The sequence below is a fragment of the Pseudomonas sp. PDM28 genome, assembly GCF_019219115.1.
GTDB classification, from domain to species: Bacteria; Pseudomonadota; Gammaproteobacteria; order Pseudomonadales; family Pseudomonadaceae; genus Aquipseudomonas; species Aquipseudomonas laurylsulfatiphila.
This window is the reverse complement of record NZ_JAHUWG010000005.1, coordinates 344047-456328: the sequence shown is the minus strand read 5'-3', so window position 1 is coordinate 456328 and position 112282 is coordinate 344047. Positions and strand designations below refer to the sequence as shown.

Sequence of the window (112282 nt, the reverse complement as noted above, 5' to 3'; positions counted from 1 at the left end):
GCGTCCTATACCTGCGTTCTGGCCTGGCTGGCGCCGTACTACGTGGAAAAGGGCTGGAGCGAGCAACACGCCGGATTGCTGCTCGGGTTTCTGACCGCAATGGAAGTGCTGTCGGGCCTGCTGACGCCCTTCATCGCCAATCGCAGCCGCGACCGCCGCGTCGTGCTGATGGTCTTGCTGGCACTGATCATCACCGGTTTCTGCGGACTGATTCTGAACCCGCAGCACTTGAGCCTGATGTGGCCATGCCTGCTGGGGCTGGGCATTGGCGGGTTGTTCCCGATGAGCCTGATCGTATCGCTGGATCACCTGGACAATCCATTGCGCGCCGGTGGCCTGACCGCATTCGTGCAAGGCATCGGCTACCTGATCGCCAGCCTGTCGCCTTTGCTGGCGGGGATCATCCGCGACCGGCTCGGCAACTTTGAATGGGCCTGGTGGTCACTGACGGCGGTCATGGCGCTGATGATGTTGATGGTTTTGCGCTTCAACCCAAGGCACTACAGCCGCCACATCCACTGACCCGGAGCCTGCCATGAAAACCACCGGTTTCGCCGCCGCTCACGTCAGCATGCTGCTTTGGGCCTTGCTGATCGCCGCCTCGTTTTCCGCGGCGGCGCAAGTCAGCCAGGCCATCGACCCGATCCTGCTGACCGGTTTGCGCCTGTTGTTCTGCACCTTGGTGTTTCTGCCGCTGTTGCTGCGTGAAGGCAACGCCGCCATGACCGCCCGCGGGCTGCTCGGTCATGCGGTGCTCGGCCTGCTGCTGGCGTTGTACTTCGGCTCACTGTTCGAAGCGTTGCGCTACACCTCGGCCGTCAATACCGGGACGATGTTTACGCTCGTGCCGCTGATGACCCTGGCTTTCGAGGCCGTACTCATACCTGACAGCCGCCTGAAACAACGGATTGTGCCGATGCTGCTCGCCGCTGCCGGGGCGGTGTTACTGATCATGAAAGGCACCGGCCCCGGCGAGTTGCCATCGCCGTATGCACTGACCGTGTACGGCATCGGTTGCCTGGCGATGGCACTCTACGCCCCGCTCAGCCAACGCCTGAAAGCCAATAGCCTGAAGGGACGCGGGCCGGTGCCCATGACGTTCTGGAACATGCTGTTCGGCGCGCTGTTCCTGCTGGTGTTCTGCGGATTCAGTGGTGGTTGGCGCTCGGCATCATTTCTGACGCTCAAGGATTTCTATTGGCTGATGTACCTGGCAGTGTTCGCCACCCTGGCGACGTTCTGGTTGCTGCATCGGGCCATCGGCGTGATCGCGCCATCCTCGGTGATTTCCTACATCTACCTGAGCACACTCTTCATCACCTTGTTTCACTGGTTTGGGGGACGCCAGTTGCCGCTGCCGCTGGAGTTGGCCGGCGCGCTGCTGGTGGCCATCGGCATGTTCGCGCTGTTGATCTCCAGCCGCCGCGCCGTGTCGGCGATGGTCCAGCGTTGAAGGGCTCCAGGGGGAAACTTCCTGCAAGGCATTTTCCCTGTTCGCTCATTCCGTTAGGATAATTCACCCACCCTGCACAGGGTCAGCGCAAGGGATGCAGCGAGACGCAACGGATGCTGAACAGTAATTCGCTTAGAAAACTCGACATGCAGGACCTCCTGGTGTTCGTCGCCGTGTACGAGCAGAACAGCGTCACCGGCGTATCCGAGATGCTTAGCGTCAGCCAGTCCACAGTGAGTTACTGCCTGAAAAAACTGCGCAACAGCTTCGAGGACGAACTGTTCATCAATACCCGTACCGGCGGCATGCAACCCACCGGCAAGGCCAGCGCGATGTACCCTCACGCGCTGAAAATCCTGGAAAGCATCAACTTGTGTCACGCCGGCTCACCCGCGTTCGACCCTGGCCTGCAAGCCGTGACGTTCAACCTCTGCGCACCGGAATATTTCGAGCAGTTGATTCTGCCGCGCCTGTTGAAAACCTTCGCCCTCGCCGATCTTCCGGTGACGGTCAATGTGCTCAAACTCGAAGCCGATATCCCTGCCGAAGCGTTGCGCGAAGGCAGCCTCGACCTGGTGATGTGTTTCGGCCCGAACTTTCATCGCAGCCACGTCGATTTCAAATCCCGGACGCTGCTCGAAGATGATCTGGTCTGTGTGTTCGACAAATGCGCCACCCCGGCGGAACTGCGTTTGAGCCTGCAAACCTATGTCGAACGTCGACACGTGTTCCCGACACCCTGGACGTCCGCCACCAACATGGTCGACGGCTGGCTCGCGCATCAGGCCAAACAGCGCCAGATCGTCGCGCGCGCCAACAGTTACAGTGCGGCGCTGAAGCTGATTACCGGCACCGACTATGCCCTGACCCTGCCCCGGCGCATCCAGCGGCTGCTGGCCAGTACCGACACCTTCAATCACTGTGAAGCGCCCGAGGGTTTACCGGGTTTCACCCTCGACATGCAGTGGAGCCAGCGTGTCGATCAGGACAGCGCCAATACCTGGCTGCGAGCGCAAGTGATCCAGGCCTGCGCCGTGCAGGAAACGGCCTGATACTCAGTGGCTGATGGCGGTCTTGCTGTAGGAATCGCGATCGATGTCGAGAATTTCCACGCACAACTGGACTTCAACGCCGCTCGGCCACTCACACAGGTCCTGAACCACCGCCAGCAGGCTTTCGGAAAGTTGTTTCTTGATCTGTGCGGAACGACCACTCAACAGTGCGAGTTTCACATGCACGAATGCCCGCTCAGACAGAGCAGTACCGACCTTGAACGTCTCGACCCTGACCGCGCGGCTCTTGATGTCGAATTCGGCAGCAAACTGACCGGAACCCACCAGCGTATTGTTCAACCGCATCAATGCCACATCGGCATTCAGGTCAGTCAGGTTGGCGGTGTATTCCATGTGCAGGTGAGGCATGAGTTGGCTCCTGGAAGGGGGTGGAAAGGTCGTACGTATAACATGCCCTGTTCATTCGGGCAGCGGCAAAACGGCACGCTCACTCATGAACGCCTCCAGGCGCGAACGTAACCAGCGCTCGGCAGGGTCGGTATCGACATGACTGAGCCAGACCATGGACAAGTCCAGGGTCGGTGTCTTGAACGGAAAGGGCTCCTTGAACAGCATGCCCGAAGCAGCCATCGCCTCGGCGGTGTAGTCCGGCAGGCTGGCGATCAGGTCCGTCCCGGCGAGCAGTGCCGGCAACGAGCTGTATTGCGGTACCGAGAGCACCACCTGGCGCGTGCGGCCGATTTCCGCCAGCCACTCGTCGGCGTAGCCACTGACGTTGGCAGTATGGGACACCAACACGTGCGGTCGCGCGCAATATTCGTCGAGCGTCAGCGGAGTGTCGCAAGCATCGGCGCGCAAAATGCTGGGCTGGATATGCCGCAGCAACTTGCGCTTGGCATTGGCCGGCAAGCCACGGGTCTGGCTGATACCCACCGTGATATCGCCGGACGCCAGCAAGTCGGGAATACGCCAGTAATCGACATGCTGCACCACAAACACCACGTTTGGCGCTTCCTGGCGCAGCGTTCGCAGCAACGGCGGCAACAGGCCGAACTCGACATCGTCGGACAACCCGATGCGGAACGTCATCGTGCTGCTGGCCGGGTCAAAATCATGGGTCAGGCTCAAGGCCACGGACAAGGAATCCAACGCCGGCGACAAGTGCCTGATGATCTCCTCTGCCCGTGCCGTCGGCTCCATGCGATGGCCAACACGGATGAACAACGGATCATTGAACATCGCACGCAAGCGATTGAGCGCCGAGCTGATGGTCGGCTGCCCGAGAAACAGCTTCTCCGCCACCCGGGTGACATTGCGCTCCAGCATCAGCGTTTCGAACACCACCATCAGGTTGATATCCGCCTTGCGAAGTTCGTTGCGATTCATCCAGTGTTCCCTTTCCCCAAATCTGCTGACAGTTTAGGTAGCCGGGGCAACTGCCGTCCATTCAACTCAAGTTCAACAGCCTGATGCGGTTCACGTTTAGGCAAAGTGCCTGCCCACGCCTCGTCCTACAGCCTCTTCCTTTTTACCTGGAACCCCTGGCAGTTGACCCGTGGGTCCCTAAGCTCAGCGGCGCACGAGGGGAAAAACCAGCCTCGACATCCAAAACACGCGTTATCAAAAGGAGCGGCACCATGGCCAGAGACAAAGCCAAAGACGACAAGCACTTCAACTGTACCCAGCCCCACGAAGCCGACTACGTCGCCGGCTTGTACCCGCACGCAAGGGATGAAGTCAAAACGTTCCTCGCCTCGGCCTGCAAGGACAAATCCCTGCACAACTCCACCCACAAGGACGTCTACGAACTGATCAAGAGAAAACTCGGTCATTCCCAGCCATAAGCCGGATTGAAACGAAGCTGCTCTCAACGAGCAGCTTCACCACCCTCAAACTGGATTTCCTTGATCGGGGTCTGCTCACAGGTCCCCTTGATCAAATTGATTGCATGCAGGCAATCGGCCTTGTTGACGTAAGCCTCCCCGCTGGCAATCGTTTCATGATTCCCCGCCCTTAACCGCCATCGCCATTGGCTCTTGCCAGTCAGAACGGTGCCGCGGATTTGCCTGTAAATTTCAAAATACATTGCTCGCTCCATGCGATTGCCGGTGATTGCAGGTCAGTGGCCTGCGCAAGCAGCGTAAAGGAGGAGTTTCCTGGGTGATTACTTTCAATGTCAGGGGATATTTCGCACCGCAGCCCCTGAATGACAGGACGCACAATGGATTCGGGGACAGGATGTTGGCAGCAATAGTCACTGAAAAATTTTCAGAAACGAAAAAGCCCCGTAACTTTTCAGCTACGGGGCTTTTTCAATGTAATGGCGGAGAGATAGGGATTCGAACCCTAGGTACCGGTGAAGGTACAACGGATTTCGAATCCGTCCCATTCGGCCACTCTGGCATCTCTCCAACGGCGCGCATCATAACAACACTTTCGCCGGAAGCGAACCCCCTAAGCGAAATATTTCTGTGCTTTCAGATGCTTGCGTCGGTTAAAGCGGTACGCCCAGACGATTGGCGACTTCTTCGTAGGCTTCGATGACGTCACCGAGGCCCTGACGGAAGCGGTCCTTGTCCATTTTCTTGCCGGTAGCCTTGTCCCACAGACGGCAGCCGTCCGGGCTGAACTCGTCGCCCAGCACGATGGAACCATCGTGGAACACGCCGAATTCCAGCTTGAAGTCGACCAGCAGCAGGCCGGCGTCGTCGAAGAGCTTGCTCAGGACTTCGTTGACCTTGAGCGACAGCTCTTTCATACGAACCAGTTGCTCGGCGGTGCCCCAACCGAAAGCCACGACGTGGGATTCGTTGATGAACGGGTCGCCCTTGGCGTCGTCCTTCAGGAACAGTTCGAAGGTGTAAGGGTTGAGCTTCATGCCCTCCTCGACACCCAGGCGCTTGACCAGGCTGCCAGCGGCGTAGTTACGCACGACGCACTCGACCGGGATCATGTCCAGCTTCTTCACCAGGCATTCGTTGTCGCCCAGCAGTTTGTCGAACTGGGTCGGCACGCCGGCCGCTTCGAGCTTCTGCATGATGAAGGCGTTGAACTTGTTGTTCACCATGCCCTTGCGGTCGAGCTGTTCGATACGCTTGCCGTCGAACGCCGAAGTGTCGTTGCGAAACAGCAGGATCAAACGGTTAGCGTCGTCGGTCTTGTAAACCGACTTGGCTTTGCCGCGGTAGAGTTCTTCACGTTTTTCCATGATGGGCTCCGCTTGCTAAGTAGATGGGCTAGGCGATGTGACGCCAGTCGAGCCCTGAATCTTGATCGGCCAGTTGCAGCCAGTCCGGGTCGCACCCGAGGGTGTCGACAAAACATTGCCGGGCCAGCTGCGGCAGGTTGTTCTTGCTGCTCAGATGGGCCAGGACCAGGTGTTGCAGGTCCTTCCAGCCCAGCTCGGCCACCAGGAATGCCGCCTGATGGTTGTTCAAATGTCCCAGTTCACCGCCCACCCGCTGCTTGAGAAAGTACGGGTAATGACCGCGAGCCAGCATGTCCCTGCAATGGTTGGACTCGATCATCAATGCATCGAGGTCCCGGTAACCGTCCAGCACCCTGTCGCAATAGGAGCCCAGGTCGGTCAACAGGCCGAAACGCCGTAAACCGTCACTGAAGACATACTGCGTCGGTTCCTGTGCATCGTGGGCCACGGCAATGACACCGATGCTCAAGTCGCCGATTTGCAACTGCTCGCCGCCGGCCAGAAAGCCTGCGGGTTCAATCGGTTTGCGCATCCCGCGCAAGGTCCCGCGACTGAGGTAGACAGGCAGATTGTAGCGCCGAGACAGCAAACCCACGCCATGCACGTGGTCGGCATGTTCGTGGGTCACGAGTATCGCGCTCAGCTGCGCAGGGTTCACACCCAGGCGCAGCAGGCGTTTTTCGGTTTCCCGCAGGGAAAAACCACAATCCACCAGCACGTACGTATCAGCGCTGGCTATCAGCGTGCCGTTCCCTTGACTGCCGCTGCCGAGAACGGCAAAACGCATAGGATCAGCCCAGGTTGTCTTGAATCTTGCTCAACACTTTACGCGCCACATCTGCCGGCGCCACGGTGTTGATGTTCTTCTCAACGGTGACCTGGACGTTCTCGCCAACCTTGCTCAGGCGAACCTGATAACGCTCGGCACGGGCTTCAAGCTCTTCCTTGCTCGGCGCAGTGCCGAACAGGCTGCTGAGGAAGCCTGGCTTGTCGTCTTTGTTCTCGGCTTTTTCGGCCAGGTTGATGTAGTACAGGCCCAGGCTGCGGTTGATGTCTTCAACGCGCCATTCGCCTTGCTCCAGCGCACGACCTACGCTCGACCAGGCACGGTCAAGGTCGGTACCGACGTTCAGTACAGGGTTGCCGCTGCCATCTTCACTCAGGCTGACACGGCTGGGCGCGTCGAAATCACGCGAAGCCAGCATGGAGACCGAACCGCCCTTCTCCGAGATACGGCTCATGCTCGCGAGCATGTCGTCGACCAGTGCCGCGTCCAGGCCAGTGTTGACCGAACGGTTGGTGAACTCGACATCGGCGGTGCTGCCGGCAGGACGCTCGGCGCTGACCACGTAGACTTCACTGGTGTTGCGCTGCACGCCCGGCTCGATGCGCACCCGCACGCGGGTTTCGCTGTCGGTGCTGACACCGGCCGCACTCAGGCGCTTGGCCATGGCCGCAGACAGTTCATCGGAATGCTGCCAAGTCGTGGTGAATTCGCCGGTTTGCGGGCGCTGTTCATCCAGACGGAAACCGTTGTCCTGGAAGAATTGAACGGCCACAGGCCAGATTTCGGCAGGCGGGTTCTGCGCCAGGATGGAGCTGGTGCCGCCGCTCTTCTGCAGCGAATAGGGACTGGCATCGGCAGCCGCCGTCAGCGGCTGGGGACGAGGAACGACGTATTCGCCCGTGGCGGTGTCATCGGCCACGTTGCGCGGGATCGGCAACAGCGGATCCAGACGCTTGGCGGTATGGATATCCGGCGGAATTTGCATCGGTGCAGTCTGTTGCGCTTCCAGGTAATCGCTACCACGGTCACGGAAATAACCTTCCGGGCCCCAGATCCATCCGCAGCCACTGGTGCTGGAGATAATCAAGGCAAGTGCGGAAAGTCCGGCCATTCGCTTCATGCGTTGTACTTCCTCAATTAAACCAGGACGCTGCACTGGCGCAGGGCCGTGCGGAGCGTTTCGTGACAAGGTGCGCTCAGCCAGGTCAGCGGCAGGCGAATGCCTTCGTGCATCAGGCCCATTTCGACCAAAGCCCACTTCACCGGAATCGGGTTGGCTTCGATGAACAGGTCCTTGTGCAGCGGCATCAGTTTTTCGTTGATTGCCCGTGCAGTCTCGGCATCACCCTTGAGGGCGGCCTCGCACAGGTCGGCCATTTCACGGGGCGCGACGTTGGCGGTGACGGAGATGTTGCCCTTGCCGCCCATCAGGATCAGCTCGACCGCGGTCGGATCATCGCCGGACAGCACGATGAAGTCCTTGCTGACGCCATCGAGGATAGCCTTGGCGCGCTTGAGGTCGCCGGTCGCTTCCTTGATACCGATGATGTTCGGCACGGTCGACAGGCGGATCACGGTCTCGGCCTGCATGTCGCAGGAGGTGCGGCCTGGCACGTTATAGAGAATCTGCGGGATATCGACCGCTTCGGCGATGTGCTTGAAGTGCAGGTACAGGCCTTCCTGGGTCGGCTTGTTGTAGTACGGCACGACCAGCAGGCAGGCATCGGCGCCGGCTTCCTTGGCATTGCGGGTCAACTCGACGGCTTCGCGGGTCGAATTGGCGCCGGTACCGGCAATCACCGGAATGCGACCATTGACCTGCTTGACTACCGCTTTGATGACGGCGATATGTTCATCGACATCAAGGGTTGCCGATTCGCCGGTGGTACCGACGGCGACAATGGCATGGGTGCCGTTTTCAAGGTGGAAGTCCACGAGTTTGCTGAGGCTGTCCCAGTCAAGACGCCCCTGTGCATCCATGGGAGTGACCAGTGCCACCATACTGCCCGCAATCATGAAACCGCTCCTGCCGGAAAAAGAGAGCCGTAATGGTACTGGCGCCAAGTTGCTTGCACAAGCGAAGTACTGTGCTGCCGCCATTCCCCTTGGCGCCGGTTTTCGCTACCCTTCAGACTTTGATCGTTACAGACAAGCTCGTCCGTCGGGTTTCAGCCTCCATTTTCGGCATCACAAGTCCTGATCCAGCGTTGCCACGTCTCGCTCCCGCTCCGGCGGAGCCTGTTCGCAACCTGTCACTGGGGACTTTCTGAGTTCGCATCCGCAGGCTCGCTCCCGACCAATCAGCCCTTAGACGTACCGACCGCTCATCGCTTTAGGAATGCTGCATGTCCACCCCCACAGTTCGCGAACAATTCCTTGTTATCAGTGCCCTCGGCGCCAACCCCATGGAGCTGACCAACGTCCTGTGCCGCGCCAGCCATGAAAACCGCTGCGCCGTTGTCACCTCTCGCCTGACCCGTCATGGCGAATGCAGTGCCCTGGTGCTGGAAATCTCCGGTAGCTGGGATGCCCTGGCGCGCCTGGAAGGCAGCCTGCCGGTGCTGGCCAAGCGGCATGCGTTCACGGTGAACGTGGTGCGCAGCGCCGCCCTGGAAAACCGCCCCCAGGCCCTGCCGTACGTCGCTTATGTCAGCTCGGCCTACCGCTCGGACATCATCAACGAGCTGTGCCAGTTCTTCATGGACCACAATGTCGAGCTGGAGAACCTGACCTGCGACACCTATCAGGCTCCGCAGACCGGCGGCACCATGCTCAACGCCACGTTTACCGTGACCTTGCCGGCCGGTGTGCAGATCAGCTGGCTGCGCGATCAGTTCCTGGATTTCGCCGACGCGCTGAACCTCGATGCCCTGATCGAACCCTGGCGCCCACAGAACCCAATGTAAGGAAGCTTTCATGGCCGTTGCCATCGACCAACCGGTTGCCGATTTCGAAGCCCCCGCCACCAGCGGGCAGACCGTCAGCCTCGCAGGCCTGAAGGGCAAGCAGGTGGTGATCTACTTCTATCCGAAGGACAGCACGCCGGGCTGCACCACCGAGGGCCAGGGCTTTCGTGATCAGTATTCTGCGTTCAAGGCCGCCAATACCGAAGTGTTCGGTGTGTCTCGCGACAGCCTGAAATCCCACGAGAACTTCAAGTGCAAACAGGAATTCCCCTTTGAGCTGATCAGCGACAAGGACGAAGCCATCTGCCAGCTGTTCGACGTGATCAAGCTGAAAAAGCTGTATGGCAAGGAATACATGGGCGTGGATCGCAGCACGTTCCTGATCGACAAGAATGGCGTGCTGCGTCAGGAATGGCGTGGTGTGAAGGTGCCGGGGCATGTGGATGCTGTTTTGGCGGCGGCTCAGGCCCTCGACAAAGCCTGATTCATATAGCGCCTATCCGGACGCCTTCGCGGGCAAGCCCGCTCCCACAGTTGACCGGGTTGTTTTGACTGACGCGATCTGATGTGGGAGCGAGCCTGCTCGCGAAGAGGCCATCAGCCTCACCGAAGAATTAAAGCAACGGAGCCACTTCCGGCTCCTTGCGCGGCCAGGCATCCAGCACCGCCTTGAACAGCGTCGCCAGGGGAATCGCAAAGAACACCCCCCAGAAGCCCCACAACCCGCCAAACAACAGCACTGCACAGATGATCGCCACCGGGTGCAGGTTGACCGCCTCCGAGAACAGCAAGGGCACCAGCACGTTGCCATCGAGCGTCTGGATGATTCCGTAGACCGCCATCAGGTAGATGAACTGATCGCTCCAGCCCCACTGGAACAGCGCAATCAGAAACACCGGCACAGTCACCACCACGGCGCCGACATAAGGCACCACCACCGAAATCCCCACCAGCAGTGCCAGCAATGCCGCGTAGTTGAGTTCAAGCACGACAAAGGCGATGTAGGTCACACCACCACAGATGAAGATTTCGATGACCTTGCCGCGAATGTAGTTGGCGATCTGCCGGTTCATCTCATGGGCGACCCGGGTAATCAGCGCCCGCTCACGGGGCAGGTAACCGCGCACCCACTGGCCGATCATGGCCCGGTCCTTGAGGAAGAAAAACACCAGGATCGGTACCAGCACCAGGTAGATCATGATGTTCACCAGCAAGGGCAGGCTCGACAACGAGAACGTCAGTGCCCATTGACCAAACTTGCCGATTTCGCCGCGCGCCACTTCGATGGCCTGCAGTACTTGCTCATCAGACACCAGATGCGGATAACGCTCAGGCAACAGCAGCAACAGCGACTGCCACTTGGCGAGCATGCCGGGCAACTCGTTGAACAAGGTGATCAGTTGATGCCACAGCAACGGCACGACCACCACGATAAATACCAGCAACAGCCCCATGAACAACGCAAAGACCAGCCCCACCGCGACCCCGCCCGGCACACGCAGGCGTTCAAGCGTCACCACCAGCCCCTGCATCAGGTACGCCAGCACCATCCCGGCGAGCACCGGCGCCAGCATGCCGCCCAGGGTCAATACGGCGGTGAACGCCAGAAACAGCAGGACAGCCAGCACCACCGCTTCTTCATCGGAAAAATAGCGCTGAATCCAGTCGCGTAACACTTTGAACATCAATAATCCTTAGGAGCAAACGCTGCAGACTTCAGGCTTTTTTCAACCAGTAGCGGTAAACACCCGCCTCATCTTCTTCACGAAGCAGGGTATGACCGGCCAATCGGGCAAAGGTGCGAAAGTCGCGCTGCGAACCTGCATCGGTGGCGATGACCTTGAGTACCGCGCCACTGGCCAGCCGGTTGAGCTCCATCTTGGCCTTGAGCAATGGCAACGGGCAATTCAGGCCGCTGGCGTCCAGTTCAACGTCATGCTCTACAGCATCGGTCATTGCATCACTCCGGGTCAGGTGGTTGAGACGCCTAGAATATCTGGTCGCAACGCCGGTGTCCGGCTACAGTAAGGTCTTTGTCGACTAAGGCTTTGTGCATGACATTTTTGCGCCCTACCCTGCTGACGCTCGCTTGCCTGCTCGCCTCACCGGGCTTCGCCGACGACCTGCCGTCACTCGGCGACGCCAGTTCTGCCATTGTCTCGCCACAACAGGAATACCAGCTCGGCCGCGCATGGCTGGCCATGTTGCGCAGCCAGGTTTCGCAGCTCAACGATCCGCAACTCAAGGATTACGTGGAATCCAGCGTTTACCGTCTGGTGGAGACCAGCCAGGTCACCGACCGGCGCCTGGAGTTCATCCTGATCAACAGCCCGCAACTCAACGCCTTTGCGGCGCCGGGTGGGATAGTCGGGGTCAACGGTGGCTTGTTCCTCAATGCCCAGACCGAAGGCGAATATGCCTCGGTACTGGCGCACGAACTGGCTCACTTGTCGCAACGCCACTTTGCCCGGGGTATCGAAGCACAAAAACGCATGCAAGTGCCGATGATGGCGGCATTGTTGGCGGGTATCGTGGTAGCAGCCGCAGGTGGCGGTGACGCCGGGATTGCAGCCATTGCCGGCACACAGGCAGCAGCCATTCAGGAACAGCGGCGATTCTCCCGCCAGAACGAACAGGAAGCCGACCGTATCGGCCTCCTCAATCTGGAAAAGGCCGGTTACGATCCCCGCTCGATGCCAACCATGTTCGAGCGCCTGGGGCGTCAGTACCGCTACGATGCCAAGCCACCGGAGTTCCTGCTGACTCACCCGGTCACCGAATCGCGTATCGCCGACACCCGCAACCGCGCCGAACAGTTTCCAACGGGTGGCGTTGAAGACAGCATGCGCTACCAACTGATCCGCGCACGCGTACAGCTGATCTATGAAGAAACCCCGGGGCTCGGCGCCAAGCGCTTCCGCGCCCAGCTCGACGAGAACCCGAAAAACGACGTGGCGCGCTACGGCCTGGCGATCGCCCAGATCAAGGGCGGCCAACTGAATGAGGCCCGGGAAAACCTCAAGCAGTTGCTGGCCAAGGCACCCAACGAAATCATCTACAACCTCGCTCAGGTCGATCTGGACATCACCAACAATCGCCTGGCGGATGCCCAGTCCCGGGTTGACCGCCTGATGACTCAATACCCTGGCAACTACCCGCTGAACCAGATGCGCGTCGACCTGCTGCTCAAGCAAAACCGCACCGCAGATGCGGAGAAAGCCCTCGAAGGCCTGCTCAAGTCACGGCCGGATGACCCGGACGTGTGGTATCAGGTTGCCGAGACGCGTGGCCTGTCGGGCAATATCATCGGCCTGCATCAGGCCCGCGCCGAATACTTTGCCCTGGTCGGGGACTACAAACAGGCCATTCAGCAACTGGACTTCGCCAAACGCAAGGCCGGCAGCAACTTCCCGCTGTCTTCGCGGATCGACGCGCGGCAACGCGAGCTGATGGAACAGGAGCGCATGATCAAGGACATGATGGGCTGACGCCCTCGCAGACAAAAAATCCGGACATAAAAAAACCGCCTCTTTCGAGGCGGTTTTTTATTCAGCCATCAACCGGGTTATTCAGCCAGTTTGAAGGTGATGAAGCTCGCACGACCTTGACGCAGTACCCGCATCGACACCGAGCGGTTCTTTGGCAGCGCCTTGGCGATGTCCGCGAACTCCTTGGCGGAACCGATGGCCTGGTTGTTCAGGTGGGTGATCACATCACCCGGCTGCAAGCCGATCATGGCGGCAGGACCGTCCTGCACTTCCTTGATCACCACACCACCTTTGAGGTCGTAGGTTTTCTTCTGGTCGTCAGTCAGTTCGACCACGGAAACACCGAGGCGATTGCTGCTGCGCTCGATGCTGGATTTTGGCTCGGCGCCCATGTCCTTGTCGTCATCCGGAATGGCACCGACGATCAGCTCTACATTTTTACGCTTGCCGTCACGAATCACTTCCAGATCGGCCTTGGCGCCAGCCTTCAATGCGCCAACGAGGTGCGGCAGGTCGGCCGACATGACGATTGGCTGACCGTTCATGCTCAGGATCACGTCGCCGACTTGCAGGCCACCTTTGGCAGCCGGGCCATCATCCTGGATCTGAGCCACCAGCGCACCCGCTGGTTTCTCCAGGCCGAACGATTCGGCGAGATCCTTGCTCACTTCCTGAATCACCACGCCCAGCCAGCCACGGCTGACCTTGCCACCGGATTTCAGCTGATTGGAAACATCCATGGCCACGTCGATCGGGATTGCAAACGACACGCCCATGAAGCCACCGGAGCGGGTATAGATCTGCGAGTTGATCCCGACCACTTCACCGTTCAGGTTGAACAGCGGGCCGCCCGAGTTACCCGGGTTGATCGGCACGTCGGTCTGAATGAATGGCACATAGTTTTCGTTCGGCAGGCTGCGACCGACGGCGCTGACGATGCCTTGGGTCACCGTGTGGTCAAAGCCGAACGGCGAACCGATAGCAACCACCCACTGGCCGGCCTTCAGGTCCTGGGATTTACCGAGCTTGAGCACCGGCAGATCCTTGCCTTCGATTTTCAGCAGCGCCACGTCGGAGCGTGGATCGGTACCGACCAGCTTGGCCTTCATTTCGCTGCGATCGGCCAGACGGACGAGGATTTCGTCCGCGTCGGCGATCACATGGTTATTGGTCAGGATGTAGCCGTCAGACGAGATGATAAAACCCGAACCCAGGGACGTTGCCTCGCGTTGACGGTCGCGAGGAGAACGCGATTGCGGTGGCATGCCCCGCTCGAAGAATTCGCGCAGCATTGGCGGCAGGCCTTCGAGGTCGGGCATTTGCTGGCTGACTTTGCGATCCGGCAGCTTTTGCGTGGTACTGATGTTCACGACCGCGGGCGAGGCCTGTTCGACCAGTTGCGTAAAGTCAGGCAATTCGACCGCTTGGGCGGTGACCGCCTGACCGAGCACCAGCACGGTGGCAATAATGGAAAGGTAGGACTTCAAGCGTGGTATCGACATACGGCTCCCGTTACGACGAGCAGGGTTAAGCGATATGGAGCAAGGAACACCGGGAACAATACGCCGGTATTTTTGTTCCGGGAACAACAAACAAGGCCAGAGCCGAGGGGCTCTGACCTATAAGAAATTTACGGGATTTTTGCAAACTGAAATGCTCACGAAACATTTCGAATTCAGCTCACTGCTTGGTTGCAGTGGCGTCGGTGCGCATTGAAAGCGCTATCCGCTCAGCAGTACCGACCGGTATCTCGCCGACGACGGTCACCATCATGTCGCCCTGTGCCGTGGTCAAGCGCCGGGAAACCGCAACGGTCGGCCCCAACTGAGTACGGGTGTCGGTGACGGTTGCGCCATTCAACGGTTCGAGGAATACCGAAAAACGCGCCAGTCCATCGTCATACATCAGGCTATTGATCTGGGTCTTGGTCTGCGGATCCTTGCGAGCGGTACTGCTGGTCAGCTCGAAGCCGGGTGGCAACCAGTCGGAATGCCAGACCTGGGCAGTCTTGACGGCAGAAGCCTTGTCACTGTCGAGGTTGACCGGCTTGCAATCATTGCTGGCCTGCAGATCCTTTTCGGAAGGAAGGTCGGCCGTATCCAGTTGCGTGAACTGGAACCGCTCGAGCAACCGCCCCTTGTCGTCCAATAACAAAGACTTCAGGGGCAGGCCGGTTTCTTTGTCCAGATGCAGTTCAAAACCGTAACGGTGTTGATCGCGGGGCTTCAGCGATACGATCACTGCCGAACGCCCGGCGACACGCGACTTGCCGATGACGGCGAGGTCATACCAATTCTTGAGCTTTTGAGGATCGAGTGCACGGGCAGCGGAGTTGGGGGAATCCCCCAGCCCTGCTATCAGTGTGCCGCTGACGCATTGAGTATGGCCATCAATGCGAACGACTTCCTGAGCGGAGCCGTCGAGCTGGATCAATCGCTCGCGGACCTTTCCATCCTGGACGAGGTGCCAGATGTTATGGGTAGAAAAACTACCGTTACGCTCGTAGACGAAAGTACCCTGAAAGCTTTGCTGCTGCTCTGCCTGGCCCAGGCGGGTCAACCAGTCCTGGGCATCATCGGCTTGGGCTGGAACGATGAACCAGCCGCTGAGCAGAAGCGAAAGTAGAGGTATGGCGCGCATGATCCTCCTTAACGGTTTTCCAGACTTGCCGCACGAGCGTAAGGCAGAGCGCTCTCAGTACCTTTCAGTGCAGCCTGTTGTGCATGTTGGCGCAAGTAGCCTGGCAGACGCTGATCCTGCCAGCCTGGCTGACCTTGCAAAACGCCATTGGCCATTGGGCCTGTAGCTTCCGAACTCTCATTGTAGCCTGCCAGAACAGCAGGGCCTTTTACTTGAGGAACGGCCAGTGCGGGTTGACTGGATTGCTGGGCCAGTTCGGCACCGGCGATCTCATCCTGGTTGTACAGACGCACACCGGCCAGTACCGCCAGGGTCACAGAAGCTGCGACCGCCAGACGACCCAGGCTGCGCCATGGACCGCGGGAAGCTTTTGCCGGTGAGGCTTCGTCAGCCAGGGCAGCAGAAACTGCCGCAGCGATGTCCAGGCGTGGAAGCAGCAGATCCTTGTGCATCACTGCCCGAGCGATCTGATAACGAGCCCAGGTTTCACGGGTTTCAACATCGTCGCAGGCATTCAATACCCGACGCAATTCCAATTCGTCCGCTTCGTTATCCATCACTGCGGACAGCGATTCCTGCAGGGCTTCACGACTCATGGCGTTCCTCTCTTGGCTGTCGCCGCTGTCTTTAGTTTTCCTGCAACAACGGCTGCAGGGCTTTGTCGATGGCCTCCCGGGCGCGGAAAATCCGGGAGCGCACGGTGCCTACCGGACATTGCATGACGCTCGCAATGTCCTCGTAACTCAGACCATCAAACTCACGTAAAGTTAAAGCCGTACGCAAATCTTCCGGCAGTTGCTGAATGGTTCGATGGACGGTGCCTTCGATCTCATCCCGCAGCAAAGCCCGTTCTGGCGACTCGAGATCCTTGAGGCCATGATCGCCATCGTAGAACTCTGCATCTTCGGAACTGACATCGCTATCCGGCGGCCGGCGGCCGCGTGAAACCAGATAGTTTTTCGCCGTGTTAATGGCGATGCGGTAAAGCCACGTATAAAACGCGCTGTCTCCGCGAAAATTTCCAAGTGCACGGTATGCCTTGATAAAGGCTTCTTGTGCCACATCCTGGGCTTCATGGGTGTCGTGCACAAAACGCACGATCAACCCGAGAATTTTGTGCTGGTATTTCAGCACTAGCAGATCGAAAGCACGCTTGTCGCCGCGCTGAACGCGTTCGACCAGTTGCTGATCCTCTTCCTGGGTTAGCATGAACACTCCTCGATGAGCTCGGAGGAGGCTTGCAGAAGTAAACCACCAGACTTGCAAACATAGACTCGGGCTTTTCGCAAAAGTTCTCCCCCTCCAGGCAAGTTTCCTGCGGGCTCTGATTTGGCACGCACGAAAAGCGCAGCGCGAGTGGGCCCGGCTGCGCGAATAATCTTGTCATCGGATTCTTCGCCAGGGATCGAGTTGCAATCCCGTACTGAATCCGACGCTGTCCCTTGTTTCAGGCAACGGTCTATTGATCTTGCCACTTTGGCAAAAGTTCCAAATATTTATAGCTGCGCCGAACCGACATTGTGCAACCCTGAAGCGAAAAAGACTGTTAAATCGGCGATACAGTCATTCTCGCGCGCAACGGGCAGAAAAACATCCGACGAAGCGCCCGACATTTTGCATCACAGTAGTTTCACAATGCCATGCTGGCTCGGGTATTGTGCCGTCCCCCCCCTCTATATACTAGTGGGCTGTGCGGCTGACCTGACCTCGCCAGTCCAGCTGCGCCACCCCCGACCCGGGTCGCTTTGAGCGGAATCCTGAAATGAGCCAACAGTTTCAACACGATGTTCTGGTAATTGGCAGCGGTGCTGCCGGCTTGAGCCTTGCGCTGACCTTGCCCGGTCATTTGCGCATTGCCGTATTGAGCAAAGGCAACCTCGCCAATGGCTCGACGTTCTGGGCCCAGGGGGGCGTTGCCGCCGTGCTGGACGACACCGATACCGTTGAATCCCATGTCGATGACACCCTCAATGCCGGCGGCGGCCTGTGCCATGAAGACGCGGTGCGCTTTACCGTCGAGCACAGCAAGGAAGCCATTCAATGGCTGATCGACCAGGGCGTGCCCTTTACCCGCGATGAACACTCGAGCAATGAAGATGGCGGGTTCGAATTCCACCTGACCCGCGAAGGCGGTCACAGCCATCGGCGCATCATCCACGCCGCCGATGCCACGGGCGCTGCCATTTTCACCACCCTGCTCGAGCAGGCCAGGAAACGGCCGAACATCGAACTGCTGGAACAGCGGGTTGCGGTAGACCTGATCACCGAGAAACGCCTGGGACTCGACGGTGATCGCTGCCTCGGTGCTTATGTGCTCAATCGCGGCACCGGCGAAGTCGATACCTATGGCGCCCGCTTTGTGATCCTCGCCTCCGGGGGAGCGGCCAAGGTTTACCTGTACACCAGTAACCCCGACGGTGCCTGCGGCGATGGCATCGCCATGGCCTGGCGCTCGGGCTGCCGTGTGGCGAACCTGGAATTCAACCAGTTTCACCCCACCTGCCTGTATCACCCGCAAGCCAAGAGCTTCCTGATCACCGAAGCCCTGCGTGGCGAGGGTGCCCACCTCAAGCTGCCCAACGGCGAGCGCTTCATGCAGCGCTTCGATCCACGGGCAGAGCTGGCGCCACGGGACATCGTCGCCCGGGCCATCGACCATGAAATGAAGCGCCTGGGCATCGATTGCGTCTATCTGGACATCAGCCACAAGCCCGAATCCTTCATCAAGACGCACTTCCCGACGGTGTACGAACGCTGCCTGGAATTTTCCATCGACATCACCAAACAGCCGATTCCGGTGGTCCCGGCGGCGCATTACACCTGCGGTGGCGTGATGGTCGATCAACAGGGCCGCACCGACGTGCCGGGGCTGTACGCCATTGGCGAAACCAGTTTCACCGGCCTGCACGGCGCCAACCGCATGGCCAGCAACTCGCTGCTTGAATGTTTCGTTTATGCCCGCTCGGCGGCCACGGACATTCTCGAACAGTTGCCCCGGGTTCCGATGCCCGCCCCCCTTCCCGCCTGGGATGCGAGCCAGGTCACCGATTCCGATGAAGACGTGATCATTGCGCACAACTGGGATGAGCTGCGGCGGTTCATGTGGGACTACGTTGGCATCGTGCGCACCAACAAGCGCCTGCAACGGGCACAACACCGCGTGCAACTGTTGCTGGATGAAATCGACGAGTTCTACAGCAACTACAAGGTCAGCCGGGATTTGATCGAGCTGCGCAACCTGGCCCAGGTGGCCGAGCTGATGATTCTGTCAGCCATGGAGCGCAAGGAAAGCCGTGGCCTGCATTACACCCTCGACTACCCGGACCTGTTGCCGGTCGCGCTGGACACTATTCTGGTGCCGCCCACCTACGTCGGCTGAATTTGAGCCGGACCCGCAGGCGTCGGTGCACATCCGCCGCCTGCGCATCCCGGGGCACGCAAATGGCCCTGACCCGGCGCTCGCCCCGCAGGCGGAAACGCAAGACCACCACCAACGGCAGCGCCAGGCTGTCCGGCCTCAGCTGGACGGGCTGCCAACCCTTGGCCCGACTCCACAACTGCCAGCCATCGGCATCGCGCCGCAAGCCGCAAATGGCCTGCGGATGGGTCAGCAAGATTTGCCGGGGCAACAGCCAGACGCCATGAGCCACGCACAGCACGACGCCGAGCGCGCTGGCCCAGAGCGGAATTGACAGTAAAAACAACGAACCCAGCGCGAACAGCTGGGCCAGCAGATACGCCGCCAGCAACTGCCGTGAGGCATGCCAGCGGCATTCGAACGTATTACTTGGGCTGGACACGATCCAGGATCATGCGAACCATGCGTTGCAGTTCGGGATCTTCCGATTCGCTGCGTTCCATGAACCAGCCGAACATGTCCTGATCCTCACACGTCAGCAGTCGGACGTACAACGCGCGATCCACCTCGTTGAGCGTTGCGTAAACCTCTTTCGTGAACGGTACCAGCAACACGTCAAGCTCAAGCATGCCACGGCGGCTGTGCCAAAAGAGGCGGTTCAGTTCAACATCTTCGACCATGGAGCGCTCCTCAAATAGGCCGCAAGTATACAGGCCCGCGCTCGGTCGAACAGTCGGCTTTGGTCGGGCACCGGTGATCCTTTGTGAACTACCCATTTCGAAGGCGGCCCCTTATGATGTCCACCAGACTTTTTACCCTGCGATGACCCATGGCCGATTCTGCTTTTTTCTGCACGCTTTCTCATGAAGGTGTTCTCGCGGTCCGCGGCGCGGACGCCAGCAAATTCCTGCAAGGCCAACTGACCTGCAATCTCAACTACCTGAGTGATTCCCGGGCCAGCCTCGGTGCGCGCTGCACGCAGAAAGGCCGGATGCAATCGAGTTTCCGCATCCTGCTCGAGGGTGATGGCGTGGTCCTGGCCATGGCCACCGAATTGCTCGAACCGCAACTGGCGGACCTGAAAAAATATGCGGTGTTTTCCAAATCGAAACTGACCGACGAAAGTGCCGCCTGGGTCCGCTTCGGCATTGACCATGGCGACGCCGCACTGGCCAGCCTCGGCCTGGACCTGCCGGCAGAAACCGACAGCGTCGTGCGCAGCGACGGGCTGATCGCCATCCGTGTCTCACCGCAACGCGCCGAGTTGTGGGTTGCCGCCAGTCTTGCCGATGCGGTCAAAGGCAAGCTGTCGGCCGTGCTGAGCGAAGGTGACCTGAATCAATGGTTGCTGGGCCAGATCCGTGCCGGGATCGGCCAGGTCATGCCCGGCACCCGCGAGTTGTTCATCCCGCAGATGCTCAACCTGCAAGCGGTCGGTGGCGTGAGCTTCAAGAAAGGTTGCTACACCGGCCAGGAAATCGTCGCGCGCATGCAGTACCTGGGCAAACTCAAGCGTCGCCTGTATCGCCTGCAACTGACTGCCGGCGAGCTGCCGGAACCGGGTACGGCGCTGTTCTCCCCGACCCATGGCAGCTCTATCGGCGAAGTGGTGCTGGCTGCCCGCGCCGGGCAAGGCATTGAGCTCCTGGCGGTGTTGCAAGCCGAAGCGGCAGACAGTGGAGACATCCACCTGGGCGCGCTCGAAGGGCCGTCCTTGCAGCTGCTCGACCTGCCTTATGAACTGGACCGCGATCGCGAAATCCAGCAATAACGGCAGCACTTGGCGCGACACCTAGAGAGACTCAATGAGCGAGCTGGCGGAAAAGGTCCAACAGGATTTGGTTGAGGCCATCAATAACGATGACCTGGTTCTGCCAACGTTACCGGAAGTGGCCCTGCAAATTCGCAAGGCCGCGGAAAACCCGGAAGTCAGCGTCAGTACCCTGAGCAAAGTGATCGGCCGTGATACCGCGCTGTCGGCGCGCCTGATCAAAGTGGTCAACAGCCCGCTGTTGCGCGCGACCCAGGAAGTGACCGACCTGCACACTGCGATCACCCGCCTGGGCATCAACTACAGCTGCAACCTGGCGATCGGCCTGGTCATGGAGCAGATTTTCCACGCCCGCTCCGACGTGGTGGAACAGAAAATGCGCGAAGTCTGGCGCAAAAGCCTGGAAATCGCCGGCGTCAGCTATGCCCTGTGCCGCAGCTATACGCGGCTCAAGCCCGACCAGGCTGCTCTTGGCGGGCTGGTGCATCAGATCGGCGTGCTGCCGATCCTGACCTACGCCGAAGATCACTATGAACTGCTGTCCGACCCGGTCAGCCTCAACCATGTCATCGACCGGATACATCCCTTGATCGGCGAAAAGCTGCTCAAGGTCTGGGACTTTCCCGACATGCTGGTGCAGGTGCCACAGCTCTACCTGAATTTCAAACGCCAGTCGGCGCAGATCGACTATGTGGATCTGGTGCAGGTGGCCAGCCTGTATTGCCACAAGGACACAGACCATCCGTTCGCTCGTATTGATCCGTTGGGCGTGCCGGCCTTCAATGCACTGGGTATCGACATCGAAGACGAGGCGATGTGCGCCGACCTGGAAGAAACACGGTCGATGTTTTACTGATCAAGGACCGCGTTGTCCCCTTCGCGAGCAAGCCCGCTCCCACATTGGATCTATGCAGCACCACAAATCCCTGTGGGAGCGGGCTTGCTCGCGAAGAGGCCAGAACAGACACCGCGCATCACTCCCCTGCAACAAAACTCACCCGCACCTTCAACCCCGCCCGCTCTCCATCATGCAAGCTGATCTGCGCCAGATGCGCGCGGCAGATCTCGCCGACAATCGCCAATCCCAACCCTGAACCGGCCACTTGCTGATTGCGCCGGTAAAAGCGTTCGAATACCCGGTCGCGCTCCTCAAGAGGAATGCCGGGGCCATCATCTTCGACTTCCAGCACGGCAGGGGCCGAGACCCGCAGAATCACGTTGCCGCCCGGCGGTGTGTGGGCCAGTGCGTTATCCACCAGATTGCTCAGCAGTTCGTTCAACAGCGTCGGCTCGCCCCGCAACCAGACCGGTTCATCCGCTTCCAGCGCCAGCGCGATGCCGCGCTTGTGGGCCAACGGCGCCATGGCCATGCCCAGTTCCCGAGCCAGTTGACTGAGGTCGAGCAACTGCGCGCCCCCCTCGGCAATCGCCCGGGCGCCATTTTCGACCCGTGCCAGGGAAAGCAACTGATTGGCCAGATGGGTCAAGCGGTCAGTGCCCTGGGCGGCGGTCTCCAGCGTGCTGCGCCAGGTCTCGGGCTCGGCCGAGCGCATGCCCAGCTCCAGTCGCGCCTTGAGGGCTGCCAATGGCGTGCGCAGTTCGTGGGCGGCGTCGGCAATGAATTGCGCCTGCTTCTCGAACTGTCCACGTAGACGCTCGGTAAAGTGATTGAGGGCGCGCACCAGCGGCCACAATTCGCGCTGCACTTCCACCAATGGCAAGGGACGCAGATCGTCCGGCTGGCGCTCTTCCACCGCCGTGCGCAAGCGCTCCAGCGGGCGCAACGCGGCACTCACCGCAAACCACACCAGCATCAACGCACCGATTGCCAGCATGCCCAGGCGCAGCAATGTATCCGCCGCCAGACTGCGGGCCATGCTGACGCGCGCTTCATCGGTTTCGGCCACGCGGATTTCCGCCATGCCGTTCATGTTGGGCTCGCTCACGGGCTTGAGCAGGCTCACCACGCGCACGTTCTGCCCGCGGTACTGGGCGTTGTAGAAGCGTGCCAGCGCCGGATAGTCATCGGTGCGCGGCGTTCCCGGCGGTGGCGCGGGCAGGTTTTCGTAACCGGAAATCAGCTTCTGATTGATGTCGTTGACCAGATAGAAAATTCGCCCGGCACTGTCGTAGGCAAAGGTATCGAGGGCCACGTAGGGCACGTCGGCACTCAGGGTGCCGTCGCGCTGGGAGACGCCGGCGGCGATGGTGCGCGCCGAGGCCAGCAAGGTCCGGTCATAGGCCGTATCCGCGGCTTCACGACCGTTCCAGTAGGCGCTCAACCCGCTGGCCAGCATCAACACCACCAGCAATAGCGCCAGGTTCCACAACAACCGCCAGCGCAAGCTGCTGGGCTTATGCATCGCGGCTTTCCAGCAAGTAACCGAGGCCACGGAAGGTCACGATGGCGACCGGTTGGCCATCGAGTTTCTTGCGCAGGCGGTGCACGTAGATTTCGATCGCATCGGGACTGGCCTCTTCATCCAGACCGAACACTTGCGACGCCAGTTGCTCCTTGCTCATCACCCGACCGGGGCGCGCGATCAGGGCTTCGAGTACCGCCTGTTCGCGGGAGGTCAGGGTCAGCAATTCTTCACCGAGGGTGAAACGCCGGGTTTCCAGGTCATAAGCGAGCACACCACAACGCTGGATACGCTCACCGCCCAGCACACTGCGACGCAGCAACGCCTTGACCCGGGCCTCGAGCTCGGTCAGTTCGAACGGCTTGGCCAGGTAATCGTCGGCGCCGAGGTTCAGGCCATGGACCCGATCCTTGACGTCGCTGCGGGCGGTCAGCATCAGTACCGGCAGGTTCTTGCCCCGCGCCCGCAGGCGCGCCAGCACTTCAAAACCATCCATGCGCGGCAAGCCGACATCGAGGATCGCCATGGCGTATTCCTCGCTGCCCAGCGCCAGGTCGGCGGCCACGCCATCGTGCAGAACGTCCACGGTCAGCCCGGTGCTCTTGAGCGCCTGGGCGACACTTTCGGCGAGCTGCAAATGGTCTTCGACGAGCAGGACACGCATGGATCTATACCTCGTTCAGGGATGGCCGACGCCATTCTTTGGCGCGGAGTTTACAGCCGCAATCACCGCTGTGAAGCCCGAAAAACCGTGAAAGCCCGCTGAAAGGTTAGCGAAAGGTTGGGTGGTTAGAGTCACCCCACGGATGGTTTCGACTGCTGACCATCGAATCGTAGTTTGAAAACGTGCTTTGACATGTAACTACCGAAAAACGCCTCGAAGCGTTTTCGCCAATAAGAACAATAAACGAGGTACTGCACCATGCTGTCCACACAGCTTCAGGCTTGCCCGCCCCGCCCTTTCTCTTGCTCCCCGATGTTTACGCTTGCCCGCGCCGAAGCCGGCTGCCCGTCGCTTGATCCGTATGGATTCGAACACGCCGGCACCGCGCGAAATCGTCGCACCTGAATCATCCCGAAAAACAAAAACTCCACTGGAGACAAAAATGAATCGTTCAATGCGCCGTTTCGCCCTCGCCGCCAGCTGTGTGCTGTTCGCCGGCCAACTCATGGCCGAGCCTAAACGCCCGGAATGCATCGCCCCGGCCTCGCCCGGCGGTGGTTTCGACCTGACCTGCAAACTGGCGCAAAGCGCGCTGGTCAACGAAAAGCTGCTGACCAAACCGATGCGGGTGACCTACATGCCCGGCGGTGTCGGCGCGGTGGCGTACAACGCGGTGGTCGCCCAGCGTCCGGCCGATGCCGGTACGTTGGTGGCCTGGTCCAGTGGTTCACTGCTGAACCTGGCCCAAGGCAAGTTCGGTCGTTTCGATGAAAGCAATGTGCGCTGGCTGGCCGCCGTTGGCACCAGCTACGGCGCGATCGCGGTGAAGAGCGATTCGCCCTACAAGACCCTCGACGATCTGGTCCAGGCCCTGAAGAAAGATCCGAGCAAAGTGGTGATCGGCTCCGGCGGCACCGTCGGCAGCCAGGACTGGATGCAGACCGCGCTGATCGCCAAGGCCGCCGGGATCAACCCGCGTGACCTGCGTTACGTCGCCCTCGAAGGTGGCGGCGAGATCGCCACGGCCCTGCTCGGCGGTCATATCCAGGTTGGCAGCACCGACATTTCCGACTCCATGCCACATATCCAGAGCGGTGACATGCGTCTGCTGGCGGTGTTCTCCGACAAGCGTCTGGACGAGCCGGAAATGAAGGACATCCCGACCGCCCGCGAACAAGGCTACGACATCGTCTGGCCGGTGGTTCGCGGCTTCTACCTGGGGCCGAAGGTCAGCGACGAGGACTACGCCTGGTGGAAGGACTCCTTCGACAAACTGCTGGCTTCACCGGAGTTCGCCAAGTTGCGCGACCAGCGTGAACTGTTCCCGTTCGCCATGACCGGCCCGGAGCTGGACACCTATGTGAAGAAGCAGGTCGCGGACTACAAAGTGCTGGCCAAAGAGTTCGGCCTGATCCAGTGATCGCCTCTGTCTAGCGGCTGCGACTCCGTTTGGCGGAGTCGCGGCACAGGAGTTCCCCATGCTCTTACAACGCATTTTTGCTTCAGTGCTGTTGCTGGCCTGTCTCAGCCTGGTGCTGATGGCCTTGCCTTATCAGGCACCTTTTTCCTACGAACCGATCGGCCCCCGCGCGTTCCCCCTGTTGATGCTGGGGCTGATGGGCCTGGCGCTGGTCTACATGGTGTATCGCCCCTCGCCAATCAAGCACACCGATGAAGATCCGCCGATGGATCGCGAGACCCTGACCAAAATTGGTGTTTGCGTGCTGTTGCTGCTGGTCTTCGCCGGGCTGTTCGAACCGCTGGGTTTCATCCTCAGCAGCATGCTGGTTGGCATTCCAATGGCTCGCCTGTACGGCGGGCGCTGGCTGCCGGGCGCGATCATCATCAGCCTGATGAGCGTCGGCCTGTACCTGCTGTTCGACAAAGTCATGGACGTGCCACTGCCTCTGGGCCTGCTCGACGTTCTGGAGAACTGATATGGATACGCTTGGTTACTTGAGTCACGGCTTCGGCGTCGCACTCACCCCTTACAACCTGGTGACCGCACTCAGCGGCACGCTGATCGGTACGGTCGTCGGCCTACTTCCGGGGCTGGGTCCGATCAATGGCGTGGCGTTGTTGATCCCGATCGCTTTCGCCCTCGGCCTGCCACCGGAGTCGGCGCTGATCCTGCTGGCCGCGGTTTACCTCGGTTGCGAGTACGGCGGTCGTATCAGTTCGATCCTGCTGAACATCCCGGGCGAAGCCTCCACCGTCATGACCACCCTCGACGGCTACCCGATGGCCCGCCAGGGTTTGGCCGGTGTGGCGTTGTCGTTGTCGGCGTGGAGTTCGTTCATCGGCGCCTTCATTGCGACCTGCGGGATGGTCGTGTTCGCGCCGATGCTGGCGAAATGGGCGATTGCCTTCGGTCCGGCGGAGTATTTCGTACTGATGGTGTTCGCCATTGTCTGCCTCGGCGGCATGGCGGGTGACCGGCCGCTAAAGACCTTCATCGCGGCGCTGATCGGCCTGTTCCTGTCGACCGTCGGCATTGATGCCAACAGCGGCGTCTACCGTTTCACCGGGGACAACATCCACCTCACCGACGGCATTCAATTCGTGGTCCTGGTGCTGGGCCTGTTTTCCATCAGCGAAATCCTCCTGCTGCTGGAAAAAACCCACCGTGGCCAGGAAGCCTTCCAGGCCACCGGCCGGATGCTGTTCAACTTCAAGGAAGCCGCTTCGGTGTTCTGGGTGAACATGCGTTGCGGTGTGCTCGGTTTCATCATGGGCGTGTTGCCGGGTGCGGGCGCCACACTGGCCAGCGCCGTGGCCTACATGACCGAGAAACGTATCGCCGGCCCAAGCGGAAAATTCGGACAAGGCGACAAGCGTGGCCTGGCTGCACCGGAAACCGCCATTGGCGCCGAAGCGTGCGGTGCACTGGTGCCGATGCTGACCCTTGGCGTTCCCGGCTCGGGCACCACGGCCGTGATGATCGGCGCATTGTCGCTGTACAACATCACGCCGGGCCCACTGCTGTTTCAACAGCAACCGGACATCGTCTGGGGCCTGATCGCTTCGTTGTTCATCGCCAACATCATGCTGGTGATCCTCAACATTCCGATGATCCGGATCTTCACCAAAATCCTTGCCGTACCGAACTGGGCGCTGGTGCCGATGATCGCGATCATCACCGCCATTGGCGTGTATGCCGTGCATGCCACGACCTTCGACCTGTTCCTGATGATCGGCATCGGCATCTTCGGTTACATCCTGCGCAAGCTGGACTTCCCCTTGTCCCCGGTATTGCTGGGTTTCATCCTCGGTGGCTTGATGGAGCAGAACCTGCGTCGGGCACTGTCGATTTCCAACGGTTCGCTGGATATTCTCTGGTCGAGCGGTATCACCGTCGGTGTCTGGGGGTTGATCGTGGTCATGTTGCTGGTGCCCATTGTGCGTATCTGGCGTAAACGTTCGGTTACCCGGCGCGTTATCGCCGATGTCTGATCGAACACCCTTCAAAGCCTGGTGGGGAACCCCGCTGGTCGGCCTGCTGGGCGGTTACCTCGCCAGCCAGGTCGGCTGGCCTTTGCCGTGGATGGTCGGCTCGTTGCTGGCGATCATCCTCGTGCGTTGCCTGACCCCCTGGCAACTGGCCGAAATCCCTGGCGGCCGCAAGTGCGGCCAGTGGATCGTCGGCATCGGTATCGGCCTGCACTTCACCCCGCTGGTGATGGAGCAGGTGCTGAGTCATTTCGGTCTGATCTTCTTCGGGGCGTTGGTCACCAGCCTGTCCGCCGTGGTCGGCGTGTGGCTGATGCGCCGTACCGGTGAGGATCGCGCCACCGCGTTCTTTTCCAGCATGCCCGGCGGTTCCGGGGAGATGGTCAACCTCGGCGCGCGCAATGGTGCGGTGCTCAGCCGTGTGGCGGCGGGGCAAAGTTTGCGGGTGTTGGTGGTGGTGCTGTGCGTACCGGCAGCCTTCAAGTATCTGCTGGGTGACGGTGCGCCGATTGCCCACGCGGGCAGCATCGATTGGCGCTGGCTGGCGGCGCTGTTCCCTGCTGGCGCATTGGCGGCCTGGATCTGGGAACGCCTGCGTCAACCCAATCCCTGGCTGTTCGGGCCTTTGCTGGTCAGTGCGGCAGTCAGCATCGGCTGGGATCTGCACATCGGCTTGCCCAATGGCGGCAGCCAGATCGGCCAGTGGTTGATCGGCAGCGGTCTGGGCTGTCACTTCAACCGGCAGTTTTTCCGGCGTGCGCCTTCGTTCATGGGCCGCACCTTGATCGGCACGGTGCTGTCCATGCTGATTGCGACTGCAGCGGCCCTGGGTTTGAGTGCGCTGACCCACCTGGATCTGCGCTCACTGACATTGGGCATGATGCCGGGCGGTATTGCCGAGATGAGCCTGACGGCCGAGACCTTGCAATTGTCGGTGCCGCTGGTGACGGCGATGCAGGTGATGAGGTTGTTGTTTGTGCTGTTTCTGGCGGAGCCGTTGTTCAAGTATTGGAACCGCAATCCGGATTCAGACAGCTAATCCGAGTCGCCCCCATCGCGGGCAAGCCCGCTCCCACAAGGACCGCGCAAACCCTGTGGGAGCGGGCTTGCCCGCGATGGGGCCCTTAAGGTCAACACTCAAACCGGCGGCAACCGCCACTCGATCGGCGTCTCGCCATTCTGCTCCAGAAACTTGTTGGTCCGGCTGAAGTGCCCGCAACCGAGGAAGCCGCGATAGGCGGATAGCGGTGACGGGTGCACCGAGGTCAGCACCAGGTGCTTGGTCGCATCGATCAGCTTCTGCTTGCTCTGCGCATGGGCGCCCCACAGCATGAACACCAGATGCGGCTGCTGCTGACTGACCACTTCAATGACCCGATCGGTGAAAAACTGCCAGCCCTTGTCCTTGTGGGCATTGGCGTTGGCGCGCTCGACGGTCATGGTGGTGTTGAGCATCAATACGCCCTGATCGGCCCAGCTCTGCAAGTAGCCATGGTTGGGGATGTCGATATTCAGGTCGCGCTTGAGCTCTTTATAGATGTTCACCAGCGACGGTGGCGCCGGCACGCCGGGTTGCACCGAGAAGCACAAACCGTGGGCCTGGCCCGGACCGTGATACGGATCCTGACCGAGGATCACCACCTTGACCTTGTCCAGCGGCGTGGAATTGAGCGCGTTGAAAATCATCGGCCCCGGTGGATAGATCTCCTTGCCGGCCGCCCGCTCCTGTTGCAGGAAATTTCGCAACTCTGCCATGTAAGGCTGGTCGAATTCGGCACGCAGTGCCTCCTTCCAGCCCGGTTCGAGTTTGATACGGTCGTCAGCAGTCATGGTTACATCCGGCAAAAACAATGGGGCGAACCCTAGGAAAGCTCACCACGCTTGTCAATTGATCTGATGCAGATCCGGCACTTTCCCACATAGCGATCATACTTAACCCTCAAATTCCCGATCGAGGTCACGATGAATCTGCACTTCGAAGAACTCACCGGCACCGACGGCGCGCGCATCGGCATCGCCAGCCTGGACGCCGAAAAATCCCTGAACGCCCTGTCCCTGCCGATGATCAACGCCCTGCGCGACCGCATGGAAGCCTGGGCCAAGGACCCGCAGATCGTCTGCGTCCTGTTGCGCGGTAACGGCCCCAAGGCTTTTTGCGCCGGCGGTGAGGTTCGCAGCCTGGTGGAAGCCTGTCGCGTCCATCCGGGGGAAGTACCGCCACTGGCTGCGCAGTTTTTTGCGGCGGAGTATCGTTTGGACTTCAATCTGCACACCTACCCCAAGCCGTTGATCTGCTGGGGGCACGGCTATGTGCTCGGCGGCGGCATGGGACTGTTGCAAGGAGCGAGCACCCGAATCGTCACGCCGAGCAGCCGCTTGGCCATGCCGGAGATCAGCATCGGCCTGTACCCGGATGTTGGCGCCAGTTGGTTCCTGTCGCGCCTGCCCGGCAAGCTCGGGTTGTTCCTGGGTCTGACCGGCGCGCATATGAACGGCCGGGACGCCATCGATCTGGACCTGGCGGATCGTTTCATGCTCGATGAGCAGCAGCCGGAGCTGATCGAAGGCCTGCTGCAATTGAACTGGCAGGAACAGACACCCATGCAGCTCAACAGCCTGCTCAAGGCCTTGCAGCAGGAAGCCTTGGCGCAGATGCCCGAAGCCCAGTGGCTGCCGCGTCGTCGGCAGATCGACGAACTACTGGATGTCAGCGATGTGCGTTGCGCCTGGAAGGCCATCAGTGCCCTGCGCGACCACAGCGACCTGTTGCTCAGCCGCGCGGCCAGGACCCTGAGTGAAGGCGCGCCGCTGACCGCCCATCTGGTATGGGAACAGATCATCCGGGCCCGACACCTGTCGCTGGCCGAAGTCTTCCAGATGGAATACACCCTGAGCCTCAATTGCTGTCGTCATCCGGAATTCAGCGAAGGCGTACGTGCGCGGTTGATCGACAAGGACCAGAAGCCGCACTGGCACTGGCCGGACATCAACAACGTGCCGGACGCGGTGGTCGAGGCGCATTTTCACAAGGCCTGGGAAGGTCGGCATCCGCTGGCGGATTTGTCCGAATACTGAAAACTGCACACAACACTGTGGGAGCGGGCTTGCTCCGGGCGGCGTTCCGACGAAGGCGTCATTTCAGCAACATTGATGTTGACTGATACTCCGCCTTCGCGAGCAAGCCCGCTCCCACATTCAGAGTTGTGTTTTATACAAAGCTATCGATGGCCGCCCCGTCCGTTGTGATCGCCACGCCCACCACGATTGCTGCGCCCATCGTGACCGCGATAGTCATTGTTCCAGCCTCCGCGGTTACGGCCGTCCCAGCCATGGTTCTGATGCGCGCGGTAGTCACCCCGCGACGGCTGGTAATAACGAGGGGCCGACTGGTAATGGCGCGACGATTGATACATCCGCGGTTGTGAGTAATAGCGCGGTGTCGGCTGGTAATACCGCGCAGGCGGCATGTAGTACCGGGGCGGTGGTGTGTAGTAACCGCCGCCATTGGAGTAGTAGGAACTCCCTCCGGCGTAATAGGTTGGCGATGGCGAGGTATAGACCTCGGAACTGTAGTAACTGCCTCCTTCATCGTAGTAAGGCACGCACCCACCCAGTGACAATCCCAATACAGCAAGCAGAAGAATTTGCCGCAGCGTTTTTTGACAGAGCATGGCGGCCTCCTGGACCGCGGGTGAGCCACACCAGCGACGCTGGCAGGCGACAGTCAAATGTTCGCTGACTGTCGAAAGATCAGACACCGAATTCGGGATCCGGTGCGTTCCCGAAACAAGTAGAAACATCTGCCCGATGAAAGGTTTTTCATCCATTCACGCCCTGATTAACGGTGCCCACCGCGATATCCACCACCGTGATGTCCACCGCCGTAATACCCGTGGCCACGGGAGTAACCATGCCCACCGTAGTAATAGGCGCGATAACCACCGTAGTAACGCGGACCGTAGTAACCGTAGTAATAAGGCGAGTAGTAACCGGGGTAGTAATAAGATCCCCCGTAGACGTCGGCGGGACCGTCGTAGTAGTAGCAGCCAGACAGTCCGAGACCAAGCACTGCACCCAACAACAATCGACGTAACATGGCGGCCTCCGTAAAGACCTGTGACAGCAGTCGGCACACACCGGCTGACATCTGTTTTGACTGGCAATCCCCTGCCAAGTGCGATGTTGCACCCACCTTCTGATCAGCGGCGGACAGGTTCCAAAGCGGTGCACCCGCGCACCATCACAAGGCAGTGCGCCCCTCCCATCAACACCGTCGACCTCCCTGTCGCCCACGCTAGAGCGCTCGGGTCAACTTGGCACGCCTCTCGCTTTAGCAACTGCGTGCAGGAGTCAATACAGGTTCGCGGCACCACAATTTGCAAATGGCTGACTAGGGTTCCGGCTCGCAATCGCGAGTGACTGGTCCGAGAGTTGGCGACCTCCAGTTGAGGTTACACGGCGGGACAAAAGCCCGGGAGACAAGCCACCGTTAGCGGTGCCGCTGCCGTCCTGTGCGTCCTTGATCAACTGGAGAATCACCATGTCCCAGCTTCGTTTACCCGCCCTGCTCGCCGCTGCGTTCGCAACCCTCGTGAGCTTCTCGTCCCAGGCTGCACAGAAAGACCACTTCAGCGTGTGCTGGACCATCTACGCCGGCTGGATGCCGTGGGAGTACGCCGGCAGCCAGGGCATCGTCGACAAATGGGCGAAGAAGTACGGCATCCAGATCGATGTGGTGCAGCTCAATGACTATGTCGAATCGATCAACCAGTACACCGCCGGCCAGTTCGACGGCTGCACCATGACCAACATGGACGCGCTGACCATTCCGGCCGCCGGCGGCGTCGACAGCACCGCGCTGATTGTCAGCGATTTCTCCAACGGCAACGACGGCATCGTGCTCAAGGGCGAAGGCAAGAAGGTCGCCGACCTCAAGGGCATGGACGTCAACCTGGTGGAGCTCTCGGTCTCCCATTACCTGCTGGCCCGGGCGCTGGATTCGGTGGACCTCACCGAGAAAGACCTGAAAGTGGTCAACACCTCCGACGCCGACATCTCGGCCGCCTTCAACACCGAACAGGTCAACGCCGTCACCACCTGGAACCCGATGCTCTCGGACATCAAGGCCAAGCCCGCGGTGACCGAAGTGTTCAACTCAAGCCAGATCCCCGGCGAAATCATGGACATGATGGTGGTCAACAGCGCCACCCTCAAAGACAACCCGGCCCTGGGCAAGGCACTGACCGGTGCCTGGTTTGAAGTGGTCGAGTTGATGAACGCGAAAAACGCCGCCGGCAAAGCCGCACTGGAACACATGGCCAAAGCCTCGGGCACCGATCTGGCCGGTTTCCAGGCGCAACTGGACACCACCAAGTTGTTCGCCACGCCCAAGGAAGCCCTCGCCTTTTCCACCAGCAAGCAACTGCCGGAAACCATGCGCAAGGTCGCCGAGTTTTCCTTCCAGCACGGCTTGCTCGGTGAAGGCGCCAAGGACACCAGCGCCGTCGGCATGGCCTTCGCCAACGGCGTGACCAGCGGCGACAAAGGCAACCTCAAGCTGCGCTTCGACCCGAGCTACGTGCAGTTGGCTGCCGACGCCAAGTTGTAAACAGAGGACTTGGCCATGCGCCTGATCAACCGTCACCCGGACCGCCCGAGTCGCCTGTTGTTGGTGATCCTGCCGTTCGCCCTGGTGCTGTTCGCCTATTTCATGGGCTCGGCCGAGCGACTGGCGGACAACCCCAACGACAAGCTGCTGCCCAGCGCCGTGCAGATGAGCGATGCGGTGAAACGCCTGGCCTTCGTGGCCGACAGCCGCACCGGCGAATACCTGCTCTGGCAGGACACGGCCTCCAGCCTGCAACGCCTGGCCATCGGCTTGGGCATCAGCGCCCTGGCCGGGCTGTGCCTGGGCATCGCCGCCGGCACCCTGCCGCTGCTCGGTGCGCCGTTGTCCCCCCTGCTGACGGTGCTGTCGATGGTGCCGCCGCTGGCGATCCTGCCGATCCTGTTCATCGTCTTTGGCCTGGGGGAATTGTCGAAAGTAATGCTGATCGTCATCGGCATCACCCCGGCGCTGGCCCGGGACCTGGAACAGCGTGCCCGGGAGATTCCCGTGGAACTGCTGATCAAGGCCCAGACCCTCGGCGCCTCCACCTGGACCCTGATGCTGCGGGTGGTGTTGCCGCAACTGTTGCCACGGCTGTTGATCTCGCTGCGCTTGATGCTCGGCTCGGCGTGGCTGTTCCTGATCGCCGCCGAGGCCATTGCCTCCACTGATGGCCTCGGCTATCGGATTTTCCTGGTGCGCCGCTACCTGGCGATGGACGTGATCTTGCCCTACGTGGTGTGGATCACCCTGCTCGCCTGGCTGATGGATTGGGGGCTCAAACGCCTGACCCGGCGTGCGTTCCCCTGGTATGAGGGGGCCGCCAAATGAGCTTCATCAGCGTTAAAAACGTCTGGCAGCAGTACGCCGATCAAGTGGTGCTTGAAGGCCTCAACCTGAACGTCAACGAGGGCGAGTTCTGCACACTGGTGGGTGCGTCCGGTTGTGGTAAATCGACCTTCCTGCGCCTGCTGCTCGGCCAGGAACGCGCCAGTCGCGGCGAGATCCTGCTCGACGGCCAGCCCTTGGCCGGTGAACCGGATGCCAGCCGTGGCGTGGTGTTCCAGCGCTACTCGGTATTCCCCCATCTGAGCGTGCTGGACAACGTCGCACTCGGCCTCGAGCTGCCGCGTTCGCCCTTGCTCGGGCGCCTGTTCGGCAGTGCGAAAAAAGAGGCGCGCGAACAGGCCTCGATGCTGCTGCATAAGGTCGGCCTCGGCCATTCGCTGGACAAGTACCCGGCGCAGCTCTCCGGCGGCATGCAACAGCGACTGGCCATCGCCCAGGCGCTGATCATGAAGCCGCGAGTGTTGCTGCTCGACGAACCCTTCGGCGCCCTCGATCCGGGCATCCGCAAAGACATGCACGCCTTGCTCCTGGAGCTGTGGCGCGAGACCCGGCTGACAGTGTTCATGGTCACCCATGACCTGTCCGAAGGCTTCAGCCTTGGCACCCGCCTGCTGGTGTTCGACAAGGTCCGCCTCGACCCGCATGCGCCCGGTCGCTATGGCGCACGCATCACCTACGACATCCCTTTGAACAGCGACCGCCGCGCCCCGGGCAAAGCCGTCGACGCCCTGCCGCTGCCGGTGGCGGGCACGCTTCGTATCGCTTAGAGGATTTTTCACAATGACTGATTCGACCCAGCTGTTCCCGCCCTTCGCCGAAGAAATGCTCCCCGGCGGCGGCCATCGTTCCTTCGTGCTCAAGCGCGGTCAATTGCTGCGCCTGACCGACCTGCGCGGCGGCGCCAACGTCAGCCTGACACTGCTCAACGCCAACGAAAAAACCGAGCGCCTGAACCTGCCCGACAGCCTCAAATGCCAACACACCGCCAAGCTCACCGCCGGCCACTGCCTGTACTCGGACATGGGCCGCGTGCTGGCCGCCATCACCGCCGACACCTGCGGTTGGAGCGACAGCCTGGGTGGCGTGCTCTGCGCTGAAGAGGTCGCAGAAAAATACGGCGCCGGCCGCTACCAGGAACTGCGCAATGGCTTCTTCCGCAACGGCACCGACAACCTGCTGGTGGAACTGGGCAAGTGGGGACTGGGCCTGTCCGACCTGCTGATGACCCTCAACCTGTTCAGCCGCGTGAACGTCGATGACGCCGGGCGCTTCCATTTCGTCGAGGGCAATTCCAAGGCTGGCGACTACATCGAGTTGTACGCACCGATGGACTCCCTCATGGTGCTCACCGCCCTGCAGCACCCGATGGATCCATCGCCGGAATATGCACCGAAACCGCTGAAGCTCAGCTGGATGAACGCCGACGCCAGCGTCGCCGAACACTGCCGCACCTCGCGCCCGGAAAACGAGCGCGGCTTCATCAACACCGACCGTCTGTTCGCCTGAGGATCGCTGCCATGTCACTCGCAATCGCTACCGCTGCCGTTCACACAAGCAGGCAACCAGACACCGCGATCTACCGCGCCACCATCCCCGCCGGCGAACCCTGGCTGATGGAGGTCAAGGCCGGCCAGACCCTGCGCATCCTCGACCTTGAAGGCAATCAGGCCGTCGACACCTTGTTCTACAGCGTCGCCAATCCCAAGGAGCGCTACGACGTGCAGCGCACGTTGCGCCGGCAGAACAGCGTGTACCTGAGCACCGGCAGCGTGCTGTATTCCAACCTCGGCAAACCGATGCTGACCATCGTCGCCGACACTTGCGGGCGTCACGACACCCTCGGCGGCGCCTGTGCGCAAGAGAGCAACACCGTGCGCTACGCCCTGGAGAAGCGCTACATGCACAGTTGCCGCGACAACTATCTGCGCGCCTGTGTCCACGACGGACGCCTGGGCAAGGGCGACATCGGGCCGAACATCAACTTCTTCATGAACGTACCGGTCACCGCCGACGGTGGCTTGACGTTCGAAGACGGGATTTCCGCGCCGGGCAAGTACGTCGACCTGCGCGCCGAGATGGACGTGATCGTGCTGATCTCCAACTGCCCGCAACTGAACAACCCGTGCAACGCCTACAACCCCACCCCTGCGGAGCTGCTGGTATGGAACTGAAATTCCCGAGACTGCGCCGCTGGTTATTTGCCTTGTGCCAGGCCCGTTCAGGGCAGTGCATCAAACAGCAAGAACACTGATTAACCCTGTGGGAGCGAGCTTGCTCGCGATTGAGTCGACACAGGTTCCTTTGAAGTCGACTGACACTCCGCCATCGCGAGCAAGCTCGCTCCCACAGGGGGCGGCGGTGGTTTTGAAATTTGTGATTCTGCCACCGGGGACGACCCCGATGCCTTTCAAAAAACTGCGGGACGGCCCGCATCCCAGTCGAGGCTGATGCGCAATCGCCTCCGGGGGTTATGCCATGTTCGAAAAAGTCCTGATTGCCAACCGTGGCGCCATTGCCTGCCGCATCCTGCGGACCTTGCGTGAACTGCACGTGCAGGGTGTCGCCGTTTACTCCGAAGCCGACGCGGCCAGCCTGCACATCCTGCAGGCCGACGAGGCGCACAGCCTCGGGGAAGGCGCAGCCGCCGGCACGTACCTGGCGGTCGATAAAATCCTCGCCATCGCCAAAGCCAGCGGCGCCACCGCGATCCATCCCGGTTACGGCTTCCTCTCGGAAAACGCCACATTCGCCGAAGCCTGCGAAGCCGCCGACATCGCCTTCATCGGCCCGACACCGGAACAACTGCGGGTGTTCGGCCTCAAGCACACCGCCCGCGCCCTCGCCAAACAACAGGGTGTGCCCATGCTTGAAGGCACCGAGTTGCTCGAGAGCCTCGACGCCGCATTGATCGCCGGTGAACAGGTCGGCTACCCGGTGATGCTCAAGAGCACCGCCGGCGGTGGCGGCATCGGCATGCGCGTGTGCCGCAGCGCAGCCGAGTTGAGCGAATCCTTCGAAGCGGTCAAACGCCTGGGCCAGAACAATTTCAGCGACGCCGGAGTGTTCATCGAGAAGTACATCCAGCGCGCCCGTCACCTGGAAGTGCAGGTGTTCGGTGATGGTCGCGGCGAGGTGATTGCCCTCGGTGTGCGCGATTGTTCGGTGCAGCGGCGCAACCAGAAAGTCCTTGAGGAAACCCCGGCACCGAACCTGCCCGAGGGCATGGCCGATGAACTGTGCGCGGCGGCGATCAAACTGGCCAAAGCGGTGAACTACCGCAGCGCCGGCACCGTGGAGTTCGTCTTCGACAGCGATGCCCGGGGTTTCTATTTCCTGGAAGTGAACACCCGTTTGCAGGTGGAACATGGCGTCACCGAGCAGGTGTGGGGCGTCGACCTGGTGCGCTGGATGGTGCAACTGGCGGCCGGTGAGCTGCCGCCGCTGAGCAAATTGAGCCAGAATTTGAAAGCTGATGGCCACGCGATTCAGGCACGCCTCTACGCCGAGGATCCGGGTCGCGACTTCCAGCCGAGCCCCGGTTTGCTCACGGCGGTGAATTTCCCTGACGCCGATGGCAAACAGCTGCGCATCGACACCTGGGTCGAGGCCGGTTGTGAGATCCCGCCGTACTTCGACCCGATGATCGCCAAGCTCATCACTTGGGCACCGACCCGCGAGCAAGCCGCTGCCGATCTGCACCAGGCCTTGGATGACAGCCAGCTCTACGGCGTGGAAACCAACCGCGATTACCTGCGGCAGATTCTGGTTGATACGCCATTCGCCAGCGGTCAGCCGTGGACCCGTTGCCTCGAGGGACTGGTGTATCGGGCCAACACCTTCGAAGTGCTCAGCGCCGGCACCCAGACCAGCGTCCAGGACTATCCCGGCCGCCTCGGTTACTGGGCGGTGGGCGTGCCGCCGTCGGGGCCGATGGACAGTCGCGCGTTGCGCCTGGGCAATCTGTTGTTGGGCAATGTCGAAGGTGCTGCGGCGCTGGAAATCACCATGAGCGGGCCGTTGCTGCGCTTCAATTGCGATGCGGTGATCGCGGTGACGGGCGCGGCGATTCCACTGGCGTTGAACGGTGAAACCGTACCGATGAACACCGCGCTGCTGGTTCCGGCGGGCTCGACGTTGAGCCTGGGAACGATTGCCGGTGCGGGTGCGCGCAGCTACCTGTGCCTGCGCGGTGGCCTGCAAGTGCCGGATTATCTGGGCAGCAAAAGCACCTTCACCCTTGGTCAGTTTGGCGGGCATGGCGGTCGCGCGCTGCGCGCCGGTGATGTGCTGCATGTGCCGGCGCTGAGCAACCGTAGCACCGGGGCGCAACTGCCTGAATCTCAGGTCAGCGAGTTGCCTGCCGTGCGGCAGATCCGCGTGATCTACGGCCCCCACGGTGCCCCGGAATACTTTACCGAAAACTACATCGGCACCTTCTTCGCCACCCAGTGGGAAGTGCATTTCAACTCCAGCCGCACCGGTGTGCGCCTGATCGGGCCGAAGCCTGAATGGGTACGTGCCGACGGTGGTGAGGCGGGTTTGCATCCGTCGAACATTCACGACAATCCGTATGCGATCGGTGCGGTGGATTTCACCGGTGATATGCCAGTCATCCTCGGCCCGGATGGCCCAAGCCTTGGCGGGTTCGTGTGCCCGGTGACGGTGATCGAGGCGGATCTTTGGCAGCTTGGTCAACTGAAGGCGGGGGACAAGGTGCAGTTCTCCCCCATCGACCTCAAGACCGCCCGCGATCTCGCCCGCAAATGGGATACCTGTGGGAGCTGGCTTGCCAGCGATGGGGCCCGACCAGACACCGCATCAACTTCATCGCTGGCAAGCCAGCTCCTACAGGGGGTTGTGTCGCCTGTGGTGCTGGATATCGGGCAGGGAGATACGCGGCTGGTTGCACGGCTGTCGGGCGACACGCATTTGCTGCTGGAAATCGGCGCCCCCGAACTCGATCTGGTCCTGCGCTTCCGCGCCCACGCCCTCATGCAAGCCCTGGAAAGCCAACACCTGCACGGCGTGATCGACCTGACGCCAGGCATCCGCTCACTGCAAGTCCACTACCAACCCGAACAACTGCCACTGGCCGACCTGCTCGGCATCGTCGCCGGCGAATGGGACGCCGTGTGCGCCGCCAAGGACCTGCAAGTGCCCTCGCGCATCGTCCACCTGCCACTGTCCTGGGATGACCCCGCGTGCCAGTTGGCCATCGAGAAATACATGACCACGGTGCGCAAGGACGCGCCTTGGTGCCCGAGCAACCTGGAGTTCATCCGCCGCATCAACGACCTGCCGAACCTCGATGAGGTGCAACGCACGGTGTTCGACGCCAGTTACCTGGTGATGGGCCTGGGCGACGTTTACCTCGGCGCACCGGTCGCCACCCCGCTCGATCCGCGCCATCGCCTGGTCACCACCAAGTACAACCCGGCGCGCACCTGGACCGCGGAGAACTCGGTGGGCATCGGTGGCGCGTACATGTGCGTCTACGGCATGGAAGGCCCCGGCGGTTATCAGTTTGTCGGGCGCACGCTACAGATGTGGAACCGCTACCGCGAAGTCGCCGCGTTCGATGGCAAGCCATGGTTGCTGCGGTTTTTCGACCAGATCCGTTTCTACCCGGTCAGCGCCGATGAACTGTTGCGCATTCGCCGGGATTTCCCCCTCGGGCGCTTCGACCTGAACATCGAGCACAGTCAGTTGAACCTAGCGGATTACCAAGCGTTTCTGACGCAGGAAGCCGAGACCATCGGCGCGTTTCGCGAGCAGCAAAAAGGCGCATTCAATGCCGAGCGTGAGCGCTGGATAGCCAGTGGCCAGGCGCATTTCGACAGCGAAGAGCCGGCCCCGGAGGCGACCGATGAGGCGCCGCTGGCCAGCGGTCAACAGAGCGTCGACAGCCACATCGCCGGCAACCTCTGGCAGGTCCAGGTCGAGGCCGGCAAGCGCGTCGCGGCCGGTGATGTGCTAGTGATCCTGGAGTCGATGAAGATGGAAATCCCCCTGCTCGCCCCCATGGCCGGCGTGGTGCGCGAGGTGCGCGTGCAACCGGGTTCGGCGGTGCGCGCCGGACAGCGCGTCGTGGTGCTGGAACTCGACTGAACCCATTTTGAAAAGGACTCATGCCATGAACATCAATCTGCAACTCGACGCCCTCCGCAGCGCCTACCGCGAAGGCAGCACCACGCCCCGCCAACTGCTGTTGAACCTGCGGGACAAAGCGGCGGCGCTGAATCCGGACTATCACCTGTTCATCCACTTGCTCAGCGCCGAGGAACTGGAGCCGTACCTCGCCGCCCTCGACGGTCGCGACCTCGACAGCCTGCCGCTGTACGGCGTGCCGTTCGCGATCAAGGACAACATCGACCTGGCGGGCATTCCAACCACGGCGGCGTGCCCGGCATTTGCCTACGTGCCGGAGCGTTCGGCGACCATCGTCGAGCAACTGCTGGCCCTGGGTGCGATTCCGTTGGGCAAGACCAACCTCGACCAGTTCGCCACCGGGCTCAACGGCAGCCGCTCACCCTATGGCGTGTGCCCCAACAGCGTGTTGCCGGAGTATCCGTCGGGCGGCTCCAGCGCCGGTTCGGCGCTGGCGGTGGCGCTCGGGGTCGCGAGTTTTTCCCTGGGTACCGACACCGCCGGCTCCGGGCGTGTACCGGCGGCGTTGAACAACCTGGTCGGCATGAAAGCCACCAAGGGCCTGATCTCGACGGCCGGCGTGGTACCGGCCTGTCGTACGCTCGATTGCGTCACTACGTTCACCGCCACCGCGCGGGAGGCCAGCCGGTTGCTGGCGCTCACCGCACGCCTCGACCCACGGGACGAATACAGCCGCAGCAACCCGCTGTGGAATGACGGCTCGGCGTTCGGCACGCCACGGCCGTTCCGGTTCGGCGTGCCACGTGCACAGGACCTGCAATTCTTTGGTTGCCCCGAAGGCCCGCTGTTGTTCGGCGATGCCATCGATCGTCTCAAGGCCTTGGGCGGCGAAGCGGTGGAGCTTGATCTGTCGCCGTTTCTGGAGGCCGCACGCTTGCTCTATGAAGGCCCGTGGGTGGCCGAGCGCTACAGCGTGGCCGGAGAGCTGATGGCACAAAACCCCGAGGCCGTGTTGCCGGTGATTCGCGCTGTCTTGGCCAAGGCACCCGCCGTCGACGGCGTGCAGACCTTCCGCGCCCAATACCGGCTACAAGCGCTCAAGGCCCAGTGCGACGCAGCGCTGGAAGGCCTCGATTGTGTCGTCACGCCCACCATCGGCCGCCCGGTGTCGCTGGCGGAACTCAAGGCCGAACCGGTACTGCGCAATTCGGACCTCGGCTACTACACCAACTTCATGAACCTGCTCGACTACGCCGCCGTCGCCGTGCCCAGCACCTTCATGGACAACGGCCTGCCATGGGGCGTGACGTTGTTTGGCCGAGCCTTCACCGATCAGTACCTGTTGAGCGTGGCGGATGCCTTGCAGCGCCAGCAAGGCTTGGCCGCTCCTGCACCGGCGCCGGTAGCCCGCCATGATCGGGCGCGGCTGGTGGTTTGCGGCGCGCATCTGGACGGGCTGGCGTTGAATTGGCAGCTCAAGCAGCGCGGTGCCCGGTTGCTGGAAACGACCTTCAGCTCGCCGGATTATCAACTCTATGCCCTGGCCGGCGGCCCGCCGCTGCGTCCAGGCATGGTGCGCGTGAAGGATGGCGGCGTGGCGATCGCGGTGGAAGTCTGGGAGTTGCCCAGCCGAGAACTGGGTTCGTTCCTGACCGGGATTCCGGCACCGCTGGGACTGGGCAAGGTGCAACTGGCGGACGGCCGCTGGGAGAGCGGGTTTATCTGCGAGGCGTATGGGCTGGAGGGTGCGGTGAACATCAGTCATTTCGGCGGTTGGCGGATGTATCTGAAAACATTGGGTTAAACACCAGACTCATAACCCTGTGGGAGCGAGCTTGCTCGCGATAGCGGTGTGACATTCAGCCTTGATGTGGCAGACACGCCGCCATCGCGAGCAAGCTCGCTCCCACAAGGTCCGTGCAAGATTTACGACCATTCGCAGCGCACATGGAGCAGTTATTTCCCGGCAGTACCCTTAGAATGCTTGCATCGGATGACTGCCAATGGAACTGCCATGCCGCTTCGCTCGCCGCTGTACTCTCAACGCTCGTTGGTGCTCACGCTGGTCGCATTGCTGGGCGCAGGCTTCCTCGCCACCTCCTTTCTCAGTTACTACGCCTCCAGGGCCTCGATCCGCGACAATATCGTCAACACCGAACTGCCGCTGACCTCGGACACGGTCTACTCGGAAATCCAGAAAGACCTGGTCAGGCCGATCCTGATCTCCTCGATGATGGCCCGCGACACCTTCATGCGCGACTGGGTGGTCAATGGCGAGAAGGATTCCGACCAGATGACCCGTTACCTCAACGAAGTCATGACCCACTACGGCGCCTACACCGCCTTCTTCGTCTCCAACACCAGCCTGACTTACTACCACGCCAAGGGTGTGCTCAAGCAGGTCAAGGCCACCGAGCCCCGCGACGCCTGGTATTTTCGCGTGCGGGACATGAAGGATCCGTACGAAATCAACGTCGATCCGGACCTCGCCAACAAGGACAACCTGACCTTTTTCATCAACTACAAGGTCTACGACTACAACGCCCGGTTCATCGGCGCAGCCGGGGTTGGCCTGACCGTCGACGCCGTGATCAAGCTGATCGACAAGTACCAGCAGCGTTATCAGCGCAGCGTATATTTCGTCGACAACTTCGGGCGTCTCGTGCTGACAGGCGCCGAAGGCGGTCCGCAAGGTGCGCGCATCGGGCAGAAACTCAGTGAGCTGGACAGCATGAAGGACCTGGTCAGTCGGTTGCCCAAACCCCACAGCGGCAGCTACGAATATTCCGTGCAGGGCCAGGGGCACTTCCTCAATGTGCGGTTCATCCCGGAGCTGAACTGGTACCTGTTCGTCGACAAACGCGAGGACAGCGCCCTGGGTGAAATCCGCCAGTCGCTGTACCTCAACCTGCTGATCTGCCTGCTGGTCACGCTGATCGTGCTGGCCCTGCTCAACCAGGTCATCAAGCGCTTTCAGGACAAGATCCAGGCCCAGGCCACCCTCGACAGCCTGACCGAACTGCCCAACCGTCGCGGCTTCGACCTGCTGGCCATACAGGCCATGCACGAAGCCCGGCGCGAGCCCAAACCGCTGACCGCCTTGCTGCTGGACCTCGACCGCTTCAAGGTGTTGAACGACACCTATGGCCACCTGGCCGGCGATCAGGTATTGAATGGCTTTGCCCAGGATCTGAAGAGCTGCCTGCGGCACTCCGACATCGTCTGCCGCTGGGGCGGTGAAGAGTTCATCGTGCTGCTCAAGGACACCGATGGTCAGATCGGTCTGATAATTGCCGAGAAAATTCGTCAGTACGTGGAGCAACAGAGCTACACCTACAAAGGCCAGATCTTGCGAGTGACCGTCAGCATCGGCCTGACCACCCTGCAGCCCGATGACACCTTGCACACCCTGCTGTCACGGGCGGATCATGCGATGTACCGGGCCAAGCAAAGTGGCCGTAACCGAACCTGTGTGGAAATGGCTCACTCCATCCATGAACCAGCCTGACCTCTGTCCCGCCTGCGGCGCACCCAACGACTGCGCCCTGGCCGACCCGCGAACCGCCGACCGCGCCTGCTGGTGCTACGGCGTCAGCATCGACCCGGCCGTGCTCCAGGCCCTGCCGGCGCAACTGCGCAACGCCTCGTGCCTGTGCCCGCACTGCGCCGAGGTCGAGGCGCAGTTGCAAGCAGCGTCCGAATCGATCAAGTAAGATGCGCGGCCCTTTCTTCACTGATCCCTAAGTCATGCGTGTCGACCGATTCCTCAGCAACCTGCCGTGCTTCAACCGTAAGCAGGTGCGCCTGTTGCTGGTGGAAAAACGCGTCAGGATCGACGGAAAAGTCGTCAGCGACCCGCACAGCCAAGTCCGCGAGTTCAGCCGCGTCGAAGTCGACAGCGACGTGCTGCAAGTCGGTAAACCCCTGCGCCATTTCATGCTGCACAAACCCGCCGGATGCGTCAGCGCCACCCGGGATCCGCAACACCCGACCGTACTCGATTTGATCCATGAGCCGGACAAGGACGAGCTGCACATCGCCGGGCGCCTGGACTTCAACACCACCGGCCTGATGCTGATCACCAACGACGGCAGCTGGTCGCGGCGCCTGACCCAACCACAGACCAAACTGCCCAAGGTCTATTACGTTGAAACCGAACAGGACATCGGCCCTGAATACGCGATCAAGTTCAACGAAGGGCTGTACTTCGCCTTCGAAGACCTCACCACGCAACCTGCCGGGCTGCAGCTGCTCGGGCCGAAATGCGCGCGCCTGAGCATCGTCGAAGGCCGTTATCACCAGGTCAAGCGCATGTTCGGCCACTTCAACAACAAGGTGATGCGCCTGCACCGCGAACGCATGGGCCCGCTGGCGCTCGACGATGCGTTGAAACCGGGCGAATACCGCCCACTGAGCGATGAAGAGATCGGATTGATCTAAGCAGGCGACCGCTGAGCAGAAGTTGTCGAACAATTTACCAATGGCACTTGCGCGATGACGTGACCCCTGCTTGAATCAGGACGTCGGCCGAAATGTGACCGATGAGTCACCCCATACTTCTAAGAAACTTTTTGCCGGTAGGAACCCAAGGGTTCCGGCCTCACCCGGCAGACTGCCCGCCAATAACAATACCCGTCGACCGGACTGCATTGGATCGACATGGGCCTCTCAAATTCCAGGCGTATGCCTACCTGTCACAAAGCTCGTGCAATCTCTATTGCGCGCATACCCGCTTGCCAGGAGTCTTATGACATGAGGCCAGAAATCGCTGTGTTGGATATACAGGGTCAGTATCGGGTTTACACGGAGTTCTATCGCGCAGACGCCGCAGAGAAGACCATTATCCTGGTCAACGGCTCGATGGCCACGACTGCGTCGTTTGCACAAACCGTGAAAAACCTCCATCCGCAGTTCAACGTCGTCTGCTACGACCAGCCCTATGCGGGCCGGTCAAAAGCCCACAACCTGCACGAGAAATTGCTGACCAAGGAAGTCGAAGGGCAGATCCTCCTGGAGCTGATCGACCACTTCGCCGCCGAGCACGTGCTGTCGTTTTCCTGGGGTGGCGCCGCGACCCTGGTCGCCTTGGCCCAACGGCCACGACGCATCGAAAAAGCCGTGATCAGCTCGTTCTCCCCGGAGATCAACGCGCACATGCTCGACTACCTCGAGCGCGGCGTCGATTACCTCGGCAGCCGGGATGGCGACCGCGTCGGCAACCTGGTGAACAGCACCATCGGCAAACACCTGCCGACCCTGTTCAAGCGCTTCAACTATCGGCACGTCAGCAGCCTGGCCGATCATGAATACGGGCAGATGCACTTCCACATCAGCGACCTGCTGCACAGCGATCGCCAATGCTTTTTCAAAGCGGCGGAAAAAATCAACGTGCCGGTGCTGTTCATGAACGGCGAATGGGACGAATACACCGCCGCCGATGGCGCACGGTTGTTCGCCAACCACGTGCAACACGCCACCTTCACGACCCTTCAGGCCACCGGCCACTTTCTCGACATGGAGCACAAGGCCGCCTGCCGAGACAGCCGCAACGCACTGATGGGGTTCCTGAAACCGGCCCAGCACGATAGCCGACCGCGTTACCACTACGTCCAGGACCACCATGCATTGGCACTCTGAAACAGAGTCATCGCGAGCAAGCCCCGCCCTGCTGAATCAAACGTATTCTGCAGGCGCGAGACTTGCCCGCGATCGACTGTCATGCGGTCCATGCATCGTTTCACCTGTGCTAAAGCCATCTGGGGCAAAGAAAAACTTCAAATCCCCGCGCGTATCTGGTACAAAGTCAGCCGCTCTGAGCGGGTGTCGTATAATGGCATTACTCCAGCTTCCCAAGCTGATAACGAGGGTTCGATTCCCTTCACCCGCTCCACTAATTTCAAGGCTTTCAGCAGCGCCTGTACGTATTGTCAACGAGCTGAGGGCCAAATTGGGGGACATTCAGTCTCTCCGTCAAGCGGCAGACCAAATCCTCCACGCCATTTCATGTTGCCCCGCCGAAAAACGATCTGGCCGGTTTAAAGTGCATCAAAATCAAACGCTGGAACATACCCTGTGCCGAGCAGGTATGGACATTTCGACGTCACAAAATCATTGCTAAGCAAATCATCCGAACGCCTGTATTCACTCGTGAGAACGCCAGTAAAATTTAAAAGCGTATGCGGCAAGGACGAAATGCTAGCTCTTTGATTCTCCCTCTCCTTCAACTTTGAAAGCTTGAGCGCTTGCTGGCCTGAAATATTATCGGATGCCCAGACAAACGCCGAAACCAGCAAATCATATTTATTGCCAATCCCATGCCCCAACAATCCTCGACTATCATCCATGATATTTTCGCCATGATCCGATGAATAAAATAATACCGACGGCCTCTTACTTAACTTCAACTGCTCGATAATTGAGCTTAACAACCAGTCCGTATACAAGATGGTATTATCATAATCCGCGGTGATTTTATCTTTTACGCCACTGGTTGACGGCTTGAATTTTTTGAAATCATCTGGATACCTGCGCGAGTACTCGAAATGACTGCCTTTGATATGAATAAATATGGCCTGTTTTTGCGCACTGTCTTTGTTTAATATTTTTTTATATTCCGGCATCAATGCACCGTCATAGCTCCTTTCAAAATATTGCCAATTTTGAGCCTCTGCTGCTATTTGCGGAATGATTCCGCCGAAACTATCGACTTCCTGCACTGACAACCAATAGGTCATGTAACCCGCTGCGCGATATATACCCACCAAGGACTTTTTTGACGCAATGGCATTCCAATCCGAAATAGGCTCAAGGCTGAGCATTGAGGGAACGGCGACCGACGTATAGGGGGCTGTCGTACACATGCGATTGAACTTGTAAATCCCTGCCAACTTGTCGAGATTCGGGGTGGTCTGCTTGTCATATCCGTAGAGAGACCAATTTTGCGGCCGCGATGACTCACCGATTACAAAAACAACAGTTTCTATATTTGACTCATTCGAAACACTGGTTATTTTCACCTCCGATTCCTGGCGCTGCTTGATAAACTGCTTTGATTGCAAATACAGGTGAGTCGTAAGGCCTATTTGCGACAAGTACCCGACGGGGGTGCTTTGATCTTTTGCAACGAGATCCAGTACCGCATGCTTCCCGAAAGAGTTGACCTTGACCGTTTTATAAAAATACGCGCCATACCCCAAAAGCAAAGCACTAATGGCCAAAACGAAAACACCCTTGCTTTTATATAACTCACGCTTATACAGACCGATGAGCCCTACCCCATAGCAAGCGACGAATATTATCAAAACGACGGTAAGCGGCCGCCAATAAGTCGACAGAAAATCACTTGCCTCCTTGTAGTTATTCAAACCGATAAACACATAGGCCGCCGTGAATCTCGAATTGAAATTCAGAACAAGGAATAGATCGACGGCCGCCAACAAATAGAACGGAAGAAGAACGACGTGAGTTTTGAATTGATTGAACGAAGCAAATCGAATCGCCAAAAGCCACAGCACTGAAATAGTAGCGGTATATATGGCCAACAAATCAATTTTCGAGTATCGATGGTTTGTGATCAGTCTAATTATCAGCGGTGACAACAAAAAAGCCCACAACACTAAATTCGGCCATTCCGCTTTAAAAACTCTTATGGGATAATCGATGGCCTTTACCAATATTTTCATAGTCGAGCTGTTCTCGTCGGGTACCACCTGCTGCCCAAAGATTAGCTCAGTTGGCGTGTAGCGCCACGAGGCTCACCCTGCATTCGCAACAGCGCGGAATCGACCCGCAAGACTTGGCGCTCGTATAGTTTTGTGGCCATCGGGGCTCGCAGGCATAGGGGTCTCTTCATCCGGACCCTGCGCAATTTTTTTGTTCAGACGGCTTACCTGACACCCATCCATACGCAGAGTGCTCCTGCGCAGAAGCGACTACTATAAAAGTTCCGTTAGCGTTTTTTTCACATAATGTGGATTTGTTAGCGAATTTCGGTGCCCATTGGCCTTTTCATCTCCCTACAAAAATTAACGCTTTCGCGTAGGATCAGGTATTCGTTAGCGTTTCTATCGTCCCAGTAAAGGATTTTGTTAATGCAGGTCGGTTTAAAGGCACTCGCAAACCAGTACGACATCGTTCTGGCACAGCCACTGCGCGTCGAATCGACGATTGGCACGACACGTGTCAGTCGCGAAAGCAGCGGGCATACGGAGAATCAGTATCCCCCGAGCTACCGGCCTGCCGACGATTTCTCAGGGCATTTCGAATTCGGCCTCAAATACGAAGAGATCCATCTCGAATTCTTTGCTCGCTTGTTTGCAAAGACCGGACCCGAACCTGTCGAAGCCTGGTGCCGGCGAGAGCCTTTTGGCCAATATGCTCGCCGCACGGGGTTTCTCTACGAATGGCTGACAGGGCAAAGTCTGGATGTGCCAGACGTAACCAACGGTGGCTATGTCGATGCACTTTCTGCGCAGGACTACCTCACCCGTAGTGAACCACCACGAGTTCGACGTTGGCGAGTCAAAAACAACCTGCCCGGTACACCCGGTTTTTGCCCTTTGGTTCGTCGTACGACGGCAGTCAATGAGGCTCTGCAATTCGATCTCGGCGCGGCGTTGAAGGAGTTGGATCAAACCTTTGGTGCCGATATCTTGATGCGTACGGCCAGTTGGTTGACGTTCAAGGAGTCACGAGCCAGCTTTCTCATCGAAAAAGAGGCCGACCAGGCTGATCGCATCCAGCGTTTTGCGCATGTCATTGCCCAGCACTGCGGCCATATCGAAGCCCCATTAAGCAATGACAGCCTGCGTTCCCTGCAAGCCGGCATTCTGGGGCGAGATGCCATTGGGCTCGGCTTGCGGCGCTCCCCGGTATTTGTAGGTCAGGCCACAATGCGCGAGGACATCGTGCATTACATTGCCCCGCACTTTGAAGAACTTGCCCCTCTACTGGAAGGCCTCAACGAGTTCGAGATCGCAACGCGGGGTGCCGAGTCAGTGGCACGCGCCGCAGTGCTAGCATTCGGCTTCGTGTACATACATCCCATGCGTGACGGCAACGGCCGGATTCATCGCTTCCTGATCAACGACACCTTGATCAGGGACAAGGCCGTGCCCGACGGCGTGATCCTGCCCGTGTCAGCCACTATCACCAGTTCGATCGATTTCCGGGCAGGCTACGACCGTACGCTCGAGGTGTTTTCACGACCGTTTATGCGCCGTTACGCGGCGGCCTATGGGTTTGGCGAACTCGTGACCTACGAAGACGGCACTCCCAGCAACTTCACCTTCGATGAATACAAAGACGCAGGCTTTGCCTGGCGCTACCCAGACCTGACCGAACATGTCCTGTACACCGCTCGCGTCGTCGAGCACACGATTCGTACGGAGATGGCGGATGAAGCACGCGTTTTAATGATCTTTCAGCGAGCGCAGGAACAACTCAAAGAAGTGCTCGAGATGCCGGATCAGGATGCGAACCGGATCATCCGTTCGATCAAGGAGAACGGCTGGGTGGTGTCCGGAAAGCTGAAGAAAGGATACCCGCAGCTTGAAGATGAAGGCATGGCGCAACGTGTTGTGAATGCAGTGCGCTCCGCGTTTGAGGATCGAGTGATGGGAGCTGGTGAAGAGTGATCTTCGGTAGAACTGGATAGCGTGCAACTGCAGCTGAAAAGAAGACCGGTCTGAGTGGCTAATGCCAGTCAGTTAAGCGTTTGATCACCGCAAACCTTGTGGGAGCGAGCTTGCTCGCGATGACGGCTGGACAGTCAAACAAGGGGTACCTGACAGTCTGCCATCGCGAGCTCGCTCCCACAATGTCCGGGGCTTAACTGATCGGCATTAGTCCGAGTGGCCGTTTTTTGTACGCGGAATTTAGTGATGCCCCTGCCAACGCTTTCGTTTAGGTCCCACTTTTAAGGGCCAAACCGACATCAACGCTAGAAAAAGCAACGTCCTACACGACACTGGGAATTGTCCGTACACTTGCGCATTGCTGTGCCTTTGTCATGAGCCCTATAGTCCGACCGCGCCCAAATGGCGTATCGGGTTTGGCGACTCGATGCCGTGGTACAGGAGCCTCCGAGAGTTTCTCGGAGCGCTTTTGAACGCAGTTGGCTACCTGTTTTTTGGTAGCTGTGCGTGGGAGACCTTCGGGTCTGCCGGTTTTACCATGGTCCGGTTCGCCAACCCGCGTACAGCTACCACCCTATTGTTTGGCGACGATTGAGTGGTGCATCCTCCTCCAACATGGTAATCACTCATGAATGAATACATGGCTTTAACCAGCAACGCCGACGACTTGCCCTCGCTGTTCGTCAACACCACACAACCGCTGCACTCACTGCTTAGCACCGCCAGTTACCGCATCCGAGCGGTAACGCAACTCCTCGAAAACCTCGCAATGCGCGGCGACCTGACCTCTGACACCGTGGTGCTGAGCGACTTCGCATTGCTCTGCTGCGTGCCGTTGCGCGATGGTTGCGATGTGCTGGATGTGATCGCTCGACGTATGGATGCAGAGCCGTCCTAAGATTGCACCGGGCGGCATGCTGTTATGGCGAGGGAGCCTTCACTTATCATGTGAGTACTTCAACAGAGCCACCCGAACATGACCCAAAACATCTACGACGACCCTCAGTTTTTCCACGGCTACAGCCAGATGGCCCGCTCCATCGGCGGTCTCGATGCCGCGCCGGAATGGCCGGCGCTGAGGGCCATGCTGCCGCCCATGCAGGGCTTGAAGGTGGTGGATCTCGGCTGCGGTTACGGCTGGTTTTGTCGCTGGGCCAGTGAGCAAGGCGCTGACAGCGTGCTCGGTCTGGATGTTTCGCAAAAGATGCTGGAGCAGGCGCGCAAAACCACCGCCGCATCAAACATCCGTTATGAACGCGCCGACCTGGAAGCCCTCGATCTGCCGGTCGGCGGTTTGGACCTGGCCTACAGCTCCCTGGCGCTGCACTACATCAAGGACTTGCCGGGGTTGTTCGCCAATGTCCATGCGGCGCTCAAGCCCGGTTCGCAGTTCGTGTTTTCCATCGAGCACCCGATCTTCATGGCACCGCGTAACCCTGGCTGGATCATCGATGCCGAGGGCCGCAAGGGTTGGCCGGTGGACGGTTATCAGCGTGAAGGCGAGCGCGTGACCCACTGGCTGGCCGAAGGTGTGATCAAGCAGCATCGCACCATTGGCACCTTGCTCAACCTGCTGATTGCAGCGGGTTTCAGCATCCGCCATGTCAACGAATGGGGGCCGAGCGATGCCGAGGTGGCGGCGCAACCGGCGCTGGCCGAAGAGCGCGAGCGGCCGATGATGATGTTGGTCGGCGTTCAGCGCTGAGCCACGCGCGTATCTTTTGCGTATAGATCCCGGCAGGCAAATAAAGAAACCGTAGCGCGGCGTTAAGCCCGGAAACAGATCCCTTATTCTCCCGGCTCATCCTTCACCCCGAGATCGACATGCACAATTCAGAGTTGGGAATCATGATCATTTCTTTGATCGGGTTGTTCGGCTTTGCCTCATTTGCTTTTGAATACTTGAGCGCCCGACGCTCGAAAAAAAAGTAGGAGCCAGCCTGCTGGCGATGGTCGTCAACGATAACGCGGGCGAACTGGATAAACGCGGCGCACTCGAGTCCTTCGCTGGCAAGCCAGCTCCCACAGGTATTGCGCTATCCATGTATCCCGGGAATACATGAAGAGCCTGAAAAAGGGACGGAAGATACTCATCAACTGTCCCTTTTTCGCATCAGCGGGTCGCGACGATAAACAGTCGCGGGAATGGCAACAGCACCGAACCATCGGCCAAGGCCGGATACGCCCGCTCGATAGCCACCTGGTATTGCTTCAGGTACTGCGCCCGTTCCGCCTCGTCCAGCGGTTCCAGAAACGGCCGCAAGCCACTGCCCTTGAACCACTCCACCACGCCTGATGCGCCGCCTGCGAGCGGATGATGGTAGGTGGTGCGCCACACATCGACGCGCGAGCAACAGGCCTTGAGTATCGAGTAATAACCACTGGCATCGGATATCTCGGTCCGCTGCCCGGCGGCGCCTGCCAGCTTGCCGGCCCATGGACCATCAGCGGCGACTTCACGCATCAAACGGTGCGAGTGCTCATTGATGTTGTCAGGCATCTGGACGGCCAGGCTGCCTCCGGGCGCCAGCCTGCTCACCAGCGACGGCAGCAAGCTTGCGTGATCCGGAACCCACTGCAATACAGCGTTGGCGAAAATCACATCGAAGGGGCCTGCGTCGTTCCAGGTGTCGATGTCGGCGATGTCGAACTGCACCTGCGGCAAGCGCTTGCGTGCGGCCTCGATCATGTCGGTCGAACTGTCCAGGCCTCGGACCGTGGCGCTGGCAAAACGCTCGACCAGCAACTCGGTGGAGTTACCGGGGCCACAACCGATATCGATGGCCGAACGCACATCCCCGGCGGGGATGGCCGCCAGCAGGTCACGGGCGGGACGGGTGCGTTCATCTTCAAAAGCGACGTACTGTTTGGCGGACCAACTCATTGCGTTCTCCTGTCGGTGCGTTGTCCTCGGGTCGCTACGATACCGCGGCAAGCGCTGCCAAAGGTTTCAGAAAACCACCTTTTCAATCACGTCGAATTTTCATCCCACCGTCGCTGTCACAAATTCAGGCGTCCTCCCAATAAGGAACACGGTCATGAAGTTCGCAAAGATCGCGCAGAAACTCGCCCTCTGGTCCGGTAGCCCCAAGACGTTTCTGGGGGCGATTACTCTGATTTTTCTGTGGGGGCTAAGCGGGCCGATTTTTCATTTCAACGATACGTGGCAGCTGATCATCAATACCTCGACCACCATCATCACGTTCCTGATGGTGTTCCTGATCCAGAACACACAGAACCGTGACACGGACATTTTGCATTTGAAGGTCGATGAATTGCTTAGGGTGACGAAAGAGGCGCAGAACGCGATGCTCGGGCTTGAAGCGCTGGACCTCAAGGAGCTGGAGAAGCTGAGAAAGCACTATCGCAGCCTTGGCGAAGGCCTGACCATTGACCTGGACGGCACCGTCGTCCAGGAGAAAGGTCAGCAAAACCTGAAGAATTGCTGATGATCAGCTTCTGGCTTGCAGGGCCTTGGCCATTTGCAGATGATTTTGCAATTTGGGCAGGGTTTCTTCGGCGAACGCCTTGATTTGCGGCACGTCGGTGGTCTGCGCTTCCTGCTGCAACCGTTCGATGGCTTGCTGTGTGGTCTTCACCTGGCTGGCCGTATAGGCCTCATCGAAGGTCGCTCCCTCCATGACTTGCGGCATCAGGGCTTTGGCCTTTTCGACAATTTCTTCGCGCGGCGCTACCGGCAAATCCAGTTGTCTGGCGATTTTCGCCAGGTGCTGGTTCGCCGTGGTGCGGTCGTTGATGACGACGATGGTGTAGTCCTTGACCTCTTTGGACTCGGACTTCTGGTGTGCCAGGCGACTGGCTTCGATGTCGGCCATGCCTTGGGCCGACGCATCGTCGATGAATTCGGCGGGGGACTGGGCGAAGACGTTGCTGGCAAACAGGCCCAGAAACGTGGCAAAACTGGCATTACATAATCGGGTGGCCATCCGTTTCATGGTCGCGCCCTCCTTTTTCAAATTCAAACGGGAGCTTGCGCCCCCGCTTCTCAATCAAAACCACCTGCTTCCATTACTTGGATTTCTGTCCAGGTTTGCGGCCCATATCGGGTTTCGCAGGTTCTTTATCGACAGTCGTGGTGGTGGTTTTCCCACCCTTGCGACCGGCTTCAGACGCCTTCGTTCGATCGTTGGCGAAGTTTCCCGAGTTCGAGTTTCTTGAATTAGGCATGATTCTCTTCCTCTTGGTGATAGTCGCGGCGAGCTGGCGCCCGCATAGAATCTGAATTTGCGCGTGCCAAAAGGTTTAGAAAAATGCGTGGACAGAACGACGAACGGTGTACGGACTATCAGGCCATTCCCAGGTGATGCTCACGTTTGGCGCAGTACATCGCCTCGTCGGCATGCCGGAATAACTGTTTCTCTTCGGTGCCGTGATCGGGGTATCGGGCGACGCCGATGCTTGGATGGATTCTCAGGTTGTGCCCGTCCAGACGCAGGGGCCGTGCCAGGACTTGACGGATTTTTCCGACCACGATGTCGGTATCGTCTGCAGCATGAATGCTGTGCAGCAACACCACGAATTCATCGCCGCCAATGCGGGCCACGGTGTCGGTTTCCCGCACGCAGCCCTTGAGCCGGTTGGCCACCGCTTGCAGCAGCATGTCGCCGACCGCATGGCCATGGGTGTCATTGACTTGCTTGAAGCGGTCGAGGTCGACGTACAACAGGGCCATGCGCCCGCCGTCCATGCGGGCCAATTGCAGTGACGCCTTGAGGCGGTCGCGCAACAGTTCACGGTTGGGTAGCTGGGTCAGTTGGTCGTACTGGGCCATGTGTTGCAGGCGGGCGTGCAACTGCTTGCGCTCGATGGCTGTCGCGACCTGGGCACAGACGTACTGCAAAAGTTCCTTGTCCTGCTCGGTGTAGCGCTCGCCGCCCGGAACGCTTTTGACGATCAACGCACCGATGGTGCCGTTCTGCGAGTTCAGCGGTACACCCAGCCAGCAGGGTGCGTGCTGCCCGGTCATCAGGGCTTCGAAGCCGGCAGGCGGCGTGCACGAGTCCGGGGTCAACAGGATCGGCTGCCCCGTGCGGATCACTTCGGTGCAGACCCGCCCGGTCATGGTCCCGGGCAGTTCGGGTTGTGGCTCCTGGTCATCGACGTGATAAGGGAAATTCAGTTGCGCACGGTGCTCGTCGTACAGCGCCACAGAAAAATTCAGCGCCGGCAGCCATTCGCCGATGATCATGTGGATGCGCCTGAACAATGCCAGCAGATCCTCCGCCGCGTGGGCCGCTTCGGATATCGCATACAACGCGGCCTGCCGGGATTCGGCCTGCTTGCGTTCGGTGATGTCACGCGCCACGGCAATGCGCAGCTGGTCGACCTCGGACCAACGTGCCGACCAGAGGATGTGCACCACCCGGCCATCCTTGCGCAGGTAGCGGTTTTCGAAGTTGAGCTTGGGCTCGCCGTCCATGATTTCCCGGGCGGCATCAAGGGTACGCAAGCGATCCGCGGGGTGCACCATGTCGATCATCAGTTGACCGATCAATTCATCGGCGCTGTAGCCGAAAATACGCTCGCACGCCGCACTGACAAAGACGAAGCGGCCCTGCTTGTCCACCGCACAAACGGCGTCCAGCAACAGATCGATATAGCTCGCCAGTGGCGCGGAATTACGGTTTTCCATGGTTCAGCGTGGGTGTCCCGATAATGCAGCACTCATCAATCATCCCTGCCCGATCGGCCTTGCTTCCTTGTCATCACATTCAAGCCTTGTTCGGCATCAGCCCCGGCAACGCATGGACCAGCGCGTTGATGGCAAAGCCGATGAACATTACCCCGCACAACCGGGTGATTGCCAGTTCATGACGTTGATACAAGGTGCGCACCCGCCGCGCCCCAACGATGCCGATGAGGATGGCGTAGGCAAGCAATCCACCGACAAAACTCAGGCCGATCAGTGCTGGCAGCATTGACCAGTTGAGCAGTTCCGCGCGGCTCGACAACAGTGCCGTGAATGTCGCCACCGCCACCGGATAAGCCTTGGGATTGGTCAGGCCGAACAGAATGCCATGCCAGAACGGCTGCCGCGCCGGGCCCTGTGGCGTATCGCCATTGCTGCGCCGGGCGCGCACCGCACGCCAGCCGAGCCAGAACAGGTAGAGGCCGCTGAGCACACCCAGCACGTCGAACGCGGTGCTGCCGATCTCCCGCGCACCGACAATCGCGATCAACGCCGTGCTGCACCACACCACATCGCCAAGCAAATGCCCGCACAGAAACCCTGCCCCGGCCCGTCGCCCATGGGCCGCGCCAATGCCGAACACCGCCAGCACGCCCGGTCCCGGGGTGATGCCATAGATAAATCCCGAGGCAAGCACGGCCATTAGTAACGATGGGGTCATGGGGAGTCCTTTTGTACTGCTGGGTGAATGGTGGCCAGTCTATATCAGGCCCCGCAACATCGACTTACAGATCTTCGAAGAACTTCATCCCCGCATACGGCCGCTGCCGGCAGGCCGTCAGGCGCGACGCCAGATCACCCACGTGGGCTTCCAGCTTGTGGCCATCCGGGTCGAGGAAGTAGAACGATGCGCCCTCGCTGCGGTTGTCGCGCCACTCCTGTACCCCGGCGGATCGCAGGCGCTCGACGAAACGCGGAAAATCCGCTGCATCGAGGCTGAAAGCGTAATGGGTGTAGTCGGCGGCAGGCTCGGGATGGCGTAGCGGGTCGAGGGAGAGGCACAACCACAACCCCGGCAGCGACAGGTAGGCGCCGGTATCCCAAGTGGCTTCGAGGTGCAGTTGCAGGAGGTTCTGGTAGAACGCCACGCTGCGGTTCAGGTCGGTGACGGCGAAAGTCAGGTGGTTGAGGCCTGTGAGCATGGGGTTAAAGACCTTTGAGGTTTTCAGGTGCGACGAAGAGTTCACCTATGAGATTGGCAATGAAAAACTTCTGAATCTGCACACGACAGATGGAAGGGTTCACCACTCACCGCAAGACCATTTGTTACGACAGACGAACGGGGCGGTCTCCCCCCTGCATGACACTGTAGTATGTTGTATTACAAACCACTACATCGAGACCGCCATGTCCACCATGTCCTTGCGCCTGCCAGACGAAATCGCCGATACCCTCGCCAGTCTTTCCAAGGCCACTGGTCGCAGCAAGTCGTTCCTCGCAGTCGATGCCTTGCGCGAGTATCTCGCGAGGGAAGCATGGCAAATCGAAGAAATCCAGAAAGCACTGAAAGAAGCCGATGCCGGTGACTTCGCCTCGTCAGACGAGGTCAGTGCGATTGCTGATAAGTGGGTAAGCAATGCGCGTTGAGTGGCTGCGTACTGCACTCAAGAACCTTGATGAAGAAGCCGCTTACATTGCGATAGAGAATCCAAAGGCAGCAGCAGATTTCGTACAAGCCATTCTCGCCAGTGTCGATCACCTTGCGCGCTTTCCGGCGACAGGTCGGGAAGGTCGATTGCCCGGTACTCGTGAATGGATTTTGCCCGACCGCCCCTATCTGATTCCGTATCGAGTTCGCCAAAGTCGTCTGCAAGTGCTCAGGGTCTTCCACACTCGTCGCCCTCCCCCCATCCATTGGTGATTACAGCGAATCATCCCCCCGAAAACAAACCCCGTCTGCACCTGCACCAATCCGCTCATTCAGCCAGTTCAACGCTTGGTCTGCGCCCCGCCGTTTATGCCACGCCAACACAAAGGTGAACGAAGGAATATCAAACGGTGGCGGCACGACGATCAACGACTGTTCATCAATATCGCGCAGACCACGCGAGGCCACCGTCAGAATAAGATCAGTACCGCTGATGCATTCCGGGGCCACGCTCCAGTGCGGCAGGCTGACTGCCACACGACGACGTTCACGCAATGCCGTCAGCGCCCGCTCGATTTCCGGGGTGCCGCTGCCGCGCATTTCCAGCAGCACATGGGGTCGAGCCAGATAGGTGGGCAGGTCGAGCACACCGTCGGCGGGCAGGCTTCTGCGGTCCACCAGGCAGGCGTAGTGCTCTTCGAACAGCAGGGTGCTGCGCAATTCGTTGGGCATTTCCGGGAACACACCGATGGCGACGTCAATATCACCGTTGAGCACGCCGTCGAGCATACTTTCGCGGCTGCCATGGCTGATTTGCAGGTCGATACCCGGCGCATCGCGGCGCAACGTCCGGATCAGTCCCGGCAGGACAATGGCGGCGCCATAGTCGGACATCGCCAGGCGAAAGGTGCGCCTGGCGGTAGCCGGATCAAAGGCGTTCGGCGCCAGAAGCGCTTGCACCTGGGCCAGGATTTCGGCCAGCGGTGCCACCAGCTCCAGCGCTCGCGGCGTCGGCACAAGGCCGGCTCCGGCGCGCACCAGCAGCGGATCGCCAAGCAGGTCGCGCAATCGCGCCAGCGCATGGCTGACCGCAGGCTGGCTCAAGTGCAAACGCTCGGCCGCCCGGGTCACGTGTTGCTCGGCGAGCAAGGCGTCGAGGATCACCAGCAAGTTGAGGTCGATGCGTCGAAGATCATTCATCTGCTGCATGTTCTGGATAACAAAACGGAATTTAAATCTGCGCGACGAATACCCTAGAGTCCAGCAAAACCTGTTGGAGAACGATCATGAGTACGTTGCATTGGGCTGGTCTGGTGGTGCTGGCGATGATTGCCGGGGCGGTGGTGCCGTTTCAGAGCGCGATCAACGTCAACCTCGGGCGCGGGTTGGGCCATCCGTTGTGGGCGACGCTCGCCTCGTTGCTGGTGAGCGTTATCGTGCTGTTGCCGATCATCGTTGCGCTGCGCTTGCCGTTGCCATCACTGGCCTTTATCAGCAAGGCGCCGTTGTGGATGTGGGCGGGTGGCGCTTTTGGAGTGTGTTTTATTTCCCTGGCATTGGTGCTGCTGCCCAGGCTCGGTGCCGCGGGGTTCATGGCATTGGCGCTGGCGGGGCAAGTGGTGGCGTCGTTGTTGCTGGATCACTTCGGCTGGTTTGGCCTGGTGGAGCGGCAGGTCACCTTGCCCAAGGTGATTGGGGTGGTGCTGTTGATGGGCGGGGTGGTGTTGATTCAGTTTTTTGATGCGCCGGCCAAAGGTTTGGCGACGGTGGGTTGAGAGGACAACCGACAGTCAAATGTCGGCTGTCAGTCAGTCTTCGCGGGCAAGCCCGCTCCCACAGGGGATATGCGGTCACTGTGGGAGCGGGCTTGCTCGCGAAAGCGGTTTATCTGGCAACGTAGATTTCAGGCCTTGTCGAGTGTGCGCAACTTCTGCGGCAACCCCCACAGCAACAGCGCCACCGCGATCAGTGCACAAACACCAATGACATACAGCGCCGGCGTGGTGCTGCCGGTCAGGTCCTTGATCCGGCCGACCATCACCGGGCTGACGATGCCGCCGAACTGGCCCAGGGTGTTGATCACCGCAATCCCGCCCGCTGCGCCCGCGCCGGCACCGGCCAGCAGTTTCGGCGGCAGGGTCCAGAAGCTCGGGATGGAGGCGATGATCCCGGCACCGAGCAGGCCCAGCGCGACAATCAGGAAGGTCGTGTGGCTGGCGAAGATCCCCGCACAGAAGAACCCGACCGCACCGACGGCCACCAGACCGGCAACATACTTGCGCCGCTCGCCGGAAGCATCGGACAGGCGTCCGATCACCACCATGCTGATGGCGCCGCAGATGTACGGGATGGCGGTCAGCAGGCCGATCATCACCGGACTTTCGGTGCCGGCGCTGCGAATCAGTTGCGGTGCCCAGAAATTCAGGCCGTAGGACGCCACCTGGATCAGGAAGTAGATCAGCCCCAAGGTCAGGAAACCTGGAATCCGCAGCGCGGCGAGCAACGAGCCACCGCTCTTGTGCGGTTCATGCTGGGCGATGCGGCTGGCCAGCAAGGTCTTCTCCGAAGGCGTCAGCCAATGGGCATCTTCGATGCGGTCCTTGAGCAGGGTCAGCACCAGCAAACCGAGGCCGATGCACGGCACGCCGCCGAGCAGGAACAGCCAGTGCCAGCCGCGCATTTGCAGCACACCGTCGAGGTGTTGCAGCACCAGGCCCGAGAACGGCGCGCCCACAAGGCCGGCGAACGCCGACGACAGGAACAGCATCGAGGTGATGCGTCCACGATAGTGCTGCGGGAACCACAGGGTCAGGTAATACAGTACGCCCGGGGCAAAACCCGCCTCCATCGCGCCGATCACGAAGCGCAGCACGTAGAACTGCCATTCGCTGCTGACGAATACCATGGCCGCCGTGGCCAGGCCCCAGGACATCATGATCCGGGCGATCCAGCGCCGGGCGCCGACCTTGTACAACATCATGTTGCTCGGCACTTCGAAAATCACGTAACCGACCACGAATAATCCGGCGCCGAGGCCGTACGCGGTGTCGCTCAGGCTCAGGTCAGTCTGCAGCTGAAACTTGGCGAAGCTGATGTTGATACGGTCGAAAAAGGCGAACAGGTAGCAGACCATGATCAGCGGCATCAGGCGCCAGGCGACTTTGCTGACCAGGGCTTTTTCGGTGTCGTGGCTAACGGACGGGCTCGCGCTCGCCTCCAGTGCATTCAGGCTCATTGCGGTTCTCCAGGCGGACTTCCCGTGGGTGTCCGATTGTTTTTGTTGTCTGGTTGAGGCGATTTATTTGGGTGCTTTTCTGTGGGAGCGAGCTTGCTCGCGATGACTGAGTCATATCCAACAATGATGTCGACTGACACACCGCCATCGCGAGCAAGCTCGCTCCCACAGGGGGTCGTGGTGGATCAGGAGGGGATTGGATGCAGATCACAATTACGCCCGGCCTTGGCCAGTTGCCCCGGTACTTCGTGGCCGAGCAGCGCCGGCAGTCCTCGGGACAGTTTCAGCAGCAGCGGCAAATCGATGCCGGTGTGAATGCCGACTTCATCGCACAGGTTCACCAGGTCTTCTGTGCAGATGTTGCCCGACGCTCCCGGTGCAAACGGGCAGCCGCCGAGGCCGCCCAATGCGGCGTCGAAACGTCGGGCCCCGGCCTCGTAGGCGGCCAGCACATTGCACAGACCCAAGCCACGGGTGTTATGGAAATGCAGGGTCAAATCCGCCGGAGCCACCCGCTGCAGCACCCGGCGCACCAGTCGCTCGACCTGGCGCGGATTGGCCATGCCCGTGGTGTCGGCCAGGGTGATGCCCTGGATGCCGAGTTCCTGATAGGCCTCGACGATTTGCAGGACGCGGTCCTCATCGATCTTGCCCTCGAACGGGCAGCCGAAGGTGGTGGCGATGCTGCCATTGAGACGCACCGGGCTTTCGCCAACGAAGCGCACGATCTCGCCGAACGCTGCCAATGAATCCTCACAGCGCATGCGCATGTTCGCCAGGTTGTGGGTCTGGCTGGCGGACATCACCAGGTTCAGCTCATCGGCACTGCACGCCAACGCCCGTTGCGCACCCTTGAGGTTGGGGATCAAGGCGACGTAGATCACCCCCGGCTGCCGGGTAATGCCCTTGAACACCAGCTCGCCATCGCGCAGCGCAGGAATGGCCTTGGGCGACACGAACGAACCGGCTTCGATGCGGCTGAATCCGGCCAGCGACAATTGATCGATCAGGGCAATCTTGTCGTGGGTTTCAACCCAGGTCGGCTCGATTTGCAAACCGTCGCGCGGGGACACTTCCTGCACGATCAGGCTGTCGGAATAATCGCTGATCATTGCACCACTCCTTCGACTTTCAGGCGTTCGATGTCCATCGCGGTGAGGCCCAACTGCGCGAGGATGCCGTCGGTGTGCTGGCCCAGCCCGGGGCCGGACCAGTTCACGCCGCCGGGTGTCTCGGAGAGTTTCGGCACGATGCCCGGCATTTTTACCGTGGCGCCACCGGGCAGCTCGGCACTGAGCAGCATGTCCCGCGCCTGATAGTGCGGATCGGCGACGATGTCGGCCACCGAGTAGATGCGTCCGGCCGGGACTTCGGCGGCTTCCAGTGCGGCCAGCACCTCGTCGATGGGCAGGCTGCTGGTCCAGTGGGTGATGGCGGCGTCAAGCTGATTGCTTTTGGCGGCACGCCCGTCGTTGTGGGCGAATTCCGGCGCCTCGGCCAGATCGGCGCGACCGATGGTGTGCATCAGGCGCTTGTAGATCGGATCGCTGTTGCCGGCAATCACCACATAGGCGCCGTCGGCGGTCAAATAGGTGTTGGATGGTGCGATCCCCGGCAAGGCGCCGCCGCTGCGTTCACGCACATGGCCGAGCATGTCGTATTCCGGCACCAGGCTTTCCATGACGTTGAACACGCTTTCGGCCAGGGACACATCGACGATCTGCCCGCCGCCCTGCCCGGTCTTGACCCGCAGCAATGACATCAGCGCACCGATCACCGCATGCAGCGAAGCCAGGGAATCGCCGAGGCTCACGCCGACCCGCGCCGGCGGCGAACCGGGGGTGCCGGTGGTGTAGCGGATGCCGCCCATGGCCTCGCCTATGGCACCGAAACCCGGACGATCGCGGTACGGGCCGGTCTGGCCGTAACCGGAAATCCGCACCAGGGTCAGGTTGGGGTTGAGGGCGTGCAACACGTCCCAGCCAAGGCCGAGTTTCTCCAGGGCGCCGGGGCGCAGGTTTTCGATCAGCACATCGGCGCTGGCTGCCAATTGCTTGACCAGTTCGATGCCTTCGGGGGATTTGAGGTTCAGCGCCAGGGACTTCTTGTTGCGCGATTGCAGGTACCACCACAGCGAGGTGCCTTCATGCAGCTTGCGCCATTTGCGCAGGGGATCGCCCTGGCCCATGGCTTCGATCTTGATCACCTCGGCGCCGAACTCGGCCAGCATGCGCGCGGCAAACGGCGCGGCGATCAGCGTGCCGATCTCGATCACCTTGATTGCACTCAGGGGGGCAGTCATCGCGGGGTACCTCTTGTTCTTGGAATATGAGCCAAGGCTAGAGGACTGATGCCTGATGAATCCAACCTTCAGTTGGCAACGGGCGTTCGCGAAATGCGAACGCCCGGGGAGATTATCGTGAGCTGTAGTCCGCCATCGCGAGCAAGCTCGCTCCCACACTGGATCTTCGGCACTCACACATCCCCTGTGGGAGCGAGCTTGCTCGCGATGAGGCCGGCAGAGTCAGCGAAGAACTTTCAGGCTCAACCCCGCAAATGCTCAAACAACATCCGGCTCACCGGCGACAGCAGCGCCTCATCGCGCACCACCAGAATCAGCGCCCGATCGGACCATTCGTCCGTCAATGGCACCGCGTGCAACCCCAGCGCTCGGCCAAACAATTCATAGGCCCGCTGCGGAAGGATGCCAATCCCCATGTTGGCCTGGACCATGCGGCACATGGCATCGAACCCCGGCACATGAATGCGCACCCGCAACACCTTGCCGGCTTCGCGGGCCGCTGCATGGGTACGCATGTTGATCGAACTGGCGGCATGCAACCCAACGTAATCGCTGCCCAGCGTATCGGCGAACGCCACGCTCGACCGGTTCGCCAAGGGATGGTGCGGCGGCATCAACACCACCAGTTTGTCCTGGCGATACAGCACGCTGTGCAGGCCCTTGATGTCACTGTCGATGGAACAGATACCGAGGTCGGCCACCCCGTCGACCACGCCCTGAATCACCCCGGCGCTGGGCCGTTCTTCGAGGTCGGTCTTGACCTGGGGGTGACGCTCGGAAAAATCCCGCAGGTCCTCGGGCAAAAACTGAATGATCGCCGACAGGTTGGCGAGCATCCGCACATAGCCGCGCACGCCGTGGCTGTGCTCGCCCAGTTCGAGGCCCATTTTCTCGACGTTGAACAGCATCTGCCGGGCATGGTGCAGCAGGGTTTCACCCGCCGGTGTCAGGGACATGCCCTTGGCCTGGCGCACGAACAGGCTGATGCCCAGCGCCTCCTCCAGCTCCATCAAGCGCTTGCTCGCCGCCGAGACGGCAATTGCCTCGCGCGACGCGGCACGGGTCAGCGTGCCCTCTTCATGGACGGCGACGAACAGTTGCAGAGTGATCAGGTCGAGACGGCGGATCAGGCTTTTTTGCAGCATCAGGTACTCGGCGAAGTCGGCTCGGGCGAAGTCGCAGCATAACGTTCTTCGCCCGCGTCGTGCCGTGGTCGGGCAGCCGGTCGTGATAAAGTCGCCGCCCAAAGACCTTTTGCCGTGAGACGAAGACCGCAATGACCGATTTCCAGGATGTCGATGCCCAACTAGAAGACTGGAACGCCTTGCGCAGCACCGCTTCGTTCAGTGGTTTGCTGGTGGGCAACGGTGCCAGTCGCGCGGTATGGGACGATTTCGGCTACGAGTCGCTGTTCGAAAATGCCCGCACCGTTGAAGAAAAACCCCTGAGCCCGTCCGAGCTGAGCGTGTTCGACGCGATGCAGACCCGCAGTTTCGAGCAGGTACTGAGCGCGTTGAAAACCACCAGCCGGGTCAACAAGGCGCTGGCCGTCAGCTCCGCCGCTCCGCGCAATCGTTATTACGCGATCAAGGAAGCGCTGATCAACACCGTGCATGCGGTGCATATCCCGTGGCGACTGGTGGTGCCTTCGACGCTGGCGACCATCAATCAGGAACTGGCCAGCTACCGCACGGTGTTTACCACCAATTACGACCTGATCAACTACTGGGCGGTGCAACACCAGCCCGAGGCGATCACCGATCTGTTCCAGGGGGCCGAACCCGCTTTCGACCTGAGCGACACGGCCACCGACAAAACCCGCTTGCTGTACCTGCACGGCGGTCTGCACCTGGTGCGCAACCAGGACGGCACGGCGCGCAAGCTGATGTCGACCGAGGGCACCTTGCTGGGCAACTTCGCCATCAACAACACGATCAAGACCCTCGACGACGTGCCGCTGTTCGTCAACGAAGGGCCGAGTGCGGACAAGCTCAAGACCATTCGCAGTTCGGACTACTTGTCGTACTGCTACGAGCAATTGCTCGGTCACGGCCAGGCGCTGTGCATTTTCGGCCATGCGCTGGGGGAGCAGGACAGCCACATCATCCATGCCTTGCGCCTGGCAAAGCCGCAGGTGCTGGCGATCTCGATTTACCCGCGCAGCAAGGCCTTCATCCAGCACCAGAAGCGGCATTACGCGAAGATGTTTGAGGGGACGGGGGTTGAGTTGCGGTTTTTTGATTCCAAGAGCCATGCGTTGGGTGGCCCGAAACTGACCGTTCCGGTCGAGGTTTAGCGGCGACTGATCTGACGCATTCGCGAGCAGGCTTGCTCCCACAGTAGAGTACATGCCCCCTGTGGGAGCTCGCGATGAGGCCATTACATTCAACACAGATGTTGACTGTCAGACCGCCATCGCGAGCAAGCTCGCTCCCACAGGGATTTTTACTGGATTTGAAAGTAGTGATCAAAGCACCGGCAACGTCTTGTCCTTGACCACCTTGGTCGGGCCGTTGGCCTTCACGCTGGCGATGCCTTTCTCCATGGCGGTATCGGAGGAATAGGTCTCGCTGCTACCGATGATTTCGTGATTGCCGGCCTTGAGGTTGAAATACGGATGGCCGTCCTTGGTGGTTTTCTTCTCGTAGCGCTCATCCAGCGGGCTGTTGGCCTGGACCGAGGCGATGCCTTTGTCGGCGGCGGCGTGGGTGGTGTACAGCTCGCTGGTCAGAATGGTCTCGGCGTTGGCGGCCTTGAGGACGAACCTGAACTGGCCATTGCTGCTTTTGCTCACTTCATACCATCCGGACATGCTCTTTCTCCTTGCCGATTGAGAGGTTGTGCGCTTCACAGTAAAGACCAAGCCGGGATTTCTGTCGCCTGTACGGCCCCCTTCGCGGGCAAGCCCGCTCCCACAGTGTTCAAGGTGAAACACAGATTGTGTGAACACCAACAATCCCTGTGGGAGCGGGCTTGCCCGCGATGGGGGCGACGCAGTTTTGACTACTTCACCACTGCCCGCACCACCGACAACTCCGGAGACTGCGTCCGCCGCTGGCTCAGATATCGCGTACAACTGACCCGCAGGAACGAAGCGAAATTGACCACCTCACCGCGATAGTCCATCACCTCTTCATACAGCTTGGCGATCAACTGATTGGTGGTCATGCCGTCGACCTCGGCGATTTCGCTGAGGATGTCCCAGAACTGATTTTCCAGCCGCAGGGTGGTGACCACCCCGCAGATGCGCAGCGAGCGGGAGCGCGATTCGTAAAGAATCGGGTCGGCTTTGACGTACAGCTCGCACATGGACATGCCCCTCGTTACAGCGTGATTTTGGTACCCAGCAACCCCAGGAAACCGGCCAGCCAGTTCGGGTGCGCAGGCCAGGCCGGCGCCGTGGCCAGATTGCCCTGAACATGGCCGTCCGTCACCGGGATGTCGATATACGTACCGCCCGCCAGGCGCACTTCCGGAGCACAGGCCGGATAAGCGCTGCATTCGCGGCCTTCGAGAATACCCGCTGCCGCCAGCAACTGCGCGCCATGGCACACGGCGGCGATCGGCTTGCCGGCCTGGTCGAATGCGCGCACCAGTTCCAGGACCTTTTCGTTCAGGCGCAGGTACTCCGGCGCACGGCCACCCGGAATCAGCACGGCGTCATAATCGGCGGCTTTGACCTTGGCAAAATCGAAGTTGAGGGCAAACAGGTGACCGGGCTTTTCGCTGTAGGTCTGGTCGCCTTCAAAGTCATGGATCGCCGTGCGCACGGTCTGGCCGGCGGATTTGTCCGGACAAACGGCGTGCACCGTGTGACCGACCATCAACAGCGCCTGGAACGGCACCATCACTTCATAGTCTTCGACGTAATCACCAACCAGCATCAGAATTTTTTTCGCAGCCATGGGGAGGACTCCTCTGGAAGTGGGCGTGCAGGAGTATTCAAGGTAGTCCTTATCGGGCAAGGCGGGTAACAACCGGCTACTACCCTGTGGCGAGGGGGCTTGCCCCCGTTGGGCTGCGCAGCAGCCCCTATCCGGTTTCATCAAACAAACCGCACTATCCGATTTTGCGCCTGCTTCGCAGGCGAACGGGGGCAAGCCCCCTCGCCACATAGGTGTATTCGCAACTGTACGGATAACTCTGCACCTAGCTGTAACAGCGCGAAACCCGGCATTTATGGCTAGATGAAGGCACCTCCCATCACCCACGATTCTGGTTGCCATCATGTCCTCGCGCGAAAACACCGGCATGGCCCTGGGCCTGCTGGGCGTTGTGATCTTCAGCCTCACCCTGCCCTTCACTCGGATCGTCGTGCAGGAACTCCACCCGCTGCTCAACGGCCTGGGCCGGGCACTGTTTGCGGCGGTTCCGGCAGCGTTGCTGTTGCTGTGGCGCCGGGAAAAATGGCCGACCTGGAAGCAGGTCAAGGGCCTGACGCTGGTGATGGCCGGGGTGATCCTCGGTTTCCCGGTGTTGTCGGCCTGGGCCATGCAAACCTTGCCGGCGTCCCACGGCGCCCTGGTCAATGGTTTGCAGCCGCTGTGCGTGGCGCTGTACGCCGCATGGTTGTCCCATGAACGACCTTCGAAAGCGTTTTGGGCCTGCGCCGCATTGGGCAGTGCGCTGGTGCTCGGATATGCGCTGATCAGCGGTGCCGGCGGCATTCAGGCCGGTGACCTGCTGATGCTTGGCGCCATTGCCGTGGGCGGACTGGGCTACGCCGAGGGAGGCCGACTGGCCAGGGAGATGGGCGGCTGGCAGGTGATCTGCTGGGCGCTGGTGCTGTCGACGCCGCTGTTGATCGGCCCGGTGGTGTATCTGGCACTGCAACACCAGGGCGAGATTTCCGCCAAGACCTGGTGGGCCTTCGGTTATGTCTCGCTGTTTTCGCAGTTCATCGGCTTCTTCGCCTGGTACGCCGGACTGGCCATGGGCGGCATTGCCCGGGTCAGCCAGATTCAGTTGCTGCAGATCTTCTTCACCATCGCCTTCTCGGCACTGTTCTTCGGCGAACATGTGGAGCCGATCACCTGGCTGTTTGCCGGTGGGGTGATTGTGACGGTGATGCTGGGGCGCAAGACCGCGGTCAGACCCAATAATGTGGGAGCGAGCTTGCTCGCGATGGGGACATCACATTCAACACATTTGTCGACTGTAAATCCGCCATCGCGAGCAAGCTCGCTCCCACAGGATCAAAGGTAACCATCAGCGCGCAGCAACGTTTCCAGGCAATGCTCACTGATGTGGTAGAAATCCTTCAACTCCTGAATCTTCGCCAATAGCTGGGCCGGTTCTACCGACTCGGCGCGCTTGACCGCCAGGATCATCTTGTTCTTGTTGGTGTGGTCCAGCGAGATGAACTCGAACACCTTGGTCTCGTAGCCGCAGGCCTCCAGGAACAACGCGCGCAAACTGTCGGTGACCATCTCCGCCTGCTGGCCCAGGTGCAAGCCGTATTGCAGCATCGGCTTGAGCAGCGCCGGGCTCTGGATTTGCAGGCGGATCTGTTTGTGGCAGCACGGCGAGCACATGATGATCGACGCGCCGGAACGGATACCGGTGTGGATCGCATAGTCGGTGGCGATATCGCAGGCATGCAGGGCGATCATCACGTCCAGCTCGCTCGGTGCCACGCTGCGCACGTCACCGCACTTGAACACCAGGCCGGGGTGTTCAAGCCTGGCGGCTGCGGTGTTGCACAGGGTAACCATGTCTTCACGCAGCTCGACGCCGGTCACCTCGCCTTCGGCCTTCAAGGTGTTGCGCAGGTAATCGTGGATGGCGAAGGTCAGGTAACCCTTGCCCGAACCGAAGTCCGCCACGCGCACCGGCTTGTCCAGCGCCAGGGGTGACGAGGTCAGTGCATGGCTGAACACTTCGATGAACTTGTTGATCTGCTTCCACTTGCGCGACATCGCCGGGATCAGTTCATGCTGCTTGTTGGTGACCCCCAGGTCAGCGAGAAACGGCCGGCTCAGGTCAAGAAAACGGTTTTTCTCACGGTTGTGCTCGGCCGATGGCACTTCGCGCAATTGTTGAGGTTTGCTCTTGAACAGCGATGACTTGCCCTTTTTGCTGTATTCGAGCTGGGCTTCGTCGGTCAACGACAACAAATGCGCATTTTTGAACGACGCGGGCAGCAACCCGGCAATGCTCGCCACGCCTTCGGCCAGCGGCAGGTTCTTGGTGATATCTCGGGTCTTGTAGCGGTAGACGAAAGACAGGCAAGGCTGCGCCTTGACCGTCACCGGCTTGACGATGATCCGCTGCAGATCCGTTTCATCGCCCGCGTACTTGGCCAGCACCAGTTTGATGAACGCATTGTGCTCGAGGCTGGCTTGCAGCAGCTCGATGAACTGGGCGTGATGATCCGGCGCGAGGCTGGCGGGAGTGGCGGTGACGGACATGAAAAAACGGCCTCAGGCGATACAAATCGGAGAATGCCGGTATTTTAAGGGGGACGAGGACTTTGGGCACGGGGTTATTTTGGGGCAGGTCCCAGTCACGCAGCCCAGGACCTCGATACAAGCGTTGAAGCCTCAGGGTTCCACCAGGCGAAGCTTGCGATTGTTCGGTGAATTGATGATGTGTTTGACGATCAGTCCCACTGGCACCGCCCAGGTCAGGCCATTGGCAGGGTCAGTCACCACGGCGACCGTTTCGGAACTCGCATCGATGTCCAGACGCCGACGGTCGTTGCACGACTTGAGTACGCCGTAGGCACGGCTGACCAGCCTTTCCGCCAGGAACATCGGTACATCCATATTCTGCAGATGCTTCACCGCGCGACAAAACAGGACTTGATCATCGATCCCCCCTTCACTTTCATGACGCTCCAGAAACGCCTGGGCAATAGCCAATAGCTCCTCATTCAAATCTGCATTTTCATCGATGACCTTCATGCTCACGTCTCCTGCGACACTTCTGTCGTGCCAGGACTGACGGCAACAGGCCGGGAGGCACGGCGTAAATCGGGTCCGGCGCAAGGCAGGCGTACGGCCGGATTGGGCATGCCACTGGGCGAAAGCTCATGGGTCATTTCAAATTCGGCACGTACGGACCAACCACAAGCTTCCGACGTGCATTGCAGATACGCCACCCGCAGGAAAATATGTCGGCCTTCGCTGGTGCGGATGCGCATCCGGCTCAAGCAGTGCGGGCACACCATTTTATAAGTACTCATGCTTGAATCCCGAGGGTCATTGGGTGGCAATCAACCTGATCAAACGCAATACTGCTTGAGGCGTTCATCGCGGCGCTCCGGGCTTGCGAACAGTGTCTGCCAGGCATAAGGAACTGCTTCGGGCAGACGCGTAATGGGGTCGAGCCATGCTCGTAGGAAATCACCCTGATACCATTAGGAAGTTTCGACATCGTATTCTTCTGACTCATCTTTGATGATTGATTACTTACAAGAAAAAAAGTACTCATTACGCATAAATTAGGCACTCAAAAAGCATATGTCAAAAGGAAGAGGCTCAAATTGCGTAGCAAAAAATCACAAGCTGTTCTGGCTCGTCTAAAGCAAGTTACCGGTACAAAAACCGATGCTTCTTTATCCTCCGCACTACAGATCAGTCCACAAACCCTTAGTAGCTGGCGAGGCCGCGACAGCACACCTTACTCATTATGCGTAGAAATCGCGCAAACCCGGGGAATATCCCTTGACTGGTTGTTGCTGGGCGAAGGGCCGATTCTGAGACAAGCAGTTACTGATTCTTCGCAGACCGCTCAGGAAAGCACGACACGGGAAAACACCATTCTCGCGCTCTGGCGGTTGCTCGATGAAAACGATCGCGGCGCCATACAAAACGCACTCGAGGAAAAACAACGACTGCGTGATATGGAACTCAGGCTTTCCGAAATGGCCGCTATCCTGGCAACACTCAAACCTTCGAATGAAACCTGATGGACGGTGTCATCCGAAGTTGCATCGCTTCAAGAAACGCCCGTCCCGGCTATCAAGACAATCCATTCACGCCCCTCATCTTCGTCCTCTCAGGTGTCGAATGATTTCGCCTATACCGGCACCATCAATCCATTGCATGAATTTGATGCTGATAGGAATAACGATCAGCGCGCAAAGAAAGGCCGTTACACCTTCTGTCAGAAATGGCGCCAGTGGATGTGCGACAGGCGTAAAGAGGTAACCGACGCCCGCAGACAGCAGCCAGGAACCGATGCGCTGCCAGGCCTTGAAGCTGGTGCGAGTAGTGGTGACCAGCCACGCGCCGAGCATCGCACCGAACAGTACCTCGCCATTGACCACTGGCAGCGTTGCAATGCCCATTCCCAACATGAGCCCATTGATGCCGTTGTAGGCCGAATCAGTCAGGCTCATGCGCACCTCGCGCAACGACCGAGTCCACCTGGATCGCTCCCGACTCGATCGCCCTGAGCAATGCGCAAGTGCGCGAGCTGACGTCGAACTTTCGGCGAATATTGGCGAAGTGAAAATTGACGGTAGATTCCGTGCAATTCTCGATCCTGGCGATTTCCCAGGAAGTTTTACCCTTGAAACACCACATCAGGATTTGCGTTTCTTTCGCCGTCAGTTTCGCCTTGGGCTTACTTCCCTCAGCGCTCTTGGCTGCCTGTGCCAAAGAGTCAATCGATTGTCGGGTTGCCATAAGAATCCCTCTTCGCGGGAACGCCCGTCGCTGGGCGTCCACTGTTGGAGAGAAATACTGACGACAAGGCCGAACCCGGACAATTGACGGGAGTTGTAGCGGTGAGCGCTACACAACGCCAGGGAGGATTTAGCCGAGTACCACCAGGCGGTTCGGCAGTTCATTGCGCACATGGGTCACGGGCACGTGCACCTTGAGCAGCTCGCCGCAGGCTTCGACGCAGCTGACAAAACCCTGCAACGTCTGCCCCTGCTTCACCTGTTGGGTGAAGGTGGCGACGATGGCCTCCCAGTTCTTGTTGTCCAGGCGACGGGAAATGCCTTCATCCACCAGAATCTCCACATAACGCTCGGCTTCGGAGACGAAGATCAGAACACCGGTGCTGCCTTCGGTGTGGTGCAGGTTCTGCTCCAGGAACTGCCGGCGCGCCAGGTTCGAGGCGCGCCAGTGGCGCACCGAGCGCGGGACCAGATGGGTAGTGACTTTCGGCAGACGGAACACCAGGCACAGGACGATGAAGATGGCCCATTGCACCAGCAGCAGGCTGTGCAGGGTCAGCCAGCCGGTGAGGTAATGCACGATGCCCGGCACCAGCAGCGCCAGCAGGCTGGCCCACAGCAACGGGATGTACGCATAGTCGTCGGCGCGGGCCGCGAGCACGGTCACCAATTCTGCGTCGGTGTCGCGCTCGACCCGGGCGATTGCCTCGGCAACTTTGCGTTGTTCGTGTTCAGTCAGTAATGCCATGTCGTGAAATGCCTGCTCATTTTTATGATCACCAGCCGCCGGACGAACCGCCCCCGCCGAAACTGCCTCCACCGCCGCTGAAGCCTCCACCTCCACCGCCGCCGCCAAACCCACCACCGCCAAAGCCGCCCCCGGATCCTCCGGAGCCACCCCGGCCGGCGGGAAGGATACCGAGCATCTGACACACAAAAACAGTCAGGATGAACAGCATCACCAAAAACACCAGCAAGCCGGGATGTCGCGAGACGAAATCGTCCCCCGGATCGCCTCTGGATTCATACGCCGTGGAGGCTTCGTCCAAGGGGTTGCCGCCCAGCACCACCAGCATCGCCGCCACGCCGTCGCTGATGCCTTTACTGAAGTTGCCGGTCTTGAATGCCGGGGTGATGACCTGGTTGATGATCACTGAACTCTGGGCGTCGGTCAGGCGATCCTCCAGGCCATAGCCGACTTCGATACGCAATCGGCGCTCGTTCCGGGCGACGACCAGCAGGGCGCCGTTGTTCTTGTCCTTCTGCCCGATCCCCCAATGGCGGCCGAGCTGGTAACCGAAGTCGGCGATGTCGGTGCCCTGCAAGTCCGGCAACGTCACGACCACAAGCTGCTCTCCGGTGGCCTGTTCATGGGCCTGAAGCTGTTGGTTGAGCTGCTCGCGCACTGCAGGTTCGATCATCTGCGCGTTGTCGACCACGCGCCCGGTCAGCGCCGGAAAACTCAGTTCGGCCCGGGCCGTGATCGCCACCACCCACAACAACAGCATCAGGCCAGCTTTCAACACGCGCATTGGCTACCTCTTCCGTGGTGACGCACAAGTTGTACTCAGAACTTGACCTCAGGGGCCTTTTCCGAACCCGGCGTGGCTTCGAAGGTCTCACGCACCGGCAGGTCGCTATACATCACCGTGTGCCACAGGCGACCGGGGAAGGTGCGGATCTCGGTGTTGTATTTCTGCACCGCGAGGATGAAATCGCGCCGGGCTACGCTGATGCGGTTCTCGGTGCCTTCGAGTTGCGATTGCAGGGCGAGGAAGTTCTGGTTGGCCTTGAGGTCCGGATAGCGCTCGGAGACCACCATCAATCGGCTCAAGGCGCCGCTGAGCTGATCCTGGGCCTGTTGGTACTGCTTGAGTTTTTCCGGGTTGTCGAGGGTCGAGGCATCCACCTGAATCGACGTCGCCTTGGCCCGGGCCTCAATGACCGCGGTCAGTGTCTCTTCTTCATGTTTTGCGTAGCCCTTGACCGTTTCCACCAGGTTGGGAATCAGGTCGGCGCGCCGCTGATACTGGTTCTGCACCTGGCCCCAGGCGGCCTTGGCCTGTTCGTCTAGGGTCGGGATGTTGTTGATGCCGCAGGCGGTCAGCAACGTGGCCAGCATCAGCAGCGTGACGACCTGCAAACGCGAGCGGTAGGTTGGACTTGCATTCATCAGGATGTCGCTCCCTTGTACATTCATGAAAAAACCGACCGTGAAACCTTCTGGGCCGGCTCTTGGGGCATAATCGCCCGCGCCACTGGATTGCAACGGGCCGATGGGCTAAAAAGAGGCCCTGCGCGAAAACGCATCCGCCACCTGGCTGTCGTTTTTTGGCTCGTTTTTTTGAGCCGGCACCCGAACAACAATAGACGCTCCCTAAATTTTGGCTGGCCGGCGTGCATATCGCCGTTTGGGCCCTTGAGAAAACTATTCATGAAGAAGCTGTGTTTGCTGGGCCTGTTCGTCAGCCTGGCCAGTCATAACGTATTGGCCGCCACGACGCCCGCACCCCTGGAGAACAAGGAAGCCTTCGTCAGCAACCTGATGAAGCAAATGACCCTCGATGAAAAAATCGGCCAGTTGCGCCTGATCAGCATCGGCCCGGAAATGCCTCGCGAGATGATCCGCAAGGAAATCGCGGCGGGCAACATCGGCGGTACGTTCAACTCGATCACCCGTCCGGAAAACCGGCCGATGCAGGACGCCGCCATGCGCAGCCGCCTGAAGATCCCGATGTTCTTCGCCTACGACGTGATCCACGGCCACCGCACCATTTTCCCGATCCCGCTGGCCCTGGCCTCGAGCTGGGACATGGATGCCATCGGCCTGTCCGGGCGCATCGCCGCCAAGGAAGCCGCGGCTGACAGCCTCGACATCACCTTCGCGCCGATGGTCGACATCTCCCGCGACCCGCGTTGGGGCCGCACCTCCGAAGGCTTCGGCGAAGACACCTACCTGGTGTCGCGCATTGCCGGCGTGATGGTCAAGGCGTTCCAGGGTACCGGCGCGAACGCGGCCGACAGCATCATGGCCAGCGTCAAGCACTTCGCCCTGTACGGCGCGGTCGAGGGTGGCCGCGACTACAACATAGTCGACATGAGCCCGGTCAAGATGTACCAGGACTACCTGCCACCGTACCGCGCCGCCATCGATGCCGGCGCTGGCGGGGTCATGGTCGCGCTGAACTCGGTCAACGGCGTGCCGGCCACCGCCAACACCTGGCTGATGAACGACCTGCTGCGCAAGGAGTGGGGCTTCAAGGGCCTGGCCGTCAGCGACCACGGGGCGATTTTCGAGCTGATCAAGCACGGTGTTGCCGCCGACGGTCGCGAAGCGGCGAAGCTGGCGATCAAGGCCGGCATCCACATGAGCATGAACGACACCCTGTACGGCAAAGAGCTGCCAGGGCTGCTGAAGTCCGGCGAGATCCAGCAGAGCGACATCGACAACGCCGTGCGTGCGGTGCTCGACGCCAAGTACGACATGGGCCTGTTCAAGGACCCGTACCTGCGCATCGGCAAGGCCGAGGACGATCCGGTCGACACCTACGCCGACAGCCGCCTGCACCGCGCCGAGGCCCGTGACGTGGCACGTCGCAGCCAGGTACTGCTGAAAAACCAGAATGACACCCTGCCACTGAAGAAGACCGCGAAAATTGCGCTGGTCGGTCCGTTGGCCAAGGCGCCCATCGACATGATGGGCAGCTGGGCCGCCGCGGGCAGGCCTGCGCAGTCCGTCACCCTGTTCGACGGCATGACCAACGCCCTGGGCGATAAATCGACGCTGATCTATGCCCGTGGCGCCAACATCACCAGCGACCCGAAAATCCTCGGTTACCTGAACTTCCTCAACTTCGACGCCCCGGAAGTGGTGGATGATCCGCGCCCGGCGAATGTGCTGATCGACGAAGCGGTGAAAGCGGCCAAGGATGCGGATGTCGTCGTTGCCGCCGTTGGCGAATCCCGTGGCATGTCCCACGAATCGTCGAGCCGCACCGACCTGAACATCCCGGAAAACCAACGCGAGCTGATCCGTGCCCTGAAAGCCACTGGCAAACCGCTGGTGCTGGTGTTGATGAACGGCCGTCCACTGACGATCCTCGAAGAGAAAGAACAGGCTGACGCGATCCTCGAAACCTGGTTCACCGGCACCGAAGGCGGCAACGCCATCGCTGATGTGCTGTTCGGCGACTACAACCCGTCGGGCAAACTGCCGATCAGCATCCCGCGTTCGGTCGGCCAGATTCCGACCTACTACAACCACCTGACCATTGGCCGGCCGTTCACCCCGGGCAAGCCGGGCAACTACACCTCGCAGTACTTCGATGACACCACAGGTCCCCTCTACCCGTTCGGCTATGGCCTGAGCTACACCGAGTTCAGCCTGAGCGACATGGCGCTGTCGTCGACCACGCTGAACAAGACCGGCAAGCTCGACGCCAGTGTCACGGTGAAAAACACCGGCAAGCGCGACGGCGAAACCGTGGTGCAGTTGTACATCCAGGACGTGGCCGGCTCGATGATCCGCCCGATCAAGGAACTGAAGAACTTCCAGAAAGTGATGATCAAGGCCGGCGAGCAGAAGGTCGTGCACTTCACCATCACCGAGGACGACTTGAAGTTCTACAACACCCAGCTCAAGTACGCGGCGGAGCCGGGCAAGTTCAACGTGCAGATCGGCCTGGACTCAGAGGACGTGACGCAGCAGAGTTTTGAGTTGTTGTAATTAATCAAACACCGCATAACCCTGTGGGAGCGAGCTTGCTCGCGATGAGGCCATAACATTCAACATCATTGTTGACTGTCAGGCCGCCATCGCGAGCAAGCTCGCTCCCACAGTGGTTTCAGGGTGTTTGAAAGTTTGGGATCAACCGCGCCGATCCAGCAGATTCACCACCACCCGATCCACCCATCCCCACACCCGCTGCTTGACTCGTTTCCACAGCGGTCGGCGCTTCCATTCTTCCAGGCTGACTTGCTCGCTCAACCCGAAGTCCCGTTCGAAACTCGCCGCTACCGCTCGGGTCAATCCGGGGTCCAGTGCTTCCAGGTTGGCTTCCAGGTTGAAGCGCAGGTTCCAGTGATCGAAGTTGCACGAACCGATGCTCACCCAGTCGTCGATCAGGACCATTTTCAGATGCAGGAAACACGGCTGGTATTCGTAGATCTCCACCCCGGCCTTGAGCAGTCGCGGGTAGTAGCGATGCCCGGCGTAGCGCACGGAGGGGTGATCGGTACGCGGGCCGGTCAGCAGCAGGCGCACATCCACGCCGCGGGCAGCCGCCCGGCGCAGGGAACGGCGCACTTTCCAGGTCGGCAGAAAGTACGGCGTGGCCAGCCAGATCCGTCGGTGACCGCTGTTCAGGGCGCGCACCAGCGATTGCAGAATGTCCCGGTGTTGACGGGCGTCGGCATAGGCCACCCGGCCCATACCCTCGCCACTGGCCGGTACACGGGGTAAGCGCGGCAAGCCGAAATGCGAGGCCGGTCGCCAAGCGCGACGATGGCGGTTGGCGATCCACTGACGATCGAACAGCAGCTGCCAATCGAGCACCAGCGGGCCGGTGATTTCCACCATCACTTCGTGCCATTCGCTGACGTCTTCGCCCGGCGTCCAGAACTCATCGGTGACGCCCGTGCCCCCGACCACGGCCAGACTCTGGTCCACCAGCAACAATTTACGGTGGTCGCGGTAGAAGTTGCCGACCCAGCGCCGCCAGCTCAGGCGATTGTAGAAACGCAGCTCAACCCCAGCGGCCATCAGCCGCTGACGCAAGGCCAGGGTGAAGGCGAGGCTGCCATAATCATCGAACAGGCAGCGCACCCGCACACCGCGCTCGGCGGCCTGCACCAATGCCTGGACCATGGCTTCGGCACAGGCACCCGCCTCCACCAGATACAGTTCCAGCTCTACCTGTTCTTCCGCCCGGGCAATCGCCACCAGCATGCGCGGAAAAAACTGCGGGCCATCGATCAGCAGTTCGAAGTGGTTGCCTTCACGCCAGGGAAAAATCGCTCCGGCCATGTCAACGCGCCGTGAAAATCAGCACGGCACCCACCGGCACCGAAAGACTGATGGCCGAGAGGCCGGCCATTTTGCGCAACGTTTCCAGGCCAGGTGCCAGATCGAAATCCTCGGCGTTGATCACCAGCGGTTCGAGGGTCACCACCTGGAAGCGCCGGTCATCAAGACGGGTGGCCAGCAGTTCGGCCTGGTACTCGTGTTGTTTGCCGTGCAGGTCGACCATCAGCGGCAGGCGTAATTCCAGCTGCGCACCGGGAGCGAGGTCGTTGATCGGGCGCAGATCGATTTTCGTGGTGATCAAGGCGTCTGGGAACCGCTCGATCTGGAACAGCTCCTTGCGCATGCGCTCATCGCGCAACGGGACGCCGCTGTTGATTGACTCCAGTTCGACTTCCACCTGCGCCAGCCCCTGGGGATCGACCTTGCCGTGCAACACCAGAAAGCGCTGCACCTCGGAAACATTGGCGTTTTTGGTGCTGACAAACGACAGGCGTGAAGACTCGCCATCCAGGTACCAATCGGCACGGGCCGACACCGTGGCACCGGTCAGCAGCAGGAAAGCGAGGGTTTGAAGGGTGGAGCGCTTGAACATAGAGACTCGTGGGGCAGATAAACCTGTGCTGAACCTTAACCGGCCCTCAGCGCATTGCAAGCCGTCTATTACTCCAAACCCGCTTTTGTGGCGAGGGGGCTTGCTCCCGCTCGGCTGCGAAGCAGTCGCAAAACCTGCAACCGAGTGCTGTCTGAAGAAACCGAATGGCTGATTTCGGGAGTGCTTCGCACTCCAGCGGGAGCAAGCTCCCTCGCCACAAAAGCCCGGTCGCTCCACTCAAGGTTGCAAGCGACAACCCTGGCGCTCGCCGATCCACTCGGCGCTGTTGCTGCGGCCCATGCCGCTGACCGTTACGCGCTTGGCGCTAGGGTCATCGGTAAAGCCGCTGGCGGGCAGCCACTGTTTTACATAACCGTGGCAGTACTCGGCGTCATTGTTCATCACGTAGCGGCACGAACAATATTCCTTGGCGGTGTAGGCGCTGATGATGTCGGGGAACGCCCACAGCGCCTCACGCTCGTGCCAGATCCAGCCGAGCAAGGCGATCAGCGCAATCAGCAATAGTGAACTGACCGGTCGACGGCGAATGAACCCAGTCATGGCTGCACCTTCCCGGCAAAGGCCTTGAGCGCGAGCCTAAGCAACTCGTTGTGCCGGTAACTGCCGTCGCGGTCATCGCCGTAGCGGACGATCACCAGCTGTTCACTGGGGATCACATACATCGCCTGCCCCCAATGCCCCAGTGCAGCGAAGGTATCGGCGGGGGCATCGGGCCAGGGTTGTGCCGCGCCCTCAACCGCTCGATTGAGCCACCACTGGCCGCCGGGGACGGCATCGTCTTCATGGGCATGATAGTGAGGGAACGGCTCGCGGTTGAACGCCACCCAGTCCCTGGGCAACAGTTGTCTTTCTCCCCAGCGCCCCTCGCGGGCCATCAACAGACCGACCCGGGCCAGATCCCGTGCCGTCAGGTAGGCATAGGACGACGCGACGAACGTGCCGGTGGCATCGGTTTCCCAAACGGCGTGGCGAATGCCCAGCGGTTCGAACACAGCAGTCCATGGATAGTCGGGATAGCGGTCGGGGCCGACGATGGTTTTCAGTGCGGCGGACAACAGGTTGCTGTCACCGCTGGAGTAGCGAAAGGCCTGACCCGGCGCGGCGTACGCAGCATGCGCCGCCGTGAACGCGGCCATGTCGTGGTGCCCGCGGGTGTAGAGCATGGCCACCACCGAAGATTTCAGCGGCGCGTACTCGTAGTCTTCTTGCCAATCCAGGCCCGAGGCCCAGTGCAGCAAGTGGGCCATGGTCATGTCGGGATGTTTTTGCAGGGGTGGATAAAACTTCGCCACCGGGTCACCGAGTTTGAACAAGCCTTCGCCATAGGCCACGCCGAGGACAGCGGCCATCAGGCTCTTGCTGATCGACCAGGTCAAGTGCGGCGTCTCGGCCGTCGTCGGGCCGGCGTAGCGTTCGTAGAGCAACTGACCGTCGCGGATAACCAGCAAGGCATCGGTGCGAATGCCCTGGCGAGTGCTGTCATCGCGGGACGGGAAGGCGTAGGCCTCCAAAGCTTGAAGCGCCGGGCCGGTCGGTATCGGGGCGGTCGGCCATTGCTCGGCAGGCCAGTACTCGGCCTGGACCGTGAAACTGAGCAGCAGCAGGAAAATCAGAGACAAGCCTTTGGGCATGGCGGGGGCTCGGAGATTGAACCTGCTGAGCCTAGTCGAGGTTGATGACAGTCTGAAATTTGTAGCGCCAATAAAGACGTCTTCGCTGGCAAGCCAGCTCCCACAGGGATCTCTGGCGCACACAAAATCATGCAAGACACAGAACTTGTGGGAGCTGGCTTGCCAGCGATGAGGCCCGTCAGTGCGCAGCCAACGCCTTGGCCAACCTCTTCCCCCGGGCCCCCGCCGCCAGATCCATCACCGCTTGATCGCGCTGCCACATCGCCGCCCACTCCGGCGGCCCACCGGCCAGGGCCTCATTCACGTCAGATTTGAGCGCGTCAAACTGCGCGAACACCCCGCCAAGCACCACATGCCCGGCCAGACTGGTCGGTGGCTGGCGGCTGGTTTCCGCGCACCCTGCCAACAGGCCCAGCAGACGCATTTGCAAGGATTGTGGCCAGGCACAGTCCTGACCGATCCCATACAGCCACGCCGTCATGGCACTCAGTACATAGATGTCTTCCAGCGTGCGGAACGGTTTGACGTACGCATCCCAGCCGTCCCCGGCGAGCAATTCGCACAAGGCATTATCCAGAAACAAGCGGCCGTGGCTAATGTCCGGCATCAACGGGATCGGCGCCAGTTTTTCCACCCGCACGCCCGGCTCATCGCGATAGATCACCGCCAGGCTCAAGCGCGGGTCGGCGCCGGGCTCCTCGCTGCGTGCCGCCACCAGCAGCCAGTCGGCGGCATCGCCTGCGGTGACGAAATCCTTGCGTCCGCTCAGGCGCAAACCGCTCAAGCGGGTCTGCATGTCGGCCGGGCGCAGGCTGCGCTGTTCGGTGGCGCACAACGCGCCGAGGCTCAGTGGCGCACTCGGCCAGAGCATGCGCAGAGCCGCCTGATACCCCACCAGAAACGCCAGCCCCGGCGTCGCCATCCGCCGCCCGCCCAGCACGGCCAATTCAAACGGCGTGACCGTGCCCAACTGCTGCAACAAAGTCGCGAAACCTTCGGCCAGGTCCGGGTTGGCGGGTAAACGATCACGGCGGTTCAGCAGGGTTTGCCAGGGCATAAGAGGCTCCTCGAGGGCTGTCATATAAGCATCACCAAAGCTTAATGGCGATGACACCGGGGCTACATAGCCTGACTTTGCACAACACGGCTAGACAAAGAAAGTCGATTCGCTGTAGCCCAAAGACGGGTGAGCAGCCCGCACGGAGATTCGCCATGACTCAGATCGCCCGCATCAGCGACACCGCCAACGAACGCCGCCTGCAAGCCGAACGCCTGGTGGGCGCCGAGGCGCTGCAGGAAGCCCAGGCCTTGCGTTTCAACGTGTTCAGCGGCGAATTCAACGCCAAGCTCAAGGGCGCTGAACGGGGTCTGGACATGGATGACTACGACGTTCACTGCGCCCACATCGGCGTGCGTGACTTGAACACCGGGCGCCTGGTGGCGACCACCCGTTTGCTCGACCACACGGCCGCCAGCAGCCTGGGCAAGTTCTACAGCGAAGAAGAGTTCAGCCTCCACGGCCTGGTGCACCTGCAAGGCCCGATCCTGGAAATCGGCCGCACCTGCGTCGACCCGGCCTACCGCAACGGAGGCACCATCGCCGTGCTCTGGGGCGAACTGGCCGAAGTCCTGAACCAGGGCGGCTACAGCTACCTGATGGGTTGCGCGAGCATTCCGATGCAGGATGGCGGCGTGCAGGCCCACGCGATCATGCAGCGTCTGCGCGAACGCTACCTGTGCACCGAACACCTGCGCGCCGAGCCGAAAAACCCGCTGCCAAGCCTGGACATCCCGTCCAACGTGATTGCCGAAATGCCACCGCTGCTCAAGGCCTATATGCGCCTCGGCGCGAAGATCTGCGGCGAGCCGTGCTGGGACGAAGACTTCCAGGTCGCCGACGTGTTCATCCTGCTCAAACGCGACGAACTCTGCCCGCGCTACGCCAAACACTTCAAGGCGGCTGTGTAATGAGCCGGTTGCGGGTGTACGCGCGAATCGCGCGAGTGCTGATGGTGGTGACGCTGGGCCTGGGCATGGCCAGTGTGTTCGGCGTGTTCGAACGCCTGGGCCTGGCCCATTCGATGGCGCGTCGTCAGCGCTGGTCGCGATTTTTCATGGCCCGCCTGGGCAACGCCCTGCCCTTTGACGTGACCGTCCACGGCGAGCTGCCGAAGACACCGATGCTCTGGGTCAGCAACCATGTGTCCTGGACCGACATTCCGCTGCTGGGCATGCTCACGCCGCTGTCTTTCCTGTCCAAGGCCGAAGTGCGCACCTGGCCGGTGGCCGGCTGGTTGGCGGCCAAGGCCGGCAGCCTGTTCATCCGTCGCGGTTCGGGTGACAGCCAATTGATCCGCAAGCAGATGACCCGCCATCTGGAACAGGCCTACCCACTGCTGATGTTCCCGGAAGGCACCACCACCGACGGCCGTTCGCTGCGCACCTTCCATGGTCGCCTGCTGTCCGCCGCCATCGACTCCGAAGTGGCGCTGCAGCCGGTGGCGATCCGTTATGTGCGTGACGGCGAGCCTTGCGCGCTGGCGCCGTTCATTGGCGACGATGATCTGCTCTCGCACCTGATGCGTCTGTTCGCCAATGACCGTGGCGGCGTGGAGATTCATCTGCTCAAGGCAATCGCTTGTGAAGGTCGGGAGCGCGCGGCACTGGCGTTCGAGGCGCAGCAGGCGGTGCAGAAGGCGTTGTTTGGCGCTGTCGTTGAACCTCAGCGCGCGCCGATGCGTCCTGCCATTGCGGCGTGACGCGATCCTTGATTCACTGAAATACCCTGTGGGAGCGAGCTTGCTCGCGATAGCGGTGGGTCATTCAGCATCATCGTTGAATGTTGATCCGCTATCGCGGGCAAGCCCGCTCCCACAGTGGTTTTAAGTTGCTGGATAGTTCCGGGCAAAATCCTGCAACTGCGGATAGAACAACCGAAAGTCCTCGCTCAACGGTTCATACAACTGCCGCAACTCCTGCATCGCCGCCGCCAGTTCCTCCGGCCGGGTCAGGCGCCGCGAGATCCCGCGCAACACCTGCTCCAGCACTTCAAATTCCTGATACGAGCCCAACCAGTCATTGGCCACCATGTGCGGCGCAATCTTCGCCAGCCGCTCCGGCAGTTGCCGCTCGCTGGACAGCACGCGATACACGTCCGAAGTGAACAGCTCCAGCGGCTGGTCGGCGTACAGCCTCCAGTCCCGGGCCAGGCAATGGTCGAAAAACACGTCGAGCACGATCCCCGCATAGCGACGACGGGTCAGGGAGAAACGCGACAACGCGACATCCACAAGAGGATGGCGATCGGTGAACACGTCGATGCTGCGGTGCAACTGGATAGCCCCTTCGATGTCCGGAGCGAACTGCCCTTGCAGCCGTCCCTTGACGAAATCGCCATACAGGCTGCCGAGCAATTGGCCGGGACGCTGGCCACCGAGGTGAAGATGTGCGAGATAGTTCATGGGCGCAGCTTAGCACTGCCCCCTTGTCTTGTTACACTCAACGTATCGTTATAACTCGATATACCGAAATGTGAGCTGGTCAGAGCCAAATCATATTTGTATATCGCGAAATACCGATTTAAAGTTCGCTTCATCGCGATATAGCGTTTTAAACATCACGAGCCCACATCATGACCATCAATCTCGACGAAATAATAAAAGCCCTGGCACACCCAGTACGGCGAGAAATCCTGCACTGGCTCAAGGACCCGACCGTCGAATTTCCCGACCAGTCCCACAGCAACGAGCACGGCGTTTGCGCCGGGCAGATCGATCAACGTTGCGGCCTGTCGCAGTCCACGGTGTCGGCACACCTGGCGACCCTGCAACGCGCCGGCCTGATCAGCAGCCGCAAAGTCGGCCAGTGGCATTTTTTCAAACGCAATGAGGAAACCATTCAGGAGTTCCTCAAAACCTTCAGTAAAGAGCTCTGACCCTTAAAGTCAGTCAGCCGAAAAGGAATCAGACATGCCCCTCTCGCTACTCATCCTGGCCTTGAGCGCCTTCGCCATCGGCACCACCGAGTTCGTCATCATGGGCCTGCTGCCCAACGTGGCGGCCGACCTCGGTGTGTCGATTCCCGGTGCCGGCTGGCTGGTGACCGGTTACGCCCTGGGCGTGGCCATCGGTGCGCCGTTCATGGCGCTGGCCACCGCCAGGCTGCCGCGCAAGGCCGCCCTGGTGGCGTTGATGGGCATCTTCATTATCGGCAACCTGCTCTGCGCAGTAGCGGGCGACTACAACGTGCTGATGTTTGCCCGTGTGGTCACCGCGCTGTGCCACGGTGCCTTCTTCGGCATCGGCTCGGTGGTGGCTGCCGGCCTGGTGCCTGCGAACAAACGTGCCTCGGCCGTAGCCCTGATGTTCACCGGCCTGACCCTGGCCAACGTCCTCGGCGTACCGCTGGGCACCGCCCTCGGTCAGGAAGCCGGCTGGCGTTCGACCTTCTGGGCCGTGACCGTGATCGGTGTGATTGCGCTGATCGGTCTGATCCGCTTCCTGCCGGCCAAGCGCGATGAAGAAAAACTCGACATGCGCGCCGAACTGGCCGCACTCAAGGGCGCTGGCATCTGGCTGTCCCTGAGCATGACCGCGCTGTTCGCCGCCTCGGTGTTCACCCTGTTCACCTACGTTGCGCCACTGTTGGGCGAAGTCACTGGCGTCTCGCCCCGTGGCGTGACCTGGACCCTGATGCTCATCGGCCTGGGCCTGACGGTCGGCAACATCATCGGCGGCAAGCTGGCCGATAAAGGCATGGCCGCGACCCTGATCGGTGTGTTCGTGACCATGGCCGTGGTGTCCACCGTGCTGACCTGGACCAGCGTCGCCCTGATCCCGACCGAAATCACCCTGTTCCTTTGGGCCACCGCGTGCTTCGCCGCCGTACCGGCGCTGCAAGTGAACGTGGTGACGTTCGGCAAAGCCGCACCGAACCTGGTGTCGACCCTGAACATCGGCGCTTTCAACATCGGCAACGCCCTGGGTGCCTGGGTCGGCGGCAGTGTGATCGCCCATGGCTTCGGCCTGACCAGCGTGCCGCTCGCGGCAGCCGTACTGGCGGTACTCGCCCTGCTGGTAACCCTGATTACTTTCCGCCAGAGCGGCAACCCCGATCTGGCTCCTGCTACCCACTAATCACCTGAAACCTCACGAGGGTTGTACTTCATGACGACTATTTTCGATCCAATCAAACTGGGCGACCTCGAGTTGGCCAACCGCATCATCATGGCCCCGCTGACCCGCTGCCGCGCCGACGAAGGCCGCGTACCCAATGCGCTGATGGCCGAGTACTACGTGCAGCGTGCGTCCGCCGGGCTGATCCTCAGCGAGGCCACTTCGGTGACACCGATGGGCGTCGGCTACCCCGACACCCCGGGCATCTGGTCCAACGATCAGGTACGTGGCTGGTCCAACGTGACCAAGGCCATCCATGGCGCGGGCGGCAAGATCTTCCTGCAGTTGTGGCACGTGGGTCGCATTTCCCACGGTTTGTACCTGAATGATGAAGCCCCGGTCGCCCCGAGTGCCATCCAGCCCAAGGGCCACGTCAGCCTGGTTCGTCCGCTGGCCGACTTCCCGGTTCCGCGCGCCCTGGAAACCGCTGAAATCGCCGACATCGTCGACGCTTACCGCGTCGGTGCCGAGAACGCCAAGGCCGCCGGCTTCGACGGTGTGGAAATCCACGCTGCCAACGGTTACCTGCTCGACCAGTTCCTACAAAGCAGCACCAACCAGCGCACCGACAACTATGGCGGCTCCCTGGAAAACCGTGCCCGCCTGCTGCTGGAAGTGACTGACGCTGCCATCGAAGTCTGGGGCGCCGGCCGTGTAGGTGTGCACCTGTCGCCACGCGCCGACCTGCATGACATGGGCGACGACAACCTGGCCGAAACCTTCACCTACGTCGCTCGCGAACTGGGCAAGCGTGGCATCGCCTTCATCTGCTCGCGCGAAAAAGAAGGCGCCGACAGCCTCGGCCCACAACTCAAGGAGGCCTTCGGCGGCCCTTACATTGCCAACGAGCGTTTCACCAAGGACAGCGCCAACGCGTTGCTCACCAGCGGCAAGGCCGATGCAGTCGCCTTCGGCGTACCCTTCATTGCCAACCCGGACCTGCCGGCACGCTTGAAGGCCGACGCACCGCTTAACGAAGCGCGCCCGGAGCTGTTCTATGCCCAGGGTCCGGTTGGTTATATCGACTATCCGACGCTGTAAGCGGCAGCCATTGAAACGCAAAAGCCCCGACTCGAAAGAGCCGGGGCTTTTTGCTACCGGAACAATTTCATGGCTTTGACTCCAACCCTGTAGGAGCTGCCGAAGGCTGCGATCTTTTGATCTTGATTAGGGTGATGATGCCATCGCCGAAGATCAAAAGATCGCAGCCTTCGGCAGCTCCTACAGGGACTGACACAAATTCCCTACAAAATACTGAGCTTGCTACCTGTCATCGCGCCAAGGGTACGTATATAAAAGCACCCCATTAATAAACATCGAGCGCTGACACACGCGGGCCCGATTACGAATTTTGTTTCATTTGCGCAGGCTGGGGCTCAAGCGCAGCATGTCCAGCCCGGTATCGACCCATCGTTCGGCTTCGGTGTGCAATTCAAAACTGTCGGGGGCCAGCAACCACTGGTACAGGATGCCATCGATATAAGCATGCAAGCTGATCGCGGCGCGGGCGGTGTCGAGGTTTTCCGGCAACTGCCCTCGATTGACGGCATTGCTCAGGGCCAGACCGATTCGCACGTTGCACTCGAGGCTGGCTGACACACGCTGTTGGCGCAGGTCGCACATTTCATCGGTGAATTCGCACTTATGAAAAAGAATCTCATTGATGCGTCGGGTTTTCGGGTCCAGCGCAATTTGATGAAACAAATGAATCAGCAGCTTGCGCATGCAGCCCAGGGGATCGAGTTCGTCTTCACTCTCGCTGGCCTTGGCCATTTCTTCCAGCGGCTCATGCAAGGTGTCGAGCATGGCCTGCACCAGATCCGCCTTGTTGCTGAAATGCCAGTAGATGGCCCCACGAGTGACTCCGGCCAGGGTAGCGATATCCGCCAGGGTCGTACGCGCCACGCCTCGCTCGTAAAAGGCCTTTTCGGCCGCCACGAGAATTTGCGCGCGGGTTTCCTGAGCTTCCTCTTTGGTACGACGGACCATGGCAGTACAACCTCAATCAGGGTGCTTCAGCGATGTCTGAATATCAGCTGAATAAAAGTGGGGCGAACGTTCTGGGGGTTCGTCCCCGGCCTACAATTCCAACCTTTCAACGGCTTGTGTAATGGCTTTTGTAACGACGTTGATACGCAGCCTGGGTATTTACAAACAGCCATGTACGTAAGTATATTACTTAGCAAGCTACTTATCCACTCGGCAACCATATTTCAACCTTCCACCTTTCTAGTGCGCACGTTGCGCGCCTGACCCGAGGATTTTCATGCAATTCAAGCCAGCTGTTACCGCTCTGGTCGCCGCCGTCGCCCTGGCATCGCTGCTCAGCGGATGCAAAAAGGAAGAGGCAGCACCGGCCGCCCCACCGCCTCAGGTCGGCGTCGTGACTCTGCAACCGCAAGCGTTCACCCTGACATCCGATCTGCCTGGCCGTACCAGTGCGTTCCGCATTGCCGAAGTCCGTCCTCAGGTCAACGGCATCATTCTCAAGCGCCTGTTCAAGGAAGGCAGCGACGTCAAGGCCGGCCAGCAGCTCTATCAGATCGATCCGTCGGTCTATGAAGCGACATTGAAAAGCGCCGAAGCCAACCTGCGCTCGACCAAGTCGATTTCCGACCGCTACAAGCAACTGGTCGACGAGCAGGCTGTAAGCCGTCAGGAATACGACACCGCCGTGGCCAACCGCCTGCAATCGGAAGCCGCACTGCAAACCGCACAGATCAACGTGCGCTACACCAAGGTCTATGCCCCGCTGACCGGCCGCATCGGCCGCTCCTCGGTGACCGAAGGCGCGCTGGTCAGCAATGCCCAGGTCGATGCGATGGCGGTGATTCAGCAAATCGACCCGATCTACGTCGACGTGACGCAGTCCTCGGTCGAGCTGCTGCAACTGCGCCGCGAGCTGGAAAGCGGTCGCCTGCAAAAAGCCGGCGACAACGCGGCCTCGGTCAAGCTGACCCTGGAAGACGGCAGCGATTACAAGCTGGACGGCAAGCTGGAATTCTCCGAAATCTCGGTTGACCAGACCACCGGTTCCGTCACCCTGCGCGCCATTTTCCCGAACCCTGACCACACCCTTCTGCCAGGCATGTTCGTGCACGCCAAGTTGCTGGCCGGTGTGAACAGCGCGGCGATCCTGGCCCCGCAGCAAGGCGTAACCCGCGACCTCAAGGGTACCCCGACCGCTCTGGTTGTCGGCCCGGACAACAAGGTCGAACTGCGTCATCTCAAGGCCAACCGCACCGTCGGCAACCAGTGGCTGATCGAAGACGGCCTGAAGGCCGGCGATCGCCTGATCACCGAAGGTCTGCAATTCGTCAAACCCGGCATCGAAGTCAAGGCCAGTGAAGCGACCAACGTAGCCGTAAAGAGCCCGGCCCCCGCTCAGACAGCTGATAAAGCCTCTGGCGGAAAAGGGGAGTAAACCATGTCGAGATTTTTTATCGACCGTCCGATTTTCGCCTGGGTGATTGCCCTGGTGATCATGTTGGTCGGGGCACTATCGATCCTGCGGTTGCCGATCAACCAGTACCCGAGCATTGCGCCTCCGGCGATCGCCATTTCCGTGACCTACCCGGGTGCTTCGGCACAAACGGTACAGGACACCGTGGTTCAGGTGATCGAGCAACAGCTCAACGGTATCGACAACCTGCGTTATGTCTCGTCGGAAAGTAACTCCGACGGCACCATGACCATTACCGCGACCTTCGAGCAAGGCACCAACTCCGACACCGCGCAGGTTCAGGTGCAGAACAAGCTGAACCTGGCCACCCCGCTGCTGCCGCAGGAAGTGCAACAGCAAGGTATCCGCGTCACCAAGGCGGTGAAGAACTTCCTGCTGGTGATCGGCGTGGTCTCGCGTGACGGCAGCATGACCAAGGACGACTTGTCCAACTACATCGTGTCGAACATGCAAGACCCAATTTCGCGGACCGCGGGTGTCGGCGACTTCCAGGTGTTCGGTTCGCAGTACGCCATGCGTATCTGGCTCGACCCGGCCAAGTTGAACAAATACAACCTGACCCCGATCGACGTAAAAACCGCCATCGCGGCGCAAAACGTCCAGGTCTCGTCCGGTCAGCTCGGCGGCCTGCCTGCCCTGCCCGGCACCCAGTTGAACGCGACGATCATCGGCAAGACCCGCCTGCAGACCGCGGAGCAATTCGACAAGATCCTGCTCAAGGTCAACAAGGACGGCTCCCAGGTTCGCCTCAAAGATGTTGCCGAAGTCGGCCTGGGTGGCGAGAACTACAGCATCAACGCCCAGTTCAACGGCGCCCCGGCTTCCGGCCTGGCGGTGAAACTGGCCACCGGTGCCAACGCGCTCGATACCGCCAAGGCCCTGCGCGCGACCATCGACAGCCTCAAGCCCTTCTTCCCGCAAGGGATGGAAGTGGTGTTCCCGTACGACACCACGCCGGTGGTGACCGAGTCGATCAAAGGTGTGGTTCACACCCTGGTCGAAGCGATCGCGCTGGTGTTCCTGGTGATGTTCCTGTTCCTGCAAAACTTCCGCGCCACCGTGATCACCACGATGACCGTGCCGGTGGTATTGCTCGGTACATTCGGGATCCTCGCGGCCGCCGGTTTCAGCATCAACACCCTGACCATGTTCGGTATGGTGCTGGCCATCGGCTTGCTGGTGGACGACGCCATCGTCGTGGTGGAAAACGTCGAACGGGTGATGAGCGAAGAAGGCCTGTCACCGAAGGAAGCCACCAAGAAGTCCATGGGCCAGATCCAGGGCGCACTGGTCGGTATCGCCCTGGTGTTGTCGGCGGTTCTGCTGCCAATGGCGTTCTTCAGCGGTTCCACCGGTGTGATCTACAAGCAGTTCTCGATCACCATCGTTTCGGCCATGGCCCTGTCGGTACTGGTTGCGCTGATCTTCACCCCGGCGCTCTGCGCCACCATGCTCAAGCCGATTCCGAAAGGCGAGCACGGCGTACCCAAGCGTGGTTTCTTTGGCTGGTTCAACCGCAATTTCGACCGCGGCGTTCGCGGCTACGAACGCGGTGTAGGCAATATCCTGCAGCGCAAGATCCCGTACCTGCTGGCGTACCTGCTGATCGTGGTGGGCATGATCTGGCTGTTCACCCGCATTCCAACGGCGTTCCTGCCGGAAGAAGACCAGGGTGTACTGTTCGCCCAGGTGCAAACCCCGGCCGGCTCCACAGCCCAGCGTACCCAGGTGGTCGTTGATGAAATGCGTGAGTTCCTGCTGCGCCCGGGCAAGGATGGCGGCGAAGGCGATGCGGTGAACTCGGTGTTTACCGTGACCGGTTTCAACTTCGCCGGCCGTGGCCAGAGTTCGGGTATGGCGTTCATCATGCTGCGTCCGTGGGACGAACGTAACGCCGACAACAACGTGTTCAAGGTGGCGGCCCGTGCCCAGCAGCACTTCTTCACCTTCCGCGATGCCATGGTGTTCGCCTTTGCACCACCGGCAGTACTGGAGTTGGGTAACGCCACCGGTTTCGACGTGTTCCTGCAGGACCGCGCCGGTATCGGCCACGAAAAACTGATGGAAGCGCGCAACCAGTTCCTTGGCATGGCCGCACAAAGCAAGATCCTGTCTCAGGTGCGTCCGAACGGCCTGAACGACGAACCGCAATACCAACTGGAAATCGATGACGAGAAGGCCAGTGCCCTGGGCATTACCATCGCCGACATCAACAACACCCTGTCGATTGCCCTGGGCAGTAGCTACGTCAACGACTTCATCGACCGTGGTCGGGTGAAAAAGGTTTACGTGCAAGGCCAGCCAGGCTCTCGAATGGGCCCTGAAGACTTGCAGAAGTGGTACGTGCGCAACGCCCAGGGAACCATGGTGCCGTTCTCGGCATTCGCCAAGGGCGAGTGGATCTACGGTTCGCCGAAACTGGCCCGTTACAACGGCGTGGAAGCGATGGAAATCCTCGGCGCCCCGGCACCGGGTTACTCCACCGGTGAAGCCATGCTCGAAGTCGAAGCCATTGCCAAGAAACTGCCGGCCGGTGTCGGTATTTCCTGGACCGGCCTGTCGTACGAGGAACGTCTGTCCGGCTCGCAAGCGCCGGCGCTGTACGCCCTGTCGCTGCTGATGGTGTTCCTGTGCCTGGCGGCGTTGTATGAAAGCTGGTCGATTCCGATCGCGGTGATGTTGGTGGTACCGCTGGGGATCATCGGTGCACTGATGGCCACCAGCCTGCGCGGTTTGTCCAACGACGTGTATTTCCAGGTAGGCCTGTTGACGACTATCGGCCTGGCGGCGAAAAACGCCATTCTGATTGTCGAATTTGCAAAGGAACTGCACGAACAGGGGCGTAGCCTGCGCGACGCGGCAATCGAAGCCTGCCGCATGCGTCTGCGACCGATCATCATGACCTCCCTCGCCTTCGTTCTGGGTGTGGTACCACTGGCGATATCCACGGGCGCAGGCTCGGGTAGCCAGCATGCAATCGGTACCGGCGTGATTGGCGGTATGATCACGGCCACTGTGCTGGCGATCTTCTGGGTCCCGCTGTTCTTCGTCACCGTGTCGTCCATTGGCCAGCGCAAGATTGCCGACCAGGATGACGCTACTGAAACTCCTAAAGAGGCTGGCTAATGAGCAAGTCGCTACTCTCCCTGGCAGTCGCCGCCTTCGTGCTCGGTGGCTGCTCGCTGATACCTGATTATCAGCAGCCCGAAGCACCGGTGGCGGGGCAATACCCGCAAGGCCCGGCGTATTCGCCGGCCCAGGCACCGGCGCAAGCGGCAGCCGAGCAGGGCTGGAAGCAGTTTTTCCACGACCCGGCGCTGCAACAGCTGATCCAGGTCGCCCTGGAAAACAACCGTGACCTGCGTGTCGCGGCCCTGAACATCGACGCCTTTGCGGCTCAGTACCGCATCTCCCGCGCCGACCTGTTCCCGGCCGTTTCGGCCAATGGCACCGGCAGCCGTCAGCGCCTTCCGGCTAACGCTTCGCAGACCGGCGAAGCCGGCATCACCAGCTCCTACTCGGCAACGGTTGGCGTCAACGCCTACGAACTCGACCTGTTCGGCCGGGTTCGCAGCCTGAACGAGGAAGCGTTGCAGAAGTACTTCGCCACCGAAGAAGGCCGGCGCAGCACGCAGCTCAGCCTGGTGGCCAGCGTCGCCAACGCCTACCTGACCTGGCAGGCCGACAAGGAACTGCTGAAAGTCACCCAGGACACCCTCGCCGCGTTCGAGGAGAGCTACAAGCTCACCGCGCGCAGCAACGAAGTGGGCGTCGCCTCGGCCCTGGACCTGGCGCAGTCGCGGACCTCGGTGGAGAACGCCCGTGCGCAACTGGCCCGTTACACCCGTCAGGTCGCCCAGGATGAAAACAGCCTGGTACTGCTGCTCGGTACCGGCGTCCCGGCCAACCTGCCAGCGGCCAAACCGCTGAACGACGACCTGTTGGCCGAAGTACCGGCCGGCCTGCCGTCGGACCTGCTGCAACGTCGTCCGGACATCCTCCAGGCCGAGCACAACCTCAAGGCGGCCAACGCCAACATCGGCGCGGCACGGGCAGCGTTCTTCCCGAGCATCAGCCTGACCGCCAACGCCGGGACCCTGAGCCCGGACCTGTCCGGCCTGTTCAAGGGCGGTTCGGGTACCTGGCTGTTCCAGCCGCAGATCAACCTGCCGATCTTCAACGCCGGCAGCCTGCGCGCCAGCCTGGATTACTCGAAGATCCAGAAAGACATTGGTGTGGCGAACTACGAGAAGTCCATTCAAACAGCCTTCCAGGAAGTCGCCGACGGCCTGGCCGCACGCGGGACCTACACCGATCAGGTACAGGCACAGCGTAATCTGGTCAGCGCCAACCAGGACTACTACCGCCTGGCCGAGCGTCGTTATCGCATCGGTGTCGACAGCAACCTGACGTTCCTCGATGCCCAGCGTCAGCTGTTCAACTCCGAACAGAATCTGATTACTGATCGCCTGGCGCAGTTGATCAGTCAGGTCAACCTGTACAAGGCACTGGGTGGTGGCTGGAACGAACAGACGGCGAAGAACGAGCCGTTGAAGGAACAAGCGCCGAAGATGAAGTATTTCTGATAGCGCTGTGAAAACACGAAGCCCACCGATTGGTGGGCTTTTTGTTGGCTGCGGGAAAAGATGTGTAGTCAGGCATGGCCTCTTCGTCGGAACGCCGCCCGGAGCAAGCCCGCTCCCACAGGGTCACTGTGATCCACAAATTTTGTGTACGACACGGACACTGTGGGAGCTGGCTTGCCAGCGATGAGGCGCGCAAAAACAGCACAAAAATCACAGCCAATCTAATGTTCGATAACCGCCCAAAACCCGCTTTTTACGATTGAACCATCCAGTACATTCCACGCACCATCCGAACCACAAAACCAATAACAACAGGTTCGACACCATGCCCCCGCGCCCTGCCCCCTCCGGCTGATCCGCTTCGTTTTTCATGATTTCGACTGTTCGTCTGCAACCCCCGAGTTGCGGCATTACCCCGTTTCATTCCCAAGAATTAGAGAGACCCGAGCCCATGACGCCTTCTCCCGCGCCGTACTTCGTTCCCAGCCTGATCGCCATTGCCCTGGCCTGCGCGGCCCTGCCCGCCAGCGCCGAGGAGTCGGGCTTTGTCGAGGGCGCCAAGGTCAACCTGAACCTGCGCAACTTCTACATCAATCGCAACTTCACCAACCCGACCAAGGCCCAGGGCAAGGCTGAAGAGTGGACGCAGAGTTTCATCCTCGACGCCAAGTCCGGGTTCACCCAGGGCACTGTCGGCTTCGGCATGGATGTGCTGGGTTTGTATTCGGTGAAGCTCGACGGCGGCAAAGGCACCGGTGGTACGCAGCTGCTGCCGCTGGACCATGACGGCCGCCCTGCCGACAACTTCGGCCGCACCAATGTGGCGTTCAAGGCGAAGCTGTCGCAGACCGAAATCAAGGTTGGGGAATGGATGCCGGTACTGCCAATCCTGCGTTCCGACGACGGTCGTTCGCTGCCGCAAACCTTCCGCGGTGGCCAGATCACGTCAAAGGAAATCGATGGCCTGACGCTCTACGGCGGCCAGTTCCGTCAGAACAGCCCGCGCGACGACAGCAGCATGAGCGACATGTCGATGACCGGCAAAGCCGCCTTCACCTCCGATCGATTCAACTTCGAGGGCGGCGAGTACGTTTTCAATGACAAGCGCACCCAGATTGGTCTGTGGAATGCCGAGCTCAAGGACATCTACAGCCAGCAGTTCGTCAACCTGATCCACAGCCAGCCCGTCGGCGACTGGACCCTGGGCGCCAACCTGGGTTTCTTCTACGGCAAGGATGACGGCAGCGCCCGGGCCGGTGAGCTGGACAACAAAACCCTGTACGGTTTGTTCTCGGCCAAATACGGCGGCAACACCTTCTACGTTGGCCTGCAAAAACTCACCGGCGACAGCGCCTGGATGCGGGTCAACGGCACCAGCGGCGGCACCCTGGCCAACGACAGTTACAACTCCAGCTACGACAATGCCCGGGAGAAATCCTGGCAGGTGCGCCACGACTACAACTTCGTCGCCCTTGGCGTACCGGGCCTGACCCTGATGAACCGCTATATCAGCGGCGACAATGTGCACACCGGCAGCATCACCGACGGCAAGGAATGGGGACGTGAGTCGGAACTGGCCTACACCGTGCAGAGCGGCGTGCTGAAAGACCTGAATCTGAAATGGCGCAACTCGACCATGCGCCGGGATTACAGCAATAACGAGTTCGATGAGAACCGGTTGATCATCAGCTATCCGATCAGCTTGCTGTAAACACAAAACAAATGTGGGAGCGAGCTTGCTCGCGATGGCGGTGTATCAGGCGACATCAATAGTGAATGTGCCGACGCCATCGCGAGCAAGCTCGCTCCCACAGGTTGTTCACCGTTTTACCGCTTACTCCCGCGACTCGACCCCCAACTCATCCCACACCGACTCGGCCAGGTGGAAGGTCGCATTGGCCGCTGGAATGCCGCAGTAGATGGCGCTCTGCATGATCACTTCCTTGATCTCGCCACGGCTCACGCCGTTGTTGGCGGCGGCGCGCAGGTGCAGTTTGAGTTCGCCCTCGCGGTTCATGCCGATCAGCATGGCGATGGTGATCAGGCTGCGGGTATGGCGCGGCAGGCCCGGGCGGGTCCAGATGTCGCCCCAGGCGTGGCGGGTGATCATCTCCTGAAACTCCGAGTTGAACTCGGTCAGGGTCGTCAGGCTGCGGTCGACATGCGCGTCTCCAAGGACCGCACGACGGACCTTCATGCCCTCGTCATAACGTTGTTTTTCGTCCACGAAAATCCCCTCACTCAGCCGACAGAAACGCCAGCACGCGCTCGCTGAACGCATCGCCTGCCTGGACGTTGGACAAATGCGCGGCGTAGAACTCGGCGTACTCGGCCCCGCGCACATGCTCCTGAATAAAATGCCCACCGGATGGCGGCGTCACCGCATCTTCGGTCCCGGCAATCACCAGCAACGGCGCCTTGATCGAGGACAACCGATCGCGGAAATCGGCATCACGCACCGCCGCGCAATTGGCCGCATAGCCTTCGGGCGAAGTGGCCGCGAGCATGTCGGTAATCTGCTTGGCCGCCGCCGGGTTGGCAGCGGAGAAGTCCGGAGTGAACCAGCGTGCAATCGAGGCATCGCGCAAGGCAACCATGGCCGCCTGACCATCACGCAGGACCATTTCGATACGCGGGTTCCACACTGACGGATCACCGATTTTCGCCGCGGTGTTGCACACGATCAGCTTGTTCAGGCGCTCGCCGGCATTGATCCCCAGCCACTGGCCAATCAGCCCGCCCATGGACAAGCCGCAGAAGTGTGCGCGCTCGATGTGCAAGGCATCCAGCAAGGCGAGCACGTCGCGGCCCAGTTGCTCGATGCTGTAAGGCCCCGGTGTCACCAATGACTGGCCATGGCCGCGAGTGTCAAAACGCAACACGCGAAAATGTTTGGCGAACGCCGGGATTTGCGCGTCCCACATGTGCAGGTCGGTGCCCAAAGAGTTGGACAGCACCAGCACCGGCGCATCGACCGGTCCATCCAGTTGATAATGCAGTTCGCCCTCGGCGAGTTGTACAAAAGCCACAGCAATTCTCCTTCAGGCAGTCAATGCAGAATGTTCGGCCACCGCCCGCTCGACCCAGGTTTGGGCCTGGCCGAGGTAATGGGCAGGGTCCAGCAGATGATCGAGTTCAGCCGCCGACAGTTCGGCGGTCACTTGCGGTTCGTCGCCGAGCACCGCACGCAGGTGACGTTGTTCGGCCACCGCGCGTTTGCAGCAGCGTTCGAGCAGATGGTGTGCGGTATCGCGGCCGACCCGTTGGGCGAGGACGATGCTCACCGCTTCGGCGAGCACCAGGCCCTGGGTCAGATCGAGGTTGTGCGCCATGCGCCCGGCGTCCACTTCCAGTCCCTGGGCGATCAGCAACGCTTGCTGCAGACTGCCCGACACCAGGCAGCAAATCTCCGGCAGGGTTTCCCACTCGGCATGCCACAGGCCGAGACTGCGCTCGTGTTCCTGGGGCATGGCGCTGAACAGTGTCGAGAGCAAACCGGGTACACGCGTCGCCGCGCCGATCAACACCGCCGCGCCCACCGGATTGCGCTTGTGCGGCATGGTCGAGGAACCGCCCTTGCCCGGCGCCGAAGGTTCGAACACTTCGGCGGCTTCGGTCTGCATCAGCAGGCTGACGTCGCGACCCAGCTTGCCGAGACTGCCGGCGATCAACCCGAGCACCGCGCCGAACTCCACCACCCGATCGCGCTGGGTGTGCCACGGTTGCTCGGGCAAGGTCAGTTGCAGCTCTTCGGCCAGCGCCTGGGCAATCGGCATGGCCTGCTCGCCAAGTGCCGCAAGGGTGCCGGACGCACCGCCGAATTGCAGCACCAGCAAACGCGGCTTCAATTCGGCCAGGCGCTGGCGACTGCGAGTCACGGCGCCCAGCCAACCGGCGATTTTCATGCCGAGGGTCACCGGCGTCGCATGCTGCAACCAGGTGCGCCCGGCCAATGGCGTAGCCACATATCGTTCGGCCTGCGTCGCAAGGATTTGCCCCAGTTGCGCCAGATCGTTCTCGATCAGCTCCAGCGCACGACGCAATTGCAGCACCAGGCCGCTGTCCATCACATCCTGGCTGGTCGCACCTAGATGAACGTAACGCTCGGCCTCGGCATTCTGCGCAGCGATCTGCTTGCCCAGCGCCTTGACCAACGGAATCGCCGAGTTACCCGCCGTGGCAATCGCCTCGCCCAACGCCGCAAAGTCGTAAAGCCCGGCGCTGCAGGCCGCCTCAATCGGCGCGACTGCACTCGAGGGTATCAAGCCGACTCGCGCTTGCGCCCGGGCCAGTGCCGCTTCGAAATCGAGCATGGCCTGGACCCGGCCCTGATCGCAGAACACGTCACGCATATCGCGGGCGGTGAAATAGGCATCGAACAATTGATTGCCCGGTCGCTGGTTCATAAACAGTTCCTGAAGGCGCGGGCCTTTGCGGCCCGCGCGAGAAGATCAAAGATCGTGATGCAGATACTTCGCCTGTTTCGGCAGACGCAGGCTGAACAGGAAGGCTATCGCCATCATCACCGTTACATACCAGTAGAAGGAGTTTTCCATGCCCACGGCCTTGAGGCTCAAGGCCACATACTCCGCCGAACCGCCGAAGATCGCATTCGCCACCGCATACGCCAGGCCGACACCCAATGCACGCACCTCCGGCGGAAACATCTCGGCTTTCACCAGGCCACTGATCGAGGTGTAGAAACTGACGATTGCCAGGGCGACGGTAATCAGCACAAAGGCCAGGAACGGACTGCTGACACTTTTCAGGCTCAACAGGATCGGCACCGTGCACAGCGTGCCGAGGGCGCCGAACCAGAGCATCGAATTACGCCGGCCGATCTTGTCGGCGAGCATGCCGAAAACCGGTTGCATGCACATGTAGAGGAACAGCGCGCCGGTCATGATGTAGCTGGCGGTCTTGGCCGGCATGCCGGCGGTGTTCACCAGGTACTTCTGCATGTAGGTGGTGAAGGTGTAGAAAATCAGCGAACCACCGGCGGTGTAGCCGAGTACGGTGATGAACGCGGCCTTATGGTCGCGAAACAACGCGCTGATGCTGCCGGCGTCCTTGTTTTCGCGCATTTCCTTGCTGGAGGTTTCTTTCAACGAACGACGCAGATACAGCGAAACCAGCGCCGCCATGGCACCGACCACAAAGGGAATCCGCCAGCCGTAGGCACGCAATTCGTCTTCATTGAGGAACTGTTGCAGGATCACCACCAGCGACACCGCCAACAGTTGCCCGCCAATCAGGGTCACGTACTGGAATGAAGCGAAGAAGCCGCGCTGGCCCTTGAGCGCCACTTCGCTCATGTAGGTCGCCGTGGTGCCGTACTCACCGCCCACCGACAAGCCTTGCAGCAAACGGGCGAACAGCAACAGGATCGGTGCCCAGACCCCGATGCTGTTGTAGGTCGGCAGGCAGGCGATAAGCAAGGAGCCGAAGCACATCATCAGAATCGAGATCAGCATCGAATTCTTGCGCCCGTGCTTGTCCGCCAACCGACCGAAAATCCAGCCGCCAATCGGGCGCATCAGGAACCCGGCGGCGAACACGCCTGCGGTATTGACCAACTGCACGGTGGGGTTATCGGACGGGAAAAACGCCGGGGCGAAATAGATCGCACAGAAGGCGTAGACGTAGAAGTCGAACCATTCGACCAGATTGCCGGACGAGGCGCCGACGATGGCGAAGATCCGCTTGCTGCGCTCCTCACCGGTGTATAGCGGTTGTGTAGCGGTGGTCGTTGTCATTGTTTTTCACTCAATGGGGACAGTGAGAGTCTAGACATACTTTGTAACAGTCCCGTTCCACACAAAAGATCGCAGCCTGCGGCAGCTCCTACAAAGGCATGGCATGCAGGCTGCGATCTTTTGATCTGGATCTTAATAATCGAAGAACACTGTCTCCGCATCAGTACCTTGCAGAATCACATTCCACTGATAAACACCCGACGCATCCTTCCGGGCCAGCAAGGTACCGCGACGCTCGGCCGGCACGCACTCCAGCAACGGATCGTTCACGTTGGCCGCATCACCCTCAAAGTAGATCCGTGTCAGCAGGTGCTTCACCAGACCACGGGCAAACACCAGTACCACCAGGTGCGGTGCCTGAGTCGTGCCTTTGAGTCCCTCGACCGTTCCCGGCTTGATGGTCGTGAAACGAAAACGCCCTTCAGCATCCACCGGCACCCGGCCAAAGCCTTCGAAATTCGGGTCCAGGGGTTTTTCCTGGTCGTCCTCCGGATGGTCATACTTGCCCGCGGCATTGGCCTGCCAGACTTCCAGCATCGCGTCGTTGACGATGTCGCCGTTGCCATCGAGCACTTGCCCGGTGATCGCCACGCGCTCGCCCAGGGTTTGTTCGACGGTCAGGTCTTCGCGGTTCAGCCAGGTCAGGCCGATGTGGTAGTACGGCCCGACGGTGTGGGACGTGGTCGCAGTCAGCGTCATCTTATTTCTCCATCGGCGTGGCGTCGCGGCCGCGCAAAACGATGTCCCAGCGATAACCGAGGGCATAGGACGGGATGGTTTTTTCCAGGTCGAACGAGGCGATCAAGCGCTCTTTGGCGCGGGTATCGGGCACGCAGTTGTAGATCGGGTCGTACGCCAACAGCGGGTCGCCCGGGAAATACATTTGCGTCACCAGGCGCGTCAGGATGCTCGGCCCGAACAACGAGAAATGGATGTGCGCCGGGCGCCAGGCGTTGTGGTGGTTGCCCCACGGATACGCACCAGGCTTGATGGTCTGGAACTGGTACCAGCCATCGGCGTCGGTCACGGTACGGCCGGTGCCGGTGAAGTTCGGGTCCAGCGGCGCGTCGTGCAGGTCACGGGCATGGGCATAGCGACCGGCGGCGTTGGCCTGCCAGATCTCCACTAGAATCCCCGGAACCGGCAGGCCGTTTTCGTCCAGCACGCGGCCGTGAATGATGATGCGCTCACCCTGCGGCTGACCTTCGTGCTGAGCGGTGAGATCATTGTCCTTCTCGTTGACGCGCTCGGCGCCGACGGTTGGCCCGGTGATTTCCGACAACGAATGGGGCAGAAACACCAACGGTTTGGACGGCGAGCGCAGGTTGGTGGATTGATAGGTCGGGTGCAGGTACTCCGGCTGAGTACCCTCCTGCGGGCGACGGTAACCAGGCTTGTCAGTCATTACTCTTTCCTCAGTTCTTATTTGCCGACAGGGTGTGTCAGACCCGTTCGATTGCCAAAGCCAGACCCTGGCCGACACCGACGCACATGGTCGCCAGACCTTTCTTGCCACCGGTCTTTTCCAGCTGATGCAACGCCGTCAGCACCAGACGCGCACCACTCATGCCCAACGGATGGCCCAGGGCAATCGCGCCACCGTTCGGGTTGACCTGGGCGGCATCGTCGGCAATCCCCAGTTCACGCAGCACCGCCAAACCCTGGCTGGCGAAGGCTTCGTTGAGTTCGATCACGTCGAAATCGCTGACTGCCACGCCGAGGCGCTCGGTCAGTTTGCGCACCGCCGGCACCGGGCCGATGCCCATCACCCGCGGTGCAACACCGGCGCTGGCCATGCCCAGCACTTTGGCGCGGGCGGTCAGACCGTGTTTCTTCACGGCTTCGGCCGAGGCCAGGATCAATGCGGCGGCACCGTCGTTCACACCCGAGGCATTGCCGGCGGTGACGGTTTTGTCGGGGCCGTTGACCGGTTTCAGTTTGGTCAGAGCTTCCAGGGTGGTGTCGGCGCGAGGGTGCTCGTCCTGGCTGACCACGGTTTCACCCTTTTTATGGGCTACGCGCACTTCGACGATTTCTTCGGCGAAGAACCCGGCAGCTTGCGCGACGGCGGTGCGCTGCTGGCTGCGCAGGGCAAAGGCGTCCTGGTCTTCGCGGGAGACTTTGTAATCGTCGGCCACGTTGTCAGCGGTCTGCGGCATCGCGTCCACGCCGTACTGGGCTTTCATCAGCGGGTTGATGAAGCGCCAGCCGATGGTGGTGTCTTCGAGTTTCATGTTGCGCGAGAACGCCGCGTCGGCCTTGCCCATCACGAACGGCGCACGGGACATCGACTCGACGCCGCCGGCAATCGCCAGCTCCATCTCGCCGCTGGCGATGGCGCGGAACGCGGTGCCGATGGCATCCATGCCCGAAGCGCAAAGGCGGTTGAGGGTCACGCCGGGAATGGTTTCCGGCAGCCCTGCCAACAGCAGCGCCATGCGCGCAACGTTGCGGTTGTCTTCGCCAGCCTGGTTGGCGCAGCCGAGGAACACCTCGTCCACGGCGCTCCAGTCCACCGACGGGTTGCGCGCCATCAAGGCCTTGATCGGCACGGCGGCCAGGTCGTCGGCACGCACCGTCGACAGACCGCCGCCGAAACGGCCGATGGGGGTACGAATCGCGTCGCAGATATAAACGTCACGCATCACGCTTCTCCGGGGGCTTGGCCGTGGGCCGCTGCAGTACGGGCTTCGAGATCGCGCAGCGCGGTCAGTTCGACGTCGGTCGGCTCGGCGGTGGTTGAAACGCTGTCGGCAAAGCGAATCGCCCAACCGGTGGCGGCGACCACTTGCTCGCGGGTCACGCCCGGGTGCAGTGCAGTGACGACGAACTCATGGGTGCCGGCTTCCGGCTCCATGATGCACAGATCGGTGATGATCCCCACCGGACCGGCGCCTGGCAGGCCGAGGCGCTTGCGCGAATCGCCGCCCTCGCCGTGGCCGACCGAGGTAATGAAGTCGAGTTTGTCGACAAAGGAGCGCGCCGACTGCTTGAGGATAATCAACACGCTCTTGGCGGAACCGGCAATCTCCGGCGCGCCACCGGCACCCGGCAGACGCACTTTCGGTGCGTGGTAATCGCCGACCACGGTGGTGTTGATGTTGCCGAAGCGATCGACCTGCGCCGCGCCGAGGAAACCGACGTCGATGCGCCCGCCCTGCAGCCAGTAGCGGAAAATCTCGCCGGTCGGGACCACGGTGTCGGCGGTTTCCGCCAATTCACCGTCACCGATCGACAGCGGCAATACGCTCGGCTTGGCACCGATCGGACCCGATTCGTAGATCAATACCACATCAGGCGAAGACGTCAGGCGCGCCAGGTTGGCCGCTTTCGATGGCAGGCCGATGCCCACGAAGCACACCGAACCGTTCTTCAGGCGGCGAGCGGCGGCGACGGTCATCATTTCATTGGTGGTGTAAGTCATTACTTCGCCTCCGAAGCGGCGGCCAGTTTGGCCTGGAACTCGCTGAAGTCAGCGCTGCCGTGGATGTATTCGTTGATCCACGCGGTGAAGGTTTCACGGTCGCGGGCAATCGGGTCCCAGGCCTGGTAGAAGCGGTTGTCGCGTTCGGTGTAACCGTGGGCGTAGGACGGATGCGCACCACCTGGCACATGGCAAACCGCGCTCAAGGCCCAGGTCGGCAACACGCAGGCGTTCATCGGTGCATTCAGGTCGTCGACGATCTCTTCAACGGTGACGATGCAACGCTTGGCGGCCAGTGCGGCTTCTTTTTGCACGCCGAGAATGCCCCAGAGCAGCACGTTGCCTTTGCGGTCGGCTTTCTGCGCATGGATCACGGTGATGTCCGGACGCACCGAAGGCACGGCGGCCAGCACTTCACCGGTGAACGGGCAGGTAACGGACTTGATCAGCGGGTTGACCTTCGGCAGGTCGGAACCGGCGTAGGCACGCAGCACCGCGAATGGCAGGCCGGAAGCGCCGGCGACGTAGGCATTGGCCAGGTCGGCATGGCTGTGCTCTTCGATTTCCAGCGGGTGCGGCCACTGTTTCTCGACGGCGTCACGCAGGCGATGCAGGGAGCCGACACCCGGGTTGCCGCCCCAGGAGAAAATCAGCTTGCGGGCACAACCGGCACCGATCAACTGGTCGTAGATCAGGTCAGGGGTCATCCGCACCAGGGTCAGGTCTTTCTTGCCCTGGCGAATGATTTCGTGACCCGCAGCCGTCGGGATCAGGTGGGTGAAGCCTTCGAGCGCGACCGTATCGCCGTCGTTCACGAATTGCTTCACCGCGTCGTGCAGCGAAAGAATTTCAGCCATTGGGGCAGGCTCCCGTTTGTTGTTAACCGACAGTGGAAGAAGGCGCCGATGCGCAGCGCCGGAATGACTGAAGGTTAAGCCTGTGTAAAACGTCAAACAATCCGATAATCGACTAACTGTTCGATTATCGAACGCATTGTTGTCTGGCTATCTTTATTGGTTGCCCCCAAAAGATCGCAGCCTTCGGCAGCTCCTACAGAGGAATTCGTGCACCTGTAGGAGCTGCCGCAGGCTGCGATTTTTTCTGGCTACACCCCTATTTCAACGCCGAATCAGGTCGCATCCGCATGACTGACCATGCCCTTGATCACGACGGCTGTGGTCGCCAGCGCCGCCGGAATCACCAGTGCCGTCAGCACTTGCTCGAAGTTCCAGCCCAGCCCCAGCAGGGTCGCGCCCATCCACGCCCCGAGGATGGCGCCGAAGCGGCCGATCCCGAGCATCCACGACACACCGGTGGCCCGCCCCTGAGTCGGGTAAAACCGCGCCGCCAGTGACGGCATCGCCGATTGCGCACCGTTGACACACATCCCCGCCACCAGCACCAGCGTCGCCAGTATTGTGATGTTGCCCAGGCTCTGCCCCACCGCGTAGGCAAACACCCCGGCCAGCAGATAGAACGTGCCGATGACCTTGTGCGGATTGAACCGGTCCATCGCCCAGCCCACGCCCACGGCACTCAACACGCCACCGAACTGGAACAGCGCGCCGATGAAGGCGGCCTGTTCCATGCTCGCGCCACTGTCGCGCATCAGCGTCGGCAGCCAGCTGGTCAGCAGGTAGACGATCACCAGGCCCATGAAGTAGGTCAGCCACAGCAGCAAGGTGCCGACGCTGTAGGTGCCGGAAAAGATCACCGCAAACACATTGCGCGCCTTCACGGTCTTCTGTTCCGGCACGCTGAAGCTGGACGCCTGGGCCACCACCGTCGGGTCAATCGGCGCCAGTGTCTTGCGTACCTTGTCCGTACCGCGGTTACGCACCACCAGGTAACGCGCCGACTCCGGCAGCCAGAACAGTAATACGACGGCGAGGATCAGCGGCAGGACTCCGCCGATCAGCAACAGGCTGTGCCAGCCAAAGGCCGGAATGAGCTTGGCCGAGATAAAGCCGCCGCCGGCCATGCCGAGGTTGAAACCGCAGAACATGCTGGTCACCAGCAAGGACTTCTTGCGCTCCGGGGTGTACTCCGACAGCAGGGTCGTGGCGTTCGGCATGCCGGCGCCCAGGCCCAGCCCGGTTAAAAAGCGCAACACCAGCAATTGCTCGACGTTGGTGCTGTAGGCCGAAGCCAGGCTGAAGGCACCGAACAACAACACCGCCCCGACCAGTACGACTTTTCGCCCAAAGCGGTCAGCCAATGGCCCGGAGCCCAATGCACCAAAGACCATGCCGATCAGAGCCGCGCTCATCACCGGACCGAGGCTGGCGCGATCGATTCCCCAATCCTGCGACAGAGCCGGCGCAATGAATCCCATGGCCGCGGTATCGAGGCCGTCGAGAAAGACAATCAGGAAACACAGGATGACTACCCGCCACTGGTAGCGCGAAATGGGCTGAGCATTGATGAAGGACTGCACGTCAAGGCAGTTTCCTACAGCAGACTGGGGCTGGTTCATTATTTTTATTCCGTGGATCACAGTCGAAAGGGGCCAGCCGGGGCTGACGCAGACGCGACATTAATGACCCACAGGAAACAGCGTCAATTCGCCAAACGTAACTCTGTGCGTTTATCGAACAGCTTAGGTGAACAGTTGGCTACTAAGGTCGCGGCTGGCACTCAGCAGGCCAGGGAGGAAGCGCTGTTCCAGCTCGTTACGACTGACTCGCCCGGCGTGGGTGCTGACATTGAGGGCCGCGACCACCTGGCCGGAGGCGTCGTACACCGGGACGGCAATCGAGCGCAGTCCCTGCTCAAGTTCCTGGTCGACGATGCACCAGCCTTGCTGTCGTACCTCTTGCAGGCATTCGAGCAATGCCTCGGGGGTGTGAATCGTGCGACTCGTCTTGGCCTGCAGTTCGGCGTGCTCCAGGTATTCGCCCAGCGAGGTGTCATCCAGCGCAGCCAGCAGGATCCGACCCATCGACGTGCAATAGGCCGGCAGGCGCCCACCCACCGACAGGTCCACCGAAATCAGGCGCTGGGTGGTCGCGGAGCGGGCGATGTACAGAATGTCGTCACCTTCCAGCGTGGCCATGTTGCAGGCCTCGTGCAGCTGTTCGCTCATGCGGTCCAGGTAAGGCTGGGCGGAAACCGCCAGCGGCGTTGATGACACATAGGCATGGCCGAGGGTCAGCACTTTGGGCAGCAACGAGTAGGTGCGGCCGTCGGTGGTGGCGTAGCCGAGTTTGATCAGGGTGTGCAGGCAACGGCGCACGGCGGCGCGGGGAATTTCCGTGCGGTGGCTGATCTGGGCGATGGTCAGGTGCCGTTTGCGTTCCTGGAATGCTTGCACCACAGCCAGGCCACGGGCCAGGGACGTCATGAAATCCGGGTCGCCGGTCAGTGCCTGGATCCGTTTGGCCGGCGAGGCAACGATGGGGGGAGCCACTGAAGCGAAGGAATTGCGCATTTGATCGTTCATACAAGGTCCTTTTACCCACTCGGATCAGCGACTATTACAAAGGGCTACCGCCTGACGCTCAAGCCCGGCCCGTCAACTCCGGGCGATTATCGAACGCTCGACCGATAATCGCAATCAGCCGTGCCAATCAGCCCGTCCGCTGATGTCCGGTTTTTCGCTGGATCACCAACTCGTTTATAGCCGATCGACCCAGGAATTAATGAGGCATTCTAAATACCGTAACTTGTTCGACTTAATGGCGTCAGAAAGGCATCGCAGCAATCAGGATCAGTCGACGTTCTAGTAGAACGTAAAATTCCGCACAACAAAACTGCGCCCCCAAGACCGGCTTTTAACTCTTTGGAGATAGTGTTCTTCAAATAGGCCGCTATAATACAATTCAGTAGCACTCCGGTTTTTTTACTTGCCGGACCTGCTACCCGGCAATGCGATGTTCCATCTCCGTTGCCCATTGCAAGCGCCAGATCTGCATTGCACTGCCTTGCCAGTGCGCTTGCTGAAACAGGAAACTGAAGCTACGTCAGCTGTTTATCTCTGGTGCCGTGGCCGCCTGTGACATGGAAGTATTGATCCCGGTTGTCGCCAAAACGATGTCTTGACGGGCATTGCCCATTCGACGGACGTGATCAATCGATTTGATGCAGCGCGTTTTCACCAGAATTTATCCCAACTCAATCAGGTAGCACTGTGACGAAAGACGAACTGCGCGCGGAACTAGAGCGCCAGGAACAACGCTACAAGGAAGTTTACGGCGGAGAAGTCACCACTTACGCCGCTCAACCCGAACCGGAACGCAAACCCTGGCGTAAACGCGCCACCGTTCAGGATCAGGTTTTCCAGCAAGAACTTGAAAAAATGGAAAAGGAACTCAAAGCCGAAGAGCCATGACTGCTTCGGCCTGATCCTTACAAGGACCTGCCTCTGCACCTGTTAAAAGCGGGATGTATGGAGGTCGCCTTGCGCGCCCGCTACGAGCGGGCTGCGGCCACTGCCCTCCCCGGATGAAGGCAGATTTTGATATCTGACGTATTTCTCAGATATTTCGTACAGGCATTCTCCCTCATCCCTCAGTGGTGCAAATCCCTTGCTGCGGCGATCTTTTCAAGCAAAATCAACAAGTTAAAAAACACAGCAAAAGCCTAGGGCTTTGGGTGCCGCGGCAAAAAATTTCGTTGAAGAATGTTACCGATGAGCAGCTAGTGCATTGATTAGCAGTCTTTTCTGGCATAATCGCGCCCCCTTATGACCGGGTCAGAAAACCTTCATGATCGATTTATTCAGCGGACTGGATGCTTGGGTGCTTGTGAGCCTCTTGCTCGCCCTGGCCTTTGTCCTCGCCTTCGAGTTCATCAACGGCTTTCATGACACCGCTAACGCGGTGGCCACCGTTATCTACACCAAAGCCATGCCGCCTCACCTGGCGGTGTTTTTCTCCGGGGTGTTCAACTTCCTCGGCGTGCTGCTGGGCGGGGTCGGCGTGGCGTATGCCATCGTCCACCTGCTGCCGGTAGAACTGCTGATCAATGTGAACACTGGTCACGGACTGGCCATGGTGTTCTCGTTGCTCGCCGCCGCCATTACCTGGAACCTGGGCACCTGGTACTTCGGTATTCCCGCTTCCAGTTCCCACACGCTGATCGGTTCGATCCTCGGTGTCGGCCTGGCCAACGCCCTGATCAACGATATTCCGTTGGCCGACGGGGTGAACTGGCAAAAGGCGATCGATATCGCCATGTCACTGGTGTTCTCGCCAATGGCAGGTTTCCTGATCGCCGCGTTGATCCTGATCGGCCTTAAATGGTGGCGTCCGCTGTCGAAGATGCACAAGACACCGGAACAGCGCCGCAAGATCGACGACAAGAAGCATCCGCCGTTCTGGAATCGCCTGGTACTGGTGATCTCGGCCATGGCCGTGAGTTTCGTGCACGGTTCCAACGATGGCCAGAAGGGTATCGGCCTGATCATGCTGGTCCTGATCGGTATCGTGCCGGCGCAGTTCGTCCTCGACCTGAACAGCACGACCTATCAGATCGAGCGTACCCGCGACGCCACGCTGCACCTGAGCCAGTTCTACCAGCGCAACTCGGAAACCCTGGGCGAGTTCCTGGCCCTGGGCAAGAGCGTGGAAGGCGATCTGCCGGAGAAATTCCGTTGCAACCCGCAACAGACCGAACCGACCATCACCGCCCTGCTCGGTACCCTCAAGGGTGTAGCCGACTACCACTCGCTGCCGTCGGAAAGCCGCATCGAAGTACGTCGTTACCTGCTCTGCCTCGACGACACGGCGAAGAAGGTCAGCAAATTGCCAACCCTCGGCGCCCGTGAAAAGGCTGACCTGGACAAGCTGCGCAAAGACCTGACCACTACCACTGAATATGCCCCGTTCTGGGTGATTCTGGCAGTGGCGCTGGCCCTGGGCCTGGGTACCATGGTTGGCTGGAAACGCGTGGTACTAACCATTGGCGAGAAGATCGGCAAGCAAGGCATGACGTACTCTCAAGGTATGTCGGCGCAGATCACCACCGCCAGCCTGATCGGCCTGGCGAACATCTTCAGCCTGCCGGTTTCCACCACCCACGTGCTGTCCTCTGGCGTGGCGGGCACCATGGTCGCCAATAAAAGCGGCCTGCAAGGCGGCACCGTCAGAACCATCCTGATGGCCTGGGTTTTGACCCTGCCAGCCACCGTGGCCCTGTCGGCCGGGTTGTTCTGGCTCGCTTCGAAGGCGCTTGGCAGCTGACAGGCAGCCAAACGAAAAAGGCGCGCTCCGCAAGGAACGCGCCTTTTTTATTGCCATAATTGTCGCCACACCACAAATCATTGTGGGAGCGAGCTTGCTCGCGATAGCGGCCTTGCAGTCAATAAAGATGCTGAATGTTATGGCCTCATCGCGAGCAAGCTCGCTCCCACAGGGTTTGCGTGTATCGATAGTGTTTTACAGGCAAAAAAAAGGGCAACCGAAGTTGCCCAAAATGCCTTGCGTGCTCATTACATCCAGAAAGAACTACGGTTATTTCCGCTTGTGCGAATCCTTCCAGATAAAAAGTCCGAATCCTGCAAAAAACACAAACATGAGGCTGACAGTCAGCACTCCGGCGATCACCACGTTGTCGAAAAACATGACGCGTCTCCTGCACTTGCCCTGTTGCGATAGGGTTAAGTTAACCAAACGGGCAGGAGAAAATATTGACCGGGGTCAATGCCGCCCGAGACTGGGCAAGAGGAAGGGGAAAGTTTGACCCGCATCAATGAATGCGGGGGGGGGGGGGAGGGTCAGCGTTTTTTCGGTTTGTTTTTCGGCTTTTTCTTCACCTTGCCCAACGGCATGGCTTGTTCGAACGCCTGGCGAACTTCATTGAGCCGTTTGTCATTGAGGTCATGAACACGCTTGGCGCGTTCCGCGTTGAGGTCAATCAGTTTGTCGTCTTGGCTCATGGCAGTCAGTGCATCGCTTGATATGAGTTTCAGCTGCCGTGGCGTTCGGCAACCCTGCACCAATAATGCGGCCTGACGGCCGCTCTGACCAGCCGTGTGCTCAAATCTCGATGTCGACCCACAGCCCCTGCCGCGGCTGATCCTCCATCAGCGGCGCCACCGGCACGGTGTTGTCGGCATTGAGTTCATCCCCGGGAATCGCCAGGTGCGCCTCGGGATCATGATCAGCCTCGTGGCGACGCCGCTCCTGCTCCTGCCTGCGGCGCTGTTCCTCGCGCAGCACCAGCCCATCCTCTTCAGGATTGCGCTTTTGCAGATCGATGGTGCTTTCACTGGAGCTTTCCTGCACCGGCACCACCGGTGGAATATCCGGACGCTGGCGGATCGGATCAGTCTGTGAAGTGATCGGCACGGCACTCAAGGGGAGCATCGGTGGCAGCATGGTTTTCAGTCTCCTGTCAGCAGGCTGTCGGCTGCGCGAATGACGACTTGAGCCATCGGTCGCAAACTGTGATTCATTTGGCACTGCAGGCGCTGCCGCAGACTACGATCTTTTGATCTTCGGCCTGAAAGATTGCAGCCTGCAGCAGCGCCTGCATGAGTAATCCTTTGGCCCTGAAGCCCTCATTCCGTTAAGATAGCCCGCTTTTTCAAGGTGGGAGTCAGGCAGCATGGCGCAGCAGTATCAACCGGGGCAACGCTGGATCAGTGACAGCGAAGCCGAGCTGGGTTTAGGCACCGTTCTGGCACAGGACGGCCGCTTGTTGACCGTGCTCTATCCGGCCACTGGCGACACCCGCCAGTACGCGCTACGGAATGCGCCTCTGACCCGCGTGCGGTTTTCGCCGGGTGACACCATCACTCACTTCGAAGGCTGGAAGCTGACCGTCCGCGAAGTCGATGACATTGATGGCCTGCTGGTTTACCACGGCCTCAACGGGCAGAACGAAGTAGTCACCCTGCCGGAAACCCAACTGTCGAACTTCATCCAGTTCCGCCTGGCCAGCGACCGTCTGTTCGCCGGCCAGATCGACCCGCTGGCCTGGTTCTCCCTGCGTTATCACACCCTGGAACACACCAGTCGCCAGTTGCAGTCCTCTCTCTGGGGCCTGGGCGGCGTGCGTGCGCAACCGATCGCGCACCAGTTGCACATTGCCCGCGAAGTCGCCGACCGTATCGCGCCGCGGGTTCTGCTGGCCGACGAAGTGGGCCTGGGTAAAACCATCGAAGCCGGCCTGGTGATCCATCGCCAGTTGCTCTCGGGCCGCGCCAGCCGTGTGCTGATCCTGGTTCCGGAGAACCTGCAGCACCAGTGGCTGGTCGAGATGCGTCGTCGCTTCAACCTGCAGGTCGCGCTGTTCGACGAAGAGCGCTTCATCGAAAGCGATGCCAGCAACCCGTTCGAAGACACCCAACTCGCGCTGGTCGCGCTTGAGTGGCTGGTGGACGACGAGAAAGCCCAGGACGCGCTGTTCGCGGCAGGCTGGGACTTGCTGGTGGTCGACGAGGCGCACCATCTGGTGTGGCACGAAGATCAGGTCAGCCCTGAATACTCGCTGGTCGAGCAACTCGCCGAAACCATTCCTGGCGTACTGCTGTTGACCGCCACCCCGGAACAACTGGGCCAGGACAGCCACTTCGCCCGTCTGCGCCTGCTCGACCCGAACCGTTTCCATGACCTGCAAGCCTTCCGCGCCGAGAGCGAAAACTATCGCCCGGTGGCCGAAGCCGTTCAGGAATTGCTGGATCAGGGACGTCTGTCGCCGCAAGCCCACGAGACCATCCACGGATTCCTCGGTAACGAAGGCGAAGCCCTGCTGGCTGCCGTCAACGATGGCGACACCGAAGCCAGCGCGCGCCTGGTGCGCGAACTGCTCGACCGTCACGGCACCGGCCGCGTGCTGTTCCGCAACACCCGCGCCGCGGTACAAGGTTTCCCGGAGCGCAAGCTGCACCCGTACCCGCTGCCGTGCCCGGACGAATACCTCGAACTGCCACTGGGCGATCACGCCGAGCTGTACCCGGAAGTCAGCTTCCAGGCCCAGCCGGACGCCAGCGAAGAAGAGCGCTGGTGGAAGTTCGACCCTCGCGTCGAGTGGCTGATCGACCAGTTGAAGATGCTCAAGCGCACCAAAGTGCTGGTAATCTGCGCCCACGCCGAAACCGCCATGGACCTGGAAGACGCCCTGCGCGTGCGCTCTGGTATCCCGGCCACGGTGTTCCACGAAGGCATGAACATCCTCGAGCGTGACCGCGCCGCTGCCTACTTCGCCGACGAAGAGTTTGGCGCGCAAGTGCTGATCTGCTCGGAGATCGGCAGTGAAGGCCGCAACTTCCAGTTCTCCCATCACCTGGTGCTGTTCGACCTGCCGTCCCACCCGGACCTGTTGGAGCAACGTATCGGTCGACTGGACCGGATCGGCCAGAAGCACATCATCGAACTGCACGTGCCGTACCTGGAAACCAGCCCGCAAGAGCGACTGTTCCAGTGGTACCACGAAGCGCTGAACGCTTTCCTCAACACCTGCCCGACCGGCAACGCCTTGCAGCACCAGTTCGGCCCGCGCCTGCTGCCGCTGCTCGAAGAAGCTGACGATGGCGAATGGCAAGCGCTGATCGACGAAGCCCGCACCGAGCGTGAGCGCCTGGAAGCCGAGCTGCACACCGGCCGTGACCGCTTGCTGGAGCTGAACTCCGGTGGCGCGGGCGAAGGCGATGCACTGGTGGAAGACATCCTTGAGCAGGACGACCAGTTCGCGCTGCCGATCTACATGGAAACCCTGTTTGACGCCTTCGGCATTGACAGCGAAGACCATTCGGAAAACGCCCTGATCCTCAAGCCGAGCGAAAAAATGCTCGACGCCAGCTTCCCGCTGGGAGACGACGAAGGCGTGACCATTACTTACGACCGCAACCAAGCGCTGTCTCGCGAAGACATGCAATTCATTACCTGGGAGCACCCGATGGTGCAGGGCGGCATGGATCTGGTGCTGTCCGGCTCCATGGGCAACACCGCCGTGGCGCTGATCAAGAACAAGGCGCTGAAGCCGGGCACCGTGTTGCTGGAACTGCTGTACGTCAGCGAAGTGGTTGCCCCGCGCTCGCTGCAACTGGGCCGCTACCTGCCGCCGGCCGCCCTGCGCTGCCTGCTAGACACCAATGGCAACGACCTGTCGGCCCGCGTGTCGTTCGAAACCCTGAACGATCAGCTCGAAAGCGTGCCACGTGCCAGCGCCAACAAGTTCATCCAGGCCCAGCGTGACCAGTTGACGCCACGGATCAACGCCGGTGAAGCGAAGATCCTGCCGCGCCACACTGAACGTGTCGCCGAGGCGCAGCGTCGCCTGGCCGCCGATACCGACGAAGAACTGGCGCGCCTGACCGCCTTGCAAGCGGTCAACCCGACCGTGCGCGACAGCGAACTGGTGGCCCTGCGCAAACAACGCGAGCAAGGCCTGGCCATGCTCGACAAGGCTGCGTTGCGACTGGAAGCGATTCGGGTGTTGGTGGCGGGTTAACAACTCTCCTCCACCGCTATAAAAAGAAGGCCCGCAGCGATGCGGGCCTTTTTGTTTACTTCAATTTCAGTAGTGCTGCTAATGGCCTCTTCGCGGGCAAGCCCGCTCCCACAATTGTTAGTGTCGAATACAAATCTCGTGAACAACACTAAACCTGTGGGAGCGGGCTTGCCCGCGAAAGCGATCAGGCAGTCACCACAGAACCTCCAGGCTCACCCACCGCCACCAACCCTTCCTTCATCCGCTTGGCATCGCGCACAAAACACCGCGAAGCCAGGAACAGAAACACTACGGTAAGCAACAGCGCCACCGGAATCAGGTACATCGCGTCATGCAGGCCAACCGCCTTGAACGCTTCGGTCATCTGCTCGGCGCCGGCGGCGAGCATCGCCGTGTGGGCGAAGTGATCGGACAAGGCCCCGACCACCACCGGCCCCAGGCCACCGC

Annotated in this window: 114 protein-coding genes, 2 tRNA genes and 1 riboswitch (2 of these 117 running past the window's edge); of the genes, 50 read left to right on the top strand and 66 right to left on the bottom strand. The window is 60.4% G+C overall.

Features of this window, described 5'->3' with window-relative positions:
• The 3 genes from KW841_RS14135 to KW841_RS14125 form a co-directional block, all read left to right on the top strand.
• Positions 1-522 carry the end of a cyanate transporter gene (locus KW841_RS14135; RefSeq protein WP_218477075.1) on the top strand. Its footprint begins 663 nt before the window's first position, so only the last 522 of its 1185 coding nucleotides appear in the window; the start codon falls outside the window, past its left edge; the stop codon is at positions 520-522.
• 13 nt (positions 523-535) lie between these two features.
• Positions 536-1453 (top strand): DMT family transporter, encoded by a 918-nt coding sequence (locus KW841_RS14130; protein ID WP_218477065.1) that lies wholly within the window; start codon positions 536-538, stop codon positions 1451-1453.
• Positions 1454-1566: 113 nt separating this feature from the next.
• Positions 1567-2505, top strand: coding sequence for a LysR family transcriptional regulator (locus KW841_RS14125; RefSeq protein ID WP_218477054.1), 939 nt, complete (start codon positions 1567-1569; stop codon positions 2503-2505).
• Positions 2506-2508: 3 nt separating this feature from the next.
• Here the strand turns inward: KW841_RS14125 and KW841_RS14120 are convergent, their stop codons facing one another.
• Both KW841_RS14120 and KW841_RS14115 read right to left on the bottom strand, forming a co-directional pair.
• Complete coding sequence (locus KW841_RS14120) at positions 2509-2874, bottom strand: 5-carboxymethyl-2-hydroxymuconate Delta-isomerase (RefSeq protein ID WP_218477051.1); 366 nt, start codon at positions 2872-2874, stop codon at positions 2509-2511.
• Positions 2875-2925: 51 nt separating this feature from the next.
• Entirely contained in the window at positions 2926-3852 is a 927-nt protein-coding gene (locus tag KW841_RS14115) for a LysR family transcriptional regulator (RefSeq protein WP_015093920.1), read from the bottom strand.
• A gap of 251 nt (positions 3853-4103) precedes the next feature.
• Here KW841_RS14115 and KW841_RS14110 point away from each other — a divergent pair, with 251 nt between their 5' ends.
• Positions 4104-4310: a hypothetical protein gene (locus KW841_RS14110; protein ID WP_217837472.1), complete on the top strand. Its 207-nt coding sequence runs from the start codon at positions 4104-4106 to the stop codon at positions 4308-4310.
• Positions 4311-4333: 23 nt separating this feature from the next.
• Here the strand turns inward: KW841_RS14110 and KW841_RS14105 are convergent, their stop codons facing one another.
• The 6 genes from KW841_RS14105 to dapA form a co-directional block, all read right to left on the bottom strand.
• Positions 4334-4552, bottom strand: a complete 219-nt coding sequence (locus tag KW841_RS14105) for a DUF1508 domain-containing protein (RefSeq protein WP_218477049.1) — start codon at positions 4550-4552, stop codon at positions 4334-4336.
• A 235-nt stretch (positions 4553-4787) separates the two neighbouring features.
• Positions 4788-4877 (bottom strand) — tRNA-Ser (locus tag KW841_RS14100).
• 83 nt (positions 4878-4960) lie between these two features.
• The gene (gene purC / locus KW841_RS14095; RefSeq protein ID WP_007944067.1) at positions 4961-5674 is read right to left on the bottom strand and encodes a phosphoribosylaminoimidazolesuccinocarboxamide synthase; all 714 of its coding nucleotides are present in this window, start codon (positions 5672-5674) and stop codon (positions 4961-4963) included.
• A 28-nt stretch (positions 5675-5702) separates the two neighbouring features.
• A complete protein-coding gene (locus KW841_RS14090) occupies positions 5703-6461 on the bottom strand; it encodes an MBL fold metallo-hydrolase (protein WP_007979770.1) in 759 nt (252 codons plus the stop codon).
• 4 nt (positions 6462-6465) lie between these two features.
• A complete protein-coding gene (bamC, locus tag KW841_RS14085; RefSeq protein ID WP_218477047.1) occupies positions 6466-7581 on the bottom strand; it encodes an outer membrane protein assembly factor BamC in 1116 nt (371 codons plus the stop codon).
• Positions 7582-7598: 17 nt separating this feature from the next.
• On the bottom strand, positions 7599-8477 hold the full coding sequence (gene dapA / locus KW841_RS14080) for a 4-hydroxy-tetrahydrodipicolinate synthase (protein WP_007979774.1): 879 nt from the start codon (positions 8475-8477) through the stop codon (positions 7599-7601).
• A gap of 329 nt (positions 8478-8806) precedes the next feature.
• Here dapA and KW841_RS14075 point away from each other — a divergent pair, with 329 nt between their 5' ends.
• Positions 8807-9367, top strand: coding sequence for a glycine cleavage system protein R (locus KW841_RS14075; protein WP_007979776.1), 561 nt, complete (start codon positions 8807-8809; stop codon positions 9365-9367).
• Positions 9368-9377: 10 nt separating this feature from the next.
• Complete coding sequence (locus KW841_RS14070) at positions 9378-9851, top strand: peroxiredoxin (RefSeq protein WP_218477045.1); 474 nt, start codon at positions 9378-9380, stop codon at positions 9849-9851.
• Between the two features lie 130 nt (positions 9852-9981).
• On the opposite strand, the gene KW841_RS14065 is transcribed toward KW841_RS14070, so the two are convergent.
• Both KW841_RS14065 and KW841_RS14060 read right to left on the bottom strand, forming a co-directional pair.
• Entirely contained in the window at positions 9982-11052 is a 1071-nt protein-coding gene (locus tag KW841_RS14065) for an AI-2E family transporter (RefSeq protein ID WP_007979780.1), read from the bottom strand.
• A gap of 31 nt (positions 11053-11083) precedes the next feature.
• On the bottom strand, positions 11084-11323 hold the full coding sequence (locus KW841_RS14060) for a sulfurtransferase TusA family protein (RefSeq protein WP_007979782.1): 240 nt from the start codon (positions 11321-11323) through the stop codon (positions 11084-11086).
• Between the two features lie 98 nt (positions 11324-11421).
• Between KW841_RS14060 and KW841_RS14055 the strand changes: the two genes are divergently transcribed.
• Positions 11422-12855, top strand: a complete 1434-nt coding sequence (locus KW841_RS14055) for a M48 family metalloprotease (RefSeq protein ID WP_218477043.1) — start codon at positions 11422-11424, stop codon at positions 12853-12855.
• A 77-nt stretch (positions 12856-12932) separates the two neighbouring features.
• On the opposite strand, the gene KW841_RS14050 is transcribed toward KW841_RS14055, so the two are convergent.
• The 4 genes from KW841_RS14050 to rpoE all read right to left on the bottom strand — a co-directional run bounded on the left by KW841_RS14050 (position 12933) and on the right by rpoE (position 16704).
• Positions 12933-14357, bottom strand: a complete 1425-nt coding sequence (locus KW841_RS14050; RefSeq protein ID WP_007979787.1) for a DegQ family serine endoprotease — start codon at positions 14355-14357, stop codon at positions 12933-12935.
• Positions 14358-14535: 178 nt separating this feature from the next.
• Positions 14536-15495: a MucB/RseB C-terminal domain-containing protein gene (locus KW841_RS14045; protein ID WP_218477041.1), complete on the bottom strand. Its 960-nt coding sequence runs from the start codon at positions 15493-15495 to the stop codon at positions 14536-14538.
• 8 nt (positions 15496-15503) lie between these two features.
• Entirely contained in the window at positions 15504-16091 is a 588-nt protein-coding gene (locus KW841_RS14040) for a sigma-E factor negative regulatory protein (RefSeq protein ID WP_007979790.1), read from the bottom strand.
• A gap of 31 nt (positions 16092-16122) precedes the next feature.
• Positions 16123-16704 (bottom strand): RNA polymerase sigma factor RpoE, encoded by a 582-nt coding sequence (gene rpoE / locus KW841_RS14035; protein WP_003172477.1) that lies wholly within the window; start codon positions 16702-16704, stop codon positions 16123-16125.
• Between the two features lie 553 nt (positions 16705-17257).
• On the opposite strand from rpoE, the gene nadB reads away from it, so the two are divergent.
• Complete coding sequence (gene nadB, locus KW841_RS14030) at positions 17258-18874, top strand: L-aspartate oxidase (RefSeq protein ID WP_218477030.1); 1617 nt, start codon at positions 17258-17260, stop codon at positions 18872-18874.
• Here the strand turns inward: nadB and KW841_RS14025 are convergent.
• Both KW841_RS14025 and KW841_RS14020 read right to left on the bottom strand, forming a co-directional pair.
• Positions 18843-19295 (bottom strand): protein YgfX, encoded by a 453-nt coding sequence (locus KW841_RS14025; protein WP_218477028.1) that lies wholly within the window; start codon positions 19293-19295, stop codon positions 18843-18845. The two genes, nadB and KW841_RS14025, sit on opposite strands and share 32 nt — an antisense overlap.
• On the bottom strand, positions 19279-19533 hold the full coding sequence (locus KW841_RS14020; protein ID WP_007979797.1) for a succinate dehydrogenase assembly factor 2: 255 nt from the start codon (positions 19531-19533) through the stop codon (positions 19279-19281). The genes KW841_RS14025 and KW841_RS14020 overlap by 17 nt, the downstream gene beginning before the upstream one ends.
• 149 nt (positions 19534-19682) lie before the next feature.
• Between KW841_RS14020 and KW841_RS14015 the strand changes: the two genes are divergently transcribed.
• Both KW841_RS14015 and KW841_RS14010 read left to right on the top strand, forming a co-directional pair.
• On the top strand, positions 19683-20624 hold the full coding sequence (locus KW841_RS14015) for a folate-binding protein YgfZ (RefSeq protein ID WP_007979799.1): 942 nt from the start codon (positions 19683-19685) through the stop codon (positions 20622-20624).
• A gap of 34 nt (positions 20625-20658) precedes the next feature.
• Positions 20659-21480, top strand: coding sequence for an HDOD domain-containing protein (locus KW841_RS14010; RefSeq protein WP_218477019.1), 822 nt, complete (start codon positions 20659-20661; stop codon positions 21478-21480).
• Positions 21481-21598: 118 nt separating this feature from the next.
• Here the strand turns inward: KW841_RS14010 and KW841_RS14005 are convergent, their stop codons facing one another.
• Both KW841_RS14005 and KW841_RS14000 read right to left on the bottom strand, forming a co-directional pair.
• Positions 21599-22987, bottom strand: a complete 1389-nt coding sequence (locus KW841_RS14005; RefSeq protein ID WP_218477017.1) for a sensor histidine kinase — start codon at positions 22985-22987, stop codon at positions 21599-21601.
• Positions 22980-23651 (bottom strand): response regulator, encoded by a 672-nt coding sequence (locus KW841_RS14000; RefSeq protein ID WP_007979804.1) that lies wholly within the window; start codon positions 23649-23651, stop codon positions 22980-22982. The genes KW841_RS14005 and KW841_RS14000 overlap by 8 nt, the downstream gene beginning before the upstream one ends.
• Positions 23652-24093: 442 nt before the next feature.
• On the opposite strand from KW841_RS14000, the gene KW841_RS13995 reads away from it, so the two are divergent.
• Genes KW841_RS13995 through KW841_RS13980 form a run of 4 tightly spaced genes read left to right on the top strand, consistent with a single transcriptional unit; the run spans position 24094 to position 28140 of the window.
• On the top strand, positions 24094-25071 hold the full coding sequence (locus KW841_RS13995; protein ID WP_007979806.1) for a tripartite tricarboxylate transporter substrate binding protein: 978 nt from the start codon (positions 24094-24096) through the stop codon (positions 25069-25071).
• A 58-nt stretch (positions 25072-25129) separates the two neighbouring features.
• Positions 25130-25588, top strand: a complete 459-nt coding sequence (locus KW841_RS13990; protein WP_102698996.1) for a tripartite tricarboxylate transporter TctB family protein — start codon at positions 25130-25132, stop codon at positions 25586-25588.
• A gap of 1 nt (position 25589) precedes the next feature.
• A complete protein-coding gene (locus KW841_RS13985) occupies positions 25590-27104 on the top strand; it encodes a tripartite tricarboxylate transporter permease (RefSeq protein WP_008050724.1) in 1515 nt (504 codons plus the stop codon).
• Positions 27097-28140 carry an AbrB family transcriptional regulator gene (locus KW841_RS13980; RefSeq protein WP_218477015.1) on the top strand — a complete coding sequence of 348 codons (1044 nt, stop codon included), beginning with the start codon at positions 27097-27099 and terminating at the stop codon, positions 28138-28140. The genes KW841_RS13985 and KW841_RS13980 overlap by 8 nt, the downstream gene beginning before the upstream one ends.
• 98 nt (positions 28141-28238) lie before the next feature.
• Here the strand turns inward: KW841_RS13980 and ung are convergent, their stop codons facing one another.
• On the bottom strand, positions 28239-28931 hold the full coding sequence (ung, locus tag KW841_RS13975) for a uracil-DNA glycosylase (RefSeq protein ID WP_008050720.1): 693 nt from the start codon (positions 28929-28931) through the stop codon (positions 28239-28241).
• Between the two features lie 132 nt (positions 28932-29063).
• On the opposite strand from ung, the gene KW841_RS13970 reads away from it, so the two are divergent.
• A complete protein-coding gene (locus KW841_RS13970) occupies positions 29064-30176 on the top strand; it encodes an enoyl-CoA hydratase/isomerase family protein (RefSeq protein ID WP_218477013.1) in 1113 nt (370 codons plus the stop codon).
• Positions 30177-30319: 143 nt separating this feature from the next.
• Here KW841_RS13970 and KW841_RS13965 read toward each other — a convergent pair whose 3' ends face one another.
• Entirely contained in the window at positions 30320-30772 is a 453-nt protein-coding gene (locus tag KW841_RS13965; protein WP_218477012.1) for a hypothetical protein, read from the bottom strand.
• 167 nt (positions 30773-30939) lie between these two features.
• Positions 30940-31197, bottom strand: coding sequence for a hypothetical protein (locus KW841_RS13960; RefSeq protein WP_007979822.1), 258 nt, complete (start codon positions 31195-31197; stop codon positions 30940-30942).
• 283 nt (positions 31198-31480) lie between these two features.
• Positions 31481-31581: riboswitch (guanidine-I (ykkC/yxkD leader) on the top strand.
• A 60-nt stretch (positions 31582-31641) separates the two neighbouring features.
• Here KW841_RS13960 and KW841_RS13955 point away from each other — a divergent pair.
• The 12 genes from KW841_RS13955 to KW841_RS13900 all read left to right on the top strand — a co-directional run bounded on the left by KW841_RS13955 (position 31642) and on the right by KW841_RS13900 (position 45556).
• Positions 31642-32709 (top strand): putative urea ABC transporter substrate-binding protein, encoded by a 1068-nt coding sequence (locus KW841_RS13955; RefSeq protein ID WP_218477011.1) that lies wholly within the window; start codon positions 31642-31644, stop codon positions 32707-32709.
• A gap of 15 nt (positions 32710-32724) precedes the next feature.
• Positions 32725-33540 carry an ABC transporter permease gene (locus KW841_RS13950; protein ID WP_218477010.1) on the top strand — a complete coding sequence of 272 codons (816 nt, stop codon included), beginning with the start codon at positions 32725-32727 and terminating at the stop codon, positions 33538-33540.
• The gene (locus KW841_RS13945; protein ID WP_218477009.1) at positions 33537-34325 is read left to right on the top strand and encodes an ABC transporter ATP-binding protein; all 789 of its coding nucleotides are present in this window, start codon (positions 33537-33539) and stop codon (positions 34323-34325) included. Before KW841_RS13950 ends, KW841_RS13945 begins: the two co-directional genes overlap by 4 nt.
• A 13-nt stretch (positions 34326-34338) precedes the next feature.
• On the top strand, positions 34339-35064 hold the full coding sequence (locus tag KW841_RS13940) for an urea amidolyase associated protein UAAP1 (protein ID WP_218477008.1): 726 nt from the start codon (positions 34339-34341) through the stop codon (positions 35062-35064).
• Positions 35065-35075: 11 nt separating this feature from the next.
• Entirely contained in the window at positions 35076-35729 is a 654-nt protein-coding gene (locus KW841_RS13935) for an urea amidolyase associated protein UAAP2 (protein ID WP_007979832.1), read from the top strand.
• Between the two features lie 304 nt (positions 35730-36033).
• A complete protein-coding gene (uca, locus tag KW841_RS13930) occupies positions 36034-39666 on the top strand; it encodes an urea carboxylase (RefSeq protein ID WP_218477006.1) in 3633 nt (1210 codons plus the stop codon).
• Positions 39667-39691: 25 nt separating this feature from the next.
• Positions 39692-41470, top strand: coding sequence for an allophanate hydrolase (gene atzF, locus KW841_RS13925; RefSeq protein WP_218477004.1), 1779 nt, complete (start codon positions 39692-39694; stop codon positions 41468-41470).
• A gap of 210 nt (positions 41471-41680) precedes the next feature.
• Positions 41681-43174, top strand: coding sequence for a sensor domain-containing diguanylate cyclase (locus KW841_RS13920; RefSeq protein WP_218476991.1), 1494 nt, complete (start codon positions 41681-41683; stop codon positions 43172-43174).
• Positions 43161-43379, top strand: a complete 219-nt coding sequence (locus KW841_RS13915; RefSeq protein ID WP_218476988.1) for a cysteine-rich CWC family protein — start codon at positions 43161-43163, stop codon at positions 43377-43379. Before KW841_RS13920 ends, KW841_RS13915 begins: the two co-directional genes overlap by 14 nt.
• A 34-nt stretch (positions 43380-43413) precedes the next feature.
• Entirely contained in the window at positions 43414-44106 is a 693-nt protein-coding gene (locus tag KW841_RS13910) for a pseudouridine synthase (protein WP_218476986.1), read from the top strand.
• Positions 44107-44418: 312 nt separating this feature from the next.
• Positions 44419-45303, top strand: a complete 885-nt coding sequence (locus tag KW841_RS13905; protein WP_007979844.1) for an alpha/beta fold hydrolase — start codon at positions 44419-44421, stop codon at positions 45301-45303.
• A gap of 179 nt (positions 45304-45482) precedes the next feature.
• Positions 45483-45556: transfer RNA gene (locus KW841_RS13900), tRNA-Gly, on the top strand.
• Between the two features lie 145 nt (positions 45557-45701).
• Here the strand turns inward: KW841_RS13900 and KW841_RS13895 are convergent.
• Positions 45702-47348 carry a phosphoethanolamine transferase gene (locus KW841_RS13895; protein ID WP_218476983.1) on the bottom strand — a complete coding sequence of 549 codons (1647 nt, stop codon included), beginning with the start codon at positions 47346-47348 and terminating at the stop codon, positions 45702-45704.
• Between the two features lie 408 nt (positions 47349-47756).
• On the opposite strand from KW841_RS13895, the gene KW841_RS13890 reads away from it, so the two are divergent.
• From KW841_RS13890 to KW841_RS13880, 3 genes are all read left to right on the top strand, one after another.
• On the top strand, positions 47757-49301 hold the full coding sequence (locus KW841_RS13890; protein ID WP_218476980.1) for a Fic family protein: 1545 nt from the start codon (positions 47757-47759) through the stop codon (positions 49299-49301).
• Between the two features lie 628 nt (positions 49302-49929).
• Positions 49930-50199: a short-chain dehydrogenase gene (locus KW841_RS13885; RefSeq protein WP_095966257.1), complete on the top strand. Its 270-nt coding sequence runs from the start codon at positions 49930-49932 to the stop codon at positions 50197-50199.
• A gap of 78 nt (positions 50200-50277) precedes the next feature.
• Positions 50278-51006 (top strand): bifunctional 2-polyprenyl-6-hydroxyphenol methylase/3-demethylubiquinol 3-O-methyltransferase UbiG, encoded by a 729-nt coding sequence (locus KW841_RS13880; RefSeq protein WP_218476970.1) that lies wholly within the window; start codon positions 50278-50280, stop codon positions 51004-51006.
• Positions 51007-51414: 408 nt separating this feature from the next.
• Here KW841_RS13880 and tam read toward each other — a convergent pair whose 3' ends face one another.
• On the bottom strand, positions 51415-52185 hold the full coding sequence (tam, locus tag KW841_RS13875; protein ID WP_218476968.1) for a trans-aconitate 2-methyltransferase: 771 nt from the start codon (positions 52183-52185) through the stop codon (positions 51415-51417).
• A gap of 154 nt (positions 52186-52339) precedes the next feature.
• On the opposite strand from tam, the gene KW841_RS13870 reads away from it, so the two are divergent.
• Positions 52340-52750: a low affinity iron permease family protein gene (locus tag KW841_RS13870; RefSeq protein WP_218476966.1), complete on the top strand. Its 411-nt coding sequence runs from the start codon at positions 52340-52342 to the stop codon at positions 52748-52750.
• A 3-nt stretch (positions 52751-52753) separates the two neighbouring features.
• Here the strand turns inward: KW841_RS13870 and KW841_RS13865 are convergent, their stop codons facing one another.
• The 5 genes from KW841_RS13865 to fos all read right to left on the bottom strand — a co-directional run bounded on the left by KW841_RS13865 (position 52754) and on the right by fos (position 56153).
• Positions 52754-53257 (bottom strand): DUF4142 domain-containing protein, encoded by a 504-nt coding sequence (locus KW841_RS13865; protein WP_218476964.1) that lies wholly within the window; start codon positions 53255-53257, stop codon positions 52754-52756.
• A gap of 73 nt (positions 53258-53330) precedes the next feature.
• The gene (locus KW841_RS13860) at positions 53331-53489 is read right to left on the bottom strand and encodes a KGG domain-containing protein (protein WP_007976786.1); all 159 of its coding nucleotides are present in this window, start codon (positions 53487-53489) and stop codon (positions 53331-53333) included.
• Positions 53490-53607: 118 nt separating this feature from the next.
• The gene (locus KW841_RS13855; protein ID WP_218476962.1) at positions 53608-54954 is read right to left on the bottom strand and encodes a GGDEF domain-containing protein; all 1347 of its coding nucleotides are present in this window, start codon (positions 54952-54954) and stop codon (positions 53608-53610) included.
• A 79-nt stretch (positions 54955-55033) separates the two neighbouring features.
• Positions 55034-55672 (bottom strand): LysE family translocator, encoded by a 639-nt coding sequence (locus KW841_RS13850; RefSeq protein ID WP_007976782.1) that lies wholly within the window; start codon positions 55670-55672, stop codon positions 55034-55036.
• A gap of 64 nt (positions 55673-55736) precedes the next feature.
• Positions 55737-56153 (bottom strand): fosfomycin resistance glutathione transferase, encoded by a 417-nt coding sequence (fos, locus tag KW841_RS13845; protein WP_218476944.1) that lies wholly within the window; start codon positions 56151-56153, stop codon positions 55737-55739.
• 205 nt (positions 56154-56358) lie between these two features.
• Between fos and KW841_RS13840 the strand changes: the two genes are divergently transcribed.
• Both KW841_RS13840 and KW841_RS13835 read left to right on the top strand, forming a co-directional pair.
• A complete protein-coding gene (locus KW841_RS13840) occupies positions 56359-56598 on the top strand; it encodes a CopG family ribbon-helix-helix protein (protein ID WP_095966249.1) in 240 nt (79 codons plus the stop codon).
• Positions 56588-56872, top strand: a complete 285-nt coding sequence (locus KW841_RS13835; protein ID WP_218476942.1) for a type II toxin-antitoxin system RelE/ParE family toxin — start codon at positions 56588-56590, stop codon at positions 56870-56872. The genes KW841_RS13840 and KW841_RS13835 overlap by 11 nt, the downstream gene beginning before the upstream one ends.
• Here the strand turns inward: KW841_RS13835 and KW841_RS13830 are convergent, their stop codons facing one another.
• On the bottom strand, positions 56873-57808 hold the full coding sequence (locus tag KW841_RS13830; RefSeq protein ID WP_218476940.1) for a LysR family transcriptional regulator: 936 nt from the start codon (positions 57806-57808) through the stop codon (positions 56873-56875).
• Positions 57809-57885: 77 nt separating this feature from the next.
• Here KW841_RS13830 and KW841_RS13825 point away from each other — a divergent pair, with 77 nt between their 5' ends.
• Positions 57886-58374 carry a DMT family transporter gene (locus KW841_RS13825; protein WP_218476928.1) on the top strand — a complete coding sequence of 163 codons (489 nt, stop codon included), beginning with the start codon at positions 57886-57888 and terminating at the stop codon, positions 58372-58374.
• Between the two features lie 128 nt (positions 58375-58502).
• On the opposite strand, the gene KW841_RS13820 is transcribed toward KW841_RS13825, so the two are convergent.
• The 4 genes from KW841_RS13820 to KW841_RS13805 all read right to left on the bottom strand — a co-directional run bounded on the left by KW841_RS13820 (position 58503) and on the right by KW841_RS13805 (position 63281).
• Positions 58503-59834, bottom strand: a complete 1332-nt coding sequence (locus KW841_RS13820) for an MFS transporter (RefSeq protein ID WP_218476926.1) — start codon at positions 59832-59834, stop codon at positions 58503-58505.
• 185 nt (positions 59835-60019) lie between these two features.
• The gene (locus KW841_RS13815) at positions 60020-60946 is read right to left on the bottom strand and encodes a hydroxymethylglutaryl-CoA lyase (protein ID WP_218476924.1); all 927 of its coding nucleotides are present in this window, start codon (positions 60944-60946) and stop codon (positions 60020-60022) included.
• Positions 60943-62136: a CaiB/BaiF CoA-transferase family protein gene (locus KW841_RS13810; protein ID WP_218476923.1), complete on the bottom strand. Its 1194-nt coding sequence runs from the start codon at positions 62134-62136 to the stop codon at positions 60943-60945. Before KW841_RS13810 ends, KW841_RS13815 begins: the two co-directional genes overlap by 4 nt.
• 242 nt (positions 62137-62378) lie before the next feature.
• Positions 62379-63281 carry a LysR family transcriptional regulator gene (locus KW841_RS13805; protein ID WP_102699030.1) on the bottom strand — a complete coding sequence of 301 codons (903 nt, stop codon included), beginning with the start codon at positions 63279-63281 and terminating at the stop codon, positions 62379-62381.
• A gap of 131 nt (positions 63282-63412) precedes the next feature.
• Between KW841_RS13805 and KW841_RS13800 the strand changes: the two genes are divergently transcribed.
• On the top strand, positions 63413-64432 hold the full coding sequence (locus tag KW841_RS13800; RefSeq protein WP_218476922.1) for a DUF4917 family protein: 1020 nt from the start codon (positions 63413-63415) through the stop codon (positions 64430-64432).
• A 171-nt stretch (positions 64433-64603) separates the two neighbouring features.
• Here KW841_RS13800 and KW841_RS13795 read toward each other — a convergent pair whose 3' ends face one another.
• The 3 genes from KW841_RS13795 to KW841_RS13785 form a co-directional block, all read right to left on the bottom strand.
• Entirely contained in the window at positions 64604-64948 is a 345-nt protein-coding gene (locus KW841_RS13795; RefSeq protein ID WP_218476921.1) for a YegP family protein, read from the bottom strand.
• A 191-nt stretch (positions 64949-65139) separates the two neighbouring features.
• The gene (locus KW841_RS13790) at positions 65140-65445 is read right to left on the bottom strand and encodes a ribbon-helix-helix domain-containing protein (protein WP_095966236.1); all 306 of its coding nucleotides are present in this window, start codon (positions 65443-65445) and stop codon (positions 65140-65142) included.
• A gap of 14 nt (positions 65446-65459) precedes the next feature.
• Positions 65460-66041: a DJ-1/PfpI family protein gene (locus tag KW841_RS13785; RefSeq protein WP_218476920.1), complete on the bottom strand. Its 582-nt coding sequence runs from the start codon at positions 66039-66041 to the stop codon at positions 65460-65462.
• Between the two features lie 322 nt (positions 66042-66363).
• On the opposite strand from KW841_RS13785, the gene KW841_RS13780 reads away from it, so the two are divergent.
• Positions 66364-67341, top strand: a complete 978-nt coding sequence (locus KW841_RS13780) for a DMT family transporter (RefSeq protein WP_218476919.1) — start codon at positions 66364-66366, stop codon at positions 67339-67341.
• Here KW841_RS13780 and KW841_RS13775 read toward each other — a convergent pair.
• The 3 genes from KW841_RS13775 to KW841_RS13765 form a co-directional block, all read right to left on the bottom strand.
• Entirely contained in the window at positions 67332-68546 is a 1215-nt protein-coding gene (locus tag KW841_RS13775) for an SAM-dependent methyltransferase (RefSeq protein WP_218476918.1), read from the bottom strand. The genes KW841_RS13780 and KW841_RS13775 overlap by 10 nt on opposite strands.
• A 132-nt stretch (positions 68547-68678) precedes the next feature.
• Positions 68679-69041 (bottom strand): hypothetical protein, encoded by a 363-nt coding sequence (locus KW841_RS13770; RefSeq protein ID WP_218476917.1) that lies wholly within the window; start codon positions 69039-69041, stop codon positions 68679-68681.
• A gap of 2 nt (positions 69042-69043) precedes the next feature.
• Positions 69044-69322, bottom strand: coding sequence for an ogr/Delta-like zinc finger family protein (locus KW841_RS13765; protein ID WP_007976743.1), 279 nt, complete (start codon positions 69320-69322; stop codon positions 69044-69046).
• A 300-nt stretch (positions 69323-69622) separates the two neighbouring features.
• Here KW841_RS13765 and KW841_RS13760 point away from each other — a divergent pair, with 300 nt between their 5' ends.
• Entirely contained in the window at positions 69623-70048 is a 426-nt protein-coding gene (locus KW841_RS13760; protein ID WP_218476916.1) for a helix-turn-helix domain-containing protein, read from the top strand.
• 75 nt (positions 70049-70123) lie between these two features.
• Here the strand turns inward: KW841_RS13760 and KW841_RS13755 are convergent, their stop codons facing one another.
• The 5 genes from KW841_RS13755 to KW841_RS13735 all read right to left on the bottom strand — a co-directional run bounded on the left by KW841_RS13755 (position 70124) and on the right by KW841_RS13735 (position 72941).
• Positions 70124-70480 (bottom strand): putative holin, encoded by a 357-nt coding sequence (locus tag KW841_RS13755; RefSeq protein ID WP_218476915.1) that lies wholly within the window; start codon positions 70478-70480, stop codon positions 70124-70126.
• Positions 70467-70769 (bottom strand): helix-turn-helix domain-containing protein, encoded by a 303-nt coding sequence (locus tag KW841_RS13750; RefSeq protein ID WP_218476914.1) that lies wholly within the window; start codon positions 70767-70769, stop codon positions 70467-70469. The genes KW841_RS13755 and KW841_RS13750 overlap by 14 nt, the downstream gene beginning before the upstream one ends.
• Positions 70770-70898: 129 nt before the next feature.
• Complete coding sequence (locus KW841_RS13745; protein ID WP_218476913.1) at positions 70899-71516, bottom strand: TPM domain-containing protein; 618 nt, start codon at positions 71514-71516, stop codon at positions 70899-70901.
• Between the two features lie 28 nt (positions 71517-71544).
• Entirely contained in the window at positions 71545-72300 is a 756-nt protein-coding gene (locus KW841_RS13740; protein ID WP_218476912.1) for a YgcG family protein, read from the bottom strand.
• Between the two features lie 35 nt (positions 72301-72335).
• Positions 72336-72941, bottom strand: coding sequence for a LemA family protein (locus KW841_RS13735; protein ID WP_007976733.1), 606 nt, complete (start codon positions 72939-72941; stop codon positions 72336-72338).
• A gap of 261 nt (positions 72942-73202) precedes the next feature.
• On the opposite strand from KW841_RS13735, the gene bglX reads away from it, so the two are divergent.
• The gene (gene bglX / locus KW841_RS13730; protein WP_218476904.1) at positions 73203-75494 is read left to right on the top strand and encodes a beta-glucosidase BglX; all 2292 of its coding nucleotides are present in this window, start codon (positions 73203-73205) and stop codon (positions 75492-75494) included.
• Positions 75495-75635: 141 nt separating this feature from the next.
• On the opposite strand, the gene KW841_RS13725 is transcribed toward bglX, so the two are convergent.
• The 5 genes from KW841_RS13725 to KW841_RS13705 all read right to left on the bottom strand — a co-directional run bounded on the left by KW841_RS13725 (position 75636) and on the right by KW841_RS13705 (position 80094).
• Complete coding sequence (locus tag KW841_RS13725) at positions 75636-76793, bottom strand: phosphatidylserine/phosphatidylglycerophosphate/cardiolipin synthase family protein (RefSeq protein ID WP_218476894.1); 1158 nt, start codon at positions 76791-76793, stop codon at positions 75636-75638.
• Position 76794: 1 nt separating this feature from the next.
• A complete protein-coding gene (locus tag KW841_RS13720) occupies positions 76795-77385 on the bottom strand; it encodes a YceI family protein (protein ID WP_218476892.1) in 591 nt (196 codons plus the stop codon).
• 237 nt (positions 77386-77622) lie between these two features.
• Complete coding sequence (locus KW841_RS13715; RefSeq protein WP_218476889.1) at positions 77623-77946, bottom strand: amidase; 324 nt, start codon at positions 77944-77946, stop codon at positions 77623-77625.
• Positions 77943-79037, bottom strand: coding sequence for a serine hydrolase (locus KW841_RS13710; protein ID WP_218476887.1), 1095 nt, complete (start codon positions 79035-79037; stop codon positions 77943-77945). Before KW841_RS13710 ends, KW841_RS13715 begins: the two co-directional genes overlap by 4 nt.
• Positions 79038-79215: 178 nt before the next feature.
• A complete protein-coding gene (locus KW841_RS13705) occupies positions 79216-80094 on the bottom strand; it encodes an acyl-CoA dehydrogenase family protein (protein ID WP_218476876.1) in 879 nt (292 codons plus the stop codon).
• Between the two features lie 155 nt (positions 80095-80249).
• On the opposite strand from KW841_RS13705, the gene olsB reads away from it, so the two are divergent.
• Both olsB and KW841_RS13695 read left to right on the top strand, forming a co-directional pair.
• Positions 80250-81005, top strand: coding sequence for an L-ornithine N(alpha)-acyltransferase (olsB, locus tag KW841_RS13700; RefSeq protein WP_015093862.1), 756 nt, complete (start codon positions 80250-80252; stop codon positions 81003-81005).
• Positions 81005-81796 carry a lysophospholipid acyltransferase family protein gene (locus KW841_RS13695; RefSeq protein WP_218476874.1) on the top strand — a complete coding sequence of 264 codons (792 nt, stop codon included), beginning with the start codon at positions 81005-81007 and terminating at the stop codon, positions 81794-81796. The genes olsB and KW841_RS13695 overlap by 1 nt, the downstream gene beginning before the upstream one ends.
• A 123-nt stretch (positions 81797-81919) precedes the next feature.
• On the opposite strand, the gene KW841_RS13690 is transcribed toward KW841_RS13695, so the two are convergent.
• Positions 81920-82498 carry an ACP phosphodiesterase gene (locus tag KW841_RS13690; RefSeq protein WP_218476872.1) on the bottom strand — a complete coding sequence of 193 codons (579 nt, stop codon included), beginning with the start codon at positions 82496-82498 and terminating at the stop codon, positions 81920-81922.
• Between the two features lie 170 nt (positions 82499-82668).
• Here KW841_RS13690 and KW841_RS13685 point away from each other — a divergent pair, with 170 nt between their 5' ends.
• The 3 genes from KW841_RS13685 to KW841_RS13675 are packed head-to-tail and all read left to right on the top strand — an operon-like array spanning position 82669 to position 85252.
• Entirely contained in the window at positions 82669-82971 is a 303-nt protein-coding gene (locus KW841_RS13685) for a helix-turn-helix transcriptional regulator (protein ID WP_007983055.1), read from the top strand.
• A 34-nt stretch (positions 82972-83005) separates the two neighbouring features.
• Positions 83006-84172: an MFS transporter gene (locus KW841_RS13680; protein WP_007976713.1), complete on the top strand. Its 1167-nt coding sequence runs from the start codon at positions 83006-83008 to the stop codon at positions 84170-84172.
• 30 nt (positions 84173-84202) lie between these two features.
• Positions 84203-85252 (top strand): alkene reductase, encoded by a 1050-nt coding sequence (locus KW841_RS13675; protein ID WP_218476870.1) that lies wholly within the window; start codon positions 84203-84205, stop codon positions 85250-85252.
• Between the two features lie 315 nt (positions 85253-85567).
• Here the strand turns inward: KW841_RS13675 and emhR are convergent, their stop codons facing one another.
• On the bottom strand, positions 85568-86200 hold the full coding sequence (emhR, locus tag KW841_RS13670; protein WP_015093857.1) for an efflux system transcriptional repressor EmhR: 633 nt from the start codon (positions 86198-86200) through the stop codon (positions 85568-85570).
• A 277-nt stretch (positions 86201-86477) separates the two neighbouring features.
• On the opposite strand from emhR, the gene KW841_RS13665 reads away from it, so the two are divergent.
• The 4 genes from KW841_RS13665 (at position 86478) to KW841_RS13650 (ending at position 93971) form a co-directional block, all read left to right on the top strand.
• Positions 86478-87635, top strand: coding sequence for an efflux RND transporter periplasmic adaptor subunit (locus KW841_RS13665; RefSeq protein WP_104450597.1), 1158 nt, complete (start codon positions 86478-86480; stop codon positions 87633-87635).
• Between the two features lie 3 nt (positions 87636-87638).
• Positions 87639-90800, top strand: a complete 3162-nt coding sequence (gene emhB, locus KW841_RS13660) for an efflux RND transporter permease subunit EmhB (protein WP_218476867.1) — start codon at positions 87639-87641, stop codon at positions 90798-90800.
• A complete protein-coding gene (gene emhC, locus KW841_RS13655) occupies positions 90800-92260 on the top strand; it encodes an efflux RND transporter outer membrane subunit EmhC (RefSeq protein WP_218476855.1) in 1461 nt (486 codons plus the stop codon). Before emhB ends, emhC begins: the two co-directional genes overlap by 1 nt.
• Positions 92261-92711: 451 nt before the next feature.
• Positions 92712-93971 (top strand): OprD family porin, encoded by a 1260-nt coding sequence (locus KW841_RS13650; RefSeq protein ID WP_218476852.1) that lies wholly within the window; start codon positions 92712-92714, stop codon positions 93969-93971.
• 123 nt (positions 93972-94094) lie between these two features.
• On the opposite strand, the gene pcaC is transcribed toward KW841_RS13650, so the two are convergent.
• From pcaC to pcaR, 11 genes are all read right to left on the bottom strand, one after another.
• Positions 94095-94487 carry a 4-carboxymuconolactone decarboxylase gene (pcaC, locus tag KW841_RS13645; protein WP_007976697.1) on the bottom strand — a complete coding sequence of 131 codons (393 nt, stop codon included), beginning with the start codon at positions 94485-94487 and terminating at the stop codon, positions 94095-94097.
• Positions 94488-94497: 10 nt separating this feature from the next.
• A complete protein-coding gene (gene pcaD, locus KW841_RS13640) occupies positions 94498-95289 on the bottom strand; it encodes a 3-oxoadipate enol-lactonase (RefSeq protein ID WP_218476849.1) in 792 nt (263 codons plus the stop codon).
• Positions 95290-95301: 12 nt separating this feature from the next.
• Entirely contained in the window at positions 95302-96666 is a 1365-nt protein-coding gene (locus KW841_RS13635) for a 3-carboxy-cis,cis-muconate cycloisomerase (RefSeq protein ID WP_218476846.1), read from the bottom strand.
• Positions 96667-96711: 45 nt separating this feature from the next.
• Positions 96712-98016, bottom strand: coding sequence for an MFS family transporter (locus KW841_RS13630; RefSeq protein WP_218476843.1), 1305 nt, complete (start codon positions 98014-98016; stop codon positions 96712-96714).
• A 132-nt stretch (positions 98017-98148) separates the two neighbouring features.
• Positions 98149-98715, bottom strand: a complete 567-nt coding sequence (gene pcaG, locus KW841_RS13625) for a protocatechuate 3,4-dioxygenase subunit alpha (RefSeq protein ID WP_102701028.1) — start codon at positions 98713-98715, stop codon at positions 98149-98151.
• Position 98716: 1 nt separating this feature from the next.
• Complete coding sequence (gene pcaH / locus KW841_RS13620; protein ID WP_007976686.1) at positions 98717-99421, bottom strand: protocatechuate 3,4-dioxygenase subunit beta; 705 nt, start codon at positions 99419-99421, stop codon at positions 98717-98719.
• 37 nt (positions 99422-99458) lie between these two features.
• Positions 99459-100664 (bottom strand): 3-oxoadipyl-CoA thiolase, encoded by a 1206-nt coding sequence (gene pcaF, locus KW841_RS13615; protein ID WP_218476841.1) that lies wholly within the window; start codon positions 100662-100664, stop codon positions 99459-99461.
• Positions 100661-101440 (bottom strand): CoA-transferase subunit beta, encoded by a 780-nt coding sequence (locus tag KW841_RS13610; protein ID WP_218476838.1) that lies wholly within the window; start codon positions 101438-101440, stop codon positions 100661-100663. The genes pcaF and KW841_RS13610 overlap by 4 nt, the downstream gene beginning before the upstream one ends.
• Positions 101440-102297: a CoA transferase subunit A gene (locus tag KW841_RS13605; protein ID WP_007976681.1), complete on the bottom strand. Its 858-nt coding sequence runs from the start codon at positions 102295-102297 to the stop codon at positions 101440-101442. Before KW841_RS13605 ends, KW841_RS13610 begins: the two co-directional genes overlap by 1 nt.
• A gap of 272 nt (positions 102298-102569) precedes the next feature.
• Complete coding sequence (locus tag KW841_RS13600; RefSeq protein ID WP_218476827.1) at positions 102570-103916, bottom strand: MFS transporter; 1347 nt, start codon at positions 103914-103916, stop codon at positions 102570-102572.
• 123 nt (positions 103917-104039) lie between these two features.
• Complete coding sequence (pcaR, locus tag KW841_RS13595; RefSeq protein WP_007976676.1) at positions 104040-104882, bottom strand: pca regulon transcriptional regulator PcaR; 843 nt, start codon at positions 104880-104882, stop codon at positions 104040-104042.
• Positions 104883-105569: 687 nt separating this feature from the next.
• On the opposite strand from pcaR, the gene KW841_RS13590 reads away from it, so the two are divergent.
• Together KW841_RS13590 and KW841_RS13585 are read left to right on the top strand one after the other, a co-directional pair.
• Complete coding sequence (locus KW841_RS13590; protein ID WP_007976673.1) at positions 105570-105770, top strand: hypothetical protein; 201 nt, start codon at positions 105570-105572, stop codon at positions 105768-105770.
• Positions 105771-106146: 376 nt separating this feature from the next.
• Positions 106147-107622, top strand: coding sequence for an inorganic phosphate transporter (locus tag KW841_RS13585; RefSeq protein ID WP_007976671.1), 1476 nt, complete (start codon positions 106147-106149; stop codon positions 107620-107622).
• Between the two features lie 270 nt (positions 107623-107892).
• On the opposite strand, the gene ccoM is transcribed toward KW841_RS13585, so the two are convergent.
• From ccoM to KW841_RS13575, 3 genes are all read right to left on the bottom strand, one after another.
• Positions 107893-108003, bottom strand: coding sequence for a cytochrome c oxidase subunit CcoM (gene ccoM / locus KW841_RS29925; protein ID WP_007976669.1), 111 nt, complete (start codon positions 108001-108003; stop codon positions 107893-107895).
• A gap of 152 nt (positions 108004-108155) precedes the next feature.
• Positions 108156-108317, bottom strand: a complete 162-nt coding sequence (locus tag KW841_RS13580) for a hypothetical protein (protein WP_086776977.1) — start codon at positions 108315-108317, stop codon at positions 108156-108158.
• A gap of 100 nt (positions 108318-108417) precedes the next feature.
• Positions 108418-108759 (bottom strand): aspartate-semialdehyde dehydrogenase, encoded by a 342-nt coding sequence (locus tag KW841_RS13575; protein WP_218476824.1) that lies wholly within the window; start codon positions 108757-108759, stop codon positions 108418-108420.
• Positions 108760-108988: 229 nt separating this feature from the next.
• On the opposite strand from KW841_RS13575, the gene rapA reads away from it, so the two are divergent.
• Positions 108989-111835, top strand: coding sequence for an RNA polymerase-associated protein RapA (rapA, locus tag KW841_RS13570; RefSeq protein WP_218476821.1), 2847 nt, complete (start codon positions 108989-108991; stop codon positions 111833-111835).
• Between the two features lie 184 nt (positions 111836-112019).
• Here rapA and KW841_RS13565 read toward each other — a convergent pair whose 3' ends face one another.
• A protein-coding gene (locus tag KW841_RS13565; RefSeq protein ID WP_218476818.1) for an MFS transporter crosses the window boundary here: on the bottom strand, positions 112020-112282 show its 3' portion. The gene runs 1087 nt beyond the window's last position; only the last 263 of its 1350 coding nucleotides appear in the window; the start codon falls outside the window, past its right edge — the gene reads right to left on this strand; the stop codon is at positions 112020-112022.

What these genes read in the sequence shown, in the direction of transcription:
- KW841_RS14060 (WP_007979782.1), bottom strand. Translation starts at nt 11,323, where the DNA reads ATGACCGATGCTGTAGAGCATGACGTTGAACTGGACGCCAGCGGCCTG.
- pcaR (WP_007976676.1), bottom strand. Translation starts at nt 104,882, where the DNA reads ATGAACGATCAAATGCGCAATTCCTTCGCTTCAGTGGCTCCCCCCATC.
- KW841_RS14110 (WP_217837472.1), top strand. Translation starts at nt 4,104, where the DNA reads ATGGCCAGAGACAAAGCCAAAGACGACAAGCACTTCAACTGTACCCAG.
- KW841_RS13880 (WP_218476970.1), top strand. Translation starts at nt 50,278, where the DNA reads ATGACCCAAAACATCTACGACGACCCTCAGTTTTTCCACGGCTACAGC.
- KW841_RS13690 (WP_218476872.1), bottom strand. Translation starts at nt 82,498, where the DNA reads ATGAACTATCTCGCACATCTTCACCTCGGTGGCCAGCGTCCCGGCCAA.
- pcaG (WP_102701028.1), bottom strand. Translation starts at nt 98,715, where the DNA reads ATGACGCTGACTGCGACCACGTCCCACACCGTCGGGCCGTACTACCAC.
- atzF (WP_218477004.1), top strand. Translation starts at nt 39,692, where the DNA reads ATGAACATCAATCTGCAACTCGACGCCCTCCGCAGCGCCTACCGCGAA.
- bglX (WP_218476904.1), top strand. Translation starts at nt 73,203, where the DNA reads ATGAAGAAGCTGTGTTTGCTGGGCCTGTTCGTCAGCCTGGCCAGTCAT.
- KW841_RS13865 (WP_218476964.1), bottom strand. Translation starts at nt 53,257, where the DNA reads ATGAAACGGATGGCCACCCGATTATGTAATGCCAGTTTTGCCACGTTT.
- KW841_RS13605 (WP_007976681.1), bottom strand. Translation starts at nt 102,297, where the DNA reads ATGGCTGAAATTCTTTCGCTGCACGACGCGGTGAAGCAATTCGTGAAC.
- KW841_RS13680 (WP_007976713.1), top strand. Translation starts at nt 83,006, where the DNA reads ATGCCCCTCTCGCTACTCATCCTGGCCTTGAGCGCCTTCGCCATCGGC.
- KW841_RS13850 (WP_007976782.1), bottom strand. Translation starts at nt 55,672, where the DNA reads ATGACCCCATCGTTACTAATGGCCGTGCTTGCCTCGGGATTTATCTAT.
- KW841_RS13995 (WP_007979806.1), top strand. Translation starts at nt 24,094, where the DNA reads ATGAATCGTTCAATGCGCCGTTTCGCCCTCGCCGCCAGCTGTGTGCTG.
- KW841_RS14105 (WP_218477049.1), bottom strand. Translation starts at nt 4,552, where the DNA reads ATGTATTTTGAAATTTACAGGCAAATCCGCGGCACCGTTCTGACTGGC.
- KW841_RS13610 (WP_218476838.1), bottom strand. Translation starts at nt 101,440, where the DNA reads ATGACTTACACCACCAATGAAATGATGACCGTCGCCGCCGCTCGCCGC.
- KW841_RS13665 (WP_104450597.1), top strand. Translation starts at nt 86,478, where the DNA reads ATGCAATTCAAGCCAGCTGTTACCGCTCTGGTCGCCGCCGTCGCCCTG.
- KW841_RS13635 (WP_218476846.1), bottom strand. Translation starts at nt 96,666, where the DNA reads ATGAACCAGCGACCGGGCAATCAATTGTTCGATGCCTATTTCACCGCC.
- KW841_RS13840 (WP_095966249.1), top strand. Translation starts at nt 56,359, where the DNA reads ATGTCCACCATGTCCTTGCGCCTGCCAGACGAAATCGCCGATACCCTC.
- KW841_RS14075 (WP_007979776.1), top strand. Translation starts at nt 8,807, where the DNA reads ATGTCCACCCCCACAGTTCGCGAACAATTCCTTGTTATCAGTGCCCTC.
- KW841_RS14045 (WP_218477041.1), bottom strand. Translation starts at nt 15,495, where the DNA reads ATGCGCGCCATACCTCTACTTTCGCTTCTGCTCAGCGGCTGGTTCATC.
- KW841_RS13775 (WP_218476918.1), bottom strand. Translation starts at nt 68,546, where the DNA reads ATGTCCGTCACCGCCACTCCCGCCAGCCTCGCGCCGGATCATCACGCC.
- KW841_RS13725 (WP_218476894.1), bottom strand. Translation starts at nt 76,793, where the DNA reads ATGGCCGGAGCGATTTTTCCCTGGCGTGAAGGCAACCACTTCGAACTG.
- olsB (WP_015093862.1), top strand. Translation starts at nt 80,250, where the DNA reads ATGACTCAGATCGCCCGCATCAGCGACACCGCCAACGAACGCCGCCTG.
- KW841_RS14050 (WP_007979787.1), bottom strand. Translation starts at nt 14,357, where the DNA reads ATGTCGATACCACGCTTGAAGTCCTACCTTTCCATTATTGCCACCGTG.
- KW841_RS14055 (WP_218477043.1), top strand. Translation starts at nt 11,422, where the DNA reads ATGACATTTTTGCGCCCTACCCTGCTGACGCTCGCTTGCCTGCTCGCC.
- KW841_RS13750 (WP_218476914.1), bottom strand. Translation starts at nt 70,769, where the DNA reads ATGGCAACCCGACAATCGATTGACTCTTTGGCACAGGCAGCCAAGAGC.
- KW841_RS13600 (WP_218476827.1), bottom strand. Translation starts at nt 103,916, where the DNA reads ATGAACCAGCCCCAGTCTGCTGTAGGAAACTGCCTTGACGTGCAGTCC.
- KW841_RS14020 (WP_007979797.1), bottom strand. Translation starts at nt 19,533, where the DNA reads ATGGTCGAAGATGTTGAACTGAACCGCCTCTTTTGGCACAGCCGCCGT.
- KW841_RS13910 (WP_218476986.1), top strand. Translation starts at nt 43,414, where the DNA reads ATGCGTGTCGACCGATTCCTCAGCAACCTGCCGTGCTTCAACCGTAAG.
- KW841_RS13805 (WP_102699030.1), bottom strand. Translation starts at nt 63,281, where the DNA reads ATGCTGCAAAAAAGCCTGATCCGCCGTCTCGACCTGATCACTCTGCAA.
- KW841_RS13735 (WP_007976733.1), bottom strand. Translation starts at nt 72,941, where the DNA reads ATGAATGCAAGTCCAACCTACCGCTCGCGTTTGCAGGTCGTCACGCTG.
- KW841_RS13705 (WP_218476876.1), bottom strand. Translation starts at nt 80,094, where the DNA reads ATGCCCTGGCAAACCCTGCTGAACCGCCGTGATCGTTTACCCGCCAAC.
- KW841_RS13580 (WP_086776977.1), bottom strand. Translation starts at nt 108,317, where the DNA reads ATGAGCCAAGACGACAAACTGATTGACCTCAACGCGGAACGCGCCAAG.
- KW841_RS14015 (WP_007979799.1), top strand. Translation starts at nt 19,683, where the DNA reads ATGGCCGATTCTGCTTTTTTCTGCACGCTTTCTCATGAAGGTGTTCTC.
- KW841_RS14000 (WP_007979804.1), bottom strand. Translation starts at nt 23,651, where the DNA reads ATGCGTGTCCTGCTCGTCGAAGACCATTTGCAGCTCGCCGAAAGTGTC.
- KW841_RS13715 (WP_218476889.1), bottom strand. Translation starts at nt 77,946, where the DNA reads ATGACTGGGTTCATTCGCCGTCGACCGGTCAGTTCACTATTGCTGATT.
- KW841_RS13835 (WP_218476942.1), top strand. Translation starts at nt 56,588, where the DNA reads ATGCGCGTTGAGTGGCTGCGTACTGCACTCAAGAACCTTGATGAAGAA.
- fos (WP_218476944.1), bottom strand. Translation starts at nt 56,153, where the DNA reads ATGCTCACAGGCCTCAACCACCTGACTTTCGCCGTCACCGACCTGAAC.
- KW841_RS13755 (WP_218476915.1), bottom strand. Translation starts at nt 70,480, where the DNA reads ATGAGCCTGACTGATTCGGCCTACAACGGCATCAATGGGCTCATGTTG.
- tam (WP_218476968.1), bottom strand. Translation starts at nt 52,185, where the DNA reads ATGAGTTGGTCCGCCAAACAGTACGTCGCTTTTGAAGATGAACGCACC.
- KW841_RS13935 (WP_007979832.1), top strand. Translation starts at nt 35,076, where the DNA reads ATGTCACTCGCAATCGCTACCGCTGCCGTTCACACAAGCAGGCAACCA.
- KW841_RS13960 (WP_007979822.1), bottom strand. Translation starts at nt 31,197, where the DNA reads ATGTTACGTCGATTGTTGTTGGGTGCAGTGCTTGGTCTCGGACTGTCT.
- KW841_RS13885 (WP_095966257.1), top strand. Translation starts at nt 49,930, where the DNA reads ATGAATGAATACATGGCTTTAACCAGCAACGCCGACGACTTGCCCTCG.
- KW841_RS13920 (WP_218476991.1), top strand. Translation starts at nt 41,681, where the DNA reads ATGCCGCTTCGCTCGCCGCTGTACTCTCAACGCTCGTTGGTGCTCACG.
- ung (WP_008050720.1), bottom strand. Translation starts at nt 28,931, where the DNA reads ATGACTGCTGACGACCGTATCAAACTCGAACCGGGCTGGAAGGAGGCA.
- nadB (WP_218477030.1), top strand. Translation starts at nt 17,258, where the DNA reads ATGAGCCAACAGTTTCAACACGATGTTCTGGTAATTGGCAGCGGTGCT.
- KW841_RS13720 (WP_218476892.1), bottom strand. Translation starts at nt 77,385, where the DNA reads ATGTTCAAGCGCTCCACCCTTCAAACCCTCGCTTTCCTGCTGCTGACC.
- pcaH (WP_007976686.1), bottom strand. Translation starts at nt 99,421, where the DNA reads ATGACTGACAAGCCTGGTTACCGTCGCCCGCAGGAGGGTACTCAGCCG.
- KW841_RS13810 (WP_218476923.1), bottom strand. Translation starts at nt 62,136, where the DNA reads ATGACTGCCCCCCTGAGTGCAATCAAGGTGATCGAGATCGGCACGCTG.
- rpoE (WP_003172477.1), bottom strand. Translation starts at nt 16,704, where the DNA reads ATGCTAACCCAGGAAGAGGATCAGCAACTGGTCGAACGCGTTCAGCGC.
- KW841_RS13985 (WP_008050724.1), top strand. Translation starts at nt 25,590, where the DNA reads ATGGATACGCTTGGTTACTTGAGTCACGGCTTCGGCGTCGCACTCACC.
- KW841_RS13870 (WP_218476966.1), top strand. Translation starts at nt 52,340, where the DNA reads ATGAAGTTCGCAAAGATCGCGCAGAAACTCGCCCTCTGGTCCGGTAGC.
- KW841_RS13830 (WP_218476940.1), bottom strand. Translation starts at nt 57,808, where the DNA reads ATGCAGCAGATGAATGATCTTCGACGCATCGACCTCAACTTGCTGGTG.
- KW841_RS13585 (WP_007976671.1), top strand. Translation starts at nt 106,147, where the DNA reads ATGATCGATTTATTCAGCGGACTGGATGCTTGGGTGCTTGTGAGCCTC.
- KW841_RS14120 (WP_218477051.1), bottom strand. Translation starts at nt 2,874, where the DNA reads ATGCCTCACCTGCACATGGAATACACCGCCAACCTGACTGACCTGAAT.
- KW841_RS13905 (WP_007979844.1), top strand. Translation starts at nt 44,419, where the DNA reads ATGAGGCCAGAAATCGCTGTGTTGGATATACAGGGTCAGTATCGGGTT.
- KW841_RS13695 (WP_218476874.1), top strand. Translation starts at nt 81,005, where the DNA reads ATGAGCCGGTTGCGGGTGTACGCGCGAATCGCGCGAGTGCTGATGGTG.
- KW841_RS13990 (WP_102698996.1), top strand. Translation starts at nt 25,130, where the DNA reads ATGCTCTTACAACGCATTTTTGCTTCAGTGCTGTTGCTGGCCTGTCTC.
- KW841_RS13795 (WP_218476921.1), bottom strand. Translation starts at nt 64,948, where the DNA reads ATGTCCGGATGGTATGAAGTGAGCAAAAGCAGCAATGGCCAGTTCAGG.
- uca (WP_218477006.1), top strand. Translation starts at nt 36,034, where the DNA reads ATGTTCGAAAAAGTCCTGATTGCCAACCGTGGCGCCATTGCCTGCCGC.
- KW841_RS13790 (WP_095966236.1), bottom strand. Translation starts at nt 65,445, where the DNA reads ATGTGCGAGCTGTACGTCAAAGCCGACCCGATTCTTTACGAATCGCGC.
- KW841_RS14065 (WP_007979780.1), bottom strand. Translation starts at nt 11,052, where the DNA reads ATGTTCAAAGTGTTACGCGACTGGATTCAGCGCTATTTTTCCGATGAA.
- KW841_RS13890 (WP_218476980.1), top strand. Translation starts at nt 47,757, where the DNA reads ATGCAGGTCGGTTTAAAGGCACTCGCAAACCAGTACGACATCGTTCTG.
- KW841_RS13770 (WP_218476917.1), bottom strand. Translation starts at nt 69,041, where the DNA reads ATGAAGGTCATCGATGAAAATGCAGATTTGAATGAGGAGCTATTGGCT.
- rapA (WP_218476821.1), top strand. Translation starts at nt 108,989, where the DNA reads ATGGCGCAGCAGTATCAACCGGGGCAACGCTGGATCAGTGACAGCGAA.
- emhR (WP_015093857.1), bottom strand. Translation starts at nt 86,200, where the DNA reads ATGGTCCGTCGTACCAAAGAGGAAGCTCAGGAAACCCGCGCGCAAATT.
- KW841_RS13685 (WP_007983055.1), top strand. Translation starts at nt 82,669, where the DNA reads ATGACCATCAATCTCGACGAAATAATAAAAGCCCTGGCACACCCAGTA.
- KW841_RS13950 (WP_218477010.1), top strand. Translation starts at nt 32,725, where the DNA reads ATGCGCCTGATCAACCGTCACCCGGACCGCCCGAGTCGCCTGTTGTTG.
- purC (WP_007944067.1), bottom strand. Translation starts at nt 5,674, where the DNA reads ATGGAAAAACGTGAAGAACTCTACCGCGGCAAAGCCAAGTCGGTTTAC.
- KW841_RS13785 (WP_218476920.1), bottom strand. Translation starts at nt 66,041, where the DNA reads ATGGCTGCGAAAAAAATTCTGATGCTGGTTGGTGATTACGTCGAAGAC.
- KW841_RS13860 (WP_007976786.1), bottom strand. Translation starts at nt 53,489, where the DNA reads ATGCCTAATTCAAGAAACTCGAACTCGGGAAACTTCGCCAACGATCGA.
- KW841_RS13740 (WP_218476912.1), bottom strand. Translation starts at nt 72,300, where the DNA reads ATGCGCGTGTTGAAAGCTGGCCTGATGCTGTTGTTGTGGGTGGTGGCG.
- KW841_RS13765 (WP_007976743.1), bottom strand. Translation starts at nt 69,322, where the DNA reads ATGAGTACTTATAAAATGGTGTGCCCGCACTGCTTGAGCCGGATGCGC.
- emhB (WP_218476867.1), top strand. Translation starts at nt 87,639, where the DNA reads ATGTCGAGATTTTTTATCGACCGTCCGATTTTCGCCTGGGTGATTGCC.
- KW841_RS13745 (WP_218476913.1), bottom strand. Translation starts at nt 71,516, where the DNA reads ATGGCATTACTGACTGAACACGAACAACGCAAAGTTGCCGAGGCAATC.
- ccoM (WP_007976669.1), bottom strand. Translation starts at nt 108,003, where the DNA reads ATGTTTTTCGACAACGTGGTGATCGCCGGAGTGCTGACTGTCAGCCTC.
- KW841_RS13575 (WP_218476824.1), bottom strand. Translation starts at nt 108,759, where the DNA reads ATGCTGCCACCGATGCTCCCCTTGAGTGCCGTGCCGATCACTTCACAG.
- KW841_RS13945 (WP_218477009.1), top strand. Translation starts at nt 33,537, where the DNA reads ATGAGCTTCATCAGCGTTAAAAACGTCTGGCAGCAGTACGCCGATCAA.
- bamC (WP_218477047.1), bottom strand. Translation starts at nt 7,581, where the DNA reads ATGAAGCGAATGGCCGGACTTTCCGCACTTGCCTTGATTATCTCCAGC.
- KW841_RS14090 (WP_007979770.1), bottom strand. Translation starts at nt 6,461, where the DNA reads ATGCGTTTTGCCGTTCTCGGCAGCGGCAGTCAAGGGAACGGCACGCTG.
- KW841_RS14010 (WP_218477019.1), top strand. Translation starts at nt 20,659, where the DNA reads ATGAGCGAGCTGGCGGAAAAGGTCCAACAGGATTTGGTTGAGGCCATC.
- KW841_RS14040 (WP_007979790.1), bottom strand. Translation starts at nt 16,091, where the DNA reads ATGAGTCGTGAAGCCCTGCAGGAATCGCTGTCCGCAGTGATGGATAAC.
- KW841_RS14070 (WP_218477045.1), top strand. Translation starts at nt 9,378, where the DNA reads ATGGCCGTTGCCATCGACCAACCGGTTGCCGATTTCGAAGCCCCCGCC.
- KW841_RS14005 (WP_218477017.1), bottom strand. Translation starts at nt 22,987, where the DNA reads ATGCATAAGCCCAGCAGCTTGCGCTGGCGGTTGTTGTGGAACCTGGCG.
- KW841_RS13855 (WP_218476962.1), bottom strand. Translation starts at nt 54,954, where the DNA reads ATGGAAAACCGTAATTCCGCGCCACTGGCGAGCTATATCGATCTGTTG.
- KW841_RS13965 (WP_218477012.1), bottom strand. Translation starts at nt 30,772, where the DNA reads ATGCTCTGTCAAAAAACGCTGCGGCAAATTCTTCTGCTTGCTGTATTG.
- KW841_RS13955 (WP_218477011.1), top strand. Translation starts at nt 31,642, where the DNA reads ATGTCCCAGCTTCGTTTACCCGCCCTGCTCGCCGCTGCGTTCGCAACC.
- KW841_RS13970 (WP_218477013.1), top strand. Translation starts at nt 29,064, where the DNA reads ATGAATCTGCACTTCGAAGAACTCACCGGCACCGACGGCGCGCGCATC.
- KW841_RS13780 (WP_218476919.1), top strand. Translation starts at nt 66,364, where the DNA reads ATGTCCTCGCGCGAAAACACCGGCATGGCCCTGGGCCTGCTGGGCGTT.
- KW841_RS14130 (WP_218477065.1), top strand. Translation starts at nt 536, where the DNA reads ATGAAAACCACCGGTTTCGCCGCCGCTCACGTCAGCATGCTGCTTTGG.
- dapA (WP_007979774.1), bottom strand. Translation starts at nt 8,477, where the DNA reads ATGATTGCGGGCAGTATGGTGGCACTGGTCACTCCCATGGATGCACAG.
- KW841_RS13815 (WP_218476924.1), bottom strand. Translation starts at nt 60,946, where the DNA reads ATGATCAGCGATTATTCCGACAGCCTGATCGTGCAGGAAGTGTCCCCG.
- KW841_RS13820 (WP_218476926.1), bottom strand. Translation starts at nt 59,834, where the DNA reads ATGAGCCTGAATGCACTGGAGGCGAGCGCGAGCCCGTCCGTTAGCCAC.
- KW841_RS13915 (WP_218476988.1), top strand. Translation starts at nt 43,161, where the DNA reads ATGAACCAGCCTGACCTCTGTCCCGCCTGCGGCGCACCCAACGACTGC.
- emhC (WP_218476855.1), top strand. Translation starts at nt 90,800, where the DNA reads ATGAGCAAGTCGCTACTCTCCCTGGCAGTCGCCGCCTTCGTGCTCGGT.
- KW841_RS13940 (WP_218477008.1), top strand. Translation starts at nt 34,339, where the DNA reads ATGACTGATTCGACCCAGCTGTTCCCGCCCTTCGCCGAAGAAATGCTC.
- KW841_RS13980 (WP_218477015.1), top strand. Translation starts at nt 27,097, where the DNA reads ATGTCTGATCGAACACCCTTCAAAGCCTGGTGGGGAACCCCGCTGGTC.
- KW841_RS14115 (WP_015093920.1), bottom strand. Translation starts at nt 3,852, where the DNA reads ATGAATCGCAACGAACTTCGCAAGGCGGATATCAACCTGATGGTGGTG.
- KW841_RS13800 (WP_218476922.1), top strand. Translation starts at nt 63,413, where the DNA reads ATGACCGATTTCCAGGATGTCGATGCCCAACTAGAAGACTGGAACGCC.
- KW841_RS13630 (WP_218476843.1), bottom strand. Translation starts at nt 98,016, where the DNA reads ATGACAACGACCACCGCTACACAACCGCTATACACCGGTGAGGAGCGC.
- KW841_RS13895 (WP_218476983.1), bottom strand. Translation starts at nt 47,348, where the DNA reads ATGAAAATATTGGTAAAGGCCATCGATTATCCCATAAGAGTTTTTAAA.
- KW841_RS13675 (WP_218476870.1), top strand. Translation starts at nt 84,203, where the DNA reads ATGACGACTATTTTCGATCCAATCAAACTGGGCGACCTCGAGTTGGCC.
- KW841_RS13825 (WP_218476928.1), top strand. Translation starts at nt 57,886, where the DNA reads ATGAGTACGTTGCATTGGGCTGGTCTGGTGGTGCTGGCGATGATTGCC.
- KW841_RS13650 (WP_218476852.1), top strand. Translation starts at nt 92,712, where the DNA reads ATGACGCCTTCTCCCGCGCCGTACTTCGTTCCCAGCCTGATCGCCATT.
- KW841_RS13710 (WP_218476887.1), bottom strand. Translation starts at nt 79,037, where the DNA reads ATGCCCAAAGGCTTGTCTCTGATTTTCCTGCTGCTGCTCAGTTTCACG.
- KW841_RS14125 (WP_218477054.1), top strand. Translation starts at nt 1,567, where the DNA reads ATGCTGAACAGTAATTCGCTTAGAAAACTCGACATGCAGGACCTCCTG.